Raw genomic sequence first — 115,343 nt, 5'->3', positions numbered from 1 at the left:
TGATGATGCTGACCAAAAATACCGCTCAAAGTCTCGGACTGACCGACCGTACCGATGCCGAACAAAGCATCAGCGGCGGCGCGCGGTATTTGCAGGATATGATGAGTAAAGTGCCCGATACTGTCCCCGAAGGGGAACGCATCTGGTTTGCGCTCGCAGCCTACAACATGGGTTATGCGCACATGCTGGATGCACGGGCGCTGACCGTGAAAACCAAAGGCAATCCGAACAGCTGGTCCGACGTAAAACAGCGTCTGCCGCTGCTCAGCCAAAAGCCGTATTACAACAAGCTGACCTATGGTTATGCGCGTGGCCACGAAGCCTACGCTTATGTGGAAAATATCCGTAAGTACCAGATTAGCCTGGTGGGGTATCTGCAGGAGAAAGAAAAACGGGCGCTTGAAACGCAGCAACTGGCGCAGGATTACCCGGCGGTGACGCCGGCAGAGCTAATAGGTAAAGATGAATTGCCGCTTTCGGCGTTTCTGTCTCAGACGTCGTCAAATTACCTGTCGCACTCCCCTTCCCTGCTGTTTTCACCGCAGAAAAAAGAGGACAAGTAGCCTCGTAGGCCTGATAAGCGCAGCGTCATCAGGCAATCAGACCGGCATTTACAAATTGGCGTTTTTTTTCAGCGCTTTGATTTCCTGACGACGCATGCGGAAGAAATCACTGAGCAACGTGGCGCATTCATCCCGTAGCACCCCTTCGGTCACCTCCACCCGATGATTCATTCCAGGGTGATGCAGTACATCCATTAATGACCCGGCAGCCCCCGTTTTCGCATCGCGCGCGCCAAAAACGACATGGCCGATACGGCTGTGCACCATCGCGCCTGCGCACATCACGCACGGCTCCAGAGTGACATACAGCGTGGTATCCAACAGACGGTAGTTTTGCAGCACCAGGCCGCCCTGACGCAGCGCCATAATTTCAGCGTGGGCAGTCGGATCATGGTGACCAATCGGACGGTTCCAGCCTTCGCCAATCACGCGGTTGTTATGTACCAATACCGCGCCCACCGGGACTTCACGCTCATCCCAGGCGCGCTTAGCCAGCGTTAAAGCATGACGCATCCAGTATTCGTGGCTAAATTCAACTTCAGACAAAGGGGTAACTCCAGTAATCAAAGCGGGCGCATTATACACAGACGCTATCGTTTACTCTATTCGAGTTGTTGCAGCTCTCCGCGCGGCGTGACGCGCCAGCGATGCTGGCAAAAAGAGAGCAGAGGATTGTCCTGATTACTGTCGCTGTAGCCACTATAAAGCTGAAGCGGCGCACCAATGTGGCGTTCCAGTTGCGTCACTTTCTCATGGCCCAGACAGCGCAGAGGCAGCACCCACCCGCCGAATCCCCGCGCCATTTTACTGGCGATCAGATTGACTCGCGGTAGCCACGGCGTGTCGAAGTACACCTGCTCGACCAGCGACTGCGGGGAGCCAGTAATAAGCCAGATTTCGGCGTCAGAGCTTAACAGGTAGGTTGTCAGCCGCTGCTGCACGAGCGGAAAGGCCGTCACGTTACTGCGAAACCAGCGCACAAAGTCAGCCTGATGCCCTTTCAGGCGCGCCTCGCTACGACCAAAAGTGCATCCCCACAACAGCAGGCTCATTGGCCAGCGGGCGGCGCGCCCTTGTATCAGCAGTGCCAGCGCAATCACCGGTAGCAGAGGCAGCACAAGCAACGCGTTCAACGGCTGGCGACGCAGCAGATAACATATAAAGCTACCGAACATATCCTGCTGGTGTAACGTGCCATCCAAATCAAAAAAAACAACGCGGCGCTGGTGATTGGTCAAACCTTATTCCTCTGGATCGTTGAACCCCAATAGCCAGGTAAACAGGAACCCGGCGATAACTGCTACCAGATAGCCTAACAGATAGAACATCACTTTTCCGGCAACAATCGTCAGTGCCAGCGGCAAACCGGAGATGCCAAAGGTGATAACCGTCGCCACCTTCCAGTAGCTAATCAGCGCCCCGCCTACCGCTCCGCCAAGGCAGGCACCGATAAACGGTTTACCCAACGGCAGCGTGACGCCAAAAATAAGCGGTTCGCCAATGCCCAGCAGCCCGACCGGCAGCGCTCCTTTGATCACTTTCTTAAGCCGCGCATTGCGGGTTTTCATCAACACCGCTATCGCAGCCCCTACTTGTCCAACGCCTGCCATCGCCAGGATAGGAAAGAGCGCGTTATAACCGTGCGCCTGTACCAGCTCAACGTGGATGGGCACCAACCCTTGATGAAGTCCGGTGAGCACCAATGGCAGGAAAGTTCCCGCCAGTATGGCACCAACCAGGAACCCGCCGCGGTCGATAGCCCAGGATGCGCCGTGAGCGATGGATTCAGAAATCCAGCCTCCAAGCGGTTGCAGCGCCACAATCGCGATGGCCCCGGTAATGATGGTGGTCAGCAGCGGGTTAAGGATAAGCTCCAGCGATTCCGGCAACAGCTCGCGGAATTTGCGCTCGATCCAACACATCAGCGCAACCACCAGCAGCACTGCGATCACCCCGCCGCGCCCCGGCTGCAACGCTTCGCCAAACAGGGTAATCTGCGCCAGCTGTGGACTGGAGAGGATCCCCGCCATCACCCCGCCCATCGCCAGAGAGCCGCCGAAGACTTTGGCGGTATTCACCCCAACCAGAATATTCATGATGGCAAACACGGCGCTACCAAATATGCCCATCAGCCCCAGCATATTCGGATAATGGGTCGCAAAATCCCCCACGATATCCGGCCGCTTAAGGATGTTTATAATGCCGGTGATCAAACCGGAGGCGATAAACGCCGGAATAAGAGGGATAAAGACGTTCGCCAGCTTGCGCAGCGCATCGCTCATTGGCGCTTTGTACTTCGCTTTGGCCTCTGATTTGGTGCGCTCGATATTATTCACATCTGCACGCTCGCCGCCATCGGCAATCAGGGAGCGCATGGCATCCACCACCTTGGCAGCTTTACCGGGGCCGACGATTATCTGATGCTGCGCGCCCTGCTTCACGTAACCGCTAACACCAGGCAGTTGCCTGAGACGGGGAATATCAATCTGATCGTCATCCTGAACTTCCACCCTGACGCGGGTCATACAGTTTTCCAGGCGCAGAATATTTTGCTCTCCGCCTACGCCCAGCAGAATGTCGCTGGCCAGCACCGCCGTCTTATCCATATACACCTCTTAGTGTTCTAACGCCGCGCGTAAAAAACCCTGGTGAGCGGCAAGCTTTTCACGGGCGGCAGCGGCATCCAGGCCAGTGAGCGCCATTAAAATCGCTGGCTTAACGTCAAAATCAGTCTGCTTTAACAGCGCTTGCGCCTGTTCTCGCGCAATGCCGGTGGCTTCAACCACCATACGGCACGCTCGATCGACCAGTTTGACGTTGGTTGCCTGCATATCCACCATCAGGTTCTGGTACACCTTGCCAAATTTCACCATCGCACCGGTGGAGATCATATTGAGCACCAATTTTTGCGCGGTGCCGGATTTCAGTCGCGTTGACCCGGTCAACGCCTCCGGCCCCACCACCGGGGAGATAGCAATATCCGCTTCATGCGCGACAGGAGAATCCGGATTGCAGGAAATAGCCGCCGTCGTACAACCCACCGAACGCGCATATTTCAGCCCACCAATCACATACGGCGTGCGACCTGAAGCCGCCAGACCAACCACCAGATCCTGTGCGGTAAGGTTGAGTGCGCGCAGATCGTCTTCGCCTAACTGCGGGTTATCTTCCGCACCTTCTACCGCCTTGAGCAGCGCGCCCGGCCCCCCGGCAATCAGCCCAACCACCAGACCATGCGGTACACCGAAGGTCGGTGGGCACTCAGACGCGTCCAGCACTCCAAGACGTCCGCTGGTACCTGCGCCCATGTAAATAATGCGTCCACCGGCTTTTAACGCGTTAGCTGCCGCATCGACCGCGCACGCAACTTGAGGCAGAGTTGCTTTTACTGCTTCCGCTACCAGCGTATCCTGTTGATTAAATCGATGAACCAACTCCAACGTTGAGAGCGCATCCAGATCCATGGTCTGTGGATTGCGGGTTTCTGAAACTAATGCACCGAGATTCATTTTTTGTTCCTTAGGAATTTTTAATTCATAATAATCTGTCATAATGGAATATTATATTCATCCAGGCGAGTGAAATTTTGTTTTGCAATCGCCATCACGTTTTCGCCAGGAGACAGCATGAACTGTTTAATTCGCATTCGTCAGCGTTACCCGGACCTCGCGCAAAGCGATAAAAAACTTGCGGATTATCTTCTTGCTCAGCCGGATACCGCGCGTCATCTCAGCTCACAGCAGCTGGCCTTTGAAGCAGGCGTCAGCCAGTCCAGCGTGGTGAAGTTCGCGCAAAAGATGGGCTTTAAAGGGTTTCCGGCGCTGAAACTGGCGATTAGCGAAGCGTTGGCCAGCAATCCCAACCCTCATTCCATTCCGGTGCATAATCAGATTCGCGGTGACGACCCCATGCGTATGGTGGGCGAAAAGCTGATTAAAGAGAACGTGGCGGCGATGCATGCGACGCTGGACGTCAACAGCGAAGAGAAACTGATAGAGAGCGTCACGATGCTGCGCTCAGCCCGGCGCATTATCCTGACCGGGATTGGCGCATCGGGTCTGGTAGCGCAGAATTTTGCCTGGAAACTGCTAAAGATTGGGTTTAACGCGGTGGTTGAACGCGATATGCACGCCCTGCTGGCGGCGGTGCAGGCGCTTTCACCTAACGATCTGCTGCTGGCCATTTCGTATACCGGAGAACGCCGCGAACTCAACCTGGCTGCGGATGAAACGTTGCGCGCCGGAGCCAAAATTCTCGCCATCACCGGATTTACCCCTAACGCCCTGCAACAGCGCGCAACTCATTGTCTGTACACGATTGCTGAAGAACAGGCCACGCGCAGCGCAGCGATTTCCTCTACCCATGCGCAAATGATGCTCACTGATTTACTGTTTATGGCGCTGGTGCAGCAAGATCTGGAGCATGCCCCGGAACGCATTCGCCACAGCGAAGCACTGGTAAAAAAACTGGTCTGAGCAAAGAATGCGCGTATAATGCCCGCCCGATTTGTGATGTTTTGAGAGTTTCCTGATGGCCCTGTTAATCACTAAAAAGTGTATCAATTGCGATATGTGCGAGCCCGAATGCCCGAATGAGGCGATTTCGATGGGTGACAGCATTTACGAGATTAACAGCGACAAGTGTACGGAATGCGTAGGCCATTACGACACGCCAACCTGCCAGAAGGTGTGCCCGATCCCTAATACTATTTTGAAAGATCCGGCACATGTCGAAACGGAAGAGCAGCTGTGGGATAAGTTTGTACTGATGCACCACGCCGATAAGCTGTAACGTTGCCTGATGACGCTATGCTTATCAGGCCGATGAAACGTTAGCTCTCGATAATCACCGTGGCGCAGGCGTAGTGACGCTCATCGGCCAGCGTCACATGCATATGTGCGACGCCGAGTTTTTCCGCCAGTTTTAACGCCTCCCCCCATAACCGCAGACGCGGCTTACCGAGTTCATCGTTAAAGACCTCAAACTGATTAAACGCCAGACCGTTGCGAATACCGGTACCAAAGGCTTTTGCTGCCGCCTCTTTGACCGCAAAACGCTTCGCCAGAAAGCGCACCGGTTGCTGATGCGTCTCCCAGATTGCCCATTCGTTGTCGCTGAGCACGCGTCTTGCCAGACGGTCGCCGGAACGGGAGATCACCGCTTCGATGCGGGCAATCTCCACAATATCCGTACCTAATCCCAGAATCGCCATTAGCCACGCGCTTCCAGCATCAGGCGCTTCATTTCGACTACTGCATCTTTCAGACCGCTCATCACCGCGCGGCCGATAATGGCATGGCCAATGTTCAACTCGTGCATTTCCGGGATCCGCGCGATGGCTTTAACGTTGTGGTACGTCAGGCCGTGCCCCGCATTCACCTTCAGACCAAGGCTGGCGGCAAAGGTCGCCGCTTTGGCGATACGCGCCAGTTCGCTGGCCTGTTCAGCGTCGGTTTTCGCATCGGCGTAACAGCCGGTGTGAATTTCGATGTAAGGCGCGCCGACTTCAGCAGCGGCCTTAATCTGTTCGTCATCAGCATCGATAAACAGCGAAACCAGAATGCCTGCGTCCGCCAGGCGTTTGCAGGCATCGCGCATCTTGTCACGCTGACCCGCGACGTCCAGGCCACCTTCAGTCGTCACTTCCTGACGTTTTTCCGGCACCAGGCAGCAAAAATGCGGCTTAGTCTCAACGGCAATCGCCAGCATCTCTTCGGTTACCGCCATTTCCAGATTCATACGCGTATCCAGCGTCTGGCGCAAAATGCGCACGTCGCGATCGGTAATATGGCGACGGTCTTCACGCAGGTGCACGGTAATGCCGTCTGCGCCCGCCTGCTCAACGATAAACGCCGCCTGAACCGGGTCAGGGTATGCGGTGCCGCGTGCATTACGTAAAGTGGCAATGTGGTCAATGTTGACGCCTAACAGTAATTCGGCCATGGCAATCCATCCTCGTTAATCATTTTTTGTTTTTACTGCGCGTTTTGGCATAAATTGCCGGAACAGTTCCCGGCTTTTTAACGGCTTACCACCAAGATACGGCTTTAACGCCATGCGGGTAAAGCGTTTCGCGGCGCGAAGCGTATCAGCATCCGGAAATTCCCGCGATTCGAGTGCTTTCAGATGGCGTCCGGTAAAGGTGGCGTTATCAATCACTACGCTTGCGATAAACCCTTTTTCTTCCCGGTAACGATAGGTCATGGTGTCGTCCACCGGCTCGCCACTACCCGCACAGTGGGTAAAATCGACGCCGTACCCCAGATGTCCAAGTAAGGCCAGCTCAAAGCGACGCAGCGCAGGCTCTGGCGAACCCGTCGCGCCAGCCAGCGCCTGAATACAGTTCAGGTAGTCGAAAAAGAGTTCAGAAAAGCGGGTCTCATACTCAAGTACACGAGAGATAAGCTCGTTGATATACAAGCCGCTGTACAGTGTGATACCGCTAAGGGGGAGAGCCAGAGAAACGGCTTCGGCACTGCGTAAGGTTTTGACCTCACCACGTCCACCAAAGCGAAGCAACAACGGAGTAAAAGGCTGGAGCGCGCCTTTGAGATTAGAACGTTTGGAGCGCGCGCCTTTAGCCACCAGGCGCACACGACCCGATTCTTCCGTGAAGACGTCCAGCACGAGACTGGTTTCGCTCCACGGGCGGCTATGCAGGACAAAAGCGCGTTGCCATCCTTCCATCATACCCGCCGTCTTTCAAGCTGCAGGTGTGTTGGCTGCGCCCACTCACCCCAGTCACTCACTTGAGTAAGCTCCCGAGGATCTGCGGTCTTGCCGCCTTCCTGCACCTCGAAAGCCATAACCTATGAAAAATTAGACGTCGTCGCCGTAACCGAGGCTACGCAGCGCGCGCTCGTCATCGGCCCAGCCGGATTTCACTTTCACCCACAGCTCAAGGTGAACGGGCGCTTCGAACATCTCCTGCATGTCTTTACGCGCTTCGATGCCGATGGTTTTAATTTTGGCCCCTTTGTTGCCAATAACCATCTTCTTCTGCCCTTCACGTTCAACGAGGATCAGACCGTTAATATCGTAACCACCGCGTTCGTTAGAGATAAAACGTTCAATCTCCACGGTAACGGAGTACGGCAGTTCAGCCCCCAGAAAACGCATCAGCTTTTCACGGATGATTTCAGAAGCCATAAAGCGCTGAGAACGGTCGGTGATGTAATCTTCCGGGAAGTGATGAATGGCTTCCGGCAGGTGCTTACGCACGATGCCCGCAACGGTATCAACATTCAGGCCGGTTTCGGCAGAAATCGGGACAATATCAAGGAAGTTCATCTGGCTTGCCAGGAACTGCAGGTGCGGCAGTAAATCGGCTTTTTCCTGAACGTTGTCAACTTTGTTCACAGCCAGAATAACCGGGGCTTTACCGTCGCGCAGCTTGTTGAGCACCATTTCGTCGTCCGGCGTCCAGCGGGTGCCTTCCACAACGAAAATAACCAGTTCAACATCACCAATCGAGCTGCTCGCCGCTTTGTTCATCAGGCGGTTGATCGCCCGTTTTTCTTCCATATGCAGGCCCGGGGTATCAACATAAATCGCCTGATACGCACCTTCGGTATGGATGCCAACAATACGGTGACGTGTTGTCTGAGCCTTACGTGAGGTTATGGAAATCTTCTGCCCAAGCAGATTATTCAACAGGGTGGATTTGCCGACGTTCGGGCGACCGACGATGGCAATAAATCCGCAGTAAGTTTTCTCTTCGCTCATTCCAGCTCCAGTTTTTTCAACGCCTGTTCGGCGGCAGCCTGCTCAGCCTTACGACGGCTCGAACCTGTGCCAACCACCGGTTCACTCAGGCCGCTGACCTGGCAGTGGATAGTAAATTCTTGATCGTGTGCTTCACCACGAACCTGCACCACCAGATAGGACGGCAGCGGCAGGTGGCGACCCTGCAAATATTCCTGCAGGCGCGTTTTCGGATCTTTTTGTTTATCGCCTGGGCTAATTTCATCCAGACGAGTCTGATACCAGTTCAGGATCAGTTGTTCAACAGTTTGAATATCGCTGTCGAGGAAGACGCCGCCGATCAAAGCTTCAACGGTATCTGCCAGGATCGATTCACGACGGAAACCGCCGCTTTTCAGCTCGCCTGGCCCCAAACGTAAACATTCACCGAGGTCAAACTCACGGGCTAATTCAGCCAGCGTATTGCCGCGAACCAGCGTCGCGCGCATGCGACTCATATCACCTTCATCCACACGCGGAAAACGGTGATACAGCGCATTAGCGATAACAAAGCTCAGAATAGAGTCGCCTAAAAATTCTAAACGCTCGTTATGTTTGCTGCTGGCGCTACGGTGAGTTAATGCCTGCTGCAACAGCTCCTGATGATTAAAAGTGTAGCCCAGCTTCCGTTGAAGCCGATTAATTACGATGGGGTTCATGCGATACCAATAAATGAATGCGTCAACAATTCAGCACACGAAACAGACCTGATATACGCATTTCGCTTAGCCATCCCGCTTCGGCTGAATGCATTTATACACAAACCAACGCTGTTTCGTGTGCCGTGGCAACCTGTCGGTGCCAACCTCAAACTTCGGGGGAATATTCTATACACAACGACAAGGGATGTCGTTAGTCTGCGGGAATTTATCCGAGAAATAATTCACGCTGTCGCCATAATGACGACAACGTGAACGATTATCAGCGATTAGTGAATGCCACCAATACGGCTTAAGCGCACACCGGTCGGCCATTCGCCTTCTTGCTTATCGAAACTCATCCAGATAGCGGTTGCTTTACCAACCAGATTCGCTTCCGGCACAAATCCCCAGTAACGGCTGTCCGCACTGTTGTCACGGTTATCACCCATCATGAAGTAGTGTCCCGGCGGGACGATCCAGGTTGCCAACTGCTGGCCTGGCTGGCGGTAATACATCCCCACCTGATCCTGCGCGATTGGCACGGTCAGAATGCGGTGCCTTACCTCACCCAGCGTTTCTTTACGCTCGGAGAGGCGAATACCGTTATCTTTCGTTTCATTCAGCGGAACCTCAAAGAAGCCGCTGGTCGCTTCACCGCCGTTACGACGCGCAAATGTCTGCACAAAATCACTTGGCTGAACATCAGAGTACGTTACCGGCAGCGCGTTTTCACACGCCTGACCGGAACTGCATCCTGGCTGAATAGTTACCTCTTTCGCCACCGGATCGTACGTCACTTTGTCTCCCGGTAAACCGACAGCACGTTTGATGTAGTCCAGACGCGGATCTTCCGGGTATTTAAACACCACGATATCACCGCGTTTCGGATGGCCGGTTTCGATCAGCGTTTTCTGGTAAATCGGATCTTTAATCCCGTAGGCGAATTTCTCCACCAGGATAAAGTCACCGATAAGCAGTGTCGGCATCATCGAACCAGACGGGATCTGGAACGGCTCATAAATAAATGAACGCACCACCAGCACAATAGCTAAAACCGGGAAAACGGATGCCCCGGTTTCCAGCCAGCCTGGCTTAGGGGCCACTTTTTTCAGCGTTGCTTTATCCAGTGAATCACCTGCAGCAGCTTGCGCTGCTGCCTGACGCTCCCGGCGTTTAGGCGCGAAGATGAATTTATCTACGCACCATAAAATGCCCGTCACCAGTGTGGCAATCACCAGAATCAGGGCAAACATGTTCGCCATGCCAACTCCTTAAGATTATTTGCTGTCTTTACCGACATGCAGAATGGCGAGGAAGGCTTCCTGTGGCAGTTCGACGTTACCGATCTGCTTCATGCGCTTTTTACCCTCTTTCTGTTTTTGCAGCAGCTTTTTCTTACGGCTGATATCGCCACCGTAGCATTTCGCCAGAACGTTTTTACGCAGCTGCTTAACCGTTGAACGCGCGATGATGTGCGTACCAATGGCCGCCTGGATCGCGATATCAAACTGCTGGCGAGGGATCAGATCTTTCATCTTCTCGACCAGTTCACGACCACGGCTCTGGGAGTTGTCGCGGTGGGTAATCAGCGCCAGCGCATCGACACGTTCGTTGTTGATGAGAACATCAACGCGCACCATGTCAGACGCCTGGAAACGTTTGAAGTTATAGTCCAGCGACGCATAGCCGCGAGAAGTTGACTTCAGACGGTCGAAGAAGTCGAGTACCACTTCCGCCATCGGAATTTCATAGGTCAGCGCCACCTGGTTACCGTGGTAAACCATGTTGGTCTGTACGCCGCGCTTCTCGATACACAGCGTGATGACGTTACCGAGGTAAGCCTGCGGCAGCAGCATATGACACTCAGCAATCGGCTCACGCAGTTCGTAAATGTTGTTCAACGGCGGCAGCTTGGACGGGCTATCGACGTAGATCGTCTCTTTCGCCGTGGTTTCGACTTCGTAGACTACGGTCGGCGCGGTAGTGATCAGATCCAGATCGTATTCACGTTCCAGACGTTCCTGAATGATCTCCATGTGCAGCAGACCGAGGAAGCCACAGCGGAAGCCGAAGCCCAGCGCGGTTGAGCTTTCCGGTTCATAGAACAGGGAGGCGTCGTTGAGGCTCAGCTTGCCGAGCGCGTCACGGAAGTTTTCGTAGTCGTCAGAGCTCACCGGGAACAGACCGGCGTAAACCTGTGGCTTCACTTTTTTAAAGCCTGGCAGCGGCTTGTCCGCCGGGTTACGCGCCTGCGTCAGGGTATCGCCAACCGGTGCGCCCAGGATGTCTTTAATCGCACAAACCAACCAACCCACCTCGCCGCATTTCAGCTCGGTACGGTCAACCTGTTTTGGCGTGAAGATGCCCAGACGGTCAGCGTTATAGACCTGACCGGTGCTCATCACTTTAATTTTGTCGCCTTTACGCATGGTGCCGTTTTTAATACGCACCAGTGACACGACGCCCAGGTAGTTATCGAACCAGGAGTCGATGATTAGCGCCTGTAACGGACCTTCCGGGTCGCCTTCCGGCGGCGGAATGTCGCGCACCAGACGTTCAAGAACGTCAGTGACGCCAACGCCGGTTTTCGCCGAGCAGCGAACGGCATCCGTCGCATCGATACCGACGATATCTTCGATCTCTTCCGCCACACGCTCAGGATCGGCGGCTGGCAGGTCAATTTTGTTCAGTACCGGCACCACTTCCAGATCCATTTCCATGGCGGTATAGCAGTTAGCCAGGGTCTGTGCTTCGACGCCCTGCCCGGCATCAACCACCAGCAGAGCGCCTTCACAGGCGGCAAGCGAGCGGGAAACTTCATACGAGAAGTCAACGTGGCCCGGGGTGTCGATAAAGTTAAGCTGATAGGTTTCACCATCAGATGCTTTGAAATCGAGCGTCACGCTCTGCGCTTTGATAGTAATACCGCGCTCACGCTCAAGATCCATCGAGTCGAGAACCTGCGCTTCCATTTCACGGTCAGACAGGCCACCGCAGATCTGGATAATACGGTCAGACAGCGTCGATTTACCGTGGTCGATGTGAGCTATGATTGAAAAGTTACGTATGTTCTTCATATAGTGTAATTATTGTGCCTTACGCCCGCCTGAGCAGGCTCTGAGAAGTCGCTGATCTGAGCTTAACGTCTGTTTAAGTGAAACGCCGCATTCTACACTACAACGCTGAGGCGAGGAAATGTTCATAGAGCAAGGATAGCGGGAACTGGAAACAACTTTGCAAAGTCGGTGAAACTTTTGCCGGATGGCGACACAAGCGCCATCAGGCAAAGCTATCACTGTTGGGTTTCGACGCGAATGAGATCGGGTGGGAGAGCAACGTTCAGAATGACCGGCTGCCAGGCTTCGCGCTCAGCAAGCTTACGAGAGTATCCACGGGCAATCAGGAATCCGCCCACGCCCCCCAGCACGGCTCCGCTTAATGCCGCAAGGTCGGAACCAAACAGCACCTGGAATAGCGCCGCGAAGAGAAAGAGCCCCGCCAACGGAGACATGTAGACCAACATCGCTGAACCCAGCAGGCTACCCTCGGCAATACCCAGTTCAACTTTTTGACCGGGCGCTAAGGGTTCGTCGCTGGGCACCACGATGGTATGCGTGGTCTGCGGCCCAAGTTTGTTCAGCACGCGGCTCCCGCATCCGGCCCGGGAAGCACAGCTGCTACATGATGCTTTAACATCACAGCTGACCGTCGCCAGACCATTTTGCCAGGAGACGACTGTCGCCCACTCTTTAATCATTGTGCAGCCCTGAACTTAATATTTTCCGCGATACGCTTCGCCGTTTGCGGTGGAAGCTCGCCCACAATCGTAATTTCTGCGTTATCACGCACGCTGGTGCTAACCGTTCTACGCCCGGTTCGCAACAGCTGATCGGCGCTGTTTTGCATCGCACGGTTTACGTTCACGGAGAAACTGAACAGGCCATCAGAATATAGGCGCGATTCGATCGGCATGTTATCCATCGTCGGCAGCGGACGTCGACTGCTGGAAACTTCGCTGAAGCCTTGCGGCAACCACGACGGACTCCAGTTGAAGTTGGTTTTTTCGCCCGCAGGAACTGACAGCAACGGCGGTAGATTGGCTTTCGCCAGCGTCTGCATGCTATCGCTAACGCCGTTGTTTACGGTAAACGCGATAACACGGAACTGTTCCAGCGTCTCACCATCACGGTCGAGAAGATCGACGCGCATCGGCAGCTTAGTCTCCGTGTCCATCCAGACGATATAGCTGTAACGCGTACCGTCACGGGCGACTACGCGGATCACTTCACAGAGCCGATCGGCAATGCGGGTGCGACCTACTGAGATAAAGTCATAGTAGGGAGCAAGACGTTTGAAGTCGGTGTAAATCAGAGAGGGCAGAGAGTCAACGATATAGTCGCCGTTCAGCGTGAACGGTTCGAGACCAGGCTCAAAATAGCTGATTTCATTGCCACGCTGCACCACTTCCCGGCGCGGTCCATCCATTTGCAACAGTTGCGCTAGCGGACGGTTATCCAGGCGGGCATGGCGATAACGTAGGGATTCAACACCCTGCTTATTGATGCTGACAAATGACAGCTCATAGGTTAGCGACTGACTGGCCAGATTCATCTGCTGCAACAACGCCCCGGACGCAGGATTGGCCGAGGCGTTTACAGAGAAAAACAGGCTACCAGCCACAAGTGACATGGCAAACCAAAGTTGCTTCATTACTGCGATTGCGTTCCTAAAGTTTGAATTCCTGGCACCTGCACAGCGGCTTGCTGTGTTTGGGCCTGCTCAAACTGAAGCTGTTCAGAGTGCAGTCGACGTTGCAGTTCGTAGTCCTGCAACATGGCATTAATACGACGACGCTGCTCCTGTACCTGCTGTTGCTGACCGCCGCTGGCCGTCGCGTCAGAGGGTACACCCAAGCTTACCGGACTGGCTTTACCCATCATCGGTAATGTATTAAATACCGGCGTTTCGGGCTGCTGGGACGTTTCAGATTGCCCATTATAGTGCTGGACGCCAACAATAACTGCAAGTGATACACACGCGGCCACACCCATTTGGGTAAGCTGCGCGGCCCACGGACGCATTTTCTTCCAGAATGGCATTTTCTGCCACTGGTGCGGTGCTGGCTGGGCCTCAGGAATCAATGGCACCGTCTGACGTACTGGCTCATCCTGGATGGCAGCCATTACGCGGGCGGAAATATCGAAATGGAGAACGTCGGCGGTATCACCTCGCATAGAATCGCGAATCAGGTGATAACTCTCCCAGGTTTTTTGCATTTCCGGGTCCTGAGTCAGCTCTTTGAGTAACTCAGTATCCAGCGTTTCGCCATCCATTAAAGCGGAAAGTTTTTCTTTCTGCATGCCTAATACCTTTTCCAGTATCCCGCTATCGTCAACGCCTGATAAGCGGTTGAACTTTATTATCAATAGCTTCCCTCGCTCGGAAGATACGTGAACGCACCGTACCCACCGGACAATCCATGATAGCGGCTATCTCTTCATAGCTCAGGCCATCCAGCTCCCGCAAGGTTATTGCCATGCGTAAATCTTCCGGGAGGGACTCAATAGTTCGGAAAACTATCTGTCTCAGTTCTTCTGACAACATTAAGTTCTCAGGGTTCGAAATTTCTTTCAGCGCACCGCCACTTTCGTAATTTTCTGCTTCAATCGCATCAATATCACTGGAAGGTGGACGACGCCCCTGAGCGACCAGGTAATTCTTCGCTGTATTGACTGCAATACGATACAGCCAGGTATAAAAAGCACTATCTCCCCGGAACGAGTCCAGCGCACGATAGGCCTTGATAAATGCTTCTTGTACTACATCGGGTACATCGCCCGACGGTACATAGCGAGAAACCAGACTCGCCACCTTATGCTGATAGCGCACTACCAGTAGGTTAAAGGCTTTCTGATCTCCCTTCTGGACCCGTTCTACCAGGACCTGGTCCGTTAACTGCTCGCTCATCCGAGGTAAAGTCTCCCCAAACCAAATTTCCACGCGCCTTCGAAACGCCACTCCATCAGCTTCACTATGAGCAAGCAAATGCTTAGAGTGCTCAAGTTTCGTAAAGTTCCGTTACGCATTGTTTTTTGTTTGTCATGTTGTAGACAGGTCTTATCTCTCATTATAAGTCTACATAATCCGATCGACGCACTATCTGTTTAGAAATGCCCATTTCACCGCTTGCAGAGTAACCCAACGGCCACTTTATTTCATCACATAATCTGGTGCTAACGGCCTGCTTCACAAAATATTTTTGCTCATTTCGTCCTCGTCATGCTTTTTTTTCATGTTTAGTCACCGCAACACATTTAAAAATAAAACGTGCAGTATCGCGCAATGTGGTGCTATGGTGACCAAACAATGTTTAGTAAATTAAACAAAAATCATGAATACGACTCCTGAATTATCCTGTGACGTGCTGATCATTGGCAGCGGGGCTGCCGGACTCTCACTGGCGCTGCGCCTGGCCGAAAAACATCAGGTTATTGTCCTGAGCAAAGGTCCGGTCAGCGAAGGCTCGACATTTTATGCCCAGGGCGGTATTGCCGCGGTGTTTGATGAAACCGACAGCATCGACTCCCACGTTGAAGATACTCTGATTGCCGGGGCCGGCCTGTGCGATCGCCATGCGGTTGAATTTGTCGCCAGCAATGCCCGCACCTGCGTTCAGTGGCTTATCGATCAGGGCGTCTTATTTGATACGCAGGTTCAGCCCAACGGTGAGGAGAGCTATCACCTGACCCGTGAAGGTGGTCATAGCCATCGACGCATTCTGCACTCTGCGGATGCCACCGGTAAAGAAGTCGAAACCACCCTCGTCAGCCAGGCACAAAATCACCCCAACATACGGGTTCTTGAGCGCAGTAATGCCGTCGATCTGATTGTCTCCGATAAAATCGGTCTGCCGGGAACGCGTCGGGTTGTCGGAGCCTGGATCTGGAACCGTAATAAAGAAGCCGTAGAAACCTGCCATGCCAAGTCAGTAGTGTTGGCCACCGGCGGCGCGTCAAAGGTGTACCAATACACCACCAATCCAGATATTTCCTCGGGTGACGGGATTGCGATGGCCTGGCGCGCGGGATGCCGTGTCGCCAACCTGGAATTTAACCAGTTTCACCCGACGGCGCTGTATCACCCGCAGGCGCGCAACTTTCTGCTAACCGAGGCGCTGCGTGGCGAAGGCGCACATCTGAAGCGCCCGGACGGCTCGCGCTTTATGCCCGATTTTGACGAGCGTGGCGAACTGGCTCCCCGCGATATTGTTGCCCGCGCCATCGACCACGAAATGAAGCGCCTGGGCGCTGACTGCATGTTTCTCGACATCAGCCATAAACCGGAAGAATTTGTTCGTCAGCATTTCCCGATGATTTATGAAAAATTGCTGGGACTGGGCATCGATTTGACCAAAGAGCCGGTTCCCATCGTTCCTGCCGCGCACTATACCTGCGGCGGCGTGATGGTGGATGACTTTGGCCGTACGGATGTCGACGGGCTGTATGCGATCGGCGAAGTGAGTTACACCGGCCTGCATGGAGCCAACCGGATGGCGTCAAACTCATTACTGGAGTGCCTGGTTTACGGCTGGTCCGCGGCTGAAGATATCGACAGGCGAATGCCTTATGCTCGCAGCGTCAGCACCCTCCCGGATTGGGATGAAAGCCGGGTAGAAAACCCGGATGAACTGGTTGTGATTCAGCATAACTGGCATGAGCTGCGGCTATTTATGTGGGATTACGTCGGTATCGTGCGCACAACTAAACGTCTGGAGCGCGCCCTGCGCCGTATCACCATGTTGCAACAGGAAATCGACGAGTATTACGCTCATTTCCGCGTGTCGAACAACTTGCTGGAACTGCGCAATCTGGTGCAGGTTGCTGAGCTGATTGTCCGCTGCGCGATGATGCGTAAAGAGAGTCGGGGCCTGCACTATACGCTGGATTATCCAGAACAGCTTCCAGAGGCGGGCCCGTCCATTCTCTCGCCGCTAAGTCATCACATGAACAGATAAAACGCCTGGGTCAGCGCCGTGTAACCTTCAGAGTAACGTTGGTCTGGCCCACGGATCACCAGCCTGTCACTAAAGCACTCCCCGGCCTGCGGGGAGAATGCCAGCAGTACCCGATTCGGTAGTCGGGCCTCGGTTTCTGCTACATCCGTGCGCAATCGCAGATGCCAGCCCATGCCCAGTGCCTGCTGGGAAAATGCGTTACCAATCTGTTCGGGCAGCACCACACAGAAAAAACCTTCTTCCGTAATGCTGTCTGCCGCCAGCGTCAGCAATACTTGATGATCGAGCGTGGTGGTGTAGCGAGCCTGCTCGCGCTGCGGCGTGGCACATTCCACTCCCTGTTCATAATAGGGAGGGTTGCTGATGATCAAATCAAAGCGCACGGTCTGGCGCGGTACCCACTGCTGCACATCTTCCGTATGAACGTTCACGCGATGCATCCACGGGGATTGCGCGATGTTCTCCTGCGCCTGCTGCGCGGCATCAACATCAAGCTCCACAGCGTCAATGATGACGTTTTCATCTGTGCGCTGGGCCAGCATCAGCGCCAACAGGCCGCTCCCGGTACCAATATCCAGGATCCGCTTTACGCCAGCAACAGGGGCCCAGGCCCCCAATAAAATGCCGTCCGTTCCGACTTTCATTGCACAACGATCGTGTGCCACAAAAAACTGCTTAAAAGTAAATCCATTACGTCTAAGTACGGATGTAGACTGGGGCATGAAGAACAACCTTCCTGGAAAAAAAACGATAACATAGGATAAAAACAATACCTGAGAAGGTATATCCATACAAACAGATGAAGATTGCAGCCGTAACGTCTATAATCAGCGCCCCACTCAGAGGTAGAACATGACTGTAACGACTTTTTCCGAACTTGAACTCGATGAAAGCCTTCTGGATGCCCTCCAGGAAAAAGGTTTCACTCGCCCGACCGCCATTCAGGCTGCCGCCATTCCGCCTGCGCTCGATGGCCGTGATGTACTCGGTTCTGCGCCGACAGGCACCGGTAAAACGGCGGCATATTTGCTGCCAGCGTTGCAGCACCTGCTCGACTTCCCGCGCAAGAAATCTGGCCCGCCGCGCATTTTGATTTTGACACCGACGCGCGAACTGGCGATGCAGGTTGCCGAACACGCCCGTGAATTGGCGAAGAATACGCATCTGGATATCGCCACGATTACCGGCGGCGTGGCTTACATGAACCACATGGAAGTCTTTAGCGAAAACCAGGACATCGTGGTCGCCACTACCGGTCGTCTGCTGCAGTACATTAAAGAAGAAAACTTCGACTGCCATGCGGTTGAGACACTAATCCTCGATGAAGCAGACCGCATGCTGGACATGGGCTTTGCCCAGGACATCGAGCATATCGCTGGAGAAACCCGCTGGCGTAAGCAAACTATGCTGTTCTCCGCCACGCTGGAAGGCGATGCGATCAAAGATTTTGCTGAGCGTCTGCTGGAGGATCCGGTCGAAGTTTCGGCGGATCCGTCTACCCGCGAACGCAAGAAGATTCATCAGTTTTACTACCGTGCCGATGACATCGAGCACAAAACTGCCCTGCTGATCCATTTGTTAAAACAGCCGGAAGCGACCCGCTCGATTGTCTTCGTACGTAAACGCGAGCGTGTGCACGAGCTGGCAGGCTGGCTGCGCCAGGCGGGCATTAATAACTGCTATCTCGAAGGCGAGATGGTGCAGAACAAACGTAATGAAGCGATCAAACGCCTGACCGATGGTCGTGTGAACGTGCTGGTAGCAACCGACGTTGCCGCTCGTGGGATCGATATTCCTGACGTCAGCCACGTGTTTAACTTCGACATGCCGCGCAGTGGCGATGCCTATCTGCACCGCATTGGCCGTACCGGTCGTGCAGGCCGTAAAGGTACTGCAATCTCTTTGGTTGAAGCCCACGACCATCTGCTGCTCGGCAAAGCGAGCCGCTATATTGACGAGCCACTGAAAGCACGCGTCATCGATGAACTGCGTCCAACCACGCGCGCGCCAAGTGAGAAATCTAACGGTAAGCCATCCAAGAAAGTGCTGGCGAAGCGCGCCGAGCAAAAAGCGAAAGAGAAAGAGAAACCGCGGGTGAAAAAACGTCACCGCGACGCCAAAAATATCGGCAAACGCCGTAAGCCGAGCGGAGCTGCTACCCAGCAGTCCGACAAAGAGTAAACCGAATGCCGGGCCGTTTAGCCCGGCATTTTTTGTGCACAAAAAAGCGGAAGATACGTTGGCATCTTCCGCTTTCAGATTCTCTGCCAGACGGGGTTATTCCCCGTGAGCCTTACAGGCTCTCAGTAAAGGTACGAGCAATAACGTCGCGCTGCTGTTCTGGCGTCAGAGAGTTGAAACGCACGGCATAACCAGAAACACGGATGGTCAACTGCGGATATTTTTCCGGATGCTTAACTGCATCTTCCAGAGTTTCGCGGCGCAGAACGTTCACGTTCAGGTGCTGACCACCTTCCACACGGACTTCCGGCTGTACGTCTACCGGTACTTCACGGTATTCGATTTCACCCAGTTTGCTGACAGCAACGACTTCATCAGCATTGAAACCTGCTTTCGCAACGATGCAGCGTGCTTCGCCTTTTTCGCTGTCCAGCAGCCAGAAAGAGTTCAGCAGGTCGTCATTTGCAGCTTTAGTAATCTGGATACCTGTAATCATTTGATGCCTCCCCGGCAAAATTATTTGATCTCGGTTGGCCGTCATCCGGCCAATTGGTAAAACCATTGTTGCTTGAGTGTATATATACCCCTCACACACCCTTGAATCTTTGATTTAAATCAATAAAAACCACACATGAAAAGTGGTGATAGGTGGATTTTATTGTTTTACATCAACTTACGCCACATGCGCAGCTAAACTTTTTACATAAATTTTCAACTATCTTTAAGGGGTAGCCCCTTGAGAAACGTACAGAATTTTGCGACGTCGAAAGAAGCAGTTAAGCTAGGGGGATTGAAAATTCGCAGGAGAGCGAGATGGCCACCGAATTAACCTGGCACGATGTGCTGGCAGAAGAGAAACAGCAGCCTTATTTTGTTAACACGCTGCATACTGTGGCGGGCGAGCGTCAGTCAGGTATGACAATTTATCCGCCACAAAAAGATGTATTCAACGCTTTTCGCTTTACCGAACTTGGCGACGTGAAAGTCGTCATCTTAGGGCAGGATCCATACCACGGTCCGGGCCAGGCACACGGTCTCGCGTTTTCTGTCCGCCCCGGTATTGCCACCCCGCCCTCGTTGCTGAACATGTACAAAGAGCTGGAAGCAACGATTCCTGGCTTCACACGCCCAACGCACGGATATCTGGAAAGCTGGGCACGCCAGGGTGTGCTGTTACTCAACACCGTGCTTACTGTCCGCGCCGGGCAGGCACATTCGCACGCCAGTCTGGGATGGGAAACATTTACCGATAAAGTCATCAGCCTGATTAACCAACATCGGGAAGGCGTGGTATTCCTGCTCTGGGGCTCACACGCACAAAAGAAAGGTGCGATTATTGATGCGCAGCGTCACCATGTATTGAAAGCGCCGCATCCATCACCGCTCTCTGCGCATCGCGGTTTCTTTGGCTGCAATCACTTTGTACTGGCTAATGAGTGGCTGGAACAACGAGGTGAAAAGCCGATTGACTGGACGCCGGTATTACCCGCAGAAAGCGAGTAAAAAAATGCCAGCGAATCGCTGGCATTTTTATTATCAGGCTTTGTTCTGACGCCACCACTCCGCGAGCAGCACGCCGGTCGCGACAGAAACGTTGAGCGTTTCTACGTTGCCCGTACCGTCTATCGCCACGCACAGGTCGTCGGCTGAGCATGCTGCTTCTGGCAGAGCCTCACGCTCACGCCCTAATACCAGCACCATTTTTTCCGGCAACGTGGTAGTAAACAGCGGCTTGCCTTTCACGCTTGAGGTCATCACTACCGTGTAACCCGCATTACGGAAGTCGTCCAGCACATCGACAATACTGTCACCGGTGATCGGCTGAACGTGCTCAGCTCCGCCTTCAGCGGTGCGGATAGCCGCACCTGATTCCAACAGCGCCGCATCCTGTACCACCACGCCTTTCACACCGAAGTGCGCGCAGCTACGCATCATGCCGCCCAGGTTGTGCGGGTTAGCAATGTCTTCCAGGGCCAGCACGCAATCCTGCGCCCCGGCCTGACCAACCCACTGCTTAACAGTGGTACCGTTACGTTTTTTGATCAGGAAACAGACGCCGCCATGGTGTTCAGTGCCGGAGGCTTTCGCCAGCTCGGCTTCGTCAACCACGTGGTAGGCTTTGCGGTTCGCCGCCATCCAGCGTAATGCTTCTTTAAAGCGCGGGGTTACGCTCTGAACAAACCAGGCGCGAACAATAGCGTCCGGACGACTCTGGAACAGAGCCTGACAGGCATTCTCACCGTAAACGCGGGTTTCTTCCGCGCGCTGACGACGTAATACTTCAGGATCGATAAAGCTTTTGCCGCTGATACCACCGTGATCGGCTTTGTCTGCTGCATCATCATTCGGTGCGCGGGACACGGTACGCCATGGTGAATCTTCACGTCCGCGGTCGCGTTCTACATCGCGGCCACGACCACGTTCACGACCACGTTCGCTGTTCGGACCCTTTCTGTCATCACGGGCAGGGCGACGACCGCCTTCGGCTCGGGAAGTACCGGGGCGACCGCCGCCTTTACCAGTACGTGGATTTTGGGTGCGTTTGTCCGAGTCATCGTCACTGCGGACGTACATCACTTTGACCTTGCCGTTTTTATTCTTCAGTTCGTCGCTCATGTTTTTCTCCACCTGCTCTGCGCGAAGCGCGAAGATTACCCGATGTGCACGTCGTTAGCCATTATTTCATTTAAAAGCTAAGGACTATTGTACTCATTGAATAAAACGCATTGTTGTTTAGAACAGACTCCCCGATAATATGTAACATAATAGAAACATACTGGCGTTACTGCCGTGAAGTCCACTCCACTCATCCAGAGGTTAGTTATGAATACCGTTTGTACCAGCTGCCAGGCTATCAACCGCATCCCCGACGATCGTGTCCAGGAAGCGGCTAAATGCGGACGCTGTGGTCACGACCTGTTTGATGGGGAGGTGATCAATGCGACCGGTGAAACACTGGATAAACTGTTAAAAGACGATCTCCCGGTGGTGGTTGATTTTTGGGCCCCCTGGTGTGGTCCATGCCGTAACTTCGCCCCGATTTTTGAAGATGTCGCGGAAGAGCGTAGCGGTAAAGTGCGTTTTGTTAAAGTGAATACAGAAGCCGAGCGAGAACTCAGCGCCCGTTTCGGTATCCGCAGCATCCCGACCATTATGATCTTCAGAAAAGGTGAAATCGTCGACATGCTTAATGGCGCCGTACCTAAAGCCCCGTTTGATAGCTGGCTTAACGAATCATTATAATCTCTACGGGGCGCATCTTGTGCCCCGTTTTCACCTCTGCGACAATAGCGTTTTTCAACGTGTTCTCCCATGACCGATAACGCTGTTCTTCAGTTACGCGCTGAGCGCCTCGCGCGCGCCACGCGCCCTTTCCTTGCCCGAGGTAATCGCATTCGCCGCTGTCAGCGCTGCCTGCTGCCGCTGAAGCTCTGCTTGTGCGCAACGCTGGTGCCGTCTGAGGCCAAAAGCCGCTTTTGTCTGGTGATGTTTGATACCGAGCCGATGAAGCCCAGCAACACGGGACGTTTGATTGCCGATATTTTGCCCGATACCACGGCGTTTCAGTGGTCACGCACCGAACCGCCGCAGGCGCTGCTCGAACTGGTGAAAAATCCGGATTACCAGCCGATGGTTGTATTCCCGGCATCCTATGCGGGCGAAGAGCGTGAAGTGATTTTCGCTCCACCAGCCGGTAAACCGCCGTTGTTTATCATGCTTGATGGTACCTGGCCTGAAGCGCGTAAAATGTTCCGCAAAAGCCCGTACCTTGATAACCTGCCGGTGATCTCCGTTGATTTATCGCGACTTTCCGCTTACCACCTGCGTGGCATTCACGCCGAAGGGCAATACTGTACTGCCGAAGTGGCCATCGCGTTGTTGGATCTGGCGGGCGATACGCAAGCCGCGGAGGGGTTGAGCGAACATTTCACTCGCTTTAAAACCCGCTACCTGGCAGGAAAAACTCAACATCAGGGAAGCGTCACAGCAGACTCGCCAGAAAGCGTTTAAAATCATTCGGTCACTGGTGTCATTAAGGAAGCCGATATGAGTCAGCGTGGTCTGGAAGCACTACTGCGACCGAAATCCATTGCGGTGATTGGGGCGTCAATGAAGCCTAATCGCGCAGGTTACCTGATGATGCGTAACCTGCTTGCCGGCGGTTTCAATGGACCTGTTTTACCAGTGACGCCAGCATGGAAAGCGGTGTTGGGCGTCCTGGCCTGGCCCAATATCAACAGCCTGCCTTTTAGCCCAGACCTTGCCGTGTTGTGCACCAATGCCAGCCGCAACCTGGCATTACTCGAAGCGCTTGGCGAGAAAGGCTGTAAAACCTGCATTATTCTTTCAGCTCCCGCATCGCAGCACCTGGAATTGTTGGCCTGCGCCGCACGCTACAACATACGTCTGCTAGGCCCCAACAGCCTGGGGCTTCTCGCGCCCTGGCAGGGGCTTAACGCCAGCTTTTCCCCCGTTCCCATCAAGCGCGGTAAGTTGGCATTTATTTCCCAGTCAGCGGCGATTTCCAACACCATTCTGGACTGGGCGCAGCAGCGCGACATGGGTTTTTCCTGGTTTATCGCGCTGGGCGACAGCCTTGATATCGACGTTGATGAACTGCTGGATTACCTGGCGCGCGACAGTAAAACTAGCGCGATATTACTGTATCTCGAACATTTAAGTGATGCCCGGCGCTTTGTCTCCGCCGCCCGTAGCGCCTCGCGCAATAAACCCATTCTGGTGATTAAGAGCGGTCGCAGTCCGGCTGCGCAGCGTTTACTGCATACCAGTGCAGGGATGGACCCTGCGTGGGACGCGGCTATCCAGCGCGCCGGTTTATTACGCGTACAAGACACTCACGAGCTGTTCTCTGCGGTAGAAACCCTGAGCCACATGCGTCCACTGCGCGGCGACAGGCTGATGATCATCAGCAATGGGGCCGCGCCTGCCGCACTGGCATTAGATGAGCTGTGGTCAAAAAATGGCAAGTTGGCGACATTGAGTGAAGATACCTGCCAGAAATTACGCGATGCGTTACCTGAACATATTGATATCGCCAACCCGCTGGATCTGCGTGACGACGCCAGCAGCGAACACTACGTTAAGACGCTGGATATCTTGCTCGCCAGCCAGGATTTCGACGCACTGATGGTGATTCACTCACCCAGCGCAGCCGCCCCGGGAACAGAAAGCGCACAAGCGTTAATCGAAGCGGTAAAACGTCATCCCCGCGGTAAGTTCGTCTCGTTGCTGACCAACTGGTGCGGAGAGTTTTCCTCCCAGGAAGCCCGTAGACTGTTTAGCGAAGCCGGATTACCTACCTACCGCACGCCAGAAGGCACCATCACCGCGTTTATGCATATGGTGGAGTACCGGCGTAACCAGAAGCAACTGCGGGAAACCCCTGCGCTGCCCGACTACCTGACCACCAACACCGCCGAGGCGCATAATCTGTTACAGCAGGCGATTGCTGAAGGAGCAACGTCGCTGGATACCCATGAAGTGCAGCCGATTTTACAAGCCTATGGCTTACACACGCTGCCTACGTGGATCGCCAGCGACAGCGCTGAAGCCGTACACATCGCGGAGCAAATCGGTTACCCAGTGGCGCTAAAGCTGCGTTCTCCTGATATCCCGCATAAATCAGAAGTTCAGGGGGTAATGCTCTACCTGCGGACAGCAACAGAGGTGCAGCAGGCAGCCAATGCGATTTTTGATCGGGTAAAAATGGCCTGGCCGCAGGCGCGCATTCACGGTTTATTAGTACAAAGTATGGCGAATCGCGCTGGCGCTCAGGAGCTGCGCGTCGTCGTTGAACACGACCCGGTATTTGGCCCGTTGATTATGCTTGGTGAAGGCGGAGTTGAGTGGCGACCAGAAGAGCAAGCCGTGGTGGCGTTGCCGCCATTGAACATGAATCTGGCGCGTTATCTGGTGATCCAGGGGATCAAAAATAAAAAGATCCGCGCTCGCAGCGCATTACGCCCATTGGATATCGCCGGGTTAAGTCAGCTTCTGGTACAGGTCTCCAATCTGATCGTCGATTGTCCGGAAATTCAGCGTCTGGATATTCATCCGCTGTTGGCCTCCGCCGGTGAATTTACCGCGCTGGATGTCACGCTGGACATTGCCCCTTTCACGGGCGATAACGAAAGCAGGCTGGCTATACGTCCCTACCCCCATCAGCTTGAAGAATGGGTGGAGTTGAAGAACGGCGAGCGTTGCTTGTTCCGCCCTATTTTGCCCGAGGATGAACCTCATCTGCAGCAGTTCATTTCTCAGGTAACAAAAGAAGATCTTTATTATCGCTATTTCAGTGAGATCAACGAATTTACCCACGAAGATTTAGCCAATATGACGCAGATCGACTACGATCGGGAAATGGCCTTTGTTGCGGTACGCTGTAAAAACAATCAGCAAGAGATCCTCGGCGTAACGCGAGCAATCTCGGATCCTGATAACATTGACGCCGAGTTCGCCGTGCTGGTTCGTTCAGATCTCAAAGGGCTTGGACTGGGTCGCCGGTTGATGGAAAAATTAATTGCATATACCCGAGATCACGGACTTAGACGTTTGAATGGTATTACGATGCCAAACAATCGTGGGATGGTCGCCCTGGCCCGGAAACTCGGGTTCGCTGTTGACGTCCAACTCGAAGAGGGAATTGTTGGGCTAACGCTTAATCTGGCCCAATTTGAGGAATCGTGAGTAAGGTACTGGAAATGTTGACCACATTAATAGGTACTGGTGGTATCATTACCCGCTTATGTCGTCTGCATAGCACAGAGGACCCTTCAATGAACAGAGAAGAAATGCACTGTGATGTTGTCAAAATTTAAGCGTAATAAACATCAACAACACCTTGCCCAACTACCCAAGATTTCTCAGTCAGTTGATGATGTAGATTTCTTTTATGCTCCCGCTAATTTCAGGGAGACTCTGCTGGAAAAAATAGCCAGCGCGACGCGACGGATCTGCATTATTGCGCTGTACCTGGAACAGGATGACGGTGGCAAAGGCATACTCGACGCGCTCTATGCGGCAAAACGGCAGCGTCCTGAACTGGATGTCCGGGTGCTTGTCGACTGGCACCGAGCCCAGCGCGGACGTATTGGTGCTGCGGCATCGAATACCAACGCTGACTGGTATTGCCGAATGGCACAAGAAAACCCAGGTATTGATATTCCTGTCTACGGTGTTCCGATTAACACCCGAGAAGCGCTTGGCGTCCTGCATTTTAAAGGCTTTATCATCGATGACAGCGTCCTGTACAGCGGGGCCAGTCTGAATGATGTTTATCTGCATCAGCATGATAAATATCGCTATGACCGTTATCAGTTGATTCGCAACGCGCAAATGGCCGATATCATGTTCGATTGGGTCACGCAGAACCTGATGAACGGTCGCGGCGTTAATCGCCTTGATGATATTAATCGCCCTAAAAGCCCGGAAATTAAAAACGACATCCGCCTTTACCGTCAGGAACTGCGCGATGCGTCATTCCATTTTCAGGGTGATGCGGATAATGAACAGCTCTCGGTAACGCCTCTGGTAGGCCTTGGAAAATCCAGTCTGTTAAATAAGACCATTTTCCACCTTATGCCCTGCGCGGAGCACAAGCTCACAATCTGTACCCCTTATTTCAACCTGCCCGCTATACTGGTGCGCAATATCATTCAGCTGCTGCGTGAAGGCAAAAAGGTCGAGATCATTGTCGGTGATAAAACCGCCAACGACTTTTTCATTCCAGAAGATGAGCCATTTAAAATCATCGGCGCGCTGCCCTACCTGTATGAAATTAACCTGCGCCGTTTCCTGAGCAGACTGCAATATTATGTGAATACCGACCAACTGGTCGTGCGCTTATGGAAAGATGATGACAACACCTATCATCTGAAAGGCATGTGGGTTGATGATAAATGGATGCTGCTCACCGGCAACAACCTTAACCCTCGCGCCTGGCGTCTGGATCTGGAAAACGCCATCCTTATCCACGATCCGAAGCAAGAGCTGACTCCCCAGCGCGATAAAGAGCTGGAGCTTATTCGCACGCATACTACCGTCGTTAAGCACTATCGCGACCTGCAAAGCATTGCCGACTATCCAGTCAAAGTGCGTAAGCTCATCCGTCGACTACGCCGTATCCGTATCGACAGATTAATTAGCCGTATTCTGTAACCAAGACCCCGTCCAGTGACGGGGTTTTTCCTATGGAGGCAACGGTGCGCTTGTTTATTCTTTTCAGTATCCTGGCTATTTCTGGCTGCAGCCACATGGCAAACGACCGCTGGAGCGGACAAGACAAGGCTCAACACTTTATCGCCTCCGCTATGCTCTCCGCAGCTGGAAACGAATATGCTCAACATCAGGGCAACAGCCGCGATCGCAGCGCGGCTATCGGCCTGATGTTCTCAGTCAGCCTGGGCGCGTCAAAAGAGCTATGGGACAGCCGTCCCGCTGGGAGCGGCTGGAGCTGGAAAGACTTCGCCTGGGATGTTGCAGGTGCGTCTACCGGTTATGCGGTCTGGCAACTGGCACATCACTAGAGGCGCAGACCTTTCCCCTTCCCATGCAGCATCAGCGATACCAAAAATGCGACTATTGCCAGTGCTGTAACGTACCAGAAGAATGTTGTTTCCATACCGACAGACTTCAGGGATAACGCAACATATTCGGCTGAGCCACCAAACAGAGCATTGGCCACCGCATAAGATAATCCAACCCCCAGAGCGCGCACCTGTGCCGGGAACATCTCGGCCTTCAGAATACCGCTGATTGACGTATAGAAACTCACAATCAGCAAGGCACACATCACCAGAGCAAACGCCATATACGGGGACGTCACGCTTTGCAACGCTGTCAGAATGGGGACGGTGAAAATCGCGGCCAACGCGCCAAAACACAGCATTGAAGTACGTCGGCCAATTTTATCTGACAAGGCACCGAACAACGGTTGCACCAGCATAAACACACACAGTGCCGCCGTCATAATCCCACTGGCTACGTTGGCATGCATACCGGCGGTGTTAACCAGGTACTTCTGCATGTAGGTTGTGAACGTGTAAAAACACAGCGAGCCAGCAGCGGTAAAGCCAAGCACCATGATGAAGGCTTTGCGATTACGCCACAGACCTTTCAGAGAACCAGCTTCTTTCAGCGCGCGAACGTCCTGTTTCGAGGTTTCATCCAACTGTCGACGCAGCCATAACGCAACAATAGCCAGTACGGCGCCCAACGCAAATGGAATACGCCAACCCCACGATCTTAGCGCTGAGTCTTCTAACGTTTGCTGTAATATGACCACAACCAGCAGTGCCAGTAACTGCCCGCCGATTAACGTCACGTACTGGAAGGAAGCATAAAAACCTTTCTTCCCTTCAACGGCTACTTCACTCATATAGGTAGCGCTGGTCCCGTATTCACCACCGACAGACAGCCCCTGAAATAACCTAGCCAGCAGCAATAGAGCAGGAGCCCAGGTACCGATGGTTTCATATCCCGGAAGACAAGCGATCACCAGCGATCCCATACACATCATACAAACTGACAGCAGCATCGACTTTTTACGCCCGTGCTTATCCGCGATGCGACCAAACAGCCAGCCGCCAATCGGTCGCATCAGAAAGCCTGCAGCAAAAACTCCGGCTGTTTGTAAGAGTTGCGTGGTGGTGTTTCCTGATGGAAAAAAGATATGAGCAAAATAGAGAGAGCAGAAAGAATAGATATAGAAATCAAACCATTCGACCAGATTCCCTGATGATGCTCCGACAATCGCCCATATACGACGCCGAGTATCGCCGTCTGTCAGCGCCCCGTTCTCAGTTACACTGCTATCAGCCATTAGAATTGTACCCCTGCCAACGATTGCATTAATTTATCAATGGTGGTTATGTCTTTTTTGGTGAAATAAATGTTATGTAATTGTTATAATTTATTATGAGAGAAAGATCACGGTTTTCATTAGCAGAGAAAGGATTCAGATATGTTCGAGAAAGAGAAAAATCGGTTTGAAATAGAGTGGGCTTTTATGGGCTGGATAAAACAGTACGCTGCACCCGGCAGTTTTTACTCCTTGCAGACGCAAAAAAGCCCATCCGGCAGGATGGGCTTCTTCACTTATTTGATGCCTGGCAGTTCCCTACTCTCGCATGGGGAGACCCCACACTACCATCGGCGCTACGGCGTTTCACTTCTGAGTTCGGCATGGGGTCAGGTGGGACCACCGCGCTACAGCCGCCAGGCAAATTCTGTTTATCAACACGCTTTTCGCATGTCGATGTCATCTGTAATCAAGCTGAATATCGTGTCTCTTTCGCCAAAACATCTTCGGCGTTGTAAGGTTAAGCCTCACGGTTCATTAGTATCGGTTAGCTCAACGTATCGCTACGCTTACACACCCGACCTATCAACGTCGTCGTCTTCAACGTTCCTTCAGGACCCTTAAAGGGTCAGGGAGAACTCATCTCGGGGCAAGTTTCGTGCTTAGATGCTTTCAGCACTTATCTCTTCCGCATTTAGCTACCGGGCAATGCCATTGGCATGACAACCCGAACACCAGTGATGCGTCCACTCCGGTCCTCTCGTACTAGGAGCAGCCCCCCTCAATTCTCCAGCGCCCACGGCAGATAGGGACCGAACTGTCTCACGACGTTCTAAACCCAGCTCGCGTACCACTTTAAATGGCGAACAGCCATACCCTTGGGACCTACTTCAGCCCCAGGATGTGATGAGCCGACATCGAGGTGCCAAACACCGCCGTCGATATGAACTCTTGGGCGGTATCAGCCTGTTATCCCCGGAGTACCTTTTATCCGTTGAGCGATGGCCCTTCCATTCAGAACCACCGGATCACTAAGACCTGCTTTCGCACCTGCTCGAGCCGTCACTCTCGCAGTCAAGCTAGCTTATGCCTTTGCACTAACCTCCTGATGTCCGACCAGGATTAGCTAACCTTCGTGCTCCTCCGTTACTCTTTAGGAGGAGACCGCCCCAGTCAAACTACCCACCAGACACTGTCCGCAACCCGGATTACGGGTCTACGTTAGAACACCAGCCATTAAAGGGTGGTATTTCAAGGTTGGCTCCATGCAGACTGGCGTCCACACTTCAAAGCCTCCCACCTATCCTACACATCAAGGACCAGTGTTCAGTGTCAAGCTATAGTAAAGGTTCACGGGGTCTTTCCGTCTTGCCGCGGGTACACTGCATCTTCACAGCGAGTTCAATTTCACTGAGTCTCGGGTGGAGACAGCCTGGCCATCATTACGCCATTCGTGCAGGTCGGAACTTACCCGACAAGGAATTTCGCTACCTTAGGACCGTTATAGTTACGGCCGCCGTTTACCGGGGCTTCGATCAAGAGCTTCTCCTTACGGATAACCCCATCAATTAACCTTCCGGCACCGGGCAGGCGTCACACCGTATACGTCCACTTTCGTGTTTGCACAGTGCTGTGTTTTTAATAAACAGTTGCAGCCAGCTGGTATCTTCGACTGATTTCAGCTCCATGAGTAAATCACTTCACCTACATATCAGCGTGCCTTCTCCCGAAGTTACGGCACCATTTTGCCTAGTTCCTTCACCCGAGTTCTCTCAAGCGCCTTGGTATTCTCTACCTGACCACCTGTGTCGGTTTGGGGTACGATTTCGTGTTACCTGATGCTTAGAGGCTTTTCCTGGAAGCAGGGCATTTGTTACTTCAGCACCGTAGTGCCTCGTCATCACACCTCAGCGTTAACAAGACTCCGGATTTACCTGGAATCTCCGCCTACATGCTTAAACCGGGACAACCGTCGCCCGGCTAACATAGCCTTCTCCGTCCCCCCCTCGCAGTAACACCAAGTACAGGAATATTAACCTGTTTCCCATCGACTACGCCTTTCGGCCTCGCCTTAGGGGTCGACTCACCCTGCCCCGATTAACGTTGGACAGGAACCCTTGGTCTTCCGGCGTGCGGGTTTTTCACCCGCATTATCGTTACTTATGTCAGCATTCGCACTTCTGATACCTCCAGCATGCCTCACAGCACACCTTCAACGGCTTACAGAACGCTCCCCTACCCAACAACACATAGTGTCGCTGCCGCAGCTTCGGTGCATGGTTTAGCCCCGTTACATCTTCCGCGCAGGCCGACTCGACCAGTGAGCTATTACGCTTTCTTTAAATGATGGCTGCTTCTAAGCCAACATCCTGGCTGTCTGTGCCTTCCCACATCGTTTCCCACTTAACCATGACTTTGGGACCTTAGCTGGCGGTCTGGGTTGTTTCCCTCTTCACGACGGACGTTAGCACCCGCCGTGTGTCTCCCGTGATAACATTCTTCGGTATTCGCAGTTTGCATCGGGTTGGTAAGTCGGGATGACCCCCTAGCCGAAACAGTGCTCTACCCCCGAAGATGAATTCACGAGGCGCTACCTAAATAGCTTTCGGGGAGAACCAGCTATCTCCCGGTTTGATTGGCCTTTCACCCCCAGCCACAAGTCATCCGCTAATTTTTCAACATTAGTCGGTTCGGTCCTCCAGTTAGTGTTACCCAACCTTCAACCTGCCCATGGCTAGATCACCGGGTTTCGGGTCTATACCCTGCAACTTAACGCCCAGTTAAGACTCGGTTTCCCTTCGGCTCCCCTATTCGGTTAACCTTGCTACAGAATATAAGTCGCTGACCCATTATACAAAAGGTACGCAGTCACCCCATAAAGAGGCTCCCACTGCTTGTACGTACACGGTTTCAGGTTCTTTTTCACTCCCCTCGCCGGGGTTCTTTTCGCCTTTCCCTCACGGTACTGGTTCACTATCGGTCAGTCAGGAGTATTTAGCCTTGGAGGATGGTCCCCCCATATTCAGACAGGATACCACGTGTCCCGCCCTACTCTTCGAGTTCACAACACATGCACTTTTGTGTACGGGGCTGTCACCCTGTATCGCCGGACTTTCCAGACCGTTCCACTACCACACATGCTGATTCAGACTCTGGGCTGCTCCCCGTTCGCTCGCCGCTACTGGGGGAATCTCGGTTGATTTCTTTTCCTCGGGGTACTTAGATGTTTCAGTTCCCCCGGTTCGCTTCATTACGCTATGTATTCACGTAATGATAGTGTGACGAATCACACTGGGTTTCCCCATTCGGAAATCGCCGGTTATAACGGTTCATATCACCTTACCGACGCTTATCGCAGATTAGCACGTCCTTCATCGCCTCTGACTGCCAGGGCATCCACCGTGTACGCTTAGTCGCTTAACCTCACAACCCGAAGATGTTTCGTAAAACATTTCAGTGTTGCGAAAATTTGAGAGACTCGAACACACCGCTTTTCATTTCTTGTTTACGGAGAAATGAAACAGTGTGTCGTTTCAATTTTCAGCTTGATCCAGATTTTTAAAGAGCAAATATCTCAAACGAGACTCGAAAGTCTGTTTTGAGATACTTCGGTCGGCGACTTTCACTCACACATACCAGCAAGTGGCGTCCCCTAGGGGATTCGAACCCCTGTTACCGCCGTGAAAGGGCGGTGTCCTGGGCCTCTAGACGAAGGGGACACTGAAGTCTCAATCGCAAGACGCCTTGCTATTTACTTTTCATCAGACAATCTGTGTGAGCACTACAAAGAACGTTTCTTTAAGGTAAGGAGGTGATCCAACCGCAGGTTCCCCTACGGTTACCTTGTTACGACTTCACCCCAGTCATGAATCACAAAGTGGTAAGCGCCCTCCCGAAGGTTAAGCTACCTACTTCTTTTGCAACCCACTCCCATGGTGTGACGGGCGGTGTGTACAAGGCCCGGGAACGTATTCACCGTGGCATTCTGATCCACGATTACTAGCGATTCCGACTTCATGGAGTCGAGTTGCAGACTCCAATCCGGACTACGACATACTTTATGAGGTCCGCTTGCTCTCGCGAGGTCGCTTCTCTTTGTATATGCCATTGTAGCACGTGTGTAGCCCTACTCGTAAGGGCCATGATGACTTGACGTCATCCCCACCTTCCTCCAGTTTATCACTGGCAGTCTCCTTTGAGTTCCCGGCCGAACCGCTGGCAACAAAGGATAAGGGTTGCGCTCGTTGCGGGACTTAACCCAACATTTCACAACACGAGCTGACGACAGCCATGCAGCACCTGTCTCAGAGTTCCCGAAGGCACCAAAGCATCTCTGCTAAGTTCTCTGGATGTCAAGAGTAGGTAAGGTTCTTCGCGTTGCATCGAATTAAACCACATGCTCCACCGCTTGTGCGGGCCCCCGTCAATTCATTTGAGTTTTAACCTTGCGGCCGTACTCCCCAGGCGGTCGACTTAACGCGTTAGCTCCGGAAGCCACGCCTCAAGGGCACAACCTCCAAGTCGACATCGTTTACGGCGTGGACTACCAGGGTATCTAATCCTGTTTGCTCCCCACGCTTTCGCACCTGAGCGTCAGTCTTTGTCCAGGGGGCCGCCTTCGCCACCGGTATTCCTCCAGATCTCTACGCATTTCACCGCTACACCTGGAATTCTACCCCCCTCTACAAGACTCTAGCCTGCCAGTTTCGGATGCAGTTCCCAGGTTGAGCCCGGGGATTTCACATCCGACTTGACAGACCGCCTGCGTGCGCTTTACGCCCAGTAATTCCGATTAACGCTTGCACCCTCCGTATTACCGCGGCTGCTGGCACGGAGTTAGCCGGTGCTTCTTCTGCGAGTAACGTCAATTGCTGCGGTTATTAACCACAACACCTTCCTCCTCGCTGAAAGTACTTTACAACCCGAAGGCCTTCTTCATACACGCGGCATGGCTGCATCAGGCTTGCGCCCATTGTGCAATATTCCCCACTGCTGCCTCCCGTAGGAGTCTGGACCGTGTCTCAGTTCCAGTGTGGCTGGTCATCCTCTCAGACCAGCTAGGGATCGTCGCCTAGGTGAGCCGTTACCCCACCTACTAGCTAATCCCATCTGGGCACATCCGATGGCAAGAGGCCCGAAGGTCCCCCTCTTTGGTCTTGCGACGTTATGCGGTATTAGCTACCGTTTCCAGTAGTTATCCCCCTCCATCGGGCAGTTTCCCAGACATTACTCACCCGTCCGCCACTCGTCACCCAAGGAGCAAGCTCCTCTGTGCTACCGTTCGACTTGCATGTGTTAGGCCTGCCGCCAGCGTTCAATCTGAGCCATGATCAAACTCTTCAATTTAAGTTTGATGCTCGTGAATTAAACTTCGTAATGAATTACGTGTTCACTCAGAGACTTGGTATTCATTTTTCGTCTTGCGACGTTAAGAATCCGTATCTTCGAGTGCCCACACAGATTGTCTGATAAATTGTTAAAGAGCAGTGCCGCTTCGCTTTTTCTCAGCGGCGCGGGGTGTGCATATTACGCCATCCCGCTACAGAGTCAAGCGTTTCTTTTCGCTTTTCTCCGCTGACCCGGCGGTTTGTAATCCGTTGTTCCGTGTCAGTGGAGGCGCATTATAGGGAGTTATTTCAGGCTGACAAGTTAAAAATACAAAAAACTTATCAAGCGACTACTTTTCAACCATTACATTGATTTTTGCTTTGTTTTTAAACAAAAACGAGCCCCGCAGGGCTCGTTTATTGTCGTTTTGTGACTTACTGCACTGCCACAATGCGATCGTCATTCACTTCCAGCCGAATCGTTTTGCCTGGAATCAGCTCACCAGACAGAATTTGCTGCGCCAGCGGGTTTTCGATCTGTTGCTGGATAGCACGTTTGAGTGGACGTGCGCCATACACCGGATCGTAACCATTCGCACTCAGCAGTTTAAGCGCCTCGTCAGAGATATGAATTTCATAGCCACGCTCTTCCAGACGTTTATACAGACGTTGCAGTTGGATCTGTGCAATAGAAGCAATGTGCTGCTCACCCAACGGATGGAATACAACAACTTCATCTATACGGTTGATGAATTCCGGGCGGAAATTATGGCTCACGACGCCCAGGACCATATCCTTCATGTGGCCGTAGTCCAGCTCGCCGAAGCGTTCCTGAATCAGATCGGACCCCAGGTTCGAGGTCATGATGACAACCGTATTACGGAAGTCGACCGTTCTCCCCTGCCCGTCAGTCAGACGACCATCGTCAAGCACCTGCAACAGAATATTGAACACATCCGGGTGCGCTTTCTCCACTTCATCCAGCAGGATGACAGAGTAAGGACGACGACGTACCGCTTCTGTCAGATATCCACCTTCCTCATAGCCGACATATCCCGGAGGCGCCCCGACCAGACGAGACACCGAGTGTTTCTCCATAAACTCGGACATATCGATACGCACCATGGCATCATCACTGTCGAACATAAAGTTTGCCAGCGCTTTGCACAGTTCAGTTTTACCGACACCGGTTGGGCCGAGGAACAAGAATGAACCAATCGGGCGATTTGGATCGGACAAGCCAGCACGGCTACGACGGATAGCGTTAGAAACGGCTTCCACCGCTTCGTTCTGGCCAATCACGCGGCTGTGCAACTGCTGCTCCATACGCAACAGTTTTTCCCGTTCGCCTTCCAGCATGCGAGCAACCGGGATCCCGGTCCAGCGCGCCAGCACTTCTGCAATTTCTGCATCAGTGACTTTATTACGCAGCAGACGCATGGTTTTGCCTTCAGACTGGGTGGCTGCTTCCAGCTGTTTTTCCAGTTCAGGAATTTTGCCGTACTGCAGTTCAGACATCCGCGCCAGGTCGCCGACACGACGCGCCTGTTCGATGGCGATTTTCGCCTGCTCCAGCTCAGCCTTGATAGTTTGCGTTCCCGAAAGGGATGCTTTTTCAGCTTTCCACTCTTCTTCTAATTCAGAATACTGGCGCTCTTTATCGTCCAGCTCTTCGTTGAGCATATCGAGACGTTTTTTACTCGCCTCATCAGACTCTTTCATTAATGCCTGCTGTTCCAGTTTGAGCTGGATAATACGGCGGTCGAGTCTGTCGAGTTCCTCCGGCTTGGAGTCAATCTGCATACGAATGCTGGATGCCGCCTCATCGATAAGGTCGATAGCTTTGTCCGGCAACTGACGATCGGCAATATAGCGGTGAGACAGCGTAGCTGCCGCAACAATCGCCGGGTCAGTGATCTGCACATGGTGGTGCAGCTCATAACGTTCTTTCAGGCCACGCAGAATCGCGATGGTGTCTTCTACTGAAGGTTCGGCTACAAATACTTTCTGGAAACGACGTTCCAGCGCCGCATCTTTTTCGATGTACTGGCGATATTCATCAAGCGTTGTTGCGCCTACACAGTGCAGTTCCCCGCGTGCCAGCGCCGGTTTCAGCATGTTCCCGGCGTCCATTGCGCCATCGGCTTTACCCGCCCCAACCATGGTATGCAGCTCATCAATAAACAGGATGACATTGCCTTCCTGTTTCGAGAGATCGTTCAGCACGCCTTTTAAGCGTTCTTCAAACTCACCACGATATTTGGCCCCAGCCACCAGCGCGCCCATATCCAGCGCCAGCACACGGCGACCTTTTAAGCCTTCCGGCACTTCACCATTGATAATTCGTTGGGCCAGCCCTTCAACGATGGCCGTTTTACCGACGCCTGGTTCGCCGATTAACACCGGGTTATTTTTAGTACGCCGCTGCAGTACCTGAATGGTACGGCGAATTTCTTCATCACGGCCGATAACCGGATCGAGTTTGCCCTGCTCGGCACGTTCGGTCAGGTCGACGGTATATTTTTTCAAGGCCTGACGTTGGTCTTCAGCCCCCTGGTCATTCACGCTTTCACCTCCACGCATTTGTTCAATTGCCTGAGTGATATTCGCGGTCGTCGCACCTGCTGATTTTAGTAAATCGGTCAGCGTACCGCGTGACTCAAGCGCCGCCAGTACGAACAGTTCTGACGAAATAAAGTTGTCCCCACGTTTTTGCGCCAGCTTGTCGCAAAGATTCAGTACACGCACCAGATCCTGAGAAGGCTGCACATCACCGCCGGTACCTTCTACCTGCGGCAACCGGCTCAACGCCTGGTCAATGGCTGTACGTAACTGGCCAGCATTAATGCCAGCAGACGTTAATAAAGGACGTACCGATCCCCCTTCCTGATTCAGCAAGGCGCTCATTAGATGAAGTGGTTCGATGAATTGATTGTCGTGCCCCAATGCGAGTGACTGGGCATCGGCAAGAGCAAGCTGGAATTTATTAGTAAGACGATCCAGACGCATAACTCCTCCCATAACAGGTCAAAATTGCTACTGGAGATTAAATGAGGTCATCCCTCAATTATTCAAGGTGAATGACCTGAATTATGTGAAAAGAAAATTACACGTACCGGATCGTCTTGATTCTTTAGGTTATATCAGCCAAATAAAACTTGCCATACGACCCGTGGTATTGTCGCGACGATAAGAGAAGAACGTCTCACTTTCGCTGAAGGTGCAACGGTCGCCACCGTAGATGTTCTCTACTCCGATATTTGCCAGACGCTGACGCGCAAGCTGGTAAATATTCGCCAGATATTTATCACCATGCGGTATAAATGCGAGGTCCGCTTGCGGATCTTTCGCCATGAACGCTGCGCGAACTTCTGCTCCCACTTCAAACGCGTTCGGGCCAATCGCCGGGCCTAGCCAGGCAATAATGTTTTCAGGTTTGTCGGCAAAACACGCCACCGTCTCTTCCAGCACGCCGGCGCATAATCCGCGCCAACCCGCATGTGCCGCCGCGACTTCCGTTCCAGCGCGATTGCAAAACAGCACCGGCAGACAGTCGGCCGTCATCACTGCACACACGGTGCCCGGCGTATTGCTGTAAGAAGCATCCGCACGTTTGGAGGCGTAAGGCTCGCCGGTCAGTTTCAGGACATCCTTACCGTGGACCTGCTCCAGCCAGACTGGCTTTGACGGCAGATTGCCCGCAGCAAACAGCCGCTTGCGGTTCTCTTCAACATGCTCCGGGTTGTCGCCGCAATGGGCGCCCAGATTCAGCGAATCATAAGGCGGCATGCTAACACCGCCAATACGGGTAGAACTACACGCCACAACACCTTGCGGTATCGGCCACTGCGGGACAATTAGCTTACTCATAGCCAGGCAATATCATCCTTATGTTCTTCGAAATCAGCGCGCATCACTTCAATCAATTGCACCATATCTTGTGGAATCGGTGCATGCCATTCCATTTCGATACCTGAAATTGGGTGATATAAACGCAGCATAGTCGCGTGAAGCGCCTGACGATCGAACTTACGCAGCACGGAGATAAATTCGTCAGAAGCGCCTTTCGGTGGACGCGGACGACCGCCGTAGACCTGATCGCCCACCAGCGGATGGGTGATATGCGCCATGTGCACGCGGATCTGGTGCGTACGTCCGGTTTCCAGACGCAGCCGCAGACGCGTGTGCACACGGAAGTGTTCCATTATGCGATAGTGCGTCACCGCCGGTTTCCCCATCGGGTGTACCGCCATGTGCGTACGCTTGGTCGGGTGGCGGCTAATCGGTTCCTCAACGGTTCCGCCTGCCGTCATATGACCAATCGCCACGGCTTCGTACTCACGGGTAATTTCACGCAGTTGCAGCGACTCCACCAGACGCGTTTGCGCCGGAACGGTTTTTGCCACCACCATTAATCCGGTCGTGTCTTTATCCAGACGGTGCACGATACCAGCACGTGGAACATCCGCGATTGGCGGGTAGTAATGCAGTAATGCATTCAATACCGTGCCATCAGGATTACCGGCCCCCGGATGCACTACGAGGTCACGGGGTTTGTTGATGACAAGAATATCGTCATCTTCATAAACGATATCCAGTGGGATATCCTGAGGTTCAAAACGAACCTCTTCATCAATTTCTGCAGTGATGGAGACGCGCTCTCCACCCAACACTTTTTCTTTCGGTTTATCGCAAAGATTGCCATTTACCAGTACGCGCTGGTCAAGGATCCATTCTTTTATGCGCGATCGCGAATAATCAGGGAACAATTCGGCCAAAGCCTGATCTAAGCGTTGACCGAGCTGATTTTCGGAGACTGTTGCGGTGAGTTCTACTCGTTGTGCCATAAACTGCTTCTTCGTTTAACGTTGGGTTTTACGGCTTTGCCGTTTAATATAGTGTGCTATTGTAGCTGGTCTTAACCGGGAGCAGGAACAGAGAATCTCCCGTAAAACATTTTGAGGAAAGTCAAAACGTCATGACGCGCATGAAATATCTGGTGGCAGCAGCCACGTTGAGCCTGTTTTTGGCGGGTTGCTCTGGTTCAAAGGAAGAGGTGCCCGATAATCCGCCAAATGAAATCTACGCGACTGCTCAGCAAAAGCTGCAGGACGGTAACTGGAAACAGGCAATAACGCAATTAGAAGCGTTGGATAACCGTTATCCATTTGGACCGTATTCTCAGCAGGTGCAATTAGATCTCATCTACGCCTACTACAAAAACGCCGATCTGCCACTTGCTCAGGCTGCCATCGATCGTTTTATTCGTCTTAACCCGACACACCCTAACATTGATTATGTCATGTATATGCGTGGCCTGACCAATATGGCGTTGGATGATAGCGCACTGCAAGGATTCTTTGGTGTTGATCGCAGCGATCGCGATCCGCAACATGCCCGAGCTGCGTTTAATGACTTTTCCAAACTGGTACGTGGCTATCCAAACAGCCAGTACACCACCGACGCCACCAAACGTCTGGTATTCCTGAAAGACCGTCTGGCGAAGTATGAATATTCCGTTGTGGAATACTACACTGCCCGCGGTGCATGGGTTGCCGTGGTAAACCGTGTGGAAGGCATGCTGCGCGACTTCCCGGATACCCAGGCAACACGCAATGCCCTGCCGTTAATGGAAAATGCTTATCGCCAGATGCAGATGAATGCGCAGGCAGAAAAAGTAGCGAAAATCATTGCCGCCAACAGCAGCAATACCTGATTTATCTCAGAATGCAAACGGCAGCCCAAAGGCTGCCGTTTTTTTATCCGTAAACGTCACAACTGAAGCGGTTTAGCTGCAACGCATCTCATCAAATATGGCCTGCTTTCAGGTATTCCTCAAGTAAAAAATCGCTTGTTCCTGCGGTGCCTCACAAAAAGGTTTTCTTGACAAAAAGCGACAAAAAAATGTGATTAATATCACACATTTTGACATTAGGAACGGTATGCTGGAATCACCAAGACGGGAAAGACAAGAGGTAAAATTTATGACAATGAACATTACCAGTAAACAAATGGAAATTACTCCGGCAATTCGCCAGCATGTCGCAGACCGTCTCGCCAAACTCGAAAAATGGCAAACTCATCTGATTAATCCACATATCATTCTGTCTAAGGAGCCGCAGGGTTTCATTGCTGATGCCACCATCAATACACCGAACGGACATCTGGTCGCCAGCGCAAAACACGAGGATATGTACACCGCAATTAACGATTTGATCAACAAGCTGGAACGGCAGCTCAATAAAGTGCAGCACAAAGGCGAAGCCCGTCGTGCAACAACTTCAGTCAAAGACGCCAACTTCGTCGAAGCAGAAGAAGAGTAGTCCCTTACATTGAGTGTATCGCCAACGCGCCTCCGGGCGCGTTTTTTGTTGACAGGGTGAAAACAGTACGGGTACTTTACTGACGTAGCCAAAGGAAAATTACATGAAACTTGTCCCGTTCTTCTTCGCATTCTTTTTTACCTTCCCCTGAATGGGAGGCGTTTCGTCGTGTGATAAAGAATGCGAAGACGAACAATAAGGCCTCCCACAACGGGGGGCCTTTTTTATTGATAACAAGAAAGGCAACACTATGACATCGGAAAACCCATTGCTGGCGCTGCGCGATAAGATCAGCACGCTGGATGAAAAATTACTGGCCCTGCTGGCTGAGCGACGTGGACTGGCCGTAGAAGTTGGCAAAGCTAAGCTGCTTTCGCATCGTCCAGTTCGTGATATCGACCGTGAGCGCGATCTGTTGGACCGACTGATTCAGCTTGGCAAAGCACATCATCTTGATGCTCACTACATCACTCGCCTGTTCCAGCTCATAATCGAAGACTCCGTCCTGACTCAGCAGGCACTGCTCCAGCAGCATCTGAACAAAATTAACCCACACTCAGCACGCGTTGCTTTCCTCGGGCCAAAAGGGTCATATTCTCATCTTGCCGCACGTCAGTATGCTGCCCGCCATTTTGAACAATTTATAGAAAGCGGCTGCGCGAAATTTGCCGATATCTTTAATCAGGTCGAAACCGGACAAGCTGACTACGCCGTGGTTCCGATTGAAAACACCAGTTCCGGTGGGATTAACGACGTTTACGACCTGCTACAGCACACCAGCCTGTCTATCGTTGGCGAGATGACTATCACGATTGACCACTGCCTACTGGTGTCCGGCACGACAGATCTCGAGACCATTGAAACGGTATATAGCCATCCGCAGCCATTCCAGCAGTGCAGCAAATTCCTGAGTCGTTACCCGCACTGGAAGATTGAGTACACCGAAAGCACCTCGGCGGCGATGGAAAAAGTTGCGCAGACTAACTCACCGCGCGTGGCGGCTCTGGGGAGCGAAGCCGGAGGCGTACTATACGGTTTGCAGGTTCTTGAGCATATCGAAGCTAATCAGACGCAAAACATCACCCGCTTCGTGGTACTGGCGCGCAAGGCAATCAATGTTTCCGATCAGGTGCCAGCAAAAACCACGTTGCTGATGGCGACAGGACAACAAGCCGGTGCGCTGGTAGAAGCTCTGCTGGTACTGCGCAACCATAATCTGATTATGACTAAACTGGAGTCACGCCCGATTCACGGCAATCCGTGGGAAGAAATGTTTTATCTTGATATCCAGGCCAACCTGGAATCACCCCAGATGCAAAAAGCATTGAAGGAGTTAGGTGAGATTACGCGCTCGATGAAAGTACTTGGCTGCTATCCAAGTGAGAATGTGGTGCCGGTCGATCCAAGTTAACGTTTGACAATGCCGGATGGCGCTACGCTTATCCGGCATTCTATTTAGCCGATCTTTGTATGACTGATACAACGCATCAGCGTTGCCATCAAGCATCGTATTTATTGGCGACTATCGTTAGCCTGGCGCAACAAAGTACGGCTTTCGTTCTGGAAGCGTTTCGCATAATCACCAAACCAGTGCTCCACCTTACGGAAGCTGTCGATGAACGCTTGCTTATCGCCCTGCTCCAGTAAACCGATCGCCTCACCAAAACGTTGGTAGTAGCGTTTGATCAGCGCAAGGTTACTCTCAGACGACATAATGATATCGGCATAGAGCTGCGGATCCTGGGCAAACAGACGTCCGACCATCGCCAGTTCAAGGCGATAAATCGGCGAAGAGAGTGCCAGTAACTGCTCCAGTTGAACATTCTCTTCCGCTAAATGCAGACCGTAAGCAAAGGTCGCAAAGTGACGCAATGCCTGAATAAATGCCATGTTCTGGTCGTGTTCAACAGCACTGATCCGATGCAGTCGCGCACCCCACACCTGAATCTGTTCCAGAAACCACTGATAGGCTTCCGGCTGACGTCCGTCACACCAGACGACGACCTGCTTTGCCAGACTGCCGCTGTCCGGGCCAAACATAGGGTGTAATCCCACCACCGGGCCGTCGTGCGCCGCCAGCATCGCCTGCAAAGGACCATTTTTCACCGAAGCCAGATCCACCAGGATGCAGTCGGACGGCAGACGCGGTAATTTGGCGATCACCTGCTCAGTGACGTGGATCGGCACGCTGACGATCACCATGCCAGCATCAGAGACGATCTCCGGCGCACGATCCCAGTCCTGCTGTTCCAGGATCCGTACCTGATAACCTGACAGGGTGAGCATTTTTTCGAACAGACGTCCCATCTGACCGCCGCCGCCGACAATCACCACCGGTCGCAGAGAAGGACAAAGCGTTTTAAATCCTTTGTCGTTCTCACTGGAGTAAGACTCGCGCATAACCCGGCGCAGCACATCTTCAATCAGGTCCGGCGGCACGCCAAGGGCTTCCGCTTCCGCCCGGCGGGAGGCCAGCATTGAGGCTTCCCGTTCCGGCACGTAGATAGGCAGCCCAAAGCGGCTTTTTACTTCACCGACTTCGGCCACCAGCTCCAGGCGACGTGCCAGTAAACCCAGCAGCGCCTTGTCGACTTCATCAATTTGATCGCGTAATGCGGTCAATTCAGCAACCATAACCAACCTCTTATGCTACACGCGCCGACAGCTGGCCGTTTAAATCCTGGCTAATTTCACGCAGTAGCGCATCCGTCATTTCCCAGCTAATGCAGGCATCAGTTACAGACACGCCGTATTTCATTTCGCTACGCGGCTGTTCAGAAGACTGGTTGCCTTCGTGAATATTACTTTCAATCATCAAGCCAATGATCGAGCGATTGCCATCTTTGATTTGTGCAATCACGGATTCAGCCACGGCAGGCTGGCGGCGGTAATCTTTATTGGAGTTACCATGACTGCAATCTACCATCAGAGAAGGTCGTAGTCCCGCCTGCTCCATCTCTTTTTCGCACTGGGCGACATCTGCCGGGCTGTAGTTCGGCGCTTTACCACCGCGCAGGATCACGTGACCGTCCGGGTTACCCTGAGTTTGCAGCAGTGCAACCTGTCCAGCCTGGTTAATACCAACAAAGCGGTGCGACTGTGCCGCCGCGCGCATCGCGTTAATGGCGGTCGCCAGGCTACCGTCAGTACCGTTCTTAAAGCCGACCGGCATCGAAAGACCGGAAGCCATTTCGCGGTGAGTCTGCGATTCCGTGGTACGCGCACCGATTGCAGACCAGCTAAACAGATCGCCCAGGTATTGCGGGCTATTGGGATCCAGCGCTTCAGTTGCCAGCGGTAGTCCCATATTCACCAGTTCAAGCAGCAGCTGACGCGCAATTTTCAGGCCGGCTTCAACATCAAAAGAGCCATCCATATGAGGATCGTTAATTAACCCTTTCCAGCCGACGGTGGTACGGGGTTTTTCAAAATAGACGCGCATCACCAGGTAGAGGCTATCGCTGACCTCTGCGGCAAGGGCTTTAAACCGACGAGCGTACTCAATAGCCATTTCAGGATCGTGAATGGAACACGGACCACATACCACCAGCAGGCGCGGATCGCGACCAGAGATAATATCTGAAATGGTTTTACGCGACTGGGAGATTTGCGCTTCTTGCGCCTGGCTCAGCGGGAATTCAGCTTTCAGCTGCTCCGGAGTCATCAGAACCTGTTCGTCGGTAATATGTACGTTGTTCAGCGCGTCTTTTTGCATGATGGTGATCCTGTTTAGCTCGTTTGCGATAGTTGATCCTCAGCGAGGAGGTGATAACGATAACACAACAGGTAAAGATTTCAATCCACAAACCGTAAATTTTAATTTACAGAATGCAATTTAATGACAGAACACGCCCTCTGTTGCGTACATTAAAATTTACACCATCCGATATTGAGATCCACTATGCTTAAAAAACGAGGGAGTACAGGCAATGAAGCAACTCATCAGCACCCTATTTCTATTACTTCTTAGCGGATGTCAGATAGATCCTTATACCCACGCCCCCACATGGACGGGAACCGCCTGGTACGACGCCGGAATACAAGATGCCATTTCGGGGTATGCCGTTAAAGATAATGAAACTCTTGCCGACAACTACAATGACCCCGAAGTCGATCGTACGGAATATCTTAAGGGTTATGCCGAGGGACAACGTAAAATCTGCCAGCCGGATTTTGTTTACGCCAGAGGTTTGACCGGGAAAACCTTTCCCCCAAGTTGTGATACGGTCGAAAATATTGACCAGTTACACAGTGCCTGGCAAAAAGGAGCAAACGAAGGTGCTGCCTCAATAAGATTAAATTAAACAATAGCTTATATTTTATAAATTACTAAGATTTAACTTAAATTACTAATGGCTTTCCACCTGGCATAATGACGGCTTAGGAAAATAATGTTATTTTGTCCTAAATAATCTTGAATGTATTTCGACGTTTTACGGCAAACGCTGGTAGGTAACTATTCATGAGCTATTCTTACCGACTCATACTTCTACTGGCACTGCTCCTGACCGGATTACCGCTGTACGCCCAAAGCGTTACGGAAGAAGCAAAATCTGTACGCGCTATGGTTTCCGGCATCGTCAGTTATACGCGCTGGCCTGCACTGTCCGGGCCCCCCAAACTGTGTATTTTCTCTTCATCGCGTTTTTCCAGTGTCCTGGGAGATACCAGTGCCGGAGCATTACCCTATCTTCCCGTCATCATTCGTACGGAACAAGAAATATTAGTTTCGCAGTGTGATGGCTTTTATTTTGGAAAAGAATCCCCTACTTTTCAGGTGGAATTAAAGAATAAATATCCGTCTAAGGCATTGTTATTAATTGCCGAACAGAACCCCGAATGCGTTATTGGCAGCGCCTTTTGCCTCATAATTAAAGATGAAGATGTGAGATTTTCCGTAAATATGGATTCCCTTTCACGCAGTGGCGTAAGGGTCAGTCCGGACGTATTAATGCTTGCACGGAATCAGAAGCATGGATAAGGGCCATTCTCCCATAACACGCCCGACGTTTAAGCGGACATTACGGCGTATCAGCATAATCAGCGTTCTGGTAACTATGACGCTGATCTGGCTGCTGCTCAGCATTTCTTCGGTGCTGGCATTGAGACAGTATGCGCAAAAGAACCTGGATCTGACCGCTGCAACCATGACCCGCACGCTTGAAGCAGCATTAGTTTTTTCTGATGGCGTCGCAGCAACTGAAACGCTGGCAGCACTGGGCCAGCAGGGGCAATTTTCCGTTGCAGAAGTTCGTAATAAAAACCAGAAGGTGATCGCCACCTGGCGCTATAACGCGCAGGATACCACTGAAAAAATCAGCGGACTTATCAGCCACTGGCTGTTCCCACAACCGGTCACTCAACCTATTTTGCATAATGGCAACGTCATCGGCGAAGTACGATTGACTGCGCGCGATAGCGTTATCAGCCATTTCATCTATTTGTCACTTGCCGTCCTAACCGGGTGCATTCTGTTGGCCTCTGGCATTGCATTAATGCTCACTCGTTATTTACATAATGGCGTCGTGGAAGCCCTGCAAAATATAACCGAGGTGGTACATGATGTTCGTACCAACCGTAACTTTTCACGGCGCGTTTCAGAAGAGCGCATTGAAGAGTTTCACCTTTTTGCCCAGGATTTTAATAGTTTGCTGGATGAGATGGAGGAGTGGCAACTTAAACTGCAGGCAAAGAACGCCCAGCTTTTGCGTACGGCGCTACACGATCCGCTGACCGGCCTGGCGAATCGCGCCGCATTTCGCAGCAGCATTAACGCCCTGATGAATGACCATGCCGCCCACAGCAGCTCCGCACTGTTATTTCTTGATGGTGATAATTTTAAATTTATTAATGATACCTGGGGCCACGCAGCTGGGGATCGGGTCCTGATTGAAGTTGCAAACAGGCTGTCCGAGTTTGGTGGTAATCGACATCACCCCTACAGACTTGGCGGCGATGAGTTCGCTATGGTGCTGTACAGCGTTCACTCTGAATACGAAGTTCAGCGGATCTGCGCGGCACTATCACACGAGTTTAACCGACCTTTTGACCTGCATAACGGTCATCAGGCAAGCATGACACTCAGTATTGGTTTTGCGCTGACGTGGGAACATGCCTCTGCCGAGAAATTACAAGAACTTGCCGATAAAAATATGTATCAGGCCAAAAATTTGCGTTCTGAACGCATTATTAAAAAATAAGGACTTACACATGCTAAAACGTCTATCATCCCCGTTTCTTCTGCTTTTACTGATTTTGGCAGGCTGTCAGGCACCTCAGGGAAAATTTACCCCGGAGCAAATTGCAGCCATGAAATCGTACGGATTTACCGAAGCTTCCGGAGACTGGTCTCTTGGTCTGTCTGACAACATCCTGTTTGACAAAAACGACTATAAGCTCCGCCCTGAAAGTGAAAAGCAGATCCAGGAAATGGCATCCAAACTGGCAGCTACCGGGTTAAACCATGCGCGTATGGATGGCCATACCGATAACTACGGCGAAGACAGCTACAACGAAGCACTGTCGCTCAAACGCGCGAATGTGGTTGCCGATGCGTGGGCACAGGGCGCCAACATTCCCCGCACTAATCTGACAACGCAGGGACTCGGGAAGAAATACCCGATTGCCAGTAATCAGACGTCAAAAGGTCGTGCTGAAAACCGCCGGGTTGCAGTCGTGATCGCTACGCCGTAAAAGTCCTCAACTGGCTGCGCGGCGCGCAGCCATCCAATTGCAATGAAACAAAAGAGTAAGGTCGGAATAAAAAAAGGGCCAGCCTTTCGGCCAGCCCTTTTCTAACAGGATGTCGCTTGCGCGAATCTTAGTTAAGACGCTCCTATTAACACCCCACAACAAACAAACACTTACCATATAAAACAATTAGTTAAAGTAATTTTTAATGCAATGAATTGCAGTATTATGCAACCTCTGCCGCCATATTGTCGCCAACATACAGCGATAACGGATTAAGGGTTACAGCTTGTTCAAGGTGGTCAGGAGCAAAGTGTGCATACTTCATTGTTTCTCGAATATTGGCATGCCCGAGAATTTTCTGCAGTACCAGTATATTCCCGCCGTTCATCATAAAATGCGCACCAAAAGTATGACGCAAAACGTGCGTCTTCTGCCCTTCCGTCAATTCAATATTCGTTAGTTTGAGCATCTTCTTAAACTCCTGATAGCAGGGTTTAAACATTCTGCCTTGACGTACGGACAACTCGTCGTACAGCCATTTAGGAATAGGAACTGTGCGATTCTTCTTACCTTTGGTTTTGGTGAACGTCAGTTTATATGGAGAAAGTTGAGGGCGGGTCAATCTCTCCGCTTCCCCCCATCGAGCGCCGGTTGCAAGGCACACCTTAACAATCATGGTGAGGTCTTCTTTGCCGTATTGCTCGCAGGCTCGAAACAGCTCCGGGAGCTGAGACAAAGTTAGCCAGGACATTTCTTTCTCAGCCTCTTTGAATACTCGGATCCCATCAAGTGGATTGGGTAGGCTCCACTCCCCTAACCGGCGGAGCTCATTAAACACTGCTTCTAGGTATTGTTGTTCGCGATTGACGGTTATAGGTTTGGCGATCCATTTCGAGGGGTCTTTATGATAACCGTTGTCTATTTCACCACGTAATCGACGGTCACGATAATGAGCCCAGTCTTTCGCGGTAAGGCGAGATGCAATCGGGTCACCAAGCCCATTACATACGATTTGAAGCTTTGCTAACCTCGACTTACTGGCGACTAACGCTTGACCGTGCAAATTGTGCCAAAGCTGAATAATCTCGCTTAAGCGTCGGCGGTCTTCTTTCTTGCCGAGCCACGGCTTATCTTCACTCTCGCTTTTGGTAAATGCTTCAAATGCCTCGGCCTCACCTTTGGTATTGAATTGCCGACGTATACGCCGCCCTTCTCGACCATTTGGATAGAGTTCACACAACCATTTTCCACTTTTTTGTTTACTTACAGTCATTGCGATACCGAGGCTAAAAGAAAATTAATTACAAAGGGCTGTAGCGGCATCAATCACCGGTGAAATTGAAATTTTAACGCCGTCATACTCAGGGTCATCCTTCCATACGTCATCTAAGTTAGACCCCTCCAGCTTTCCTGATTTAACAGCATCTACCGCCATGCCATTCAGAGGATATCTATCATCAGTTTTGATGTCATACACAAAAGCATAAGCACGGTTAACACATGATACCTTTGCCTTTTCAAAGGTTAGAGGCCACTTGTCACCATATGCAGCGCCGTCTATCTCTTTAAACTTCTCAGCGGCTATGGCTGAGGAAGAAAGTGCAATGCAGACTATCGCAAATATAAACTTTTTCATTACTGCTCCTTAAACATGCTTTTCCAAAGTAAAAATAACCGCACCTGATGGTGTGATATCTGAAATATTACATTCAAACTCAGCAGACTTATTTGATAACCTGACCTTTCCGCCTGGCAACCTGATTACGTCAAAAACATCGAGTGCGCCATCAATACCAATAAGCCAGCGACCATTTCCTATCTTCGAGTTAGAACTATCAACAAGCCAAGATGTGCTCACACCATCAATAAACACTAAATCATCAGTATTTGATGGAACCATAGATATATCAGGAGTCCAGCGTCCGATATCTTTGAGTTCGCCCGCCTCGAGGCGGCACTTTCTAATCGTTAAAGCATTTGCCGGTTCACCATCATTACTGTTACGCATCTGGCCTTTTCCGGTTGATAACCATTCTAACGATACGCCAGTATCAAGGGCGCAAGTGACAACCACGTCACCGGGGAAAAAATCGCGTCTAACCCAAGTGCTTATAGTGCCGGAAGATATACCTAATAAATCTCCAAGCTCTTTTTGCAGAGTAAAACCATACGCATCGAGAATCCGACGCAGAACCGCCCTCCCTCCATTTGCCATGATTTCATCATAGAGTTGCTTACCTTTAAGCTTAGTTTTCACCACTTCAAATCTTGCATTTGCAAGCTCACCATTAATTAGCCATCGCAGGTCAGCTCCAGTATCAAGAGCACACTCAACGAAAACGTTGCTAGGGATTACGTTTCTAGCAAGCCAGCTACTCACGTTGTTTGCATGTATGCCAAGCCTTTCGGCTAGTTCCTTTTGCTGCTTAAAGCCGTATGCAGAAAGGACACGTTCCAATGCGGCAGACGCATTAACATCATTTTTAGACATATGACACCAACAAGAATTTTGTTTACAACCAAAATTTAGCGATCTATATTGGTGCTCATCGACCAAGATGCACACCACTGCACTACATTTCAAACAACAGGAGATAATGCGATATGTCAGATGCAAAATCAATCCCGCTGCATGACGCACAAAACTTACAAAATCAAACTGTATTGCTAGACGCTGGTCAGTTCAACGCGCTTGTAACCATGATGCAGCTATCCATGCAAAACATGATTCGTACAGCGATGTTAGACACCATGTCAGTAAAAGACTTCGCCGCCGCCCGTGGCGTTAGCGAGCGTCTGGTCTGGCAATGGATTGATGAGGGCGTCCTTCTCAAAGCTCCCACCAAAGATGTTACCAGCAAAGAAAAAGCCGCTAAGCGTAGCCGCACCCTTATCAACGTCAAAGCATGGCGTGACAAACTGACCCAGCAAGCTATCGATTGCCGTTATATCAACTAACAGTCATCGCTTAACTGAACTTGATTTTGCAAGTTAAAGGGAGTTACAGCATGTTAGATTTTCGTGTTTCGTCACATGCGCACTTTGACGAGGCCTGCAGAAAATTCGCAGCTACTCATAACGTGAAAGAACTAGCGAATAAAGCCGGAATCAAGCCGCATACGCTTTACAACAAACTCAACCCAGAACAGCCGCACCAGTTAACGCCGCGTGAGATCTGGACACTGACAGACCTGACCGAAGACTCGACCCTCGTCGATGGTTTTCTGGCGCAGATCCATTGTCTGCCATGCGTACCGGTCAACGAACTTGCAAAAGAGAAACTGCAATCCTACGTCATGCACGCAATGAGCGAACTTGGCGAACTGGCAAGCGGTGCAGTTTCCGGCGACCGCCTCACGCCAGCCAAAAAACAAAACATGATTGCTAGCGTAAATGCGGGGATTCGCATGTTGTCATTATCGGCAATGGCGCTGCATGCACGTCTGCAGACTAATCCCGCTATGTCGAGCGTGGTCGATACCATGAGCGGTATTGGCGCATCGTTTGGTCTGATTTGAGGTGCGTATGCTGAAAAGTGAACCGTCATTCGCGTCTCTGCTCGTTAAGCAAAGCCCCGGCATGCATTACGGCCACGGCTGGATCGCAGGTAAGGACGGCAAGCGCTGGCACCCGAGCCACTCACAGGCTGATTTACTGGCTGACCTGTCCACCAAAAAACTGGGGAAATCATGGCTATCGAAGCTGTTTCCGCGAATGTTCCGCTAAAGGCGGGCGAGCGTCTGGCTGGTCTCAATCACATAGCTGAATTGCGCGCGAGATATTGGGGCGATAGCTGGAAAGAGGTTGAGCGTTTTGTCGATGATATGCGCGATAAACGCGATCCACAATTTGAAGAAAATACTCGGGCGCTGGCCGCTATTTTCTTTCTGGCAAAAATTCCGGCGGCTCGTCATGAGCTCGAATTAAGTGAGCTGACCACTGACGAGAAAAAAGCATTGATTACAGCGATGAATCATTTTCGTGCAGTGGTGAGCTTATTTCCAAAACGGCTAACCATGCCTAATTAATCCAAACAGAAATTTAATGGCGTAAACCCGCCGGGCTTCTTATTGCCAGAAATCAGGAGAAATAAATATGCAGAAAGAATTAAAAAACATCTTTGTCGCCGAAAGTGATCCACTCATGGCCGTGATTGACATAGCCAAGCGCGAAGAGCGTAAAGGTCGCGCTCTCGCCGTTTCAATTCGTCTTGAAGCTCTGGCAACACATATCGCAAACAAAGGATTAAACGGGATTGAAGCGGCAGAACTTCTGCGCCGTGAAGCCACCCGCTATGAAAACGAATCTCAGGAGCTGCACTAATGGCCGACGCAATGGATTTAGCACAACAGCGTGAGCAGGAAGACCGCGAGCGCCATATCAACACCGCACGCAACCGCATCGCTGCGCCCTCTCGTTTCCTCTGCGAAGAATGTGACGCACCAATCCCGGAAGCGCGGCGCGCTGCAATTCCGGGTGTGGCCTTTTGCGTGACCTGTCAGCAAATAGCAGAGCTCAAATCTAAACATTACAGGGGCGTTTAAATGAGTATTCGTATCGAAGTTGGCGACAAGTGGGTTATTACCAGCGACAAATTTCAATTCATCCTGAATGAAAAGAAAATCGCTCAATCCGGGAAAAAAGCTGGCGAGGAATGGCTCAACATTATCGGATATTACCCGAAGATTAACCAACTTATTTCCGGTCTGGCACATCACTACATCCATAATTCGGAGCTTCAAACCCTGAATGACATTGCCTCAGAAATTGAGGCGTTGGCGATGTTATGTGAGTCAGCCTTTCGTGCTGGGATTGCGAAATAACATATGGTTAAGGGCGTGGCAGATGTTATTCATTACCACGGAACACCTGTATGGGGTGACGCCGGTAACGTTCACCGTATTGCGGTCACCGGTGCTGGCGCATTTGTATCGTATGCACGTCCTGACCAATTAGCTGCATCAATTAAATACGCCCTTTCTGTTGCTATAGATAATGGAGCTTTTTCAGCGTGGAAGCGTGGCCTCGTTATTGACTGGCAGCAATTCTATCAATGGCTTATTCCTCATTATCATCACCCCAAACTGTCATTTTTTGTTATCCCTGATGTGGTTGAAGGTGGCGAAGCTGACAATGACGCGCTTATCGCTAAGCTACCGCGCTGCTTCAAAGACAAAGCAGCGCCAGTCTGGCATTTGCATGAATCATTGCATCGTTTAGTTGAGCTTTGCCGAGAGTGGCCGCGCGTGTGCTTTGGGTCGTCAGGTGAGTACACAACTATCAGAACCCAGCTCTGGCATCACAGGATGTCAGAAGCGTTTGAAACCATTTACTGCAAACATAGTTTCTCAACACAGGTGCACGGGCTCCGCATGCTCGATGGTAGGGTTTTGGGGAACTATCCTTTGGCGACTGCCGATAGCACAAACCTTGCCTGTAATGTGCCGAAATTCGAAGTCAAATACCCAGAGCTCACAAAAGCAATTCGCGAAGCCGATTATGCGAAAAACCTTTCTGAAGATGAACTTAAGGCAGTCATTCTCAAACGCCGTTGCGCCATTCTGAAAAATACTATTGAGGCCGTATCCCCTCCATCGATTGCAAGCTGGATATCAAAAGGGTTGGCTCCGCTTCAACTGGAGTTGGCTATCGCATGACGAAATATACATTTGCATACCCGTGGAATGCTCCACGGTCGGCAATAGCCAGCCCATACCTTACCTATGACCAACAGTATCGCCGCGACCGTATGTTCGCGGCTTTGCTGCATGCGAGAAAGGTGCTTTCTCTCCAGCCTGAGTGCGTGCGTTTTGATGCTTATCGAACCGCTGCGATACTGGAGCAAAATCAGGGCAGTCAACGAGCCAATGCTTTTTTAATCAGCTTCTGCAAAAAGGCATTGCCGCGTCTTGAATTGGTGGCAAAAAAATACGAGTGCGCGGGTATTAACAGCAATGTATCAGCCGCTGTTTTCGATGGTCATTTTGATACCCAGCTTATGCAATATCTGGCGTCACGCATGGTCAATATGGTCGCCAGATTTAACCGCCTCCCGGATATGTCGCGCGCCGATATTGACCTGCTGGCCGCTGATATCGCTAATTTCATTCGTGCTGAACTGGCTGATATTGATGACACCGGATTTAGCGAACTCAAAACGCTGTACACCTGGTACATGCGCGCCGGTTTTATTTCCCTGCAATTCAACGTTACACCGCCGAAATGGGAGCGTGTGACTAAAAAATATTTTGGCGAGGATGAAATCGCACCGGCAGTAATTCGAATGTTTAATGAGGTTTGGTGGCGTGGTCGTTTACGTCGCATTGCGTCTGCATGGCGCGAACATCTACAAATTGCTGTTGGCAATGTCAGTAAGAAAAAGCACGTCTATGCGAGTAAAAACTGCGTGACTGACTGGCGCGAGCAGAAACGCCGTACGCGCGAATTTCTTAAAGGACTGGAACTCGAAGACGAAGACGGCAACCGCATCAGCCTGATTGAAAAATACGATGGCTCGGTCGCTAACCCTGCGATACGTCGTTGCGAGCTGATGACCCGCATCCGTGGGTTTGAAAATATCTGCAATGAGCTCGGTTATGTCGGTGAGTTTTACACTCTGACTACACCGTCTAAATATCACGCCACCACCAAAGCGGGCTACCGTAACAGCAAATGGAACGGTGCCAGCCCATCGGACACGCAGAGCTATCTAACCGGTCTTTGGGCACGCATACGCGCCAAGCTACACCGGGAAGAAATCCGCATTTTCGGTATACGTGTTGCCGAGCCTCATCACGACGGAACGCCTCACTGGCACATGCTTATGTTCATGTTGCCGGAAGACGTCGAGCGCGTGCGTATCATCATCCGTGATTATGCGTGGGAGGAAGACCGCCTCGAACTGAAAAGCGATAAAGCCAAAAAAGCGCGCTTTCATGCCGAGGCCATTGACCCTGAAAAGGGCAGCGCTACCGGATATGTTGCTAAATACATTTCGAAAAATATCGACGGCTATGCTCTCGATGGTGAAACCGATGACGAAAGCGGTGAGCTGCTGAAAGAGACAGCCCCCGCCGTATCAGCATGGGCGGCACGCTGGCACATCCGTCAATTCCAGTTTATCGGCGGTGCGCCGGTGACGGTCTACCGTGAATTGCGTCGTCTCGCCGATACCGAGACCGCGCACGGTCTGAGCGTTGAGTTTGCTGCCGTCCATGATGCCGCTGACGCCGGTGACTGGGCTGGTTACGTTAATGCGCAGGGTGGTCCGTTTGTCCGTCGCGATGATTTACAGGTGCGCACGCTGTATGAGCCGCGCCCCGAGTTTAACCAGTATGGTGAGGAAACCGTCTGCATTCGTGGCGTCTACGACTCTGCTGTCGGCGCTGGTACCCCGATTTTAACCCGGTTAACGCAGTGGAAAATTGTGCCGAAGCGTGCCGTTGATTTGGCCGTTGACGTTAAGGGCGCTCCTGCGCCCTCTCGGAGTTCTGTCAATAACTGTACGGAGAGCGAAAGCGAGCCACCAGAGCTAGATTTAACAAAACCACTAAGCCGACGTGAAAAACGCGAATTAGCAAAAAGAATCAGGAAGCCAAAACCACCAAAAAGGGCGAAATTTATTCACGGTAAGCCTGAGCAAAACCCCGCGATAGAAAAAACTATCGACGAGATTCAACTGACAACCGGCATCACAATCAGCCGGGGCGAAGCCCTGCACCTGATGGCCGGTGGTAAAAGCTGTTTTGATGGCAAATGGCTACGCGGAACGGCCAAAGGAGAAATATTTTCCGCAGCGCCATCGCACGAAGCTAAAGCTCGGAAAATCCTTAATCGTGTTGCGGTGATGGCTAAAGCATCAAAACCAATACATGAGTAATTCATATCCATATCATGCACATACGGCAATCGACCTATTCGTTTTTTTTCTTCCCATCTTTTGCCAATACGTGCTACTGTATAAATATACAGTAACCCTATGGGAGGGATTTCATGGTTGGCGAACATTTCAGCCGAACGCAGCAAAAGTGGGCTTGTGTGCAATTTATTGCCGAGGTATCTCTGATTGCAAACTGCAAGCCATCAGACTTAAAGCTCGCGCTCACTCTCATTGCAGACCTAGCAAACAGCGAAAATAACGAAACCGAAGATGATATTTTTTATAAGGCTGATTAGATTATGAGAATCAATATCACGTTGGATAAAGAGCAAAAAATTAGTCAGGCAACGTTGGATGCGCTTGAGGCTGAGCTGTACCGCAATCTTCAACCTATTTACCCAAAGACCGCTATCCGCATTCGCAAAGGCTCCGCAAATGGCGTTGAGCTAAGTGGTTTGAAACTGGACGAAGATAAAAAACGAGTAATGGAAATCATGCAGCAGGTATGGGAGGACGATAGCTGGTTGCATTAACAAACGTCGCCGGTGCTGAAACTCGTTTTCAGTGCTGGCGGGGTTGAACAACGAGCCCCGCGAGGCGTTAGCCTGCCCCGTAGAGACCGCCCCAACCGGCACGATTAAAGCCGGTTTTTTTATGCCATTTTTCCGCGATTTCCCCGTTTTTTAGCCGTGCATGCAACAGGTGCATGGTTTTGCATGCGTCAGGCTTGCACGTTCTGGCCGTGCGCCGCCAGAGCTGGCGCGGATCCAGAGTGGTCATGCAACTGCATTAAAACCGACCCATAAAGCGGGCAGGCGTGGCGGGGAAAGCATTGCGCGCCAGCGGTGGTGCGTAATAATAAAAATTATCGTCTGAGCGCGTCGTGATGGCGCTGGCGTGATTGTTGTCGGTTCGTTGGCGGTATTGTGTGGTCGTGCGCGCGTGGCGCGTCTGAGGCGTGATGGTGGCGGGGTATTAAAAAGCCGCCATGCTGGCGGCTTGAGGGGGATTATTCCGGGTTGTCGAGGGTGTACTCTTTGAATCTGATGACCTCCATGCCGAGCCAGTCGTTTACTTCCCTGAACCTGTCCTGTAGAGGCGACAGCTCGTTACGCACAAATACCTTTGCCACCTTCTCAACGTCACCGAGTGAGCCGATATTCTCGGGCTTACCGCCCATGAGCTGGAACGGCACGCGGTGCGCGTCCATCAGGTCGGCGTCGCTGGCTTTCTTGATGTTGAAAAAGTCATCTTTTGTGGCGACCTCGCTCAGTGGCACAATTTTGATGCCGTCCGGTTTACCGCCGGGAGCGTAGAAAAACAGGTTCTTAAAGTTGCCGAGCCCTTTCGAGTTGCGCATCGCCTCGCGCAGCGATTCGACGTCGGTCGCGCTCTGCGCCGGGTCGGTCACATACATGATGTAACCCGCGTGCGCGCCGTTCTGGTAATACTTGCGGCGGAACAGCGTCGCGGATTCATTCAGCCAGGCGGAATTAAGCGCGCTGAGATATTCGGGCAGGCCGTAAATCTCCTGATTAATGTCGGGCTCCAGCAGGTGAAACACGGTATCAGGCGCGAACTCATGCGGTAGAGTGAAGTTTTCCACAAACCAGAAAATCGAATCGTCGACCCCGCGCCGGGTGTATTTGGCCGGAGAGGCCAGCAGCTTGATTAGCTGGCCGGTGACGCTGTGGCGCTGCTCAAGAAAGGCGTTGCCGAATACCAGATAGTCGAGCGCAAAGCGGCTGAAATCCTGACGGGATAACAGCGGGTGTGGAATGTAGGTGCTTGCGAGCACGTTGCGCTTAACGTAAATCGGTGAGCTGTGATGTACAGCAGAGCGTAGGCTCTTTGCCAGCCCGGAGAAGCTGACCGGCGGCTCGTACCATTTGCCGTTACTGAAGCATTCGACGTAATCCAGAATGTCGCGCTTATCGAGTACCGGCACTGGCTCGCCAAAGGTGAAAGCTGTTGTTTTTGGCGGTGCGCTGGCGGTCAGTTGTTGTGGCTTGCTGGCCTTCTGCGCAGCGGCTTTGCGGGATTTTTGCTTACCCATTAGTTGAACTCCAGAATAGATTTAGGCTGCATGCCGCTACCGGCGGAAAGTGGTTCATTTAACAGGGCGTGCATGGTCGCCCATGCGATATCGGCGTGACTGGCTTCCTCGGTGCGGCTGGCCTCGTAGGTGGCGCTGCGCCCGCTGCTGGTCATGGTTTTGCGAATCGACATAAACGACTGCGTGACGTCGGTCGCCCCGGCGTCGTACTCCAGACAGCCGCGGCGAATGGTATCTTTTGCCTTGAGCACCATCGCGGTTTTCATTTCGGGGGTGTAACGGATGCCGCGTGCCGCCGGGTAGAATGACCGCACCAACTGGAACACGCCGAGACCGAGGCCGGTTGCGTCAATGCCGATGTATTCGACATTGTATTTTTCGGTCAGCTTGCGGATGCCATCTGCCTGTGCGGCAAAGTCCATGCCCTTCCACTGGTGACGCTCCAGCATGCGGAATTTGCCACCCGAGACCACCGGCGGTGCGAGTACGACGCACCCGGCGCTGTCGCCGGTGTGTGACGGGTCGTAGCCAATCCAGACAGGACGCGAGCCGAACGGATGGTCGGCGAACGGTGCGAAGTCCTCCCATTCTTCCATCACGTCGACCATGCAGCGCTGCAGCTCCTCGAACGGGAATACCGACGCTTTATCGTCGACAAACTCGCACATAAACAGGTTTTTAAAGTCCTCATCACTGTTTTCGCGTTTGAGCTGGTCGAGGTCGAACAGGGTGCAGCCACCGGCAAGGGCGTCCTCAATGGTGACAATCTGTCGCCACTGGCCATCGTCGCAGAGCTGACCACCGGCGAGCGCGCTGTGACTGATGTCGATTTCGATGCGGTCAGCAATACGGCTGCGCCCCTTGTTGAACAGCTCGCCAGACCAGAAAGGGTAAGCGCCGTGCGCCAGCGTAGAAGGTGTTGAAAAGTAGGTTGAGCGCAGGTGCTTCTGCGAGGCCATGCCGGACGCGACTTTGCGCAGCTTCTGAAAATTCGGGATCCAAAATATTTCATCGACATACAGGTCGCCGTTATGGCTCTGCGCGGTGTTGGAATTGGTACCGAGAAAAATCAGCTTTGCGCCGTTGTTGCCGATGACAATCGGGTCGCCGGTCAGGTCTACGTCGACCAGTCGCGCAAACTGGATGATGTATTCACGGAACACGTAAGCCTGCGTTTTACTGGCCGACAGAAAAATTTGGTTATGGCCGGTCTTGAGCGCGCGCAGCAGCGCCTCGCGGGAGAAATAGAACGTTGCGCCAATCTGGCGGGATTTGAGAATGTCGCGAATACGGTGCGCCAGTCCTGCGCGGTACCACTGCAACTGGTACCCGAAAGACTGGTCGAAAAATAATTCCTCCAGTTTCTCGATAGCCTCGTCGCTGAAAAAGTTCTTTTTCGGCTTCTTGCGTTCGCCCTTGTTGCGGTTGGCGACGTTGGGGTTAAGGTCTACCTCGTTGCCGGTCTGGCTGTAGCGGTTAACGCGCGCCAGTCGCTCAATCTGCCGCCCGAGCAGGTCAATCTCTTTGAAGTCGCCGCCTGATTTTTGCGGCTTGGCGATGAGCTGAATCAGGCGCGCCTCAAGGCTGCTTTCAACGCGGGAAATCGGTGCGATGCCGTCCCAGCCGTCGCGCTGCTTCCAGCTCTGCACGGTCGGGCGCTTGACCTGCAGCATTTCGGCAATCTGTGGCACGGAAAAGCCCTGCCAGTAAAGCAGCGATGCCTGCCGTCGCGGGTCATGCAACAAGGTTGTATCGGTGGAAATGGTCATTGATGCCTCGCCGTAGTGGATTCAGGGCAAGGCTACTTAATGGCCGTCAGTGATTCGCTAAGGTGCTGTTGTGTGGGCGGTTGTCCAGTCGTCATTGGTGGTCTGGCGTGTCCTGAGTCTGGAAACTGGCGGTGACCAGTAACCCCAACCTCAGGACTCCTGACAATGGCAAAAAAAGTCTCAAAGTTCTTTCGCATCGGCGTCGAGGGTGATACCTGCGATGGGCGCATTATCAGCGCCAGCGATATTCAGGAAATGGCTGAAACCTATGACCCGCGTGTCTACGGTTGCCGCATCAATCTTGAACACCTGCGCGGCCTGCTGCCCGATGGCGTATTCAAGCGCTATGGCGATGTGGCCGAGCTGAAAGCCGAAAAGATTGACGACGACTCTGCGCTTAACGGCAAGTGGGCGTTGTTCGCTAAAATCACCCCGACCGATGACCTTATCGCGATGAATAAAGCCGCGCAGAAGGTCTACACCTCAATGGAAATTCAGCCGAATTTTGCCAATACCGGCAAATGTTACCTCGTCGGCCTTGCGGTCACCGATGACCCGGCGAGCCTCGGCACTGAATACCTCGAATTCTGTCGCAACGCGAAGCACAACCCGCTGCAGCGCTTTAAGGCTAATCCTGAAAACGTCTTTTCTGCCGCCACGCTGGCCGAGCTGGAATTTGAAGACGTTCCCGACACGGTGCTCAACAGTCTGGCCGATAAGGTAAAGGCCATTTTCAGCCGCAAACAGGTCAGCGACGATGCGCGCCTGAATGATGTGCATGAAGCGGTGACCACCGTCAGCGAACATGTGCAGACCAATCTGACCAAACAGGACGAGCGCCTTTCAGCTATGGAAACTGCGTTTGCCACTTTCAAACAGGAGCTGACCGGCAAGGTTGAAGAAACCAGCCAGGCATTTTCCGCCCTGAAAACCACCCTCGACAAAACCGAAAGTTTCAGCCAGCCGCGACGCACGAAAGCCAGCGGCGGCGGTGGCGATGAGCTGCTGACTGACTGCTGATAAACCGCAGGCCGAAACCGGGCGGCAACCCCGCCCGATGCTGTGACTAACCGATTAATTCAAACAGGAAATACTATGCGTCAGGAAACCCGTTTTAAGTTCAATGCCTATCTGACCCAGCTCGCCAAACTGAACGGCATCAGCGTTGATGACGTCAGCAAAAAATTCACCGTTGAGCCGTCCGTCACGCAAACGCTGATGAACACCGTGCAGGCGTCATCCGCATTCTTGCAGACGATTAACATTCTGCCGGTCGCAGAAATGAAGGGCGAGAAAATTGGCGTCGGTGTGACCGGCACCATCGCCAGCACGACCGACACCTCGGGCGACAAAGAGCGTCAGACCGCAGATTTCACCGCGCTTGAGTCCAACAAGTACGAGTGCAATCAGATTAACTTTGACTTCCACCTGACCTATAAACGCCTCGACCTGTGGGCGCGTTTTCAGGACTTCCAGCGCCGCATCCGCGACGCCATTGTCCAGCGTCAGGCACTGGATTTCATCATGGCCGGGTTCAACGGTACCACCCGCGCTGATACCTCAGACCGCAGCAAAAACCCGATGCTGCAGGATGTGGCCGTCGGCTGGCTGCAGAAGTACCGCAACGAAGCACCGGCGCGCGTGATGAGCAAAATCATCGCTGAGGATGGTAGCGTTATTTCTGACGTGATTCGCGTCGGTAAGAACGGCGACTATGAGAACCTCGACGCGCTGGTGATGGACGGTACCAACACCCTGATTGACGAGATTTATCAGGATGACCCGAAACTCGTTGCCATCGTTGGCCGTAAGCTGCTGGCTGACAAATATTTCCCGCTGGTCAACAAACAGCAGGAAAACACCGAGTCGCTCGCGGCGGATATCATCATCAGCCAGAAGCGCATCGGCAACCTGCCAGCCGTGCGCGTGCCGTACTTCCCGGCGAATGCGGTATTCGTGACCACGCTGGAAAACCTCTCTATCTACTTCATGGATGAGAGCCACCGCCGCAGCATTGATGAGAACCCGAAAAAAGACCGCGTGGAAAACTACGAGTCGATGAACATCGACTATGTGGTCGAGGCGTATGCCGCCGGGTGCCTGCTGGAAAACATCACCTTGGGCGATTTCACCGCACCAGAGGCACCGGAAAGCGGAGAGTAAGCCCATGACGAGCCCCGCACATCGTCACATGATGCGGGTCTCGGCCTCTCAAGCCGCGCAGCGGGAACAAGCCCCGCTGCGCCACGCAACCGCCTACGAGCAGATGCTGGTAAAGCTGGCCGATGACCGCCGCACATTGAAAACCATCCGTTCAAACGAACTGAAAGCCGCGAAAAAGCGCGAGCTGCTGCCGTTCTATGCGCCGTGGGTCGCCGGTGTGCTGGCTGATGGCCGTGGCGCACAGGATGACATTCTGATGACCGTCATGCTGTGGCGTCTCGATGCCGGTGACGTCGCTGGCGCGCTGGAGATTGCGCCTTACGCGCTGAAATACGGCCTCACATCAGACCATCGTCGCACCACGCCTTACATGCTGGTTGAGGAGGTGGCGCTTGCCGCGCTGCGCCTGCGCGATGCCGGTGAGCCTGTCGACCTCGCATTACTGCTGACCACCCTCAGCCTGACCGACGGCGCTGACGTCCCCGATATGGTGCGCGCCCGTCTGCATAAGGTGACCGGCCTGACCCTGCGCGACGCCGGTCAGAATGCCGAGGCGCTGGCACAGTTTCAGCGCGCGATGCAGCTTGACCGCAATGCCGGTGTACGCAAAGAAATTGAGCGACTGGAGCGGGCATTGAAGCCAAAGCCAGAGGCAGCACCCCGTAAAACGACTAAACCGCGCACGCGCAAACCTGCCGCCAAACCGGCGGCAAAGCGCGGGCGTCCACCAAAGGCGGTAAAAACCGCCGGTTAACTGAACGCTCCCCGAGCCGGGCGGCACGCCGGTCAAAGCGGGTTTTAACCCTGACGGCGACCGGCGTCCACCGCCCAACCTAATGAGGTTGTCATGACGACAGTAATACTGAATCAGCCCGACGAACCGCAGGACGTATCGGGCGTGGTGATTCCCGCACCCGAGACGGGCGACGCAGTGATTAAAAATACGTTCTTTTTCCCTGATGTGGATCCGAAGCGCGTGCGCGAGCTGATGCGCCTTGAGCAGACGGTTTCCGATGCGCGCCTGCGCAATGCCATTAAGACCGGCATGGCGGAAACCAATGCGGAGCTTTACGACTACCGGCTGCGCCAGATTGTCGCAGGGTTTAAGCATCTGGCCGACGTGCCTGACGCCGAGGAAATCGACGGCGAGAATGTGCGCATTTTCCACTACCTCAGCGCCGTGACGGCGATGGCGACTGCCACCCTGTATGAGCGTTATCGCGGCGTAGAGGCTACCGGCAAGGGTGACAAAAAAGCCGACAGCGTCGAAACCATCATTGATGACCTGTGGCGGGATATGCGCTGGTCGGTCTCGCGCCTGCAGGATAAGCCGCGCTGCATCGTGGGTCAGCTCTGATGAAAGTCTGGGCGATGCAGGGCGACACCCTCGACGCGCTTTGCTCCCGGTATTACGGGCGCACTGAGGGCGTGGTCGAGTCGGTGCTGCAGGCTAATCCCGGCCTGTCTGAGCTGGGCGTCATTCTGCCGCATGGCACGGCGATTGACCTGCCCGACGTTGAAACATCACCCACGGCGGAGACCCTGAACCTATGGGACTGAGTATGGAAAAAATCACCACGTTTATCGCCTACTGGCTGGCCGTGGGGTTGGCGTATTTCGGGGCAATGTCGCCCGAAAAACTGGCGCTGTATGTGGGTAGTCTGTGCGCCATTTTTACGGCGGCGGTGAATTTCTGGTACCGGCGCAAAACCTTTCGTTACCTGACCGAAATGGGAATCGACAAAGGGGTGACCCGTGAGCTCAATCGTTAAACGTTGCAGTGTGGCCGCAGTGCTGGCGCTGGCGGCACTGATGCCTGATTTTCGTCTGCTGAATACCTCGCCTGATGGTCTGGCGCTGATTGCCGACCTCGAAGGGTGTCGCCTGACACCTTACCAGTGCAGCGCGGGCGTGTGGACATCAGGCATCGGCCACACTGCCGGGGTGGTACCGAAACGCGATATCACCGAGCGCGAAGCGGCGGCAAATCTGGTCGCCGACGTGCTGAACACCGAGCGCCGTCTCGCGGTCTGCGTGCCGGTCACCATGCCGCAGCCGGTTTATGACGCGCTGGTCAGTTTCTCTTTTAACGTCGGCACCGGCGCGGCCTGTCGCTCGACGCTGGTCTCATATCTCAAGCGCCAGCAGTGGTGGCAGGCATGCGACCAGCTTACCCGCTGGGTGTACGTCAACGGGGCGCGCAGTACCGGCCTCGAAAATCGCCGTCAGCGTGAGCGCGCTTACTGCCTGCAGGGGGTGAAATGAAAGCATTAGTCGTGCTGTTAGTGCTGGCCGTGCTCGGGCTGCTGTGGTTGCGCCATGAGAACGGCAATTTATCGCGCTCCTTTGAGACGGCAAATCGCATCGCGAGCGAGCAAAAGACGACGATTGGCATGCTGAAAAATCAGCTCAGTGTTGCCGGTACGCTCGCCCGACGTAATGAATCCGCGCAGGTGGAGCTGCGTGAACAGCTCGCAAAGGCAAGCGCAGAGGCCAGCCGCCGCGAGCAGACGATAACGAGGTTACTTAATGAAAATGAAGCCTTTCGCCGCTGGTATAACGCTGCTCTGCCTGATGTTGTGCGTCGGCTGCACATCCGCACCGCCTGCGCCAGCGCCGGTGATTGTGGTCAGCGGATGCCCGAGGGTGAGCCTTTGCCCGATGCCGGGAAGTGACCCGAAAACCAATGGTGACCTGAGCGCAGATATCCGCCGTCTTGAGGGCGCGCTGACCGCCTGCGCGCTGCAGGTCAAAACCGTCAAACACTGTCAGGATGAACTCGATGCAGAAGCACAAAAGCCTGCGCAAAGCGCTGATTAACGCCGTGCCGCAGCTCCGAAACAACCCCGATATGCTGCGCCTGTTTGCCGATAACGGCCATACCGATTCCCGACTGGCGAGCTCGCTATCGTTTGAAAAGGTGTACGTGCTTAACGTGGTGGTGACCGACTTCACCGGCGACCTCGATTTGATATTCGTGCCGGTGCAGGCGTGGCTGCGTGAACATCAGCCGGACATTATGACCACCGACGACGGGCGGGAAAAAGGATTCACCTGGATTATTGATATCAATAACGACGATTCGCTCGATATCAGTATCAGCCTGAGGCTCACCGAGCGCACGCTCGTCAAAGAGGTCGACGGCGCGCTGCATGTCAGCTATGCCCCTGAGCCGCCGTTGCCAGAGCCGGTGACGCGCCCGGTCGAGCTGTACGTTAACGGCGAACTGGTGAGTAAGTGGGATGAGTGAGTTAACCGCGCTGCAGGAGCGTCTTGCCGGTCTGATTGCCAGCCTGTCACCGGCGGCGCGTCGACAAATGGCGGCTGAGATTGCGAAAAAGCTGCGTACCAGTCAGCAACAGCGCATCAAGCGCCAACAGGCACCCGACGGCACCCCGTATGCCGCGCGAAAGCGCCAGCCGGTGCGGAGCAAGAAAGGCCGCATTAAGCGCGAAATGTTCGCCAAACTACGCACCAACCGCTTTATGAAAGCCAAAGGCAGCGACAGTGCGGCGGTGGTGGAGTTTACCGGCAAGGTGCAGCGCATGGCGCGGGTGCATCAGTACGGCCTCAAAGACCGGCCAAACCGCAACAGCCGGGATGTGCACTACGAGGCGCGCCCGCTGCTCGGTTTCACCCGTGACGATGAGCAGATGATTGAAGACGTCATTATCAGGCACATCGGCAAATAAATATTGTGTGAACCACCACCGGAGCCGCGCGAATTGGCGCGATTCCAGACCAGAGGCATCCTTGCACTATGAATACGTTATCCACGATACAGGAGCTCGCGCGCGCAATTCGCAACCTCATCCGCTCTGGTGTGGTGACTGAGGTTGATACCGTGCAGGGGCTGTGCCGCGTACAAAGCGGCGGGATCCAGACGACATGGCTGAACTGGCTGACCACCCGCGCCGGTCGTTCGCGGACGTGGTGGGCTCCCTCGGTCGGTGAACAGGTTCTGCTGCTGGCAATCGGTGGCGAGCTTGATACCGCTTTCGTGCTGCCGGGTATTTTCTCCGACGATAACCCCACCCCGTCTGCCTCGGCGGATGCGTGGCATGTGGTTTTTCCTGATGGTGCGGTCATTGAGTACGAGCCCGAGACTGGCGCGCTGACGGTCAGCGGCATCAAAACGGCCGACGTGACGGCATCGGAGTCCATCACCGCAACCGTGCCGCTGGTACTGGTGAAAGCCTCGACCAGTATCACCCTCGACACCCCTGAGGTGATTTGCACCAATAAGCTGACGACGGCGACGCTTGAGGTGCAAAAGGGCGGCACGATGAAAGGCAATTTCGCGCATTCCGGCGGGAAATTAACCTCTAACGGTGTGCAGGTTGATGACCATGACCACGGCAATGTGCAGAGCGGCGGAAGCTGGACGAAGGGGATTCAATGACGGTGCGCTATCAGGGTATGAACCGAAATACCGGCCTCGGCATCAGCGACACTGAGCACATCAGCCAGAGCATGCGCGATATTCTGCTGACGCCGGTCGGCTCGCGGGTGATGCGTCGTGAATATGGCTCGCTGCTGTCTGCGCTGATTGATATGCCGCAAAACCAGGCACTCAGGCTGCAAATTATGGTGGCGTGTTATTCGGCTATCCAGAAGTGGGAGCCGCGCATCAGGCTTACCGCCATCAGCTTTGAGACCGGCGACGCTGGCGAAATGTATGTCGATATTACCGGGATGCGTACCGATACCGGTGCGTCAGTTTCAACCACTGTTTCACTGAGTTAAATCACTATGGCAACCGTTGACCTGAGTCAGTTACCCGTTCCCGACGTGGTTGAGGAACTGGACTATGAAACCATCCTTGCGGAACGCATTGCGACGCTGATTTCGCTTTATCCCGAAGACCAGCAGGAGGCTATTGCCCGGACACTGGCACTTGAATCGGAGCCGATTGTTAAGCTGCTGCAGGAAAACGCCTACCGTGAAGTTATCTGGCGTCAGCGGGTGAACGAAGCCGCGCAGGCGGTGACGCTGGCCTATTCCGCCGGTAACGACCTCGACGTCGTGGCCGGGAACAACAATACCGAACGCCTGACCATCACCCCGGCGGATGACACCACCATCCCGCCGACGCCTGCCGTTATGGAATCCGATACCGACCTGCGTCTGCGTACGCAACAGGCGTTTGAGGGTTTGAGCGTGGCGGGGCCGGTCGGTGCATATGAGTATCACGGTCGCAGTGCCGACGGGCGGGTCGCTGACGTTTCGGTCGCCAGTCCGTCGCCAGCCTGCGTGACGATTACCGTGTTATCCCGAGAGGGTGACGGCACCGCCAGTCCTGATTTACTGGCGATTGTTGATAAAGCGCTGAATGCCGAAGATGTGCGCCCTGTGGCCGACCGGGTGACCGTCCAGTCAGCCGAGATTGTGCCGTACCAGATTGACGCGACGCTCTACGTTTACCCCGGCCCCGAGTCTGAGCCCATCAGGCAGGCATCAGAGCAGAAGCTGCAGAGCTACATCAGTGCGCAGCACCGCCTCGGGCGTGATATCCGTCTGTCAGCCATTTACGCGGCGCTGCATGTTGAAGGTGTCCAGCGTGTAGAGCTGGCATCACCGCAGGCCGACATTGTGCTGAGTAAGTCGCAGGCGTCGAACTGTACCGAGTACCAGATAACTATCGGGGGTTCGGATGAGTGACCGGCTGTTACCCGTTGGCTCATCGCCGCTGGAGGTCGCCGCCGCTACAGCACTCGCAGAAATTAAGCGCGTGCCGATTCTGCTGCGCACCCTGTGGAACTGGCGCGACTGTCCGTTAAGGCTGCTGCCGTATCTGGCGTGGGCGCTGTCGGTCGACAGGTGGGATGAGAAGTGGCCGGAGGCGACAAAACGCAGCGTCTGCGCGTCCTCGTTTTTCGTCCATCAGCACAAAGGCACCATCAGCGCATTGCGCCGGGTGGTTGAGCCACTCGGCTTTCTGATTGAGGTGCGCGAGTGGTGGCAGCTCGACGAGGAGCCAGGCACATTCCGTCTTGTTGTCGGCGTGCTCGACAGCGGCATTACTGACGAAATGTATCAGGAACTTGAGCGCCTGATTGAAGACGCCAAACCGGCAAGTCGTCACCTGACCGGGCTGGCTATCAGCCTGAGTGCGACCGGCGAGTTGTATGTCGGCGCGGGATGTTACGACGGCGACGCGCTGACCGTTTACCCCTACACCCCCGAGGAAATTGTCGTCGGCGGTGAATATTATCCGGCCTCGGCCATCCATTTGATTGATAACCTGAGAGTGAACGCATGACCGCAAAATACTTTGCCATTCTGACCAATCAGGGCGCGGCGCGGCTGGCGAACGCGGCGGCACTCGGCACCAGACTCAACCTGACGCAGATGGCCGTCGGTGATGCGAATGGTACGCTGCCGACCCCTGACCCGGCGCAGACGAAACTCATTAACCAGAAGCGCATCGCGCCGCTTAACCTCCTGACTGTTGACCCGGCCAATACCAGCCAGATTATCGCGGAACAGATTATTCCCGAAAATGAGGGCGGTTTCTGGATCCGCGAGATTGGTCTCTACGATACCGACGGCATCCTGATTGCCGTGGCGAACTGCCCGGAGACCTACAAGCCGCAACTGCAGGAGGGAAGCGGCCGCACGCAGACCATTCGCATGATTCTGATTGTTTCGAGCACGTCGGCCATCACCCTGAAAATTGACCCGTCGGTCGTGCTGGCAACGCGCCAGTATGTCGACGATAAGATTATCGAAGTGAAAGCCTATGCCGATAGCCTGCTTGCCGCACATCTCGCCGCTCCTGACCCGCACACTCAGTACCTCAAAACCGCGGATATTGATAAGTACATTCCGGTTGGCTTTCCGTTGCCGTGGCCGCAGGCAACGCCGCCAGATGGCTGGCTGAAATGCAATGGCGCGGCTTTTGACAAGGCGAAATATCCAAAGCTGGCCGTCGCTTATCCGTCCGGTAGTCTGCCTGATTTGCGCGGTGAGTTTATTCGAGGGTGGGATGACGGGCGTGGTGTTGATTCAGCCAGAACACTATTAAGCGCTCAGGGTGATGCCATTCGAAACATTACAGGTAAAACTGCAGCGATGAAATATGGTGCGTGGTTGAATAACCCATCAGGTGTGTTTGCGGTTGAAAGTGCATCTTTTGAACAGTCAATAACCACAGCAGCAGGAACTAATAACGCATTATCCAGTGTTTTTGATGCTTCACGGGTTGTGCCAACAGCGAATGAAAATAGGCCGCGCAACATCGTATTTAACTACATCGTAAGGGCTGCATGATGGCGAAAGCGACACTTAATAAAAACGGTATTGCCACTAAAGCTGGCGATATGATGGTCTATAACTTTGATGGTGAGACGCGCGAATATTTATCGGCATCAGTGGAGTTTCTCGCCGTTGGCGTCGGTATTCCTGCCAGTTCCTGCACCGACGCGCCGGTTGATGAAAAGGCGGGGTTTGCCATTTGCCGTACGGTCAGCTTTGACGGATGGGATTATGTTATCGACCACCGGGGCGAGGCCGTGTATGACACGGAAACCGGTCAGCCTGTCGAGATAACCGGGCTCGGTGATTACCATGATAATGTGACCACCATCAAACCGCTGACGCCTTATGACCGCTGGAACGGTAGGGAATGGGTTACGGATGAGGATGCGCAGAAAAGCGCGCAGGTGCTGGAGGCGGAGCAGCAAAAATCCGCATTGCTGGCCGAGGCGCAAAGCACAATCAGCTTATGGCAGACTGAGCTGCAGCTCGGCATCATCAGCGACGATGACAAGGCCAGCCTGATTACTTGGATGAAATACATTCAGGCGCTGAACGCGGTCGACACTTCCACGGCACCGGATATCGAGTGGCCGGTTAAACCGGAGTAAATCAAGGCGGGCTGATGCCCGTCTTTTTTTACTTTGTTTATGTGCCATCGGCTACCCATCGCCGACAAATAGCTCCCCACAAGACCAGCCAGGACAATAACACTCGCCCACTAACCACGGAGTTAACCGGATGAGTGATTTTCACCACGGCGTGAAGGTGCTTGAAATTAACGACGGCACCCGCGTCATTTCCACTGTTGCAACCGCAATTGTCGGCATGGTCTGCACGGCCAGCGATGCGGATGCCGAAACATTCCCCCTCAACGAGCCGGTATTAATTACCAATGTGCAGAGCGCCATTGCGAAAGCCGGTAAAAAAGGCACGCTGTCTGCTTCCCTGCAGGCCATCGCCGACCAGTCAAAACCCGTCACCGTTGTTGTGCGCGTGGCCGAGGGTGTCGACGATGACCCGGATGCTGCTCAGGCGCAGACCATTTCTAATATCATCGGCGGCACGGATGAAAACGGTAAATACACCGGCATCAAGGCGCTGTTGACTGCCGAAGCGGTCACCGGCGTTAAGCCGCGCATTCTCGGCGTGCCGGGTCTCGATACCAAAGAGGTCGCAGTCGCACTTGCGTCGGTCTGTATCAGTCTGCGCGCGTTTGGTTATGTCAGCGCATGGGGCTGTAAGACCATTTCCGAAGCGATGGAATATCGCGAGAATTTCAGCCAGCGTGAGCTGATGGTTATCTGGCCTGATTTCCTTTCATGGGACACCACCGCGAACGCCACCGCAACGGCCTACGCTACCGCGCGCGCACTCGGCCTGCGTGCCTACATCGACCAGACTGTCGGCTGGCATAAAACCCTGTCTAACGTCGGCGTGCAGGGCGTCACCGGCATCAGCGCCTCAGTCTTTTGGGATTTGCAGGCATCCGGCACAGATGCTGACCTGCTCAACGAGGCCGGGGTCACGACGCTGGTGCGCAAGGATGGTTTCCGTTTCTGGGGTAACCGCACCTGCTCTGATGACCCGCTTTTCCTGTTTGAGAACTACACCCGCACCGCGCAGGTGCTGGCCGACACGATGGCCGAGGCGCACATGTGGGCGGTCGATAAGCCCATTACCGCATCGCTCATCCGTGACATTGTCGACGGCATTAATGCCAAATTCCGCGAGCTGAAATCAAATGGCTACATCGTGGACGGTGAATGCTGGTTCGACGAGGAATCGAACGATAAGGAAACCCTCAAGGCCGGGAAACTGTATATCGACTACGACTATACGCCGGTTCCACCACTGGAAAGCCTGACCCTGCGCCAGCGCATCACCGATAAATATCTGGTGAATCTGGCCGAATCGGTCAACAGCTAAGGAGCCTGAAATAACATGGCACTACCCCGCAAACTCAAATATCTGAACATGTTCAATGACGGCCTGAGCTACATGGGCGTTGTTGAATCGGTAACGCTGCCAAAGCTGACCCGCAAGCTCGAAAACTATCGCGGCGGCGGTATGAATGGCGCGGCGGCGATTGACCTCGGCCTCGACGACGATGCGCTCACCGTCGAATGGTCTGTCGGCGGCCTGCCCGATGTGGCGCTGTGGGCGCAGTACGCCGCGCCGGGTGCTGACGCCGTGCCGCTGCGTTTTGCTGGATCCTATCAGCGCGACGACACCGGCGAAATCATCGCGGTCGAGGTGGTCATGCGTGGCCGTCATAAAGAAATCGACGGCGGTGAGAATAAGCAGGGTGAAAACACCTCGACCAAACTGTCGACCGTCTGCACCTATTACCGCCTCACGATTGATGGTAGCGACGTTATCGAAATCGACACCGTCAACATGGTCGAGAAGGTGAACGGCGTCGACCGTCTGGAACAGCACCGCCGCGCAATCGGGCTGTAACTCCCTGACCGGTCGGCACTGCTGGCCGGTGATTAATCCCCTTTCAGAGCAGAGAAAAACATCATGGCAAAAGCACCACGTAAAACCGCTGAATTTGTTGATACGGCTGGCAATGAAATTGACACCGTAAACCCGAACGTCGTGACCCTCGACAAGCCGATTAAGCGTGCCGGTCAGACAATTGATAAAGTCACCCTGATTGAGCCGAACGCCGGTACCCTGCGCGGCGTCAGTCTGGCGGCGGTGGCGCAGTCCGAAGTCGATGCACTGATTAAAGTACTGCCTCGCATGACCTATCCCGCGCTCACCACGCAGGAGTTAACCGCGATGAACCTGCCAGATATGCTGTCGCTGGCCGCTAAGGTGATTGGTTTTTTGTCACCGGCTTCGGTGGAATAGATTTCCCGCCCGAGCTGTCGACCGATGACCTGATGGCGGATATTGCGGTGATATTCCACTGGCCGCCATCAGAGCTCTATTCCCTGAGCCTGACCGAGCTCATCACATGGCGCGAAAAGGCGCTACAGCGTAGCGGAAACCACAATGAGTAATAACCTGAGGCTTGAGGTTTTGCTGAAAGCGGTCGACCAGGCGACCCGACCGCTTAAATCCATCCAGACCGCGAGTAAAAGCCTGTCGGGCGATATTCGCGACACACAAAAAGGGCTGCGTGACCTGAACGGTCAGGCGTCGAAAATCGACGGCTTTCGTAAGGCAAGCGCGCAACTGGCCGTAACCAGTCAGGCGCTTGGTAAGGCGAAACAAGAAGCCGGTGAGCTGGCCGTACAGTTTAAAAATACCACCAGTCCGACCCGCGCGCAGGCGCAGGCGCTCGAAGCGGCAAGGCGTGCCGCCTCTGAGCTGCAGACGAAATACAACAGCCTGAGAACGTCGGTACAGCGACAGCGCTCCGAGCTGATGCAGGCCGGTATTAACACCCGCACCCTGTCTGCTGATGAGCGTCGGCTCAAAACCTCCATCAGCGAGACAACGGCGCAGCTTAACCGCCAGCGTGAGGCACTGGCGCGCGTCAGTGCGCAGCAGGCGAAATTAAGCCGGGTTAAAGCTCGATACCAGTCAGGCAAAGAGCTTGCCGGTAATGCGGCGGCGGCTGGTGCTGCAGGTGTTGGCATTGCGGCTGCGGGAACGATGGCCGGGGTAAAATTACTGATGCCCGGTTATGATTTTGCGCAGAAAAATTCCGAGCTGCAGGCCGTGCTCGGGGTAGATAAGCAGTCGCCAGAAATGCAGGCGCTACGCAAACAGGCGCGCCAGCTCGGCGACAATACTGCCGCCTCTGCCGATGATGCCGCCAGTGCGCAGATTATTATCGCAAAAGGTGGTGGTGATGCTGAAGCTATAGCGGCCATGACGCCTGTGACTCTCAACCTGTCACTTGCGAACAGAAAAACAATGGAGGAAAACGCGCAACTGTTGATGGGGACAAAAGCCGCCTTTCAGCTTTCTAATGACGCGGCTGCACATATTGGTGATGTTCTTTCAACCACGATGAACAAAACCACCGCTGATTTTCAGGGACTAAGCGACTCATTAAGTTACCTTGCCCCTGTTGCGAAAAATGCCGGAGTGAGTCTTGAACAAGCGGCGGCGATTACCGGCACACTTCATGATAATAACATCAGGGGGTCAATGGCTGGGACGGGCGGCGCGGCTGTAATAACGAGACTACAGGCACCAACAGGCAAAGCATACGATGCCCTCAAAGAGTTGGGTGTTAAAACCTCGGACAGCAAAGGCAATACGCGCCCGTTATTTACCATCCTGAAAGAAATGCAGGCCAGTTTTGAGCGCAACAAGCTCGGAACCGGGCAGAAAGCTGAATATGTGAAAACCATATTCGGCGAGGAGGCCATGAAGTCTGCAAGTGTGCTGATGGCCGCAGCGGCAAGCGGAAAGCTCGATAAACTCACCGCTACGATTAAGGCATCCGACGGAAAAACCGAGGAACTGGTCAAGGTTATGCAGGATAACCTCGGCGGTGATTTTAAAGAGTTTCAGTCGGCTTACGAGGCGGTCGGTACTGACCTCTATGACCAGCAAGAGGGCTCACTGCGCAAGCTTACCCAAACGGCCACGCAGTATGTGTTAAAGCTCGACGGCTGGATCCAGAAAAATAAGGGGCTGGCGGAAACCATCGGCATCATTGCCGGTGGCGCACTTGCTCTGATTGGTATCATCGGCGGCATTGGTCTCGTTGCGTGGCCGGTTGTGATGGGGATTAACGCCATTATTGCCGCTACTGGCGTGCTGGGTACGGTCTTTACTGTTGCCGGTGGTGCCATTATGACAGCGCTCGGTGCGATTACCTGGCCGATTGTGGCCGTCGGTGCGGCGATTGTGGCCGGGGCGCTACTCATCCGCAAATATTGGGAGCCCATCAGCGCATTTTTCTCGGGGGTGATTGAGGGCATCATGAGCGCCTTTGCACCGGTAGGGGAAATGTTCGCCCCACTGGCACCCATTTTTGACGGCCTCGGTGAGAAGCTGCGCGGCGTCTGGCAATGGTTTAAAGACCTGATTGCACCGGTCAAAGCCACACAGGAGACGCTAGATAGCTGCAAAAATGTCGGCGTTATATTTGGTCAGGCACTGGCCGATGCGCTGATGTTGCCTCTGAATATTTTCAATAAGCTGCGCGGTGGTCTTGATGTAATTCTCGAAAAGCTCGGCCTTGTTAAAAAGGAATCGAGCAGTATTGATACGGAAACGGCAAAAACGCCGCCGGTTGGTCAGGGTGGAGGGTATATTCCGACAACCAGCTCGCTTGGTGGGTATCAGGCTTATCAACCTGTCACGGCTCCCGCCGGTCGTACCTATATTGACCAGAGCAGCCCTACCTATCAAATAAACCTGCCGGGTGGCGGCGCGCCGGGTGGTCAATTGGGTAACCAGTTGCAGGATGCGTTAGAAAAATATGAACGCGATAAGCGAGCCAAAGCCCGCGCTAGCATGATGCACGATTAAGGAGGCTGATGATGATGCTTGCTCTTGGAATGTTTGTGTTTGAACGTCGCACTCTGCCTTATCAGTCGATGCAGCACTCGAAGAATTACCGCTGGGCGTCTAATGACCGGGTCGGCAAACCTCCTGCGTATCAGTTTCTCGGCGAGGGGGAAAACGCGATCCAGCTTGCCGGTACGCTTTATCCTGCCATTACTGGCGGTCGTATATCTCTGCTGGCTGTCGAACTGATGGCCGACGAGGGCAGAGCTTGGCCGCTGATTGAGGGAACCGGCAATATCTTCGGGATGTATATCGTCGAGACGGTGTCGACCACGCATGCCGAGTTTTTCAGCGACGGCGCAGCCAGAAAGATTGATTTCACCCTTTCGCTGAAACGGGTCGACGAATCACTGACGGCAATGTTTGGCGACCTGAATAAGCAGGCCAGCGAGCTTCTCGGCTCTGCTGGTAATCTTACTGATAAGCTGCAGGGTGCGCTCGGAGGGCTGACCGCATGATTACGGGCATGACCATTGACGCCGGTGCCAGCCTTGCACCGGCATTTATGCTGACACTGAACAGCCAAGACATTACCAGCAATTTTAGTGACCGGCTGATTTCTCTCACCATGACCGACAACAGGGGATTTGAGGCTGACCAGCTCGACATTGAGCTCGACGACACTGACGGCAAAGTCGAGTTACCCCTGCGCGGGGCGGTGCTGACGTTGTGGCTTGGCTGGCAGGGTTCGGCGCTTCTGAATAAGGGCGATTTCACGGTCGATGAGATTGAGCATCGGGGGGCGCCTGATACCCTGACCATTCGGGCGCGTAGTGCAGACTTTCGCGGAACGCTCAATTCACGGCGTGAGGAGTCATGGCACGACACCACCCTCGGTGAGCTAGTCAGCACCATTGCAAAGCGCAATAAACTGACGGCCAGTGTAGCGGATTCACTGAAAAAAATACCGGTGCCGCATATCGACCAGTCGCAGGAGTCCGACGCCGTATTTCTGACCCGGCTGGCTGACCGAAATGGGGCAGCGGTGTCAGTGAAAGCGGGGAAGCTCCTGTTTCTGAAAGCCGGTAGTGCAATGACCGCCAGCGGTAAGCCCGTCCCACAAATGACGCTGACCCGCAGCGATGGCGACCGTCATCAGTTTGCCATTGCTGACCGTGGGGCTTACACCGGCGTAACAGCAAAATGGTTGCATACTAAAGACCCGAAGCCGCAAAAGCAGAAAGTAACACTGAAACGTAAGCCAAAAGAGAAGCACCTGCGCGCACTGGAGCACCCGAAAGCAAAGCAGGTCAGCAAAAAGACAAAGGCCAAAAAAGAGCAGGAAGCGCGTGAGGGTGAGTATATGGCCGGTGAGGCCGATAACGTGCTGGCGCTGACGACGGTCTACGCATCAAAGGCGCAGGCGATGCGCGCCGCTCAGGCTAAGTGGGATAAGCTGCAGCGAGGCGTTGCGGAGTTTTCAATTACGCTGGCGCTTGGCAGGGCTGATTTATTCCCTGAGACCCCGATGCGTGTGTCAGGGTTTAAGCGCGTCATAGACGAGCAATCTTGGTTAATCAGTAAAGTGACTCACAATCTGAATAATAATGGCTTCACGACGGGCTTAGAGCTTGAGGTTAAACTCTCTGATGTGGAGTACAGCTCAGAGGAAAGTGAGAGTTGAAAAAGCAAATCATGATTTGCAAATGCAATTTAAGAGTTTATTATTCCCTCAGATACGCCAGCAGGGGGAATAATTATGATGCACTGCCCGTTATGCCAAAACGCCGCGCATGCTCGCACTAGCCGGTACCTTAGCACCGAAACGAAAGAACGTTATCACCAGTGCCAAAACATCAATTGCGGATGTACATTTATAACTTTTGAGACGCTATCAAGATTTATTGTGAAGCCGGGCGCTGTTGACCCTGCCCCTCCTCATCCCGTCAGAAACCAGCAACAGCAACTTTGGCTTTAACCTGCTTCGGCAGGTTTTTTTATATCTGCCGCCATCGTGCCAATCTCTGCCGCCAATTTGCCGCCATCACCAATAAAAAAGGGGTTAGCAAATAGCCAACCCCTTGTTTTATAACACGCTTTGGATGTAGCGCGAATGCGTTATCAGTTAAGACGCTCTTTGATACGAGCAGACTTACCAGTGCGCTCACGCAGGTAGTACAGTTTAGCTTTACGAACAGCACCACGACGTTTAACAGCAATGCTGTCAACTACCGGAGAGTGAGTCTGGAAGACACGCTCAACGCCTTCGCCGTTGGAAATTTTACGAACAGTGAATGCAGAGTGCAGACCGCGGTTACGAATAGCGATAACCACGCCCTCGAATGCCTGCAGACGTTTTTTGGAACCTTCAACAACCCATACTTTCACTTCCACGGTATCACCCGGACGGAAGGAAGGTACGTCCTGCTTCATCTGCTCTTGTTCAAGTTGCTTAATAATGTTGCTCATAATTTAATCTCTTATCCTGGGTAAACTGATATTTGGGGGTCTCAGACCAGCCCATCATGTTTATGCTGCTGTTGTGCGTGTTCCGTTTTGAACTCCGCCAGCAACCTTGCTTGCTCTTCAGTCAGAGCCAGGTTTTCCAGAAGTTCAGGTCTTCTAAGCCAGGTCCGGCCCAGCGACTGTTTTAAACGCCAGCGACGTATCTCAGCGTGGTTCCCCGACAGTAACACTGCCGGTACTTCCATCTGTTCTAACACTTCAGGTCGGGTATAGTGCGGGCAATCCAGCAACCCATCAGCAAACGAATCTTCGATTGCTGAAGCTTCATGACCCAGAACTCCCGGAATAAACCGAGAAACGGAGTCGATCAGCGTCATTGCCGGTAACTCACCACCGCTGAGAACGTAATCGCCGATTGACCATTCTTCGTCAATTTCGGTTTGAATCACGCGCTCATCTATTCCTTCATAGCGACCACACACCAGAATCAGCTTTTGATTCGTGGCCAGTTCGCTAACGCCCGCTTGATCAAGCTTGCGTCCCTGAGGTGACAGATAAATCACCTTTGCGCCTTCACCAGCCGCAGCTTTTGCTGCATGAATGGCGTCCCGTAAAGGTTGCACCATCATTAACATCCCCGGTCCGCCGCCGTAAGGACGATCGTCCACGGTACGGTGCCGGTCATGAGTAAAGTCACGAGGACTCCAGCTCTGGATGTTCAGCAGGCCATTTTTTACTGCCCGGCCAGTTACCCCGTAATCGGTAATTGCGCGGAACATTTCTGGAAACAGGCTAACGATACCTATAAACACAAGCCAATCCCCATAACGCCGACTTTTACCGTTTATCCGGTGGTTTAAAAACCAGGATCCCAATCTACTTCGATAGTACGAGTAGCGAGATCGACTTTCTTGATAACCTGCCCATCGAGGAACGGTACAAGACGTTCCTTGATACCAAACGCATCTTTCAGGTTTGCCTTAATGACAATGACGTCATTCGAACCGGTTTCCATCATATCGACGACTTTACCGAGATCGTAACCTTCAGTGGTCACTACCTGGCAGCCCATAAGGTCTTTCCAGTAGTAGGAACCATCTTCCAGCGCTGGCAACTGCGAGGAATCCACGACAATTTCGCAATTAGTCAGTAGATTCGCCGAATCACGATCGTCAACGCCTTTCAGCTTGATGATCAGATCCTGATTGTGGTGCTTCCAGCTTTCCAGCTGTACTTGCTGCCACTGACCCGCCTTCTGGATAAACCAAGGCTGATAGTCAAAAATGCTTTCGGCGTCTTCAGTGGAAGAAAACACTCTGAGCCAACCACGGATACCGTAAGAAGACCCCATTTTCCCCAAAACGATGGGTTCCACAGGAGCCTGCACGGCGAGTTGCTTGCTCATCATGACCACCGTGACAGATTAAGCTGCTTTGTTTGCTGCTTTGATCAGCGTAGCTACGCGATCAGAAATAGTCGCGCCCTGGCCAACCCAGTGAGCGATGCGATCCAGATCCAGGCGAGTGCCTTCTTCTTTTTCGCTAGCGATTGGGTTAAAGAAGCCAACGCGCTCGATGAAGCGACCGTTGCGTGCATTACGGCTGTCGGTAACAACAACCTGGTAGAACGGACGCTTTTTAGCGCCGTGACGAGCTAAACGAATAGTAACCATAACATCCTCTTGTGTGAATAAAACACCCAGGCCCCATCGAGGAACGGAGCCCGGGTGTCATATTAAAAGCCCGAAAATTTTACTGATTTCTGGGAAAAAAGCAATCAACATGTGATGAGGCTTTATACCAGGGCGTTACCATTGCAGCCAGTTTGGCGTCGGTGTGCGCGCAGAAAGCGGAACGTACATGCAGTACGTGAGCATTTCGAGCCCACCCCGACGTCAAAAAGGCAAATTAGGTAGCCCGATATATTTATCTACCAGGGAAGCCTGGCGGCATCATACCCTTCATGCCACGCATCATCTTCGCCATACCGCCTTTCTTCATTTTCTTCATCATGCGCTGCATGTCGTCGAACTGTTTCAGAAGGCGGTTTACGTCCTGTACCTGCATACCGCAGCCGGCAGCAATACGGCGTTTACGGGAACCTTTGATGATTTCCGGCTTAGCGCGTTCTTTCATCGTCATCGAGTTGATGATGGCTTCCATACGCACCAGCACTTTATCGTCCATCTGCGATTTCACGTTGTCTGGGATCTGCCCCATGCCAGGCAGCTTGCCCATCAGGCTTGCCATGCCGCCCATGTTTTTCATCTGGTTGAGCTGCTCAAGGAAATCGTTGAGATCGAAGCCGTCGCCTTTTTTCAGCTTGCTGGCTAATTTCTCTGCCTGCGCGCGGTCAACCTTGCTTTCGATATCTTCGATCAGCGACAGCACGTCACCCATGCCGAGAATACGCGAAGCAATACGATCCGGGTGGAACGGCTCCAGCGCTTCGGTTTTCTCGCCGACGCCGAGGAATTTAATCGGCTTGCCGGTGATATGACGAATAGAGAGCGCCGCACCACCACGAGCATCACCATCAACTTTGGTCAGCACGACACCGGTTAACGGCAGCGCTTCGTTGAAGGCTTTTGCGGTATTCGCGGCATCCTGACCGGTCATGGCATCGACCACAAACAGCGTTTCAACCGGCTTAATAGAAGCGTGGACCTGTTTGATTTCGTCCATCATCGCTTCATCAACGTGCAGGCGACCGGCGGTATCCACCAGCAGCACGTCGTAGAATTTGAGTTTGGCTTCTTTCAGCGCGGCGTTAACGATATCGACCGGCTTCTGGCCGACATCCGACGGGAAGAAGTCCACACCGACCTGCTCGGCCAGCGTTTCCAGCTGTTTTATCGCCGCCGGGCGATAAACGTCCGCGGAGACCACCAGCACTTTCTTCTTGTGCTTCTCACGCAGGAATTTCCCCAGCTTACCGACGCTGGTCGTTTTACCCGCCCCCTGCAGACCAGCCATCAGCACAACGGCTGGCGGCTGTGCAGCCAGATTCAGGGTCTGGTTTTCTTCGCCCATTGCCGCAACCAGTTCATTACGGACAATCTTGACGAACTCCTGACCCGGCGTCAGGCTTTTGTTAACTTCATGACCAACCGCTTTCTCTTTTACGCGATTGATAAACTCACGCACTACCGGCAGCGCTACGTCAGCCTCCAGCAGCGCCATGCGCACTTCGCGCAGCGTCTCTTTAACGTTGTCTTCAGTAAGGCGTCCACGGCCACTGATATTGCGCAGCGTGCGCGACAAACGATCGGTTAAATTATCAAACATTGTCTCTCGCCTGGGGTGGAAACGGTCGGTCGCGACAGCGACACATCAACAGAAATTTGTCGCAGTATAACATGAAGCCGCCTTTGTTGTTATGCAACGGTTGGAGCAGCGGTCACGTAACGCTATACTGCTTTTCTTTATCACTGGCCAACTGTCGACACCTATATGCCCGTTTTTGCTCTGCTCGCCCTTGTCGCCTACTCAGTCAGCCTCGCGCTGATTATTCCCGCTCTGCTGCAAAAAAACAGCGGCTGGCGGCGTATGGCTATTCTCTCTGCGGTTGTCGCGCTGGTAAGTCATGCTATCGCCCTGGAAGCGCGAATTCTGCCCGGCGGTGAAAGCGGACAAAACCTGAGTCTGTTGAACGTCGGCTCACTGGTTAGCCTGATGATCTGTACGGTAATGACTATCGTCGCTTCCCGCAATCGTGGCTGGCTATTGCTGCCCATTGTCTACGCCTTTGCGCTGATCAACCTGGCCTTCGCCACGTTTATGCCGAACGAGTTCATCACCCATCTCGAAGCTACGCCGGGCATGATGATTCACATCGGGCTATCGCTATTCGCTTACGCCACGCTGATTATCGCCGCACTGTATGCGCTGCAACTGGCATGGATCGACTACCAGTTGAAAAATAAAAAACTGGCCTTCAGCAATGAGATGCCGCCGCTAATGAGTATTGAGCGGAAAATGTTTCATATCACCCAAATTGGCGTGGTTCTGCTGACGCTCACCCTGTGCACAGGCCTGTTTTACATGCATAACCTGTTCAGTACCGAGAACATTGATAAAGCCGTTCTCTCTATCGTGGCATGGTTTGTCTATATCGTTCTGTTGTGGGGGCATTACCATGAAGGCTGGCGCGGACGTCGCGTCGTATGGTTTAACGTCGCAGGCGCAGGCATTCTAACGCTGGCCTATTTCGGCAGTCGTATCCTGCAGCAGTTCGTGAGTTAAATCTTTAAGGAACCCTACGTGGAACACATCTCCACCACCACGCTCATTGTCACGCTTCTCATCATGGTGGTCATTTCCGCCTATTTTTCCGGTTCTGAAACCGGAATGATGACCCTGAATCGCTATCGTCTACGTCATCGAGCCAAGCAGGGGAATCGTCAGGCAAAACGCGTTGAAAAGCTACTTCGTAAGCCGGATCGCCTCATAAGCCTGGTGCTCATCGGTAATAATCTGGTGAATATTCTGGCCTCCGCGCTCGGCACCATTGTCGGTATGCGCCTGTATGGCGATGCGGGTGTCGCCATTGCCACTGGGGTACTGACGTTTGTCGTGCTGGTTTTTGCCGAAGTACTGCCCAAAACTATTGCCGCGCTGTATCCAGAAAAAGTCGCCTATCCGAGCAGTGTACTGCTGGCTCCACTGCAGATTCTGATGATGCCGTTGGTGTGGCTACTCAACACCATCACGCGGCTACTTATGCGCATGATGGGCATCAAAACGGATATCGTGGTGAGCGGTTCGCTGAGTAAAGATGAACTGCGAACGCTGGTGAATGAATCGCGCTCGCAAATCTCACGCCGTAACCAGGATATGCTGCTGTCAGTGCTGGATCTGGAAAAAGTCAGCGTCGATGACATCATGATCCCGCGTAACGAAATCATCGGCATTGATATTAACGATGACTGGAAGTCAATCGTGCGTCAGCTTTCGCACTCTCCACATGGTCGTATTGTGCTGTACCGCGACTCGCTGGACGACGCCATCAGTATGCTGCGCGTACGTGAAGCCTGGCGATTGATGGCAGAGAAAAAAGAGTTCACCAAAGAGACCATGTTACGTGCCGCCGACGAAATTTATTACGTCCCGGAAGGTACGCCTCTCAGCACCCAGCTCATTAAGTTTCAGCGAAACAAGAAGAAAGTGGGTCTGGTTGTTAATGAATATGGCGATATTCAGGGGCTGGTCACGGTCGAAGATATTCTGGAAGAGATTGTCGGCGACTTCACCACCTCAATGTCACCCACGCTTGCCGAAGAGGTAACGCCGCAGAATGATGGCTCGGTGATCATTGACGGCAGCGCTAACGTTCGTGAAATCAATAAGGCGTTTAACTGGCACCTGCCGGAAGATGATGCACGTACCGTGAATGGTATTATTCTTGAAGCACTGGAAGAGATCCCGGTTGCCGGCACGCGTGTGCGCATTGGACAGTACGATATCAATATTCTCGACGTGCAGGACAATATGATTAAACAGGTGCAGGTATTGCCGGTCAAACCGCTACGGGAAAGCGTGTCGGACCAGTGAGAGTAATTCAGGCCGGGTAGCGCGTGAGCATTACCCGGCCTGAAGGCTGATTAGCCTTTGGCTTTCGCCACAGAGACCATCGCGGCGCGGATGGTACGTCCGTTCAGGGTATAGCCTTTCTGCATTACCATCAGCACATTACCGGCAGCAACGTCGTCAGACTCTACCATTGCAATTGCCTGGTGCACGTTCGGGTCCATCGGCACATCGATATCCGCAACCACCTGTACACCAAACTTCGCCACGACATCCAGCATTGACTTACGGGTCAGCTCAATACCTTCAACCATCGCCGCCATAGCGTCATTATCTTTGTCCGCCACTTCCAGCGCGCGGTCCAGGCTATCCAGCACCGGCAGCAGTTCGTTGACGAATTTTTCCAGCGCAAACTTATGCGCTTTTTCTACGTCCAGTTCGGTACGACGACGCAGGTTTTCCATTTCCGCTTTGATACGCAACACGCTGTCGCGCTCGCGAGTTTCGGCCTCAGCAAGCTGAGCTTCCAGATTCGCAATTTTTTCATCGCGCGGATCCACCTGCTCAGCAGAAGCGTCTGATTCAACCGCCTCAACTTCTTCGTGCTGATCCATGATAATTTCTTCCGGGGCTTGCCCCTCAGGCGTTTTCTGTTCTTTACTACTCATGAATTTCTCCGCGTTTTTTTCGCATTCATCTCGCTAACTTGGCTTATTATGGGGATCAGATTCAGGGATTCAAGGGAAGTACTCACATTGTCACTAATCTTCGTTACAAGGACCTCGAGAAAATGAACAAACATTTCAAGTGTATTGGCATTGTGGGGCATCCACGTCACCCCACTGCACTGACCACACATGAAATGCTCTACCGTTGGCTGTGCACCAAAGGTTATGAGGTTATCGTTGAGCAACAAATCGCCCACGAACTGCAGCTGAAAAATGTGAAAACCGGCACGCTCGCAGAGATTGGCCAACAGGCAGACCTCGCCGTGGTAGTCGGCGGCGACGGCAATATGCTGGGCGCCGCACGCACCCTGGCACGTTATGACATCAAGGTAATTGGCATTAACCGCGGCAACCTTGGTTTTTTGACCGACCTTGACCCAGACAATGCCCAACAACAGTTAGCTGACGTGCTGGAAGGCCACTACATCAGCGAAAAGCGCTTTTTACTCGAAGCTCAGGTGTGTCAACAGGATTGCCAGAAGCGCATTAGCACTGCCATCAATGAAGTTGTGCTGCACCCCGGGAAAGTGGCGCACATGATTGAATTTGAAGTCTATATCGATGAAATTTTTGCCTTCTCCCAACGTTCAGATGGGCTGATTATCTCCACGCCGACCGGCTCTACCGCCTACTCGCTCTCTGCCGGAGGCCCAATTCTGACGCCTTCTCTGGATGCCATTACGCTGGTACCCATGTTTCCGCATACGCTTTCCGCGCGACCGCTGGTGATCAACAGTAGCAGCACCATTCGCCTGCGCTTTTCCCATCGCCGTAACGATCTGGAGATCAGCTGTGACAGCCAAATCGCCCTACCTATACAGGAAGGTGAAGACGTATTGATTCGCCGCTGTGATTATCATCTGAACCTGATACATCCAAAAGATTACAGCTATTTCAACACATTAAGCACTAAGCTTGGTTGGTCAAAAAAATTATTCTAATTTAACGCCAACCTCTTTACTGTATAAAAAACCAGTTTATACTGTATGAAATCACAGTTATGGTTTTTCATACAGGAAAACAGCTATGTTGGCACAACTGACCATCAGCAATTTTGCTATCGTTCGTGAACTTGAGATCGATTTCCAGAACGGAATGACCGTTATCACCGGTGAGACCGGTGCGGGTAAGTCCATTGCCATTGATGCTCTCGGTTTGTGTCTGGGCGGACGCGCAGACGCAGACATGGTGCGTGCAGGCGCCATGCGAGCCGACCTCTGCGCCCGTTTTGCCTTAAAAGATACCCCCGCAGCCCTGCGCTGGCTGGAAGAGAACCAGCTTGAGGAAGGCCGTGAGTGTTTGCTGCGTCGCGTTATCAGCAGCGATGGCCGCTCCCGTGGGTTTATTAACGGAACCGCCGTTCCGTTATCGCAGTTGCGCGAGCTGGGTCAGTTACTTATTCAAATCCATGGCCAGCATGCGCATCAGCTCCTGACAAAATCAGAACACCAAAAATCCCTGCTTGATGGTTACGCCAATGAAGCGTCTCTGACCCAGGAAATGGCTGCGCGCTACCAACTATGGCACCAAAGTTGCCGTGACCTGGCGCATCATCAGCAACAAAGCCTGGAACGCGCAGCCCGGGCGGAATTGTTGCAATACCAGTTAAAGGAACTGAACGAATTCAATCCCCAGCCGGGTGAGTTTGAGCAAATTGATGAAGAGTACAAGCGCCTGGCTAACAGTGGGCAATTGCTCACCACCAGCCAACAGGCGCTGGCTATCCTGGCAGATGGTGAAGATATCAATCTGCAAAGCCAACTGTACACCGCAAAACACCTGGTCACTGAACTGGCAGGCATGGACGGCAAACTTTCAGGTATTCTGGATATGCTGGAAGAGGCCACCATCCAGCTCAGCGAAGCCAGCGACGAGCTGCGCCACTATTGCGATCGTCTGGATTTAGACCCTAACCGCTTGTTCGAACTCGAACAGCGTATCTCCAGGCAAATCTCGTTGGCGCGTAAGCATCATGTTGCCCCTGAAGTGCTGCCACAGTTCTATCAGTCGCTGCTGGATGAACAACAGCAACTGGACGATCAGGCCGACTCGCTCGAAACCTTAACCCTGGCGGTGAACAATCACCACCAGCAGGCGCTGGAAACGGCAAAAATGCTGCACCAACAGCGTCAGCATTATGCGCAGGAACTGGGACAACTTATTACAGAGAGCATGCATGCTCTCTCGATGCCGCACGGTGTCTTTTGCATTGATGTGAAATTTGAGGAGCACCATCTGAGCGCAGACGGTGCCGATCGCGTGGAGTTTAAAGTAACCACTAATCCAGGTCAGCCGTTACAGCCAATTGCGAAAGTCGCTTCCGGCGGGGAACTGTCACGTATTGCGCTGGCTATTCAGGTCATTACAGCACGTAAGATGGAAACGCCTGCGCTAATTTTCGATGAGGTGGATGTTGGTATCAGCGGCCCGACGGCTGCGGTAGTGGGTAAAATGTTGCGACAGTTGGGCGAGTCAACACAGGTAATGTGTGTTACTCACCTGCCGCAGGTTGCGGGCTGTGGTCATCAACATTTCTATGTCAGCAAAGAAACAGATGGCGCGATGACGGAAACACACATGCAGCCGCTTGATAAACGCGCTCGCCTGCAGGAATTAGCCCGTCTACTTGGCGGTAGCGAAGTGACGCGCAATACCCTCGCAAATGCAAAAGAACTGCTGGCGGCATAAACTTTTTTACCTTGTGAAGGTCTGAGTTCAACATAAAATCGCCGACCGACCCGACAGCAAAAGGTTTTAAAGTGGTGAAAGGTCTATTATCATCGGCATATTACATATGAGCCGCGTACTGCTCGGGCCCGAAAAGGAATCAAATCACTATGCGCTGTAAAACGCTGACTGCTGCTGCAGCAGTACTACTGATGTTGACTGCAGGCTGTTCCACTCTGGAGCGAGTGGTTTACCGCCCTGACATCAACCAGGGAAATTATCTGACACCTACCGATGTCGCTAAAGTGCGCACGGGTATGACGCAACAGCAGGTTGCTTATGCTCTGGGTACACCAATGATGTCCGATCCTTTTGGCACTAACACCTGGTTTTATGTGTTCCGTCAGCAACCTGGACATGAAGGCGTAACCCAGCAAACGCTGACGCTGACCTTTAACAGCAGCGGCGTATTGACCAACATTGATAACAAACCCGCTTTGACCGATAACAAGTAGGTTTGAGAGATCAAAAAAAGGTGCTCAATGAGCACCTTTTTTATTGTCTGTTACTTTTTAGCGGATTTCTCTGCTCGCTGTCTGCGCAGCTCTTTTGGGTCCGCAATCAGTGGCCGGTAAATTTCCACCCGATCGCCGTCATGCAGAACATCAGCAAGCTTTACCGGACGGCTGTAGATACCCACTTTATTTTTACTGAGATCGATATCGGTACGTAATTCCAGCAGCCCGGAAGCGCGGATAGCCTCTTCCACCGTTGCGCCCTGCTGCAGCGTTACGCGCTGTAAATACTGTTTCTCGGGTAGCGCGTACGCCACTTCAACGACAATTTTAGCCGACGCTGACACTGTAAACCTCTTTCGCGCGAACCGTGAAGGCCTGCACCATATTTGAAGCCAGTTCTTTAAAGATACGGCCAAACGCCAGCTCGATTAACTTATTGGTGAACTCAAAATCGAGGTGAAATTCAATACGACACGCTTCATGACTCAGTGGCGTAAACTTCCAACCGCCAATCAGTTTCTTGAACGGCCCATCGACCAGATGCATCAGAATGCTCTGATTACTGGTCAGTTGATTGCGCGTGGTGAACGTTTTGCTGATCCCTGCTTTCGAGACATCCACAGCGGCCGTCATTTGTCCCGGAGTCGACTCCAGTACGCGACTGCCGGTGCAACCCGGCAAAAACTGAGGATAGGACTTAACATCATTCACTAGCTGATACATCTGTTCCGCACTGTAGGGTACTAAAGCGGTCCGGCTAATCTGAGGCATAACAATTCCCATCAATATCAATCACACAAATAATACCATTTATCACCCGCTAAAAAAAACGCTATAGCCTAACTCGTGCTAAGATAGCGCCTTGCGCCCCGCTGGATGAAATGGGGTGTTTTTCGATTCCAGATTACCTATACTGAGCGGCATTATGACGAAGAAAAAAGCACACAAACCTGGCTCAGCCACAATCGCGCTAAACAAGCGCGCACGACACGAATACTTTATTGAAGAAGAGTTCGAAGCAGGACTCGCCCTGCAAGGTTGGGAAGTCAAATCCCTGCGCGCGGGTAAAGCCAACATCGGCGACAGCTATGTCATACTCAAAGACGGCGAAGCGTTCCTGTTTGGCGCCAACTTCACGCCGATGGCGGTGGCCTCAACACACGTGGTATGCGACCCCACCCGAACCCGTAAACTGTTGTTAAACCAGCGTGAACTCGACTCCCTGTATGGTCGTATGAATCGTGATGGTTATACCGTCGTTGCGCTTTCGTTATACTGGAAGAATGCCTGGTGCAAAGTGAAAATTGGCGTTGCGAAAGGTAAGAAACAGCACGACAAGCGCTCTGATGTGAAAGAACGCGAATGGCAGTTAGATAAAGCGCGTATCATGAAAAATGCTGGCCGCTAAATGCTACTCCCCTGTGACCAGTCTCTCCTCCTGAGACTGGTTCTTATTTTTTAGTTATCGAAACCCACACAATACATTCACCGAGTTTATAGTTTATTTATGCTGAATCGTTCAGATATGAAATAAACCCCCTGTCATTACCGTTGCGGTCTATAGTCCAATAATATAAAAGTTCAAGACCATAGCATTCATATTTCCATTTATTTAATAACACTATTATTACTATTGTTTATTATATTGACATTCATTTCAATAAAAACAAAATCATTTAAATACAATTAGTTGCCATGAAAACAACCGTTAAAAGCAAACTGGAAAGTATCCTTTTCAAATGACTAATTACTTTTTTAATATGGATAAGTTGCAGAATACTTTCTTTCTGACTATATCATCTAATACGAAAGAACTATTCAGCCGAAAGGGCCCAGACGTATTTAATCAATAAACTAACATCTATGTGACCTAATCAATGAAATTACATGTGTAAATTCATCTTTATGATGAACGGAGCCCCTGTCTGCTCATTTTCCCAGCGCGCTGTTGCGGATTAATACTCCCGGCATGCCATCAGGAGTGAACATATGCGTCTACTCGCCGTTGTATCAAAATTAACTGGCGTTTCCACAAATGTTGAAGCCTCTGAAGTTACGCTCAGTTCACCTTCTATCGTGAAACTGTCTGTGTCGCGTGAGGAGGTGAGTCAACTCACGCGCGTTAATCAGGATCTGGTTGTCACACTCCGCTCAGGTGAAACCATCACTATTAAAAATTTCTACCTCGGAAAAGGTGAAGCGCAAAACCAACTTGTTCTGGAGGACAGTAATGGCGCACTGTGGTGGGTTCAGGATACTGACGGAGCATTCCATTTCCAGCACCTGGACGATCTCACACCGCTGATGACGGCCGAAGGCAGTCATGAAGGCGGCGCCGTCTGGCCGTGGGTTCTTGGCGGGATCGCTGTCGCTGGCGGGATTGGCCTCGCTGCGGGTGGTGGTGGCGGCGGTGGCGGTGGGAGTGATAATAACGCTGGAAACGGTAATGCCGGGAACGGCAATGGTAGCGGCGGCAACGGCGAAGGTAACGGTAACGGTGACGGTGACGGTGACGGTGATGGCGGCACACCGCCAACGACAACCCCTAACAGGCCAGACGTCCCCGTTATCACCAGCATAATCGATAACCAGGAGCTGATTACTGGCCCTGTCAACCAGCAGGAATCCACCAACGATAATACGCCGACACTCCAGGGCACCGGCCCCGCGAATGCCACATTACATATTTTTGATAACGGCGTCGAAATAGGCCAGGTGACAATCGATGCCAACGGCAACTGGTCGTTTACGCCATCCTCTCCTCTGGCAGACGGCACGCACCAGTTTACCGTCAGCGCTTCAGACGGTACGGGCAGCAGTGGCATGTCGGACAGTTGGGAAATTATTGTCGATTCGCTTGCCCCCGACGCCCCCGTGGTCACTCACGAAACCGACAATGTCGGTTCCATTACCGGCCTTATCGCCAATAACGGCGTAACCGACGATGCCACGCCGACGCTCAAGGGCACTGGCGAAGTAGGCAGTACCATCAACATCTATGACAATGGCATCCTGATTGGTATGCAAACTGTAGATAGCAATGGTAACTGGACATTTACACCGGACATTCCGCTCAGCGATGGTGTTCACAATCTGACGCTGACGCAAACTGACGCCGCGGGTAACGTGAGCGCGGAAACGCGCGTGCCGACATTCACCGTTGATACCACCCCACCTGCAGCCGCAGTCATTTCCTCCGTTAATCCAGAAGGTACCGAGGTAACTGGTCGCGCTGAGGCGGGAAGCCTGGTCATTATCATCGGCAGTAATAATCAGGTTTTGGGTTCAACAACGGTCGGTCAAACCGGCAATTTCGTCATCGCGATTTCGCCCTCACAGACGCACGGTGAAGCGCTGATCGCGAAAATTCAGGACCAGGCAGGCAACATCGGGCCAGATACCTCTTTCAATGCCACCAACTCTGGCTACCCGGGCGTGCCTGTTATCGTCAGCATAATGGATGATTTTGCCCCCTCAACCGGACCATTGAGCAATAATCAGGCCACCAACGATAATACCCCCACGCTCTCTGGCACTGCCGACGCCAACAGCACGGTGACTATTTACGACAACGGCACAATTATCGACAGCGTACTGGCTGACGGTAACGGTAACTGGACATGGACTTCCAGCTCCCCGTTATCAGATGAGCTACACGCCTTCAGCGCCACCGCGACAAACCAGTCAGGTACAGGAGGCATGTCACCAGCGTTCAATATCAGCATCGACACACAACCACCGTCAGCGCCGGACGATCTGAACGTATCTGCCGATGGCACTGTTGTTACCGGGACGGCCGAGCCGGGCAATACCGTGGTTATCACCGGCAGTGGCGGAACTCAGATCGGCAGCGGCGTCGCCGGAACGGACGGCTCATTTACCATCACCATTAACCCACCACAGACCAATGGCGAAACCATTGAAGCCATCGCAACCGATCCGGCAGGAAACCCAAGCCTGCCAGAAACGGCGCTTGCACCAGACATTACCGCGCCACAGCCCCCAACAAACCTGCTAGTTAATGGCACTGGCGACCAGGTCACCGGCAAGGCCGAACCCAACAGTACGGTCAATATTCTGGATCCAGATGGCAATATCATTGGTACGGCAACTGCTGATACGGATGGGGATTTCACCGCAACGCTGGTTCCGCCGCAAACCAACGGCGAGACCCTTACGGCAAATGCGACCGACACCGCAGGTAACAAGGGCGACAACGCCTCTGTCACCGCACCGGACACCACGGCACCTGATGCGCCAACCGGCGTCACCGTCGCCGGAGACGGCGGTTCTGTAAGCGGACATGCTGAAGCGGGAAGCACCGTCACCGTTAAAGACAGCAACGGTAACCCGATTGGCATAGGCCAGGCTGACAGCGGCGGCAATTTCACCGTGTCTATAGCGCCGTCGCAAAAGAACGGCGAAACGGTAAACGTCACAGCAACGGACAGCAGCAATAACGAGAGTCAGCCTACCTCCGCGTTGGCTCCGGATATCACTGCACCAAACCAGCCAGTTATTATTGCCGTTACTGATGATGTTGACGATTTCACTGGCCCCATCAATAACAATGGGTTAACCAACGACGATAAACCGAAAATTGAAGGCATCGCCGAAGCAGGTTCGCGGGTCAAAATTTATGATAATGGCACCCTGCTTGCGACCGTTAACGCTGATAACAACGGTAACTGGAACTATACGCCCACCGCAGCACTAAGCCAGGGCGCGCACGTATTTACGGTGACGGCAACAGACGCTGCCAACAACACCAGCAGCGCCGCCAGTTGGAAAATTATTGTCGATAGCATCGCCCCAACCGTTCCAGTGATAACGTTGGTTAACGATGATGTTGGCAGCATTACGGGCAACGTCGCGAACAACGGATTCACCAACGACAAAACGCCAACAATCTCAGGAACCGGTGAACCCGGTTCGCTGGTGACGCTGTATGATAATGGTCTGCAAATGGCAGCCTTTTTTATCGACAGAACAGGCACCTGGAGCCATAACGTTACAACCGATGAGGCCCTCGCCGAAGGCACTCACCGTTTTACGGTGACCGCAACGGATGCCGCCGGGAACGTCGTCACTTCCCCCAACCCTGTCATCGTGACCGTTGATACCCTGGCACCCGCAGCGCCCGTTATTGTGAGCGCCACCGACGACGTTGGGAATGCGCCGATCGATCTGCCTTCCGGAAGCCGTTCAAACGATACCTTACCAGAGCTGAAAGGAACCGGAATAGCCGGTTCTACAATCACCCTCTATGAGGGTTCCACGCCAATTGGCAGCACAACGGTTTTACCCGCCGGCACCTGGAGTATTCAACTCAGCCAACCGCTCAGTGAAGGCGCACACAATTTATCTGCTATCGCCACGGACGCTGCAGGCAACGCCAGCAATGCCGGGAACTTTACGCTGACGATTGATACCACCCCACCAGTTGCCCCGGTTATCAGCTCTGCAGAAGGTCTTATTGGGACAAATCTACAAACGCTGAGTAACGGCAGCAGTACCAAGAGCTCGAATCCCGAACTCTCCGGAACCGGCGAGCCCGGCGCGAAGATTACGATTTATGATAATGGCGGTTCTATTGGCACCGTCACCGTACAGCCAGACGGCATCTGGACATTTACCCCAACCTCACTCGCCGACGGGCCGCATAAATTCACCGCCACGGCGACTGACGTTGCAGGCAACACGGGGATCCCGTCGGCAAGCTTTACTCTGACAGTAGACAATACGCCTCCCGCACAACCAGCCGCGCCAATCATTACCGACGATGTGGCTCCGGTAACGGGAGTGGTCACTAATGGCAACACCAATGACACCACGCCAACCTTTAGCGGCACGGGGAACGTCGGGGATCTGATTACCCTCTATCTTGCTGGTACTCCCCCATTGCAGGGAACAGCAACAGTAGGTGCAGACGGTACCTGGAGCTTCACTCCGTCAGCACCGGTTGTTCCTGGTAGTTATCAGGTAACTCTCACCGCAACCGATCCAGCAGGCAACGTCAGCCAGCCATCTAACGCCATAACACTGAACATCGACACGACGCCATCTGCACCTCCGGTGATTATCGCCGCCAACGATAATGTCGGTGACGCCACGGGCGACCTTGCGCCAGATGCCGTGACTGATGACACCACGCCAACCATTCGCGGTACTGGCACAGACGGGGATACCATCACCCTGTATAACGGGGGGACGGTGATCGGTACTACAACGGTGGCTGGTGGAACCTGGAGTATTACGCCAGGGACTGCGCTGGCGAACGGAAGCTACACGTTAAGCGCCACCGCAACCGATCCGGCAGGTAACATCAGCAGCAATTCAAACAGCATTTCGTTTACGGTTAACAACACGAAGCTGACGTTGCCGCAGGTAACGGATATCCAGGATAACGTTGGAATCTTTACCGGTTCGCTAACCAGTGGCAGCGTTACGGACGATACCACCCCGACCCTCAGCGGGACCGGCACACCGGGCAGTACAGTGTTAATTTTCGATGGCAATAATCCCGTCGCAATTGCTACGGCTACGGTTGCTGCTAACGGCACCTGGAGTGTGGATGTTCCCCTCACGCCGAACGTCACTCACACACTGACGTTCGGCGCAGTGGATGCCGCAGGTAACTCACTGGCTGCAGATAACCCGCTGACTGTGATTGTCGATACCCTGCCGCCTGCAACGCCTACGGTTACCAGCGTAGATCCTAACGGGACGCTGGTAAGCGGTACGGCCGACGCCGGCAGCACCGTGATTATTCGCAGCGGTAACACCATTCTCGGCCAGGGGGTGGCAGACGGTTCTGGTAACTTTGCTGTCACCATTTCGCCAGCGCAAACAACCGGTCAGGCGCTCAACGCCATCGCTCAGGATACCGCCGGAAATCAAAGTGATCCGACAACGTTTAACGCCGCTACCTCCAGCGTTCCGCATCCACCGACTCTTGAGATCGTTGATGACATCGCGCCCATCATGGGGGTGATTGGCAACGGTAAAACCACCAACGACACCTTACCGCTGCTGCAAGGGACCGCCACTGCAGGGGCATCGGTGACTATCTATCAAAATGGCGCATCCATCGCCACGGTAACCGCCGATGCCGTGTCTGGCGCATGGAGTTATCAGCTACCCACTGCGCTGACTAACGGCATAACCTATAACTTCACGGTTTCACAAACCGTGGGCGGTACCCCAAGTGGTCTGTCACCCAACTACGCAATCACCATCGACACCACGCCCCCGCAGGTGCCAACTATCACCAGCATTATTGACGATATTGCCCCCGGCACCGGATCGTTGGATAAAGGGCAAATTACCAACGATTCACGCCCGACGTTTAACGGAACCGGCGAAGCGGGGGCAACCATCACCCTTTACGATAATGGCATCGCTTATGCCACTACCACAGTAAACAGCAACGGATTCTGGAGTTTTACCCCGACCGCTCCGCTGGGAGAAGGCGACCATATCTTTACCGCTCGCGCAACAGATGCCGCAGGCAACCAGGGAGATCCATCCGGTGATTTCCAGATCATTGTCGATACCCTGGTGCCGAATGCCCCCTCTATTGTGACAGTCACGGACAACGTTGGTGCGATTCAGACCCTGACCTCCGGGCAGTTGACCAACGATAATACTCCAACGCTTGCTGGCGTTACCGAGGCGGATTCGCTTGTTACCATCCGCGATAACGGGGCGGTCATTGGCACAACCATCAGCGATGAAAACGGCAACTGGAGCTTTACGCCTGCGCCTGCCCTCGGTGAAGGCAGCCACTCGCTGACTGCCACCGTCACAGATGGCGCGGGCAATATCAGCCCGGCAACGCCACCGTTTGTGGTTGTCGTCGACACGCTGCCGCCAGCGGCACCGACCATTACCTCCGTAATTGACGATCAGCCTGGCAATACAGCGCTGACCAACGGACAACTGACAAACGATGCGCAGCCTACGCTGAACGGCAAAGGCGAGATCGGTACCATCATCACGATCCGTGATAATGGCGTCGCCATCGGTACAGCGCAGGTGGACGAGTCAGGCAACTGGCGCTTCACACCGGATGCACCACTGGGACAGGGACAACATATATTCACCACCGTTGCCACCGATCAGGCAGGTAACTCCGGCGGAGTATCATCATCGTTTACTATTGAGCTGGACTCAGTTGCCCCGTCAATCCCGGTCATCAGCTCAGTTCAGGACAGCACCGCACCGACAACAGGCCCGATAACCAACGGGCAGACCACGAATGAATCCCGTCCGGCCCTGAGCGGCACCGGTGAAATTGGCGCGACCATTACCGTCCTGAGCGATGGTCAGCCCATCGGCACCACCACCGTTGGGGCAAACGGCACCTGGAGCTTAACCCCAACGGATGCACTCAGTAACGGCCCGCATACGCTGACCGTCACCGCCACCGACAGCGCCGGTAATACCAGCCAGCCATCCAATAGCTTCACGCTTATCGTGGATACCGTGTTGCCTGGTACGCCAGCGATTACTCAGGTTGCAGATGATGTCGGCCCGCTGATCGGTAATCTGAACAACGGTCAGGCCACGAACGATCCACTCCCGACGCTTAGCGGCACGGCTGAAGCCAATGCCACGGTAAGAGTTTACGATAACGGATCGTTTATCGGCTTTACCTCAGCGGATGGCACGGGCGCCTGGAGCTTCACGCCAGGAACCGAGCTTGGCAACGGTAACCACGCGCTGACGGTGACAGCCACCGACGCTGCCGGAAACGTCAGCCTCACGTCCGCTGGATTTAACATCGTTGTTGATACCGTCGCCCCGCTTGCGCCAACGATTATCCAGGCTTTTGATGACGTGCAGCCGGGAACCGGAACGCTGTCGAGCGGGGCCTTTACCAACGACACCCGTCCCGTACTCAACGGCTCGGCGGAAGCCGGTGCCCGGGTAGCCATTTACGATAATAGCACGCTGCTGGCAACGGTAACTGCGGCGATAGACGGCACCTGGGAATATCTGCCTGCCGCGCTGGGTAACGGTCAGCATGTGTTTACCGCTATCGCCACCGATGCCGCCGGAAACGTAAGTCCCACCTCCGGCGGGTTTATTATTAATGTCGACACCATTGCGCCATCCTCCCCGCTGCTGGTCTCAGTGGTGGATGATATCGCAGGCGGCGTGTTCAATGCGGCGCTCAACAACGGACAACTGACCAACGATGCGCGCCCGACGCTGAACGGTACCGCCGAGGCAGGCAGCACCGTCAGCATCTATGATGGAAGCACCCTGCTGGGTACGGCGCTGGTGCAAAGTAATAACAGTTGGTCGTTTACCCCAACTACGCCGCTGACGAATGGATCGCACACCTTCACCGTCACCGCGACTGATGCGGCGGGCAACACCAGCAGTGCGACGGCAGGCTTTAGCGTGGTGGTCGACACCACGGCGCCGACGCGGCCTTCAATCAGCAGCATTATTGACGACGTCGGGCCAAACACCGGGGCGATTGGCGCTAATCAGCCAACCAACGATGCACGCCCAACGTTAAACGGCACCACAGAAGCCAACGCGCGGGTCGATATTTACGATAACGGCAGCTTTGTCATCAGCGTGACGGCGGACGGCAGCGGTAACTGGAGTTACACCCCAACCACCGCGCTGGCACAAGGTACCCACTCCTTTACCATCACCGCAACGGACAGTGCGGGTAATACCAGTGGCATATCGTCTGCGGCAGCGATCGTGGTCGATACCGTCGCCCCGGGCATTCCTACAGGGCTGGCGGTAAACGCCAACGGTACCACGCTCACCGGCGTTGCCGAGCCAAACAGCACGGTCATTATTACCTCCAGCGGTGGAACGGTGCTCGGCACGGCAACCGCCAACGCCTCCGGTAATTTCACCTTCACGCTGAACCCACCGCAAATCAGTGGGCAAACGCTGCAGGTCAGCGCCCAGGATGCCGCAGGCAACATCGGCACGGCGGGTAACGTTCTGGCACCGTTTACCGGCGTACCGCCTGTACCAGTTATTGCCAGCGTACTTGATGACGTCGGTACGATCACGGGGCCCGTCGCCCCCGGTAAAACAACCAATGATACGCTGCCAACGCTCAGCGGAACGGCGCAGGCTAACGCCATCGTCAGCCTGTACAACAACGGTGTGCTCATGGGCACCACAACCGCAGACGGTAACGGGATCTGGAGCTTTACCCCATCCGGGGCGCTCAGCGAAGGTAACCACGCGTTTACCGCCACTGCAACAAACGCCAACGGCGCAAGCGGATTGTCCAGCTCGTTCAGCGTGATTGTGGACACCACGCCACCGACCGCGCCAACGATACTGATCAGCGCCGATGGCGGCACCGTCAGCGGCGTCGCCGAAGCGGGAAGCACGGTCACTATCTCCCTGCCCGGCGGCACCAGCGTGACGGCAATCGCCAACAGCAGCGGTGTCTACAGCGTCAACCTGCCGGTTCGCCAAATTGAAGGCCAGTCGCTGTCCGCCACGGCGACCGATGCGGCGGGCAATACCTCATCGCCGACAAGCGCTATCGCACCGGTATTGCCACTGCTGGCTGAAGACAACGTCACCAGTCTGCCGCTGCAAACCGATGTTATCGTCAGCACCGATCATCAAAGCGATTATGGTTTCCTGCTGGTTAATGCGTTGGGGAATGTCGCCAACGTGCTGGGGAACGATACGGCAAGCGTTAATTTCAGCATCGCTTCTGGCGGCAGCGGGTCCATTACGATCAATGCCGCCGCGACCGGCGTGGTGCTGTCGCTGTTAAACACGCTTGAAGTCGTTATCCAGCGCTTTGACACCGGGCTGAATGCCTGGGTAACGGTGGTGGATACCGGGAAACCAGACTTCGCCAGCCTGCTCACCCTGGGTGCCTCGGGCGTAACGCTCAATTACGGCGGACTGACTGGTGGTGATTACCGCGTGGTCAGCTACAACACCAACCTGCTGGCGACCGGCGCATACACCAGCCTTGATGTCTCGGTGGTGAAAGCCAGCGCAGGGACCATCATCGGCGGTACCACGGAATCCGGGAACATCATTACGGATACCGATCCCGCCAACGGGCAGGATAATGCGCCTTCCGGCACGTTGGTCACCTCCATCACCGACGGTAACGGCAACGTCGTGAATATCCCGGCGGGCGGCATTGATGTGCAGGGGAAATACGGCATCCTGCATATCAATCAGAACGGTAGCTACACCTATACCCTGACCAATACGTCAATCTCGGTGTATGGGCGCTCCGAAAGCTTCACCTACACGCTGACGCATGGCAGCGATCACTCCTCGGCAAAACTGGTGGTAACGCTCGGTCAGGCTCCAACCACCAGCACGGTAACCGCGGCAGACGATGCAGCAGTGCTGACTTACGGAACGCAGGTCATCGCGGTTGACCACTTGCCATCACAACAAACCGGCTTCACGCTCGCCAGCGTCGGACTCGGCAATGTGCTGGACGTCAGTCTGGTCAACGGTCTGACTAACCCGATTAAGTTCAACGTTGACGATGGCGCAACCCGCACGCTGACCGTACAGGCGAATGTTCTCGGCGTGACGCTTGGCGGCTTCGATCTCTATGTTTATCGCTTCAACGAGTCAATTCAGCAGTATGAGCAGTACCGGGTACAGCCAAACTGGGTCACTGCCCTACTGGGCGGAAGTTCTTCAGCGTATACCATTACGCTACCAGGTGGCGATTATCTGTTCCTGCTTAACGCCTCCGGCGGCCTGACGCTGCTGACCAGCTATACCCTGAATATTCAGGCCGATCACACCTACGCCGTCGACAGCCTGAGTGCGACAACCAATGGCAATCTGCTGGTCAACGACTCAGCTCCGGCCAATACCGTTATCACCGAAGTAAACGGTATTGTCGTTAACGGGACGGGCACTACCACTATTAATGGACAGTACGGCACGCTGACTATCGATGCGAAGGGGAACTACACCTACACGCTAAGAAGCGGACTGGGTGCAGACGGTATCAACACCCCAGACAGCTTCGTGTATAAGGTCAGAGCACCAAACGGCGATACCGGCAGCGCCTCGCTGAATATCAAACCAACGCCGCAGCCGCTGGACGCCGTAAATGACGTCAGCAGCACGATGGCGGTCACCACGCAGGCGGACACCTCCAGATTGTTTGCTGACAACAGCGTCGGGAACGCCAGTTGGAACGCCCAACTCCTTTCTCCCACCTCACAAAATGGCACTGGCGTCATTGAGGTCGCGACGGGAACGGCGGTGCAAAACGCCATACTGCATTTTAACGTTGCTTCAGGTCTGACGCTGGGCGGACTGACCGTCACCTGGGCGCTGTATGACAGCAACAACGTTAAGGTTGCCAGTAACTCATTCAACGGTGGATTGCTCATTGGCGGCAATATCGATATTGCCCTGGGGATCATGTTGCACCCCGGTAACTATCGACTCGACTACACTGGCAGCGTCGGGGCTTTAGGGCTGGGGAATATCACCATCACCCCTAGCGTGAAAGGCACGATAATCGACCTGCAAAACTTCGAGACTTCCACAGCGAACAGCGTCGCCGGCAACATTTATGACGGGGACCATATTACCAGCGTGCATACCTTGCTGACGGTGAACGGCACGGGCGGTAGCACCGCCACGCTGGATCCGCTGAGCAGCACGACCAGCGCCATCATTAACGGACTGTACGGCAAACTGACCATTGGCATTGATGGTCATTACACCTACGCCCTCAACAGCGATGTCTCACTTTCCACCATCCTCACCAAAGAGACATTTACTTACACCCTAAACGATCAGAATGGGCATACCGATACCGCTACGTTGACCATCAACATGAATCCGCAGGTTGTAAGCACCGTAGATGCCGATCGTTTTACCGGCAGTGTCTACGGCGATACGCTGATTTATCACCTGCTCAACGCCAACGATGCTACCGGTGGTAACGTTGGCAATGTTGGCGTTGGACCTACCGATACCTGGACCAACTTCTCGCTGGCCCAGGGTGACAAAATCGATATCGGCGACCTGCTGGTGGGCTGGAACGGGCAGAACGCTACGCTCGGCAACTACCTCACCGTGACCACCAACGGTAACAACACGGTGATTGCCATCGACCGCGACGGTACCGGCAACACCTGGCACTCAACCAATCTCATAACGCTGGAGAACGTACACACCACGCTCGATGAGCTGGTGCAACAAAATCACATTGTGCCCTGAAGCTAACGCATAACGTTAAAGCGCCATAACTACAGCCCCGGATGCCATGACGTCCGGGGCAATAACAGTCGTCGCTGCCGTATTTTGTAAGGGATAAACTATGAGAAATGTCGCGCCTGTTGCCTTACTGCTGGCATTAACGCTCTGTACCCTGCGGGTGAATGCCGAAGATGAACCGCAAATTATTACGCCGGAAGGCCTGGCCACCAGCCAGATGCTGCCCTCGCTGGACGGCGCGGTTGCCGATCTGCCGCTGAGCGCCGCCGCCCCCGGCAGCCTGACGCTCAACGACGCAGTGAGCCGCGCCGTGAGCTGGCATCCTTCTATTCGTGAATCCATCGGCAAACTGCTCTCACAAAATGAGCAGATCGATGTGGCGAAATCAAAATATTACCCGCAGGTTTCTGCCGGGATGAACAACGGTTACAGCAATACTTATACCGATCACGGCTTTAGCCCGGCTCTGGTTATTTCAGTGTCGCAAATGCTGTACGACTTCGGCAAAGTGGCAAGCCAGGTCCGCGCTGAAACCGCCGGATCCGCACAACAGCAGGCGAATGTATTACTCAGTATTGATACCATCGCCCATGCAACCGCCAACGCGATAGTCCAGGTGCAGACGTGGCAGCAAATGGTGGACGCCGCCGAAGAGCAGCTCAGCGCCTTGAACGGTATTGGTCGGCTGACCCGTCAACGCAATGATGAAGGGGCAACCTCGCTATCCGACGTGGTGCAAACCGATGCGCGTATCGAGTCTGCACGTTCTCAGTTGGCGCAGTATCAGGCCAATCTCGACAGCAGCAAGGCAACGCTGATGAGCTTCCTCGGCTGGAACTCGCTTAACGGCATCAGCAACGAATTTCCGGTCAAACTGGACAGCAGTTGTGATGTGGTCAAACCGGACGATAAGCTGGTTCCCGCGGTGCTGGCGGCATGGGCGCAGGCGAATGTGGCCCAGGCAAATCTCGATTACGCCAACGCGCAGATGACGCCCACTATCTCCCTGGAGCCGTCGGTTCAGCACTATCTCAACGACAAATACCCCAGCCATGAGGTGCTCGACAAAACCCAGTACTCCACGTGGGTAAAAGTCGAGATGCCGCTGTATCAGGGGGGCGGACTCACCGCCAGACGCAACGCCGCCAGTCACGCGGTAGAGTCTGCACAGTACTCCATCCAGCGTACCCGACTTGAAGTACGGCAGAAATTACTGGAATCCCGCAGCCAGGCGATGAGCCTCGCCACTGCCCTGCAGATCCTGCGTCGCCAGCAACGGCTGAGTGAACAAACGCGCGAGCTTTATCAACAGCAGTATCTGGACCTCGGGTCACGCCCACTGCTCGACGTGCTTAACGCCGAGCAGGAGGTATATCAGGCCCGTTTTGCTGAACTCCAGACTCAAAACCAGCTGCGCCAGCTCCAGTTGAACTGCCTCTATAACACCGGCTCGCTTCGCCAGGCGTTCGCCTTAAATAACCGCAGTATTCAATCGGTGGAGATAAAGCTATGAGCGACGTCGATACACATGCGGAAGATGCGATTGGCGAACACGCCCTGAGCCAGTGGGCGCAGGCAATGACGCATATTGCCAGCCACTATCGCGTTGCCTGTTCGCCCGGTGCAATCCAGGCCAACGCCCCGTGGTTTGCGGGAAAAAGCCGAGCTATGGCCCTGTCGCAGCTGGCGCGTCAGGCGGGGCTGTCATTTCATGCGCTGGATACCGCCACGCAGGCGTTCGGCCAGTGGCGTCTGCCGGTGGTGGCCGAACTGCGCGACGGCCAACTGATGGTGATAGAACATTTCAACGGTGAAGATGCGTTGGATGTTTTTATCATCGCCGAAGAGGGCCAGCGTAACCGACTCACAGTTGCAGAACTTCTGCCGGAGCTCGTGAGCATTACTGCGCTGCGCCCGCTGTCAGCGCTGAAGGACAGTCGGGTAGACCGCTATATTTCGCGCTTCAGGCCCGACTGGATGCGCGAACTGGTGTTACAGGACATCCGCCCTTACCTGCCGGTCATGGTTGCCGCCTTTCTGATTAACGTCCTGTCGCTTGCCGGGATTATCTTTTCGATGCAGGTCTATGATCGGGTGATCCCCGCCCAGTCTTATCCAACGCTGTATGTTCTCTCCACCGGCGTTCTGGTGGCGGTGCTGTTTGGCTTTTTGCTGCGCGAAGCGCGTACCCACATAATGGACCTGCTCGGCAAACGCGCTGATATGCGCATTTCCGATCGCGTGTTCAGCCACGCATTGCGGCTGCGCAACAGCGCCGTTCCCCGCTCGACGGGGAGCTTTATTTCTCAACTGCGCGAGCTGGAACAGGTTCGCGAGATGATCACCTCCTCGACCCTGTCGACGATTGTCGATCTACCGTTTTTCTTTTTGTTTATCGTGGTGCTGGCCTTTATCGCCCCGCCGCTGGCGTGGATAGCCCCCGTCGCGGCCCTGCTGATGATCCTGCCTGGTTTGCTGTTACAGAAGAAACTGGCGGTACTCGCCAACCAGGCAGCGCATGAATCCACCCTGCGCAACGCGGTGCTGGTCGAGAGCGTTCAGGGGCTGGAAGATATCAAGCTGATGCAGGCGGAAAACCGCTTTTTACAGCAGTGGAACAGCTACATCCGTATTACCGGAGAGTCCGGGCTGCGCACGCGCAAGCTGACTCAGGGGCTGATTGGCTGGGGCATGTCGGTACAAAGCCTGGTCTACGCCGCCATCATTATGTTCGGCGCGCCGATGGTCATTGAAGGCACAATGACCACCGGGGCCGTGGTGGCCGCATCGATGCTCGGTTCCAGAATGATTGCCCCGATGGCGAACCTGTGCGGCGTGCTGGCCCGCTGGCAGCAGGTCAAGGCGGCGAAGATGGGGTTAGACAGCATCATGCAGCTTCCCACCGAAACGCAGTACGATGAAGACCGGGTGCATCAGGAGATTTTTCACGGCCATTATCTGGTTGAAAACGCGCACTTTCGCTACCACAGCGACGATCAACGCGTTCCGCTGCGCATCTCGCGTCTGGAGGTCATGCCCGGCGAACGGGTGGCGATCCTCGGGCGTAACGGCGCCGGGAAATCAACACTGCTACAGGCCATGGCGGGCGGCGTGGAGATTATCCAGGGCGATGTCCGACTCGATAACCTGAGCCTGGCGCAGATCGATATGGCCGATTTACGCCGCAATATCGGTTTTCTCAGTCAGAATGCGCGGCTGTTTTTTGGCACCCTGCGCGAGAACCTGACCCTCGGCGCACCGCATGCCAGCGACGCGCAGATCTTCGAAGCGCTGGAGGTCAGCGGCGCGGCGGCTTTTGTTAAACAACTCGCCAAAGGGCTGGCGCACCCCATTATGGAGGGCGGCAACGGTCTGTCCGGTGGACAACGGCAGTCGATCCTGCTGGCAAGAATGCTGCTGCGATCGCCCAATATCGTGCTGCTCGACGAACCCAGCGCCTCGCTGGATGAACATACCGAACGAGAGTTTATTCAGCGCCTGAACCAGTGGCTGGGCAACCGAACATTGATTGTCGCCACCCATCGCGTGCCGGTTCTGGAGCTGGTCGAGCGCGTAGTGGTGTTAAAAGAAGGTCAACTGGTCATGGATGCCCCGAAAGCGCAGGCGCTGAATGCGAGCCGGGCACCAGCCCCTACTCACGGTCGGGAGTGGAAAAATGAAAACCAATCCGCATGACGCTGCCATGGACGACCTCGATATCCGCCGCGAGCACCGTTTCTCCGGGGCCAGCCGCATTATTCTGCTCAGCACACTGCTGTTTGCCGTCCTGGGTATCTGGGCGTATTTCGGCAAGCTGGATGAAGTCTCGACCGGCAGCGGGAAAGTAATCCCCAGCTCGCGCGAGCAGGTCTTGCAGTCGCTGGATGGCGGTATTCTCGCCGAGCTCACGGTACGCGAAGGAGATAAAGTACAGGCTAATCAGATTGTCGCGCGCCTCGACCCCACTCGCTCTGAGTCCAACGTTGGGGAGAGCGCCGCCCGCTATCGCGCCTCACTGGCTTCCAGCGCAAGGCTCAATGCCGAAGTTAACGATCTGCCGCTCATTTTTCCCGCTTCACTACGCGCCTGGCCGGATCTCATCGCCTCCGAAACGCGCTTGTATAAAAGCCGTCGCGCGCAGCTCGCTGATTCTATGGCAGAACTGCAGGATGCGCTGGTCTCGGTAAATAAAGAGCTGGCCATAACCCAACGGCTGGAAAAAAGTGGTGCCGCCAGCCACGTTGAAGTGCTGCGTCTGCAACGACAAAAAAGCGATTTAGGATTAAAAATCACCGATCTGCGCTCACAATACTTCGTGCAGGCGCGGGAAGCGCTGTCAAAAGCCAATGCCGAAGTGGATATGCTGGCGGCTATTTTGAAAGGACGCGAGGATTCCGTCACCCGCCTGACCGTGCGCGCGCCGATGCGCGGTATTGTGAAAAACATCCAGGTCACTACCATTGGCGGCGTTATCCCGCCCAATGGCGAGATGATGGAGATTGTACCGCTGGACGATCATCTGCTGATAGAAACCCGCCTGTCTCCGCGCGATATCGCGTTCATCCACCCCGGCCAGCGGGCGCTGGTGAAGATAACCGCTTATGACTACGCGATTTACGGCGGTCTGGAAGGCGTAGTCGAAACTATTTCCCCGGATACTATTCAGGACAAAGTGAAACCGGAAATATTCTACTACCGCGTGTTTATCCGCACCCATCAGGACTTCTTACAGAACAAACTGGGACGCCATTTCTCCATCGTACCGGGAATGATTGCCACAGTGGATATAAAAACAGGTGAAAAAACCATCGTCGACTATTTAATCAAACCGTTTAATCGCGCAAAAGAAGCGCTGCGTGAGCGGTAAATCCTTGAGGATTAGGGGTTGCGGGGGCTGGTCACGCGTGTCACAAGTCTGTTATACTTGCTCTAACACATTGGGGCTGATTCTGGATTCGACGGGATTCGCGAAACCCAAGGTGCATGCCGAGGGGCGGTTGGCCTCGTAAAAAGCCGCAAAAAAATAGTCGCAAACGACGAAAACTACGCTTTAGCAGCTTAATAACCTGCTCTGAGCCCTCTCTCCCTAGCTTCCGCTCTTAAGACGGGGATCAAAGAGAGGTCAAACCCAAAAGAGATCGCGTGGAGGCCCTGCCTGGGGTTGAAGCGTTAAATCTAATCAGGCTAGTCTGGTAGTGGCGTGTCTGTCCGCAGGTGCCAGGCGAATGTAAAGACTGACTAAGCATGTAGTACCGAGGATGTAGGAATTTCGGACGCGGGTTCAACTCCCGCCAGCTCCACCAAAATTCTCCATCGGTGATTACCAGAGTCATCCGATGAAGTCCTAAGAGCCCGCACGGCGCAAGCCCTGCGGGCTTTTTTGTGCCTGCAATTTGTCCCGCGTAGTCCGAAGAGAACTAATTAAATCCGAACCTTTTAGGCCCATTGATAGGCCCAACGAAAAGCTCTATTGTTTTCGTTGGGCCTAAACGCAGGGAGACTCCCCATGGCAAGAAAAACCAAGCCGTTAACCGATACGGAAATCAAAGCTGCCAAACCTAAAGATGCCGATTATCAGCTGTATGACGGTGACGGGCTTACTCTGCTAATCAAGTCCAGCGGTAGTAAGCTCTGGCAGTTCCGTTACTATCGGCCTCTGACCAAGCAGCGAACCAAACAAAGCTTCGGAGCCTACCCTGCCGTCTCGCTTTCTGATGCACGTAAACTCAGAGCCGAATCTAAAGTTTTATTGGCGAAAGACGTTGATCCCCAAGAATATCAGAAAGAACAGGCGAGAAATTCTCAAGAGGCCAAAACCAATACTTTCCTGTTAGTTGCCGAGCGTTGGTGGAATGTGAAGAAAGCCAGCGTAACAGAGGACTATGCCGACGATATCTGGCGCTCGCTTGAGAGAGATGTTTTCCCAGCTATCGGTGATATCAGTGTCACTGAGATTAAGGCTCATACTCTGGTTAAAGCAGTGCAGCCGGTTCAGGCCAGAGGTGCATTAGAGACAGTCCGACGCCTTTGTCAGCGTATTAATGAAGTCATGATTTACGCGCAGAACACAGGCTTGATTGATGCAGTTCCCAGTGTAAATATCGGAAAAGCGTTCGAGAAACCGCAAAAGAAAAACATGCCAAGCATCCGCCCGGAGCAACTACCACAGCTAATGCAAACTATGCGTACGGCTAGCATTAGTATGTCAACGCGGTGCTTGTTCATGTGGCAGCTTCTCACCATTACCCGACCAGCCGAGGCCTCTGAAGCGAGATGGGATGAGATCGATTTTGATGCCAACGAATGGAAAATTCCTGCTGCTCGAATGAAGATGAACCGGGAGCATACGATTCCATTGTCTGATGGAGCCCTCGCTATTCTTGCAACGATGAAGTCTCTCAGTGGTGGCCGAGAATTTATCTTTCCCAGTCGCATCAAACCAACCCAGCCGATGAACAGCCAAACAGTGAATGCCGCACTTAAGCGTGCTGGATTGGGAGGCGTTCTCGTTTCTCATGGCTTACGCTCTATCGCCAGCACTGCTCTCAATGAGCAGGGATTTCCACCTGATGTTATTGAAGCAGCATTGGCTCATGTTGACAAAAATGAGGTTCGGCGAGCTTATAATCGTAGCGATTACCTAGAGCAACGTCGTCCAATGATGCAATGGTGGGCTGACTTTGTGAAAAAGGCAGATAGTGGTAGCCTCACTGAAGTTGAATTTACAACATTAAAGCTCACTGGATAGGAGAAATTCTTAATCCACAAAAGCAAAAAACAGGAGTGTGTGGTAATGACGCAATCCTGTTTTAAAATATCTTATTTCTTGGGCTACATGCATGATTTGACCGGAAGAGCATTGGCTCGTACTATCAGAAATAAATGTGAAGCAGCCTGCAATCGTACAGACTTGTTGAATGACGCCAAATGATGCAGACATGGGAGATTATGTTCTGGCTGCGACCTCTAATACCTGATAAACCAGCCTTCCATTGGTACGGGCACTTCCAGACACTATTATAATAAATCAGGGGAAAAATTTTGTTTACCCTTCGGGCTGCACATGAAGAGGCGAGTAGATTTAGAGAGCTACTCGAAAAATGTGATCCATCAACAACCTACCTCATACCTCACGACTTTCCTGTCATGAGTTGCAGGCTTTGCTCAATGCTGCTTTCCTTCCACTTTCTGCAATTATGGCCCGAGCTGGAATTGAAGGGTGTCACAGGAGCCACCGGTAAAAATGGCGTGATAACTCACTACTGGCTGGAAGTGGGGGATTACGCTATTGATATCACTGGGGACCAATACAACATCATCAACGCCAGTAAACTAAACGAAGATATCGTAAGAAGCAGGCCATTTGTGCCTGTTCACGTCGCTCACCGAAAGGACAGCTATCTCTATAATTTATTTAGAATTCAAGGGAAGGAACGTTTAATCTTTGGATTTCCGACAATCGGTGACGATTTCGTCGATGAGATGGAATGTGATTATCGCCAGCTTGTTGGCTGATGGTAAACATAGAACGAGGATAATAGTGCAGATCTGCGTTTATATCGGCAAATCTGCAACTGAGGTTCTACTGGCCTTACAGTGGCTATGACGTTATCTGACTTGTGCCTAAGTTCCGGTAACCGTCACTTAAATGTTTGGTGTTGTTCTTTGCCAGGTAAGCGACCCGTAGCAGGAAGTCATAATAATCAGGGCTTAACGTTAATGCGTGGTGTCGTGTGAACCAGGCTGTGTGGTTCTTCGGGAAATGAACCCGACTGGCGTAATCGGGATAATCAAGTCCAATAGCGCTGCACCAAGCTTTCTGAATACGAGTCGCCATATTATCAGCATCAGGTTCGGTATAATTCCCGAGATAAGCATAAACCTCTCTGTCAAACAACAGAACTAGGTGGTAGTGGGGATGTTCGCTGGTATTACGTTCTCGGGCCCAGATATAAGCGGGTAATGCAGGTTCACCAGCCCTGCCTGAACGCAGGTGCTCAGCCCGTAGCTGGCTTTTCAGGGAGTCTAAGGCTCGGGTGATAGCCTTCTCATCATCTCTTTGAAAACACAATGGTAAATCAGGTTCATCGGCAGCATGGGACTGAGCAAATCTCAAGACAGCAAACACGGCGAATATGCGGTTATTCTTCTCAAGAAAATCATATACCACCGCAAGCGAGCGACGAAGCATATATCGCGACATCCGGGATCTATATTTATTTTCTGCATCCAGCAGAAGGGATTCAAATCCTTTTTCAGATAACTCATTAGGTGATCTCATAATAAATTACTCAAGTAATTTTTGTTAGTGGGTAGCAGTAGGCTACCCATGTAATTAGGCGTACAGGTCCCTTTGCAGGGATGTATTATCTCTGCTGGTATCTGTCATATAGGGCTGGTTAGTTAACTGGTATACACGTATATGTTAACAAGATATACGAGGTATATTACATATACCGACTAGCTAAGCTAAGAAAAAATATTATCCGCGATAGTCGAACCCGCAACCAGCCAGGGATTGCCAACAAGGTAACCCCTTGATAAATAATAAATATTACTCTGAAGTTATTCAGGCTTAACAAGCTTGCTCATTGCCAGTGATCCAGACAGGTATACGGGTGTGTTAGTTTTCTCTGCCAGTTCGACAGGATGCATTTTTGAACCGGTAAATTTGACATAATTTATACCTGCTTCTTCGTATAATTGTACCTTTCCTTTAGATTCAAGCTTAGCCAATGCTGGCATCAAGCGCGCAGAGCATCTGGTTGATAACGGTCCATTTTTGATCATGACATTTCTACTGAAATTATAAGAACCATTTTGAACAAGGCGCGACTCCATCCAGAATAATATTTTTTCTTCATCACTCAACTCTCTTGTAGAATCAATTTTTGTGATGGCGTGATTGACAAACCAGTCCATCAGATTCAAAGCTGATAACAAATTTTCCTTTGTTATTATTGTCGAATCAGGGTCACCAGAAACTTGAAAAATGCCTGCCATTCTGAGCCCCTGCTCTATAATCCGAGCACCTATATCATCGTAGTGATACAAGGAGCCTCCAGGTTTCATCTTTTGCTGCAAACTTAACGAAGTTGCACCCAATAGCTCCTGAGCATCCGGGGTCAACGTCAGTGTTATTAACTCATCATCATTTTCTCTTCGCCTCACACCCGCTTTTAAATGCCGCGTTATCACTGAGTACAATTCAGAAAGCACTGACTCACTATGAGTATAATGGTCACTGATGATGCACGGTGTAGTAATCTGCTCCATGTCTATCATCAGTGTACGCGCCTGCAATCCAGTCTCTCTGATGTTTACTCTTTTCTGTCTGCTGGTATTGTTATAAGGTTGAGGTTGCATCATTAAAAAACATGAAAATACATAATTTTCAATAACAAAACTTTCACTGGATGCCCTGTCTATCGTGATTTTGTCTCCGCACCAGTATGTATTGAGAAGCGCGGGGTTGTTGAACACACTCCCCTTGTATACTGCTGTTGCCTCGTCATTAAAAAGCGCCTTATTTTGATACTCTAGCCCGATTGCTTTTGCGAGAGCTTCGCTTGTCGGATTCGTTGTGATAATGATCTTTCTTACTGGTTTATCCGGCTTTCGACCAATGTACTCTTCAAGCGCCTTACCCGTTTCGGTAGTATCTTCACCCTTGCTCAGAGTCTTTTTATAAAGCCTGTTTAATACTTCAAACTCTGCCTCCCAAAGAATATTTTTTCGCTCATATGCTTTAAGCTCAGCACGATAAGTATCTTCAAACTCCCGTTCCTGTTGTGCAAAAGGGTCCTTCAACAATCTGAATATTGTTGATTTTCCACTGCCAGATCTTGAAAGCAGCAGCAGATATAAGGCCAGAGGAAATCGCTGTTTATTCTTTAACTGAACACAGTACAAATCCTGACAGGCCAGCCCTAAAAAGGCTAATAACGTAACAAGGATTATTTCGATAGCCACTCCAGTTATGTAGTGCAAATGCGAAGCCCAATACCTGATGTGGCGTGGTAGTATGTCAAACTTCAGGTTAAGTTCATGATTAATTTTGCTTTTAAATTTATTGCTCATTGCATCATCCTTTTTTTGGTAAAAAAATTAAACTGTTCGGGAAGCGAGCCACTCGTCTACAGAGGTAGAGCGCCAGCCGACAGATGCAGCCCCAAGCCGGATCGGTTTAGGAAAATCAGCATCGTAGTAACGGGATTTTGGGTTCAATTTCTCGTAGATGCTGGATCGGGATATTCCCAGGAGTGCCGTCAATTCAGCCATACGCAGAATGCGCAGAGGCTGGTTAGAATGGTTCGTTTGTTCGCATGGCTTTAACATTGTTAGTTCCCCTTATTGGACGTCTTAGTCAGCGCTCGAACTCTCTCATACCATCTGAGATACTGTCCCCGTCATAAAACGGAAACCAACCGGAGGGAACGTGGGGACTCATGCTTTTGCTGATATGATGTATCGTCTTTACCAGTGCTTTGGCCTGTTTGAAAAGGATGACGAACGGCGTGAAGTGCGTGGAAACAGCAGTTTTTCCTTTCATCAGAATTTTTTTGATCAAGGCTATAACGATGTAATAAGAATAATTGACAGCAATGAAGTCTTCAGCCTCGAAGAAAGACGCGAAGTTTTTTACAAATACGAGCAACTATATAACGCGCTAATGCATATTCCGGTCTTTTCTCATCTAGATAATCGCCAAATCACAAAGCGCTACCTTCAGGTCGCATTGCCTCCCATAGTAGCATTAGACGTCTATAATTCTCTTCCCCCCGATGATGAAATGCATTTCTATTACCATATTCATCGTTTTTTGATCAGCACACACTGCCCACACGAAAGAGCTGATAAAAGAAAGATTTATGCAGGAGTGAAAGAATATCTACGGGAATATATTCGCACACTTGATTTTCACTACACGGATCATCTGACATCACTTATTAATTTCATTAATAATATTAAAGCAAGTAGTGGACAGAAGGAAGCGACTATAAAGAGAGTAATAGAAGATTGCCGTTCAGAGTATAATGAAAGCTACATTCCTGAAAAGAACATAAAAGTCAACTCACTAAATTTAAATAAAATTGAAAGGGCTTATCTGTCGCTTAACGTGCTGCTTGCATTCGAACGCAAGACCTCAGCAGTCACCGCGGTATCCATGCATTACCGACACACAGTGAACAATGGCATTAATTATAACAATAGTTATGGTATTTTGTGTCGATATATCTACTCTAAGGGGTATGACGAAAAACTGTTACATTACATTACTCTTCCATTTTATAATATGGCTATCCGGCCCGTTTCGGTAACTATAGAGGAAAAACCGTATCGTTATGTACACGAATTAAAATGGCTTATTTTTAACACTAGGAATAACACCAAATATTCTAAATGGGATTTAGCCGAAATAGCATCTTGTTTCAAATCCGCATCTAACTCAGATGTACTAATACCCTACTTCCAACTTTTGCAAGTCATCATTTTTCTCAGTCAGGATAAAACAGATGAAGCATTCCGACTTATAAACAAAATCCCATTAACTACATTACCGATTGGTTACCTGCCCTCAGCCTTTTCAGTTATCAAACTGGCATTAAAAGTGAAACTGGAAAGAAAAAAAATAAGAAACAAAACATTACTGTCCGTGATAAACAGCACCTTGAGCAATCAAGGTGCTGTTACCGAACTTATTGCTGTAACTCAGGGAGAAACTGATAGTAATCTTGTATTATGCGCAGATAACATGACGATCATGCGTGCAATAAAAATGTACAACCACCTGATAAGAAAGGTAAGTTATTCATCTGAAGATTCACTATCTGATGAGTGTCCACAAGCTATATTCGGGATTCTTGATGAAATAGAATGTGCGCTGGGTAAATTAAATATCCTTATTCGCGAAACAGGTGATAGCATTGACAGTAATGAACTAGCCGGGCTTATAGTGAAAAATAAAACACTAACAACTCGTGAATTGAATGAAAACCTGGTTGGCGTACTTGATAAATGCACACTTTATAATTTCCTGAGTAGCATCAATGTTTTTATTAGTTATTTGAGATGCCCTGGAGAAGAACTAGGACACATCAGGATATTTTCCGGAGTAACAGAAAAGCCAAGACGTCTTCGGGGAAAGATATGTGAGGCTTTGAGGATTGCATCAGAAATACGTAGAGAGGGGGAATTTAAGAAGAAGGGAAAAACGACCAGACGTCAACAGAAAAGCGCTGGCGCAGTCCGAAAAAGCAAATGATGCTTTATGACTCCCCTGCTACAGCTGCTACACGTAGCAGCTGTAGCAGTTGCCAGGAAGCAATATACACACTTTTGGCCTAAGCTAATACACATTAGATTACTCATTCAGGAGAAGACGAGTTGCTCCCACTATCGGCAATTCAAAACACTTCATCGGTTTAACGTTCTGTATTTCTAACAGTACCTGGGTAAGCTGGCATATCCAGCAAGATATGCTGGAAATACCCAAACGTCTGATGAGTCTCTTCAATTGCTTTTCTTTGTTTCAATAGAATTATATCCGTCCACTTCCGACGTAGTATGATGCTTTTGTTCAGGTCAAGAAGCCACACTCAGTGTAATGCTAAAAAATTAGAGCCCTAAACGTTTCATTAGAAGTAAGCCATTCGATCTCAGCAAAAACGATGTTTCATCTTGCGATATATTCCATATCTCAGCTAATTTAATTGTTACAGTATTAGCCTCCCATGGCATTACATGCGCACCACGCATTTTCGCAAATGGTCCATCGCTCTCTGGGACCACTCGATCACGTGGCATCAGTGCTGCCAGCTTACGTCCATTAGCAGACTCCATCATTGTTGGTCCAACACTGAACCAACAGCCGGCATCGGCTGCTCTTCGAAGGACGGAAGGTGAATCGGTAAACCAGTGAAGAACCGCTGTGCCAAACCCAGGATTCACATCAAGAATATCTAAAACTTCCTTGGCTGCAGCCCGAGAATGAATGCTGAGAACTCGCCCACCTAGTCCTACACACTTTTCAACAATGGCTTTAAATATATTCTTTTGAAGTTCAAAGTACGGCCTGCACCGTGATGAACCATCCAGACCAATTTCGCCAATACCAGTGCAATCCTCCATTTGTGATAGCAACATTTCCAATTCGCTATGTTTTTTATCTGCTATCTCAGGGTGTAGGCCTGGGGAAATGAAACATTTCTGAGTGGTAGCCAGAACTTTCGAAGTTGCAGCGTATGCTCTTGGGCTAGTTGTAACCAGCCATACAAATTCGGTTCGCTGCAATGCTTCGATGTAGACTTTCTTGGCATTCGGATAAAGATCTAAGTGGCAGTGGAAATCCATCAAATTATACCGTCCCTTCGAAGCAAGGCAGCTAACTCAGCTAAACCCTGTTCAGCAACGTGACGATAATGAGGGCGATCCGCAGCTGACGCAAAGGCTAGTGTGGCCCCTAGGAAGGCATCAATCCCTTTTTTTTCGGCGGCGAGTACAGCACAAGCCACTGCCATTGGATCGTCAGCATTTGCTTTTCCTGCCAACGACAGATTGGTGAATTTATATCTTGTCGTATCAGAAATACCCCAACGCTGAATCGCAGCTTTACGAACCATACATGGCACGCATCGACCGCAGTGTGTTCGGTTGTAGGTACGGAAACGACCACAACTTGTCGAATCACATGCAAATCTTGCTAGCAGTGTTTGATCTGCACACTGTGCCAACATCTCTCCCTTCGTCATGAACCGATAGGGCATACACAATTGAGCATTGACGCCAACGGCATCAAGTAATTTTTGAAGGAAAGTCATGAACTGTGGATGTGTTGTTCTTGTGCTGAGGCTAGCCATCCTTCCCGGAAGCAATGGAGGATTGATACTTATGAATCCATTTTCTGGTACCAATATTTCGGTTCTTTTGACCGCTAACAATGATGTAGCGAGCACAGCAAGACCATAGAACGCCATTGAGCGAGCTCTGGTCGATGTTTCTTTTTTACCACTAAAAACGACTTTATGACTCCACTGTTGATGCCAGTCGCCTCCACCTAGTGCATCAGCATAGGCAACTTGCCGAGCAGAATCTTCAAAAGCAAGTTGTGACACAAAAATTGGTTTACGCCCTGCTGCTGTTGCATCTATACCACCTATCAGGCTATCAAGGCCTCCAGAAAGTAGTGACACACAATCTCGGTCGCACTCTCTGTGATTGCCTTTTGGTGGTGTTGGGCCGCCAGGCAGGAAGTGCAGCGTCCAAAAGTCACCAGAAAGAACTCGAAGCATTTCCTCTGCAATAGCTTTATTTGCTTCCCAAGGAACTGGATCATTAAGTGTAATATCGAGCTCAATTTGGCGAGTCCAACCATCAGCACTATTTTTGCGAAGAACAGCAACATCTGAGGCATAAACAGCAAAACAAAAAAGCATGAAATCCCACACTGGGATCGATGGGGCATAGCCAGCACTTTCTAGCTTACGCAGCCAACCAGAGGCAATACGTCCAATGCCGGGTCGTGATGATGCCTCTAGGAAGGTGAATGCACGAGTGCCTACTGGCACATTTTGGGGTAGCGAATTGATACTTGAGCAAAGAATTTTCATGATTCAGAGAACACCGTAAGGGCGTCTTGTAACGCCGAAGTCGCAATTTCTCGCATGGAATGTGAAGTACTGCCAGAACGTACCTTTTCCATCGATTTGTTAACAACAACCATAATGTAGTCAAGCACTTGTGCTAATCTCTGTTGTATGACGCTGGGTACATATTTTAGCTTTTCAAAAACCCTTCCGAGTTCAAGTTGAACCCGGTTGTAAACATCGTACGCCACTGTGAATGCCATTACATTGGCAATCTGGTCATCCGCAAGATTGAAGATATCAGCAGTGGGATCTACTTCATAAAGATGAGAGATGGCCTGATTCATTGCATGCTTGGCTGACTCTTCGTCAATACTTCCACCCGTGGGCAGCAGCTTTTGTACAACTTCTAGTGCAGTATCATGGGCAGATAGATTTCTCTGTTTTACCGAAGCAACCCACGCATCGATATCAGGGTCGGTCCCATCTCGGGCTGTTGCCAGAAAGCCCCCTAATGAAGCAGAAGCTATAGCGCCGGTGCGCATACGACTCGCCGCTTTTACTGAGCCGCCCATACCTTTTTTAATGAAACTCGAAATACCTCGCCGTAAATCAGATCCACTACCAGATTGCACGAAACCCGTGAGAGCCCTTCGTGCTTCCTGATAACGACCCGCTGGCGCTGCCGCCGGACTTTCTACATGCTGCGGTGTAGTGTTGTCATTCTCCGAGTCACTGTCATTTGCACCATCAGAGCCATCTTCGGGAGCTGGATTTGGTGATATAGGTTTGTCTGCCTGGCTAGAGTCAATGCCAGTTTCAGCATCATCTAGCCATGGTGGATCAAATGATGCGCCAGAACCGGCTCCTGCGCTTGAGGTCGAGGTACCCATTTATTTATTTCTTCCTTGCGTTTTCAATTGCACGTTTAACAGGTTTCGGAATCTGTTCGTCCCGTTCCCACTTAGATAAAACATCTTTCGCCCAGCTACACTCTGTCAAAGCTGAAACCAAGCCTGGGGCGAGCTGAGAAATAGGTGCCTGACTAATGAGTGCAGCGGCTCGAGCCCCGGTACTTGGGTGAATATGAGACACCTCGATAAGCATCAAGACCTCTTCGGCCTTTTGCCATAAACGGTTTGGTCGCCGAATTTCCCAGGCGCGAGCCATGGCAAGACCAGACTGCAGTTCACCAGCATCCATTATTTGCTGTTTTAATGCTTCGTTCGAATTTCGGGCTGCCACCAACGCATCACGTAATGCTTTACCTGCTACGTTCAGATCATCGGCACCAAAATCCCTAACGGTGCTATCTCTACTGAGGTGCAATATTGGTCGCATATCCATATCACCAAGCAGAGGTTTAAGCTGCAGCCACTCACGAACAAACTCTTTATCTCCAAATAGGGTGGGGAGCGTATTATCCGGGTCTTTAGCTGCCATCTCTGCGTCATGAAGAATGCTGACTCTGCCTTCGTTTTCGGCCGAAACCTTTTCTGCCAATGCATTCGCCGTAGCTTCGTCACACCGCTCGAGCAAATGCCACTTAGCCAGAATTTGTACATCCACATCAATGCCTTGTGGTTTAGCTAATGTCTTACGCAAAAACACGGTATTAAGAAATCGCTTAATCAGTCGTGGGTTGGCCTGGACTGTACTTGCACTAAAAAGTAATGGAGCCAACCTCTCAGCTAGCCCCATTAGGTCGAGCAACTCAGCATCCTCCTTTTCCACCAGCGTTTCGAGGAATGCAAGATCAACGGTTTTTCCCGTC

The 115,343-nt window shown here is 52.6% G+C and carries 114 protein-coding genes, 1 tRNA gene, 3 rRNA genes, 1 other RNA gene and 1 other annotated feature (2 of these 120 cut by a window edge); of the genes, 70 read left to right on the top strand and 49 right to left on the bottom strand.

The window, feature by feature from the left end:
* On the top strand, positions 1-563 hold the 3' end of the coding sequence (gene mltF / locus HV350_RS06680; protein WP_016157165.1) for a membrane-bound lytic murein transglycosylase MltF. It extends 988 nt beyond the left edge of the window; only the last 563 of its 1,551 coding nucleotides appear in the window; its start codon lies off the left edge, out of view; the stop codon is at positions 561-563.
* 48 nt (positions 564-611) lie between these two features.
* Here mltF and tadA read toward each other — a convergent pair whose 3' ends face one another.
* The 4 genes from tadA to murQ form a co-directional block, all read right to left on the bottom strand.
* Positions 612-1,076: a tRNA adenosine(34) deaminase TadA gene (tadA, locus tag HV350_RS06675; RefSeq protein WP_230675888.1), complete on the bottom strand. Its 465-nt coding sequence runs from the start codon at positions 1,074-1,076 to the stop codon at positions 612-614.
* 89 nt (positions 1,077-1,165) lie between these two features.
* On the bottom strand, positions 1,166-1,801 hold the full coding sequence (gene yfhb, locus HV350_RS06670; protein ID WP_181630068.1) for a phosphatidylglycerophosphatase C: 636 nt from the start codon (positions 1,799-1,801) through the stop codon (positions 1,166-1,168).
* 3 nt (positions 1,802-1,804) lie between these two features.
* A complete protein-coding gene (locus HV350_RS06665; RefSeq protein WP_049282304.1) occupies positions 1,805-3,169 on the bottom strand; it encodes a PTS transporter subunit EIIC in 1,365 nt (454 codons plus the stop codon).
* A 9-nt stretch (positions 3,170-3,178) separates the two neighbouring features.
* A complete protein-coding gene (murQ, locus tag HV350_RS06660; RefSeq protein ID WP_016154044.1) occupies positions 3,179-4,072 on the bottom strand; it encodes an N-acetylmuramic acid 6-phosphate etherase in 894 nt (297 codons plus the stop codon).
* 117 nt (positions 4,073-4,189) lie between these two features.
* Between murQ and HV350_RS06655 the strand changes: the two genes are divergently transcribed.
* Both HV350_RS06655 and HV350_RS06650 read left to right on the top strand, forming a co-directional pair.
* Entirely contained in the window at positions 4,190-5,038 is an 849-nt protein-coding gene (locus HV350_RS06655; RefSeq protein ID WP_016154045.1) for a MurR/RpiR family transcriptional regulator, read from the top strand.
* A gap of 55 nt (positions 5,039-5,093) precedes the next feature.
* Positions 5,094-5,354 (top strand): YfhL family 4Fe-4S dicluster ferredoxin, encoded by a 261-nt coding sequence (locus tag HV350_RS06650; protein ID WP_003037590.1) that lies wholly within the window; start codon positions 5,094-5,096, stop codon positions 5,352-5,354.
* Between the two features lie 40 nt (positions 5,355-5,394).
* On the opposite strand, the gene acpS is transcribed toward HV350_RS06650, so the two are convergent.
* From acpS to rseD, 12 genes are all read right to left on the bottom strand, one after another.
* Positions 5,395-5,775, bottom strand: a complete 381-nt coding sequence (acpS, locus tag HV350_RS06645) for a holo-ACP synthase (RefSeq protein WP_003037588.1) — start codon at positions 5,773-5,775, stop codon at positions 5,395-5,397.
* Positions 5,775-6,506 (bottom strand): pyridoxine 5'-phosphate synthase, encoded by a 732-nt coding sequence (gene pdxJ, locus HV350_RS06640; protein ID WP_016157172.1) that lies wholly within the window; start codon positions 6,504-6,506, stop codon positions 5,775-5,777. Before pdxJ ends, acpS begins: the two co-directional genes overlap by 1 nt.
* A gap of 15 nt (positions 6,507-6,521) precedes the next feature.
* Complete coding sequence (gene recO, locus HV350_RS06635) at positions 6,522-7,250, bottom strand: DNA repair protein RecO (RefSeq protein WP_016154047.1); 729 nt, start codon at positions 7,248-7,250, stop codon at positions 6,522-6,524.
* 132 nt (positions 7,251-7,382) lie between these two features.
* A complete protein-coding gene (gene era, locus HV350_RS06630; RefSeq protein ID WP_003037581.1) occupies positions 7,383-8,288 on the bottom strand; it encodes a GTPase Era in 906 nt (301 codons plus the stop codon).
* Positions 8,285-8,965 (bottom strand): ribonuclease III, encoded by a 681-nt coding sequence (rnc, locus tag HV350_RS06625; protein ID WP_003037579.1) that lies wholly within the window; start codon positions 8,963-8,965, stop codon positions 8,285-8,287. The genes era and rnc overlap by 4 nt, the downstream gene beginning before the upstream one ends.
* 269 nt (positions 8,966-9,234) lie before the next feature.
* Positions 9,235-10,209, bottom strand: a complete 975-nt coding sequence (gene lepB, locus HV350_RS06620) for a signal peptidase I (RefSeq protein WP_181630066.1) — start codon at positions 10,207-10,209, stop codon at positions 9,235-9,237.
* Between the two features lie 15 nt (positions 10,210-10,224).
* The gene (gene lepA / locus HV350_RS06615; protein WP_003037577.1) at positions 10,225-12,024 is read right to left on the bottom strand and encodes a translation elongation factor 4; all 1,800 of its coding nucleotides are present in this window, start codon (positions 12,022-12,024) and stop codon (positions 10,225-10,227) included.
* A gap of 215 nt (positions 12,025-12,239) precedes the next feature.
* The gene (gene rseC, locus HV350_RS06610) at positions 12,240-12,704 is read right to left on the bottom strand and encodes a SoxR-reducing system protein RseC (RefSeq protein ID WP_016157173.1); all 465 of its coding nucleotides are present in this window, start codon (positions 12,702-12,704) and stop codon (positions 12,240-12,242) included.
* The gene (rseB, locus tag HV350_RS06605; protein WP_181630064.1) at positions 12,701-13,657 is read right to left on the bottom strand and encodes a sigma-E factor regulatory protein RseB; all 957 of its coding nucleotides are present in this window, start codon (positions 13,655-13,657) and stop codon (positions 12,701-12,703) included. Before rseB ends, rseC begins: the two co-directional genes overlap by 4 nt.
* Positions 13,657-14,307 carry an anti-sigma-E factor RseA gene (gene rseA / locus HV350_RS06600; RefSeq protein WP_019077408.1) on the bottom strand — a complete coding sequence of 217 codons (651 nt, stop codon included), beginning with the start codon at positions 14,305-14,307 and terminating at the stop codon, positions 13,657-13,659. Before rseA ends, rseB begins: the two co-directional genes overlap by 1 nt.
* 31 nt (positions 14,308-14,338) lie before the next feature.
* Complete coding sequence (gene rpoE, locus HV350_RS06595; protein ID WP_003037573.1) at positions 14,339-14,914, bottom strand: RNA polymerase sigma factor RpoE; 576 nt, start codon at positions 14,912-14,914, stop codon at positions 14,339-14,341.
* Positions 14,911-15,033: a rpoE leader peptide RseD gene (rseD, locus tag HV350_RS06590; RefSeq protein ID WP_223306697.1), complete on the bottom strand. Its 123-nt coding sequence runs from the start codon at positions 15,031-15,033 to the stop codon at positions 14,911-14,913. Before rseD ends, rpoE begins: the two co-directional genes overlap by 4 nt.
* A gap of 305 nt (positions 15,034-15,338) precedes the next feature.
* On the opposite strand from rseD, the gene nadB reads away from it, so the two are divergent.
* On the top strand, positions 15,339-16,961 hold the full coding sequence (gene nadB / locus HV350_RS06585; protein WP_047358259.1) for an L-aspartate oxidase: 1,623 nt from the start codon (positions 15,339-15,341) through the stop codon (positions 16,959-16,961).
* Here the strand turns inward: nadB and trmN are convergent.
* Positions 16,946-17,683: a tRNA(1)(Val) (adenine(37)-N(6))-methyltransferase TrmN gene (trmN, locus tag HV350_RS06580; RefSeq protein WP_016154053.1), complete on the bottom strand. Its 738-nt coding sequence runs from the start codon at positions 17,681-17,683 to the stop codon at positions 16,946-16,948. The genes nadB and trmN overlap by 16 nt on opposite strands.
* 130 nt (positions 17,684-17,813) lie before the next feature.
* Between trmN and srmB the strand changes: the two genes are divergently transcribed.
* A complete protein-coding gene (gene srmB, locus HV350_RS06575) occupies positions 17,814-19,142 on the top strand; it encodes an ATP-dependent RNA helicase SrmB (RefSeq protein WP_016154054.1) in 1,329 nt (442 codons plus the stop codon).
* 112 nt (positions 19,143-19,254) lie between these two features.
* Here the strand turns inward: srmB and grcA are convergent, their stop codons facing one another.
* Positions 19,255-19,638 (bottom strand): autonomous glycyl radical cofactor GrcA, encoded by a 384-nt coding sequence (gene grcA / locus HV350_RS06570; RefSeq protein ID WP_003037563.1) that lies wholly within the window; start codon positions 19,636-19,638, stop codon positions 19,255-19,257.
* A 317-nt stretch (positions 19,639-19,955) separates the two neighbouring features.
* On the opposite strand from grcA, the gene ung reads away from it, so the two are divergent.
* Positions 19,956-20,645 carry a uracil-DNA glycosylase gene (gene ung, locus HV350_RS06565; RefSeq protein WP_016154055.1) on the top strand — a complete coding sequence of 230 codons (690 nt, stop codon included), beginning with the start codon at positions 19,956-19,958 and terminating at the stop codon, positions 20,643-20,645.
* 33 nt (positions 20,646-20,678) lie between these two features.
* Here ung and HV350_RS06560 read toward each other — a convergent pair whose 3' ends face one another.
* Entirely contained in the window at positions 20,679-21,758 is a 1,080-nt protein-coding gene (locus HV350_RS06560; RefSeq protein ID WP_046275240.1) for a tRNA/rRNA methyltransferase, read from the bottom strand.
* A gap of 207 nt (positions 21,759-21,965) precedes the next feature.
* Between HV350_RS06560 and trxC the strand changes: the two genes are divergently transcribed.
* The 5 genes from trxC to HV350_RS06535 all read left to right on the top strand — a co-directional run bounded on the left by trxC (position 21,966) and on the right by HV350_RS06535 (position 27,688).
* The gene (gene trxC / locus HV350_RS06555) at positions 21,966-22,385 is read left to right on the top strand and encodes a thioredoxin TrxC (protein WP_003037559.1); all 420 of its coding nucleotides are present in this window, start codon (positions 21,966-21,968) and stop codon (positions 22,383-22,385) included.
* A gap of 69 nt (positions 22,386-22,454) precedes the next feature.
* Positions 22,455-23,153, top strand: coding sequence for a tRNA-uridine aminocarboxypropyltransferase (gene tapT, locus HV350_RS06550; RefSeq protein ID WP_016154057.1), 699 nt, complete (start codon positions 22,455-22,457; stop codon positions 23,151-23,153).
* 36 nt (positions 23,154-23,189) lie between these two features.
* Complete coding sequence (gene pat / locus HV350_RS06545) at positions 23,190-25,850, top strand: protein lysine acetyltransferase (protein ID WP_016157179.1); 2,661 nt, start codon at positions 23,190-23,192, stop codon at positions 25,848-25,850.
* Between the two features lie 114 nt (positions 25,851-25,964).
* Positions 25,965-27,320: a CDP-diacylglycerol--serine O-phosphatidyltransferase gene (gene pssA, locus HV350_RS06540; RefSeq protein ID WP_003835350.1), complete on the top strand. Its 1,356-nt coding sequence runs from the start codon at positions 25,965-25,967 to the stop codon at positions 27,318-27,320.
* Between the two features lie 44 nt (positions 27,321-27,364).
* Complete coding sequence (locus HV350_RS06535) at positions 27,365-27,688, top strand: YfiM family lipoprotein (RefSeq protein WP_016157180.1); 324 nt, start codon at positions 27,365-27,367, stop codon at positions 27,686-27,688.
* Here the strand turns inward: HV350_RS06535 and HV350_RS06530 are convergent.
* From HV350_RS06530 to rluD, 8 genes are all read right to left on the bottom strand, one after another.
* Complete coding sequence (locus HV350_RS06530) at positions 27,685-28,983, bottom strand: MFS transporter (RefSeq protein WP_181630063.1); 1,299 nt, start codon at positions 28,981-28,983, stop codon at positions 27,685-27,687. The two genes, HV350_RS06535 and HV350_RS06530, sit on opposite strands and share 4 nt — an antisense overlap.
* Positions 28,984-29,267: 284 nt before the next feature.
* Positions 29,268-29,383 (bottom strand): 5S ribosomal RNA (gene rrf, locus HV350_RS06525).
* A 95-nt stretch (positions 29,384-29,478) separates the two neighbouring features.
* Positions 29,479-32,385, bottom strand: a 23S ribosomal RNA gene (locus HV350_RS06520).
* A 220-nt stretch (positions 32,386-32,605) separates the two neighbouring features.
* Positions 32,606-32,681: transfer RNA gene (locus tag HV350_RS06515), tRNA-Glu, on the bottom strand.
* Between the two features lie 85 nt (positions 32,682-32,766).
* Positions 32,767-34,308 (bottom strand): 16S ribosomal RNA (locus tag HV350_RS06510).
* The 16S, 23S and 5S rRNA genes sit together here with 1 tRNA gene alongside, the layout of an rRNA operon.
* Before the next feature lie 416 nt (positions 34,309-34,724).
* On the bottom strand, positions 34,725-37,298 hold the full coding sequence (gene clpB / locus HV350_RS06505) for an ATP-dependent chaperone ClpB (RefSeq protein WP_016154061.1): 2,574 nt from the start codon (positions 37,296-37,298) through the stop codon (positions 34,725-34,727).
* A 129-nt stretch (positions 37,299-37,427) separates the two neighbouring features.
* Positions 37,428-38,159 (bottom strand): purine nucleoside phosphorylase YfiH, encoded by a 732-nt coding sequence (yfiH, locus tag HV350_RS06500; protein ID WP_181630061.1) that lies wholly within the window; start codon positions 38,157-38,159, stop codon positions 37,428-37,430.
* Positions 38,156-39,136: a 23S rRNA pseudouridine(1911/1915/1917) synthase RluD gene (gene rluD / locus HV350_RS06495; protein WP_016154063.1), complete on the bottom strand. Its 981-nt coding sequence runs from the start codon at positions 39,134-39,136 to the stop codon at positions 38,156-38,158. The genes yfiH and rluD overlap by 4 nt, the downstream gene beginning before the upstream one ends.
* A 131-nt stretch (positions 39,137-39,267) precedes the next feature.
* On the opposite strand from rluD, the gene bamD reads away from it, so the two are divergent.
* From bamD to pheA, 4 genes are all read left to right on the top strand, one after another.
* Positions 39,268-40,005, top strand: coding sequence for an outer membrane protein assembly factor BamD (gene bamD / locus HV350_RS06490; protein ID WP_016154064.1), 738 nt, complete (start codon positions 39,268-39,270; stop codon positions 40,003-40,005).
* Between the two features lie 268 nt (positions 40,006-40,273).
* Positions 40,274-40,612 carry a ribosome-associated translation inhibitor RaiA gene (gene raiA, locus HV350_RS06485; RefSeq protein ID WP_003031244.1) on the top strand — a complete coding sequence of 113 codons (339 nt, stop codon included), beginning with the start codon at positions 40,274-40,276 and terminating at the stop codon, positions 40,610-40,612.
* Between the two features lie 102 nt (positions 40,613-40,714).
* Positions 40,715-40,840 (top strand) — a sequence feature (Phe leader region).
* Positions 40,716-40,763, top strand: a complete 48-nt coding sequence (pheL, locus tag HV350_RS06480) for a pheA operon leader peptide PheL (protein ID WP_100250063.1) — start codon at positions 40,716-40,718, stop codon at positions 40,761-40,763. Its footprint overlaps the feature before it by 48 nt.
* A gap of 22 nt (positions 40,841-40,862) precedes the next feature.
* Positions 40,863-42,023 carry a bifunctional chorismate mutase/prephenate dehydratase gene (pheA, locus tag HV350_RS06475; protein WP_181630059.1) on the top strand — a complete coding sequence of 387 codons (1,161 nt, stop codon included), beginning with the start codon at positions 40,863-40,865 and terminating at the stop codon, positions 42,021-42,023.
* 101 nt (positions 42,024-42,124) lie between these two features.
* Here pheA and tyrA read toward each other — a convergent pair whose 3' ends face one another.
* Entirely contained in the window at positions 42,125-43,246 is a 1,122-nt protein-coding gene (tyrA, locus tag HV350_RS06470) for a bifunctional chorismate mutase/prephenate dehydrogenase (protein WP_016154066.1), read from the bottom strand.
* A 10-nt stretch (positions 43,247-43,256) separates the two neighbouring features.
* Positions 43,257-44,327, bottom strand: coding sequence for a 3-deoxy-7-phosphoheptulonate synthase AroF (gene aroF, locus HV350_RS06465; protein ID WP_016154067.1), 1,071 nt, complete (start codon positions 44,325-44,327; stop codon positions 43,257-43,259).
* A gap of 214 nt (positions 44,328-44,541) precedes the next feature.
* Between aroF and HV350_RS06460 the strand changes: the two genes are divergently transcribed.
* The 4 genes from HV350_RS06460 to HV350_RS06445 all read left to right on the top strand — a co-directional run bounded on the left by HV350_RS06460 (position 44,542) and on the right by HV350_RS06445 (position 47,305).
* Complete coding sequence (locus tag HV350_RS06460; RefSeq protein WP_016154068.1) at positions 44,542-44,916, top strand: DUF2799 domain-containing protein; 375 nt, start codon at positions 44,542-44,544, stop codon at positions 44,914-44,916.
* A gap of 158 nt (positions 44,917-45,074) precedes the next feature.
* The gene (locus HV350_RS06455) at positions 45,075-45,593 is read left to right on the top strand and encodes a YfiR family protein (protein WP_016154069.1); all 519 of its coding nucleotides are present in this window, start codon (positions 45,075-45,077) and stop codon (positions 45,591-45,593) included.
* Entirely contained in the window at positions 45,586-46,812 is a 1,227-nt protein-coding gene (gene dgcN, locus HV350_RS06450; RefSeq protein ID WP_047414892.1) for a diguanylate cyclase DgcN, read from the top strand. The genes HV350_RS06455 and dgcN overlap by 8 nt, the downstream gene beginning before the upstream one ends.
* A gap of 10 nt (positions 46,813-46,822) precedes the next feature.
* Positions 46,823-47,305, top strand: a complete 483-nt coding sequence (locus HV350_RS06445; protein ID WP_016154071.1) for an OmpA family protein — start codon at positions 46,823-46,825, stop codon at positions 47,303-47,305.
* Positions 47,306-47,528: 223 nt separating this feature from the next.
* On the opposite strand, the gene HV350_RS06440 is transcribed toward HV350_RS06445, so the two are convergent.
* Genes HV350_RS06440 through HV350_RS06430 form a run of 3 tightly spaced genes read right to left on the bottom strand, consistent with a single transcriptional unit; the run spans position 47,529 to position 49,796 of the window.
* On the bottom strand, positions 47,529-48,578 hold the full coding sequence (locus tag HV350_RS06440; protein WP_181630058.1) for a site-specific integrase: 1,050 nt from the start codon (positions 48,576-48,578) through the stop codon (positions 47,529-47,531).
* 24 nt (positions 48,579-48,602) lie between these two features.
* Entirely contained in the window at positions 48,603-48,941 is a 339-nt protein-coding gene (locus tag HV350_RS06435) for a DUF2511 domain-containing protein (protein ID WP_000713422.1), read from the bottom strand.
* 9 nt (positions 48,942-48,950) lie between these two features.
* Positions 48,951-49,796 carry a phage repressor protein CI gene (locus HV350_RS06430; RefSeq protein WP_000041620.1) on the bottom strand — a complete coding sequence of 282 codons (846 nt, stop codon included), beginning with the start codon at positions 49,794-49,796 and terminating at the stop codon, positions 48,951-48,953.
* Between the two features lie 113 nt (positions 49,797-49,909).
* On the opposite strand from HV350_RS06430, the gene HV350_RS06425 reads away from it, so the two are divergent.
* The 12 genes from HV350_RS06425 to HV350_RS26610 all read left to right on the top strand — a co-directional run bounded on the left by HV350_RS06425 (position 49,910) and on the right by HV350_RS26610 (position 56,060).
* Positions 49,910-50,263: a hypothetical protein gene (locus HV350_RS06425; RefSeq protein WP_001278192.1), complete on the top strand. Its 354-nt coding sequence runs from the start codon at positions 49,910-49,912 to the stop codon at positions 50,261-50,263.
* Between the two features lie 50 nt (positions 50,264-50,313).
* The gene (locus HV350_RS06420) at positions 50,314-50,823 is read left to right on the top strand and encodes a phage regulatory CII family protein (protein ID WP_001550177.1); all 510 of its coding nucleotides are present in this window, start codon (positions 50,314-50,316) and stop codon (positions 50,821-50,823) included.
* Positions 50,824-50,830: 7 nt separating this feature from the next.
* Positions 50,831-51,031, top strand: a complete 201-nt coding sequence (locus HV350_RS06415) for a phage filamentation protein Fil family protein (RefSeq protein ID WP_181630056.1) — start codon at positions 50,831-50,833, stop codon at positions 51,029-51,031.
* Complete coding sequence (locus HV350_RS06410) at positions 50,995-51,333, top strand: DUF5347 domain-containing protein (RefSeq protein WP_000963462.1); 339 nt, start codon at positions 50,995-50,997, stop codon at positions 51,331-51,333. The genes HV350_RS06415 and HV350_RS06410 overlap by 37 nt, the downstream gene beginning before the upstream one ends.
* Before the next feature lie 67 nt (positions 51,334-51,400).
* Positions 51,401-51,628, top strand: a complete 228-nt coding sequence (locus HV350_RS06405) for a DUF2732 family protein (protein ID WP_001168393.1) — start codon at positions 51,401-51,403, stop codon at positions 51,626-51,628.
* Positions 51,628-51,849, top strand: a complete 222-nt coding sequence (locus HV350_RS06400) for a TraR/DksA family transcriptional regulator (RefSeq protein WP_181630054.1) — start codon at positions 51,628-51,630, stop codon at positions 51,847-51,849. Before HV350_RS06405 ends, HV350_RS06400 begins: the two co-directional genes overlap by 1 nt.
* Positions 51,850-52,128 (top strand): DUF5405 family protein, encoded by a 279-nt coding sequence (locus tag HV350_RS06395; protein ID WP_181630052.1) that lies wholly within the window; start codon positions 51,850-51,852, stop codon positions 52,126-52,128.
* A 3-nt stretch (positions 52,129-52,131) separates the two neighbouring features.
* Positions 52,132-52,962 carry a hypothetical protein gene (locus HV350_RS06390; RefSeq protein ID WP_181630051.1) on the top strand — a complete coding sequence of 277 codons (831 nt, stop codon included), beginning with the start codon at positions 52,132-52,134 and terminating at the stop codon, positions 52,960-52,962.
* Positions 52,959-55,184, top strand: coding sequence for a replication endonuclease (locus HV350_RS06385; protein WP_181630049.1), 2,226 nt, complete (start codon positions 52,959-52,961; stop codon positions 55,182-55,184). Before HV350_RS06390 ends, HV350_RS06385 begins: the two co-directional genes overlap by 4 nt.
* Positions 55,185-55,297: 113 nt before the next feature.
* On the top strand, positions 55,298-55,480 hold the full coding sequence (locus HV350_RS06380; protein ID WP_000232650.1) for a hypothetical protein: 183 nt from the start codon (positions 55,298-55,300) through the stop codon (positions 55,478-55,480).
* 3 nt (positions 55,481-55,483) lie between these two features.
* Positions 55,484-55,717, top strand: coding sequence for a DinI family protein (locus tag HV350_RS06375; RefSeq protein ID WP_001222154.1), 234 nt, complete (start codon positions 55,484-55,486; stop codon positions 55,715-55,717).
* A gap of 160 nt (positions 55,718-55,877) precedes the next feature.
* Entirely contained in the window at positions 55,878-56,060 is a 183-nt protein-coding gene (locus tag HV350_RS26610) for a hypothetical protein (RefSeq protein ID WP_071999896.1), read from the top strand.
* A 133-nt stretch (positions 56,061-56,193) separates the two neighbouring features.
* On the opposite strand, the gene HV350_RS06370 is transcribed toward HV350_RS26610, so the two are convergent.
* Entirely contained in the window at positions 56,194-57,240 is a 1,047-nt protein-coding gene (locus HV350_RS06370) for a phage portal protein (RefSeq protein ID WP_181630048.1), read from the bottom strand.
* Positions 57,240-59,009, bottom strand: coding sequence for a terminase ATPase subunit family protein (locus tag HV350_RS06365; protein WP_181630046.1), 1,770 nt, complete (start codon positions 59,007-59,009; stop codon positions 57,240-57,242). The genes HV350_RS06370 and HV350_RS06365 overlap by 1 nt, the downstream gene beginning before the upstream one ends.
* A 165-nt stretch (positions 59,010-59,174) precedes the next feature.
* On the opposite strand from HV350_RS06365, the gene HV350_RS06360 reads away from it, so the two are divergent.
* The 25 genes from HV350_RS06360 (at position 59,175) to HV350_RS06240 (ending at position 75,834) form a co-directional block, all read left to right on the top strand.
* Complete coding sequence (locus tag HV350_RS06360) at positions 59,175-60,029, top strand: GPO family capsid scaffolding protein (protein WP_181630044.1); 855 nt, start codon at positions 59,175-59,177, stop codon at positions 60,027-60,029.
* 75 nt (positions 60,030-60,104) lie between these two features.
* Positions 60,105-61,172, top strand: coding sequence for a phage major capsid protein, P2 family (locus tag HV350_RS06355; protein ID WP_181630042.1), 1,068 nt, complete (start codon positions 60,105-60,107; stop codon positions 61,170-61,172).
* A gap of 4 nt (positions 61,173-61,176) precedes the next feature.
* Positions 61,177-61,926 carry a terminase endonuclease subunit gene (locus HV350_RS06350; RefSeq protein WP_181630040.1) on the top strand — a complete coding sequence of 250 codons (750 nt, stop codon included), beginning with the start codon at positions 61,177-61,179 and terminating at the stop codon, positions 61,924-61,926.
* Between the two features lie 93 nt (positions 61,927-62,019).
* A complete protein-coding gene (locus HV350_RS06345) occupies positions 62,020-62,529 on the top strand; it encodes a head completion/stabilization protein (RefSeq protein ID WP_181630038.1) in 510 nt (169 codons plus the stop codon).
* Complete coding sequence (locus tag HV350_RS06340; RefSeq protein ID WP_154952986.1) at positions 62,529-62,732, top strand: tail protein X; 204 nt, start codon at positions 62,529-62,531, stop codon at positions 62,730-62,732. The genes HV350_RS06345 and HV350_RS06340 overlap by 1 nt, the downstream gene beginning before the upstream one ends.
* A complete protein-coding gene (locus HV350_RS06335; RefSeq protein WP_001437784.1) occupies positions 62,723-62,944 on the top strand; it encodes an HP1 family phage holin in 222 nt (73 codons plus the stop codon). The genes HV350_RS06340 and HV350_RS06335 overlap by 10 nt, the downstream gene beginning before the upstream one ends.
* Complete coding sequence (locus HV350_RS06330) at positions 62,928-63,437, top strand: lysozyme (protein WP_181630036.1); 510 nt, start codon at positions 62,928-62,930, stop codon at positions 63,435-63,437. Before HV350_RS06335 ends, HV350_RS06330 begins: the two co-directional genes overlap by 17 nt.
* A complete protein-coding gene (lysB, locus tag HV350_RS26605; RefSeq protein WP_181630034.1) occupies positions 63,434-63,847 on the top strand; it encodes an Rz-like lysis system protein LysB in 414 nt (137 codons plus the stop codon). Before HV350_RS06330 ends, lysB begins: the two co-directional genes overlap by 4 nt.
* Positions 63,747-63,992 carry an Rz1-like lysis system protein LysC gene (gene lysC, locus HV350_RS26500; RefSeq protein ID WP_249418031.1) on the top strand — a complete coding sequence of 82 codons (246 nt, stop codon included), beginning with the start codon at positions 63,747-63,749 and terminating at the stop codon, positions 63,990-63,992. The genes lysB and lysC overlap by 101 nt, the downstream gene beginning before the upstream one ends.
* Entirely contained in the window at positions 63,955-64,422 is a 468-nt protein-coding gene (locus tag HV350_RS06315; protein ID WP_001437785.1) for a phage tail protein, read from the top strand. Before lysC ends, HV350_RS06315 begins: the two co-directional genes overlap by 38 nt.
* The gene (locus tag HV350_RS06310) at positions 64,415-64,864 is read left to right on the top strand and encodes a phage virion morphogenesis protein (protein WP_181630033.1); all 450 of its coding nucleotides are present in this window, start codon (positions 64,415-64,417) and stop codon (positions 64,862-64,864) included. Before HV350_RS06315 ends, HV350_RS06310 begins: the two co-directional genes overlap by 8 nt.
* A gap of 68 nt (positions 64,865-64,932) precedes the next feature.
* Positions 64,933-65,574 carry a phage baseplate assembly protein V gene (locus tag HV350_RS06305; RefSeq protein WP_181630031.1) on the top strand — a complete coding sequence of 214 codons (642 nt, stop codon included), beginning with the start codon at positions 64,933-64,935 and terminating at the stop codon, positions 65,572-65,574.
* The gene (locus tag HV350_RS06300; RefSeq protein ID WP_181630030.1) at positions 65,571-65,918 is read left to right on the top strand and encodes a GPW/gp25 family protein; all 348 of its coding nucleotides are present in this window, start codon (positions 65,571-65,573) and stop codon (positions 65,916-65,918) included. Before HV350_RS06305 ends, HV350_RS06300 begins: the two co-directional genes overlap by 4 nt.
* 6 nt (positions 65,919-65,924) lie before the next feature.
* Positions 65,925-66,833, top strand: a complete 909-nt coding sequence (locus HV350_RS06295) for a baseplate assembly protein (protein WP_181630028.1) — start codon at positions 65,925-65,927, stop codon at positions 66,831-66,833.
* The gene (locus tag HV350_RS06290) at positions 66,826-67,434 is read left to right on the top strand and encodes a phage tail protein I (RefSeq protein WP_181630027.1); all 609 of its coding nucleotides are present in this window, start codon (positions 66,826-66,828) and stop codon (positions 67,432-67,434) included. The genes HV350_RS06295 and HV350_RS06290 overlap by 8 nt, the downstream gene beginning before the upstream one ends.
* Complete coding sequence (locus HV350_RS06285; RefSeq protein WP_181630026.1) at positions 67,431-68,444, top strand: phage tail protein; 1,014 nt, start codon at positions 67,431-67,433, stop codon at positions 68,442-68,444. Before HV350_RS06290 ends, HV350_RS06285 begins: the two co-directional genes overlap by 4 nt.
* Entirely contained in the window at positions 68,444-69,040 is a 597-nt protein-coding gene (locus tag HV350_RS06280) for a tail fiber assembly protein (RefSeq protein WP_181630640.1), read from the top strand. The genes HV350_RS06285 and HV350_RS06280 overlap by 1 nt, the downstream gene beginning before the upstream one ends.
* Positions 69,041-69,170: 130 nt before the next feature.
* Complete coding sequence (locus HV350_RS06275; RefSeq protein WP_181630025.1) at positions 69,171-70,358, top strand: phage tail sheath protein; 1,188 nt, start codon at positions 69,171-69,173, stop codon at positions 70,356-70,358.
* Positions 70,359-70,373: 15 nt separating this feature from the next.
* The gene (locus HV350_RS06270; RefSeq protein ID WP_001207674.1) at positions 70,374-70,892 is read left to right on the top strand and encodes a phage major tail tube protein; all 519 of its coding nucleotides are present in this window, start codon (positions 70,374-70,376) and stop codon (positions 70,890-70,892) included.
* A 63-nt stretch (positions 70,893-70,955) separates the two neighbouring features.
* Positions 70,956-71,291: a phage tail assembly protein gene (locus tag HV350_RS06265; RefSeq protein ID WP_080107312.1), complete on the top strand. Its 336-nt coding sequence runs from the start codon at positions 70,956-70,958 to the stop codon at positions 71,289-71,291.
* Between the two features lie 32 nt (positions 71,292-71,323).
* On the top strand, positions 71,324-71,443 hold the full coding sequence (locus HV350_RS06260; RefSeq protein WP_000763323.1) for a GpE family phage tail protein: 120 nt from the start codon (positions 71,324-71,326) through the stop codon (positions 71,441-71,443).
* Positions 71,436-73,877, top strand: coding sequence for a phage tail tape measure protein (locus HV350_RS06255; protein ID WP_181630023.1), 2,442 nt, complete (start codon positions 71,436-71,438; stop codon positions 73,875-73,877). The genes HV350_RS06260 and HV350_RS06255 overlap by 8 nt, the downstream gene beginning before the upstream one ends.
* Positions 73,878-73,888: 11 nt before the next feature.
* Positions 73,889-74,374 carry a phage tail protein gene (locus HV350_RS06250; RefSeq protein WP_181630638.1) on the top strand — a complete coding sequence of 162 codons (486 nt, stop codon included), beginning with the start codon at positions 73,889-73,891 and terminating at the stop codon, positions 74,372-74,374.
* Positions 74,371-75,540, top strand: a complete 1,170-nt coding sequence (locus HV350_RS06245) for a phage late control D family protein (RefSeq protein ID WP_181630022.1) — start codon at positions 74,371-74,373, stop codon at positions 75,538-75,540. Before HV350_RS06250 ends, HV350_RS06245 begins: the two co-directional genes overlap by 4 nt.
* 75 nt (positions 75,541-75,615) lie before the next feature.
* Complete coding sequence (locus tag HV350_RS06240) at positions 75,616-75,834, top strand: DNA-binding transcriptional regulator (protein WP_000972009.1); 219 nt, start codon at positions 75,616-75,618, stop codon at positions 75,832-75,834.
* Positions 75,835-75,977: 143 nt separating this feature from the next.
* On the opposite strand, the gene rplS is transcribed toward HV350_RS06240, so the two are convergent.
* The 5 genes from rplS to ffh all read right to left on the bottom strand — a co-directional run bounded on the left by rplS (position 75,978) and on the right by ffh (position 79,609).
* Positions 75,978-76,325: a 50S ribosomal protein L19 gene (gene rplS, locus HV350_RS06235; protein WP_002914145.1), complete on the bottom strand. Its 348-nt coding sequence runs from the start codon at positions 76,323-76,325 to the stop codon at positions 75,978-75,980.
* A gap of 41 nt (positions 76,326-76,366) precedes the next feature.
* Positions 76,367-77,134, bottom strand: a complete 768-nt coding sequence (gene trmD, locus HV350_RS06230) for a tRNA (guanosine(37)-N1)-methyltransferase TrmD (RefSeq protein ID WP_016157187.1) — start codon at positions 77,132-77,134, stop codon at positions 76,367-76,369.
* A 44-nt stretch (positions 77,135-77,178) separates the two neighbouring features.
* Positions 77,179-77,727 (bottom strand): ribosome maturation factor RimM, encoded by a 549-nt coding sequence (gene rimM / locus HV350_RS06225; RefSeq protein WP_181630636.1) that lies wholly within the window; start codon positions 77,725-77,727, stop codon positions 77,179-77,181.
* An 18-nt stretch (positions 77,728-77,745) separates the two neighbouring features.
* On the bottom strand, positions 77,746-77,994 hold the full coding sequence (gene rpsP / locus HV350_RS06220; protein WP_003031228.1) for a 30S ribosomal protein S16: 249 nt from the start codon (positions 77,992-77,994) through the stop codon (positions 77,746-77,748).
* Between the two features lie 253 nt (positions 77,995-78,247).
* Positions 78,248-79,609 carry a signal recognition particle protein gene (gene ffh / locus HV350_RS06215; protein ID WP_003031226.1) on the bottom strand — a complete coding sequence of 454 codons (1,362 nt, stop codon included), beginning with the start codon at positions 79,607-79,609 and terminating at the stop codon, positions 78,248-78,250.
* 165 nt (positions 79,610-79,774) lie between these two features.
* Here ffh and HV350_RS06210 point away from each other — a divergent pair, with 165 nt between their 5' ends.
* Both HV350_RS06210 and HV350_RS06205 read left to right on the top strand, forming a co-directional pair.
* Positions 79,775-80,566: an inner membrane protein YpjD gene (locus HV350_RS06210; RefSeq protein WP_003031224.1), complete on the top strand. Its 792-nt coding sequence runs from the start codon at positions 79,775-79,777 to the stop codon at positions 80,564-80,566.
* A gap of 18 nt (positions 80,567-80,584) precedes the next feature.
* A complete protein-coding gene (locus HV350_RS06205) occupies positions 80,585-81,874 on the top strand; it encodes an HlyC/CorC family transporter (protein WP_181630021.1) in 1,290 nt (429 codons plus the stop codon).
* A 50-nt stretch (positions 81,875-81,924) separates the two neighbouring features.
* Here HV350_RS06205 and grpE read toward each other — a convergent pair whose 3' ends face one another.
* The gene (gene grpE / locus HV350_RS06200) at positions 81,925-82,518 is read right to left on the bottom strand and encodes a nucleotide exchange factor GrpE (RefSeq protein WP_003031221.1); all 594 of its coding nucleotides are present in this window, start codon (positions 82,516-82,518) and stop codon (positions 81,925-81,927) included.
* A 122-nt stretch (positions 82,519-82,640) separates the two neighbouring features.
* On the opposite strand from grpE, the gene nadK reads away from it, so the two are divergent.
* The 3 genes from nadK (at position 82,641) to bamE (ending at position 85,760) form a co-directional block, all read left to right on the top strand.
* Entirely contained in the window at positions 82,641-83,519 is an 879-nt protein-coding gene (gene nadK, locus HV350_RS06195) for an NAD(+) kinase (RefSeq protein WP_016154073.1), read from the top strand.
* An 85-nt stretch (positions 83,520-83,604) separates the two neighbouring features.
* Positions 83,605-85,266 carry a DNA repair protein RecN gene (gene recN / locus HV350_RS06190; RefSeq protein ID WP_016157188.1) on the top strand — a complete coding sequence of 554 codons (1,662 nt, stop codon included), beginning with the start codon at positions 83,605-83,607 and terminating at the stop codon, positions 85,264-85,266.
* 149 nt (positions 85,267-85,415) lie between these two features.
* The gene (gene bamE / locus HV350_RS06185) at positions 85,416-85,760 is read left to right on the top strand and encodes an outer membrane protein assembly factor BamE (RefSeq protein ID WP_003826401.1); all 345 of its coding nucleotides are present in this window, start codon (positions 85,416-85,418) and stop codon (positions 85,758-85,760) included.
* 50 nt (positions 85,761-85,810) lie between these two features.
* Here the strand turns inward: bamE and HV350_RS06180 are convergent, their stop codons facing one another.
* Complete coding sequence (locus HV350_RS06180) at positions 85,811-86,107, bottom strand: RnfH family protein (RefSeq protein ID WP_003839823.1); 297 nt, start codon at positions 86,105-86,107, stop codon at positions 85,811-85,813.
* Complete coding sequence (ratA, locus tag HV350_RS06175; RefSeq protein WP_003031213.1) at positions 86,091-86,534, bottom strand: type II toxin-antitoxin system toxin RatA; 444 nt, start codon at positions 86,532-86,534, stop codon at positions 86,091-86,093. The genes HV350_RS06180 and ratA overlap by 17 nt, the downstream gene beginning before the upstream one ends.
* Before the next feature lie 154 nt (positions 86,535-86,688).
* Between ratA and smpB the strand changes: the two genes are divergently transcribed.
* From smpB to HV350_RS06135, 8 genes are all read left to right on the top strand, one after another.
* Positions 86,689-87,171: an SsrA-binding protein SmpB gene (gene smpB / locus HV350_RS06170; RefSeq protein ID WP_003031211.1), complete on the top strand. Its 483-nt coding sequence runs from the start codon at positions 86,689-86,691 to the stop codon at positions 87,169-87,171.
* Positions 87,172-87,752: 581 nt separating this feature from the next.
* Positions 87,753-98,987 (top strand): BapA/Bap/LapF family large adhesin, encoded by an 11,235-nt coding sequence (locus HV350_RS06165; RefSeq protein ID WP_181630019.1) that lies wholly within the window; start codon positions 87,753-87,755, stop codon positions 98,985-98,987.
* A 100-nt stretch (positions 98,988-99,087) separates the two neighbouring features.
* The gene (locus HV350_RS06160; protein WP_046275995.1) at positions 99,088-100,497 is read left to right on the top strand and encodes a TolC family outer membrane protein; all 1,410 of its coding nucleotides are present in this window, start codon (positions 99,088-99,090) and stop codon (positions 100,495-100,497) included.
* The gene (locus HV350_RS06155) at positions 100,494-102,680 is read left to right on the top strand and encodes a type I secretion system permease/ATPase (protein ID WP_181630018.1); all 2,187 of its coding nucleotides are present in this window, start codon (positions 100,494-100,496) and stop codon (positions 102,678-102,680) included. The genes HV350_RS06160 and HV350_RS06155 overlap by 4 nt, the downstream gene beginning before the upstream one ends.
* A gap of 7 nt (positions 102,681-102,687) precedes the next feature.
* Positions 102,688-103,851: an HlyD family efflux transporter periplasmic adaptor subunit gene (locus HV350_RS06150; protein ID WP_137380066.1), complete on the top strand. Its 1,164-nt coding sequence runs from the start codon at positions 102,688-102,690 to the stop codon at positions 103,849-103,851.
* Between the two features lie 72 nt (positions 103,852-103,923).
* Positions 103,924-104,287: a transfer-messenger RNA gene (gene ssrA, locus HV350_RS06145) on the top strand.
* A gap of 203 nt (positions 104,288-104,490) precedes the next feature.
* Entirely contained in the window at positions 104,491-105,732 is a 1,242-nt protein-coding gene (locus HV350_RS06140) for an integrase (protein ID WP_094909253.1), read from the top strand.
* A 419-nt stretch (positions 105,733-106,151) separates the two neighbouring features.
* A complete protein-coding gene (locus HV350_RS06135) occupies positions 106,152-106,499 on the top strand; it encodes a hypothetical protein (RefSeq protein WP_224376444.1) in 348 nt (115 codons plus the stop codon).
* An 85-nt stretch (positions 106,500-106,584) separates the two neighbouring features.
* Here HV350_RS06135 and HV350_RS06130 read toward each other — a convergent pair whose 3' ends face one another.
* The 3 genes from HV350_RS06130 to HV350_RS06120 all read right to left on the bottom strand — a co-directional run bounded on the left by HV350_RS06130 (position 106,585) and on the right by HV350_RS06120 (position 109,322).
* Complete coding sequence (locus HV350_RS06130; RefSeq protein WP_094909254.1) at positions 106,585-107,265, bottom strand: inovirus Gp2 family protein; 681 nt, start codon at positions 107,263-107,265, stop codon at positions 106,585-106,587.
* Positions 107,266-107,549: 284 nt separating this feature from the next.
* Positions 107,550-109,064 carry a DUF3987 domain-containing protein gene (locus tag HV350_RS06125; RefSeq protein ID WP_054626366.1) on the bottom strand — a complete coding sequence of 505 codons (1,515 nt, stop codon included), beginning with the start codon at positions 109,062-109,064 and terminating at the stop codon, positions 107,550-107,552.
* 27 nt (positions 109,065-109,091) lie between these two features.
* Positions 109,092-109,322: an AlpA family transcriptional regulator gene (locus tag HV350_RS06120; protein WP_054626367.1), complete on the bottom strand. Its 231-nt coding sequence runs from the start codon at positions 109,320-109,322 to the stop codon at positions 109,092-109,094.
* Positions 109,323-109,422: 100 nt separating this feature from the next.
* Between HV350_RS06120 and HV350_RS06115 the strand changes: the two genes are divergently transcribed.
* A complete protein-coding gene (locus tag HV350_RS06115) occupies positions 109,423-111,249 on the top strand; it encodes a hypothetical protein (RefSeq protein WP_103284127.1) in 1,827 nt (608 codons plus the stop codon).
* A gap of 353 nt (positions 111,250-111,602) precedes the next feature.
* Here HV350_RS06115 and qatD read toward each other — a convergent pair whose 3' ends face one another.
* The 4 genes in view from qatD to HV350_RS06095 are tightly spaced (at most 4 nt apart) and all read right to left on the bottom strand, a layout consistent with a single transcriptional unit that may run on beyond the window.
* Positions 111,603-112,337, bottom strand: coding sequence for a Qat anti-phage system TatD family nuclease QatD (gene qatD / locus HV350_RS06110; RefSeq protein ID WP_054626370.1), 735 nt, complete (start codon positions 112,335-112,337; stop codon positions 111,603-111,605).
* Positions 112,337-113,593, bottom strand: coding sequence for a Qat anti-phage system QueC-like protein QatC (qatC, locus tag HV350_RS06105; RefSeq protein ID WP_247754098.1), 1,257 nt, complete (start codon positions 113,591-113,593; stop codon positions 112,337-112,339). The genes qatD and qatC overlap by 1 nt, the downstream gene beginning before the upstream one ends.
* A complete protein-coding gene (qatB, locus tag HV350_RS06100) occupies positions 113,590-114,462 on the bottom strand; it encodes a Qat anti-phage system associated protein QatB (protein WP_054626372.1) in 873 nt (290 codons plus the stop codon). Before qatB ends, qatC begins: the two co-directional genes overlap by 4 nt.
* A gap of 4 nt (positions 114,463-114,466) precedes the next feature.
* On the bottom strand, positions 114,467-115,343 hold the final stretch of the coding sequence (locus HV350_RS06095; protein ID WP_054626373.1) for a P-loop NTPase fold protein. 998 nt of this gene lie beyond the right edge of the window; 877 of the gene's 1,875 nt are visible here — the last part of the coding sequence; its start codon lies beyond the right edge, outside the window; the stop codon is at positions 114,467-114,469.

It is taken from the genome of Citrobacter sp. RHBSTW-01013 (genome assembly GCF_013781985.1).
Taxonomy (GTDB): Bacteria; Pseudomonadota; Gammaproteobacteria; order Enterobacterales; family Enterobacteriaceae; genus Citrobacter; species Citrobacter braakii.
The sequence above is the reverse complement of the archived record's forward strand: the minus strand, read 5'-3'. Positions and strand labels throughout refer to the sequence as shown.

Bases quoted from the DNA above. Each gene is read 5' to 3' on its own strand.
- tadA (WP_230675888.1), bottom strand. From the start codon at position 1,076: ATGCGTCATGCTTTAACGCTGGCTAAGCGCGCCTGGGATGAGCGTGAA.
- HV350_RS06665 (WP_049282304.1), bottom strand. From the start codon at position 3,169: ATGGATAAGACGGCGGTGCTGGCCAGCGACATTCTGCTGGGCGTAGGC.
- murQ (WP_016154044.1), bottom strand. From the start codon at position 4,072: ATGAATCTCGGTGCATTAGTTTCAGAAACCCGCAATCCACAGACCATG.
- HV350_RS06655 (WP_016154045.1), top strand. From the start codon at position 4,190: ATGAACTGTTTAATTCGCATTCGTCAGCGTTACCCGGACCTCGCGCAA.
- HV350_RS06650 (WP_003037590.1), top strand. From the start codon at position 5,094: ATGGCCCTGTTAATCACTAAAAAGTGTATCAATTGCGATATGTGCGAG.
- acpS (WP_003037588.1), bottom strand. From the start codon at position 5,775: ATGGCGATTCTGGGATTAGGTACGGATATTGTGGAGATTGCCCGCATC.
- pdxJ (WP_016157172.1), bottom strand. From the start codon at position 6,506: ATGGCCGAATTACTGTTAGGCGTCAACATTGACCACATTGCCACTTTA.
- recO (WP_016154047.1), bottom strand. From the start codon at position 7,250: ATGGAAGGATGGCAACGCGCTTTTGTCCTGCATAGCCGCCCGTGGAGC.
- era (WP_003037581.1), bottom strand. From the start codon at position 8,288: ATGAGCGAAGAGAAAACTTACTGCGGATTTATTGCCATCGTCGGTCGC.
- rnc (WP_003037579.1), bottom strand. From the start codon at position 8,965: ATGAACCCCATCGTAATTAATCGGCTTCAACGGAAGCTGGGCTACACT.
- lepB (WP_181630066.1), bottom strand. From the start codon at position 10,209: ATGGCGAACATGTTTGCCCTGATTCTGGTGATTGCCACACTGGTGACG.
- lepA (WP_003037577.1), bottom strand. From the start codon at position 12,024: ATGAAGAACATACGTAACTTTTCAATCATAGCTCACATCGACCACGGT.
- rseC (WP_016157173.1), bottom strand. From the start codon at position 12,704: ATGATTAAAGAGTGGGCGACAGTCGTCTCCTGGCAAAATGGTCTGGCG.
- rseB (WP_181630064.1), bottom strand. From the start codon at position 13,657: ATGAAGCAACTTTGGTTTGCCATGTCACTTGTGGCTGGTAGCCTGTTT.
- rseA (WP_019077408.1), bottom strand. From the start codon at position 14,307: ATGCAGAAAGAAAAACTTTCCGCTTTAATGGATGGCGAAACGCTGGAT.
- rpoE (WP_003037573.1), bottom strand. From the start codon at position 14,914: ATGAGCGAGCAGTTAACGGACCAGGTCCTGGTAGAACGGGTCCAGAAG.
- rseD (WP_223306697.1), bottom strand. From the start codon at position 15,033: ATGCGTAACGGAACTTTACGAAACTTGAGCACTCTAAGCATTTGCTTG.
- nadB (WP_047358259.1), top strand. From the start codon at position 15,339: ATGAATACGACTCCTGAATTATCCTGTGACGTGCTGATCATTGGCAGC.
- trmN (WP_016154053.1), bottom strand. From the start codon at position 17,683: ATGCCCCAGTCTACATCCGTACTTAGACGTAATGGATTTACTTTTAAG.
- srmB (WP_016154054.1), top strand. From the start codon at position 17,814: ATGACTGTAACGACTTTTTCCGAACTTGAACTCGATGAAAGCCTTCTG.
- grcA (WP_003037563.1), bottom strand. From the start codon at position 19,638: ATGATTACAGGTATCCAGATTACTAAAGCTGCAAATGACGACCTGCTG.
- ung (WP_016154055.1), top strand. From the start codon at position 19,956: ATGGCCACCGAATTAACCTGGCACGATGTGCTGGCAGAAGAGAAACAG.
- HV350_RS06560 (WP_046275240.1), bottom strand. From the start codon at position 21,758: ATGAGCGACGAACTGAAGAATAAAAACGGCAAGGTCAAAGTGATGTAC.
- trxC (WP_003037559.1), top strand. From the start codon at position 21,966: ATGAATACCGTTTGTACCAGCTGCCAGGCTATCAACCGCATCCCCGAC.
- tapT (WP_016154057.1), top strand. From the start codon at position 22,455: ATGACCGATAACGCTGTTCTTCAGTTACGCGCTGAGCGCCTCGCGCGC.
- pat (WP_016157179.1), top strand. From the start codon at position 23,190: ATGAGTCAGCGTGGTCTGGAAGCACTACTGCGACCGAAATCCATTGCG.
- pssA (WP_003835350.1), top strand. From the start codon at position 25,965: ATGTTGTCAAAATTTAAGCGTAATAAACATCAACAACACCTTGCCCAA.
- HV350_RS06530 (WP_181630063.1), bottom strand. From the start codon at position 28,983: ATGGCTGATAGCAGTGTAACTGAGAACGGGGCGCTGACAGACGGCGAT.
- clpB (WP_016154061.1), bottom strand. From the start codon at position 37,298: ATGCGTCTGGATCGTCTTACTAATAAATTCCAGCTTGCTCTTGCCGAT.
- yfiH (WP_181630061.1), bottom strand. From the start codon at position 38,159: ATGAGTAAGCTAATTGTCCCGCAGTGGCCGATACCGCAAGGTGTTGTG.
- rluD (WP_016154063.1), bottom strand. From the start codon at position 39,136: ATGGCACAACGAGTAGAACTCACCGCAACAGTCTCCGAAAATCAGCTC.
- bamD (WP_016154064.1), top strand. From the start codon at position 39,268: ATGACGCGCATGAAATATCTGGTGGCAGCAGCCACGTTGAGCCTGTTT.
- raiA (WP_003031244.1), top strand. From the start codon at position 40,274: ATGACAATGAACATTACCAGTAAACAAATGGAAATTACTCCGGCAATT.
- pheA (WP_181630059.1), top strand. From the start codon at position 40,863: ATGACATCGGAAAACCCATTGCTGGCGCTGCGCGATAAGATCAGCACG.
- tyrA (WP_016154066.1), bottom strand. From the start codon at position 43,246: ATGGTTGCTGAATTGACCGCATTACGCGATCAAATTGATGAAGTCGAC.
- aroF (WP_016154067.1), bottom strand. From the start codon at position 44,327: ATGCAAAAAGACGCGCTGAACAACGTACATATTACCGACGAACAGGTT.
- HV350_RS06460 (WP_016154068.1), top strand. From the start codon at position 44,542: ATGAAGCAACTCATCAGCACCCTATTTCTATTACTTCTTAGCGGATGT.
- HV350_RS06455 (WP_016154069.1), top strand. From the start codon at position 45,075: ATGAGCTATTCTTACCGACTCATACTTCTACTGGCACTGCTCCTGACC.
- dgcN (WP_047414892.1), top strand. From the start codon at position 45,586: ATGGATAAGGGCCATTCTCCCATAACACGCCCGACGTTTAAGCGGACA.
- HV350_RS06445 (WP_016154071.1), top strand. From the start codon at position 46,823: ATGCTAAAACGTCTATCATCCCCGTTTCTTCTGCTTTTACTGATTTTG.
- HV350_RS06440 (WP_181630058.1), bottom strand. From the start codon at position 48,578: ATGACTGTAAGTAAACAAAAAAGTGGAAAATGGTTGTGTGAACTCTAT.
- HV350_RS06435 (WP_000713422.1), bottom strand. From the start codon at position 48,941: ATGAAAAAGTTTATATTTGCGATAGTCTGCATTGCACTTTCTTCCTCA.
- HV350_RS06430 (WP_000041620.1), bottom strand. From the start codon at position 49,796: ATGTCTAAAAATGATGTTAATGCGTCTGCCGCATTGGAACGTGTCCTT.
- HV350_RS06425 (WP_001278192.1), top strand. From the start codon at position 49,910: ATGTCAGATGCAAAATCAATCCCGCTGCATGACGCACAAAACTTACAA.
- HV350_RS06420 (WP_001550177.1), top strand. From the start codon at position 50,314: ATGTTAGATTTTCGTGTTTCGTCACATGCGCACTTTGACGAGGCCTGC.
- HV350_RS06415 (WP_181630056.1), top strand. From the start codon at position 50,831: ATGCTGAAAAGTGAACCGTCATTCGCGTCTCTGCTCGTTAAGCAAAGC.
- HV350_RS06410 (WP_000963462.1), top strand. From the start codon at position 50,995: ATGGCTATCGAAGCTGTTTCCGCGAATGTTCCGCTAAAGGCGGGCGAG.
- HV350_RS06405 (WP_001168393.1), top strand. From the start codon at position 51,401: ATGCAGAAAGAATTAAAAAACATCTTTGTCGCCGAAAGTGATCCACTC.
- HV350_RS06400 (WP_181630054.1), top strand. From the start codon at position 51,628: ATGGCCGACGCAATGGATTTAGCACAACAGCGTGAGCAGGAAGACCGC.
- HV350_RS06395 (WP_181630052.1), top strand. From the start codon at position 51,850: ATGAGTATTCGTATCGAAGTTGGCGACAAGTGGGTTATTACCAGCGAC.
- HV350_RS06390 (WP_181630051.1), top strand. From the start codon at position 52,132: ATGGTTAAGGGCGTGGCAGATGTTATTCATTACCACGGAACACCTGTA.
- HV350_RS06385 (WP_181630049.1), top strand. From the start codon at position 52,959: ATGACGAAATATACATTTGCATACCCGTGGAATGCTCCACGGTCGGCA.
- HV350_RS06380 (WP_000232650.1), top strand. From the start codon at position 55,298: ATGGTTGGCGAACATTTCAGCCGAACGCAGCAAAAGTGGGCTTGTGTG.
- HV350_RS06375 (WP_001222154.1), top strand. From the start codon at position 55,484: ATGAGAATCAATATCACGTTGGATAAAGAGCAAAAAATTAGTCAGGCA.
- HV350_RS26610 (WP_071999896.1), top strand. From the start codon at position 55,878: ATGCAACAGGTGCATGGTTTTGCATGCGTCAGGCTTGCACGTTCTGGC.
- HV350_RS06370 (WP_181630048.1), bottom strand. From the start codon at position 57,240: ATGGGTAAGCAAAAATCCCGCAAAGCCGCTGCGCAGAAGGCCAGCAAG.
- HV350_RS06365 (WP_181630046.1), bottom strand. From the start codon at position 59,009: ATGACCATTTCCACCGATACAACCTTGTTGCATGACCCGCGACGGCAG.
- HV350_RS06360 (WP_181630044.1), top strand. From the start codon at position 59,175: ATGGCAAAAAAAGTCTCAAAGTTCTTTCGCATCGGCGTCGAGGGTGAT.
- HV350_RS06355 (WP_181630042.1), top strand. From the start codon at position 60,105: ATGCGTCAGGAAACCCGTTTTAAGTTCAATGCCTATCTGACCCAGCTC.
- HV350_RS06350 (WP_181630040.1), top strand. From the start codon at position 61,177: ATGACGAGCCCCGCACATCGTCACATGATGCGGGTCTCGGCCTCTCAA.
- HV350_RS06345 (WP_181630038.1), top strand. From the start codon at position 62,020: ATGACGACAGTAATACTGAATCAGCCCGACGAACCGCAGGACGTATCG.
- HV350_RS06340 (WP_154952986.1), top strand. From the start codon at position 62,529: ATGAAAGTCTGGGCGATGCAGGGCGACACCCTCGACGCGCTTTGCTCC.
- HV350_RS06335 (WP_001437784.1), top strand. From the start codon at position 62,723: ATGGGACTGAGTATGGAAAAAATCACCACGTTTATCGCCTACTGGCTG.
- lysB (WP_181630034.1), top strand. From the start codon at position 63,434: ATGAAAGCATTAGTCGTGCTGTTAGTGCTGGCCGTGCTCGGGCTGCTG.
- lysC (WP_249418031.1), top strand. From the start codon at position 63,747: ATGTTGTGCGTCGGCTGCACATCCGCACCGCCTGCGCCAGCGCCGGTG.
- HV350_RS06315 (WP_001437785.1), top strand. From the start codon at position 63,955: ATGCAGAAGCACAAAAGCCTGCGCAAAGCGCTGATTAACGCCGTGCCG.
- HV350_RS06310 (WP_181630033.1), top strand. From the start codon at position 64,415: ATGAGTGAGTTAACCGCGCTGCAGGAGCGTCTTGCCGGTCTGATTGCC.
- HV350_RS06305 (WP_181630031.1), top strand. From the start codon at position 64,933: ATGAATACGTTATCCACGATACAGGAGCTCGCGCGCGCAATTCGCAAC.
- HV350_RS06300 (WP_181630030.1), top strand. From the start codon at position 65,571: ATGACGGTGCGCTATCAGGGTATGAACCGAAATACCGGCCTCGGCATC.
- HV350_RS06295 (WP_181630028.1), top strand. From the start codon at position 65,925: ATGGCAACCGTTGACCTGAGTCAGTTACCCGTTCCCGACGTGGTTGAG.
- HV350_RS06290 (WP_181630027.1), top strand. From the start codon at position 66,826: ATGAGTGACCGGCTGTTACCCGTTGGCTCATCGCCGCTGGAGGTCGCC.
- HV350_RS06285 (WP_181630026.1), top strand. From the start codon at position 67,431: ATGACCGCAAAATACTTTGCCATTCTGACCAATCAGGGCGCGGCGCGG.
- HV350_RS06280 (WP_181630640.1), top strand. From the start codon at position 68,444: ATGGCGAAAGCGACACTTAATAAAAACGGTATTGCCACTAAAGCTGGC.
- HV350_RS06275 (WP_181630025.1), top strand. From the start codon at position 69,171: ATGAGTGATTTTCACCACGGCGTGAAGGTGCTTGAAATTAACGACGGC.
- HV350_RS06270 (WP_001207674.1), top strand. From the start codon at position 70,374: ATGGCACTACCCCGCAAACTCAAATATCTGAACATGTTCAATGACGGC.
- HV350_RS06265 (WP_080107312.1), top strand. From the start codon at position 70,956: ATGGCAAAAGCACCACGTAAAACCGCTGAATTTGTTGATACGGCTGGC.
- HV350_RS06260 (WP_000763323.1), top strand. From the start codon at position 71,324: ATGGCGGATATTGCGGTGATATTCCACTGGCCGCCATCAGAGCTCTAT.
- HV350_RS06255 (WP_181630023.1), top strand. From the start codon at position 71,436: ATGAGTAATAACCTGAGGCTTGAGGTTTTGCTGAAAGCGGTCGACCAG.
- HV350_RS06250 (WP_181630638.1), top strand. From the start codon at position 73,889: ATGATGCTTGCTCTTGGAATGTTTGTGTTTGAACGTCGCACTCTGCCT.
- HV350_RS06245 (WP_181630022.1), top strand. From the start codon at position 74,371: ATGATTACGGGCATGACCATTGACGCCGGTGCCAGCCTTGCACCGGCA.
- HV350_RS06240 (WP_000972009.1), top strand. From the start codon at position 75,616: ATGATGCACTGCCCGTTATGCCAAAACGCCGCGCATGCTCGCACTAGC.
- rplS (WP_002914145.1), bottom strand. From the start codon at position 76,325: ATGAGCAACATTATTAAGCAACTTGAACAAGAGCAGATGAAGCAGGAC.
- rimM (WP_181630636.1), bottom strand. From the start codon at position 77,727: ATGAGCAAGCAACTCGCCGTGCAGGCTCCTGTGGAACCCATCGTTTTG.
- rpsP (WP_003031228.1), bottom strand. From the start codon at position 77,994: ATGGTTACTATTCGTTTAGCTCGTCACGGCGCTAAAAAGCGTCCGTTC.
- ffh (WP_003031226.1), bottom strand. From the start codon at position 79,609: ATGTTTGATAATTTAACCGATCGTTTGTCGCGCACGCTGCGCAATATC.
- HV350_RS06210 (WP_003031224.1), top strand. From the start codon at position 79,775: ATGCCCGTTTTTGCTCTGCTCGCCCTTGTCGCCTACTCAGTCAGCCTC.
- grpE (WP_003031221.1), bottom strand. From the start codon at position 82,518: ATGAGTAGTAAAGAACAGAAAACGCCTGAGGGGCAAGCCCCGGAAGAA.
- nadK (WP_016154073.1), top strand. From the start codon at position 82,641: ATGAACAAACATTTCAAGTGTATTGGCATTGTGGGGCATCCACGTCAC.
- recN (WP_016157188.1), top strand. From the start codon at position 83,605: ATGTTGGCACAACTGACCATCAGCAATTTTGCTATCGTTCGTGAACTT.
- bamE (WP_003826401.1), top strand. From the start codon at position 85,416: ATGCGCTGTAAAACGCTGACTGCTGCTGCAGCAGTACTACTGATGTTG.
- ratA (WP_003031213.1), bottom strand. From the start codon at position 86,534: ATGCCTCAGATTAGCCGGACCGCTTTAGTACCCTACAGTGCGGAACAG.
- smpB (WP_003031211.1), top strand. From the start codon at position 86,689: ATGACGAAGAAAAAAGCACACAAACCTGGCTCAGCCACAATCGCGCTA.
- HV350_RS06165 (WP_181630019.1), top strand. From the start codon at position 87,753: ATGCGTCTACTCGCCGTTGTATCAAAATTAACTGGCGTTTCCACAAAT.
- HV350_RS06160 (WP_046275995.1), top strand. From the start codon at position 99,088: ATGAGAAATGTCGCGCCTGTTGCCTTACTGCTGGCATTAACGCTCTGT.
- HV350_RS06155 (WP_181630018.1), top strand. From the start codon at position 100,494: ATGAGCGACGTCGATACACATGCGGAAGATGCGATTGGCGAACACGCC.
- HV350_RS06150 (WP_137380066.1), top strand. From the start codon at position 102,688: ATGGACGACCTCGATATCCGCCGCGAGCACCGTTTCTCCGGGGCCAGC.
- HV350_RS06140 (WP_094909253.1), top strand. From the start codon at position 104,491: ATGGCAAGAAAAACCAAGCCGTTAACCGATACGGAAATCAAAGCTGCC.
- HV350_RS06135 (WP_224376444.1), top strand. From the start codon at position 106,152: ATGCTGCTTTCCTTCCACTTTCTGCAATTATGGCCCGAGCTGGAATTG.
- HV350_RS06130 (WP_094909254.1), bottom strand. From the start codon at position 107,265: ATGAGATCACCTAATGAGTTATCTGAAAAAGGATTTGAATCCCTTCTG.
- HV350_RS06125 (WP_054626366.1), bottom strand. From the start codon at position 109,064: ATGAGCAATAAATTTAAAAGCAAAATTAATCATGAACTTAACCTGAAG.
- HV350_RS06120 (WP_054626367.1), bottom strand. From the start codon at position 109,322: ATGTTAAAGCCATGCGAACAAACGAACCATTCTAACCAGCCTCTGCGC.
- qatD (WP_054626370.1), bottom strand. From the start codon at position 112,337: ATGGATTTCCACTGCCACTTAGATCTTTATCCGAATGCCAAGAAAGTC.
- qatC (WP_247754098.1), bottom strand. From the start codon at position 113,593: ATGAAAATTCTTTGCTCAAGTATCAATTCGCTACCCCAAAATGTGCCA.
- qatB (WP_054626372.1), bottom strand. From the start codon at position 114,462: ATGGGTACCTCGACCTCAAGCGCAGGAGCCGGTTCTGGCGCATCATTT.